Source organism: Azospirillum mesophilum (assembly GCF_053470405.2).
This window is the reverse complement of the sequence record NZ_JBPXMQ020000003.1, coordinates 222,905-331,565: the sequence shown is the minus strand read 5'-3', so window position 1 is coordinate 331,565 and position 108,661 is coordinate 222,905. Positions and strand designations below refer to the sequence as shown.

Annotated in this window: 116 protein-coding genes, 2 tRNA genes, 1 other RNA gene and 1 pseudogene (2 of these 120 cut by a window edge); 49 read left to right on the top strand and 71 right to left on the bottom strand. The window is 68.2% G+C overall.

All coding sequences use genetic code 11. The features are described from left to right. The 3 genes from ACSVC7_RS05815 to ACSVC7_RS05805 form a co-directional block, all read left to right on the top strand. Nucleotides 1-817, top strand: the 3' portion of a protein-coding gene (locus ACSVC7_RS05815) for a sulfate ABC transporter substrate-binding protein (protein ID WP_448203478.1). Its footprint begins 197 nt before the window's first position; only the last 817 of its 1,014 coding nucleotides appear in the window; its start codon lies beyond the left edge, outside the window; it ends in the stop codon at nucleotides 815-817. Between the two features lie 108 nt (nucleotides 818-925). Next, nucleotides 926-2,383 carry an FAD/NAD(P)-binding protein gene (locus ACSVC7_RS05810; RefSeq protein ID WP_448203477.1) on the top strand — a complete coding sequence of 486 codons (1,458 nt, stop codon included), beginning with the start codon at nucleotides 926-928 and terminating at the stop codon, nucleotides 2,381-2,383. Between the two features lie 31 nt (nucleotides 2,384-2,414). Continuing rightward, entirely contained in the window at nucleotides 2,415-3,035 is a 621-nt protein-coding gene (locus ACSVC7_RS05805) for a helix-turn-helix domain-containing protein (protein WP_448203476.1), read from the top strand. 1 nt (nucleotide 3,036) lies between these two features. Here ACSVC7_RS05805 and modD read toward each other — a convergent pair whose 3' ends face one another. The 9 genes from modD to ACSVC7_RS05760 form a co-directional block, all read right to left on the bottom strand. Further along, a complete protein-coding gene (gene modD / locus ACSVC7_RS05800) occupies nucleotides 3,037-3,900 on the bottom strand; it encodes a ModD protein (RefSeq protein ID WP_448203475.1) in 864 nt (287 codons plus the stop codon). A 105-nt stretch (nucleotides 3,901-4,005) separates the two neighbouring features. After that, nucleotides 4,006-4,082: transfer RNA gene (locus ACSVC7_RS05795), tRNA-Pro, on the bottom strand. A 93-nt stretch (nucleotides 4,083-4,175) separates the two neighbouring features. Further along, nucleotides 4,176-4,694: a MerR family transcriptional regulator gene (locus ACSVC7_RS05790; protein WP_448203474.1), complete on the bottom strand. Its 519-nt coding sequence runs from the start codon at nucleotides 4,692-4,694 to the stop codon at nucleotides 4,176-4,178. A 32-nt stretch (nucleotides 4,695-4,726) separates the two neighbouring features. After that, nucleotides 4,727-5,068, bottom strand: a complete 342-nt coding sequence (locus ACSVC7_RS05785; RefSeq protein ID WP_448203473.1) for an integration host factor subunit alpha — start codon at nucleotides 5,066-5,068, stop codon at nucleotides 4,727-4,729. A 108-nt stretch (nucleotides 5,069-5,176) separates the two neighbouring features. Then, nucleotides 5,177-6,148 carry a beta-ketoacyl-ACP synthase III gene (locus ACSVC7_RS05780; protein ID WP_448203472.1) on the bottom strand — a complete coding sequence of 324 codons (972 nt, stop codon included), beginning with the start codon at nucleotides 6,146-6,148 and terminating at the stop codon, nucleotides 5,177-5,179. Nucleotides 6,149-6,151: 3 nt separating this feature from the next. Further along, entirely contained in the window at nucleotides 6,152-7,204 is a 1,053-nt protein-coding gene (gene plsX, locus ACSVC7_RS05775; protein WP_448203471.1) for a phosphate acyltransferase PlsX, read from the bottom strand. A 49-nt stretch (nucleotides 7,205-7,253) separates the two neighbouring features. After that, nucleotides 7,254-7,439: a 50S ribosomal protein L32 gene (rpmF, locus tag ACSVC7_RS05770; protein ID WP_209768857.1), complete on the bottom strand. Its 186-nt coding sequence runs from the start codon at nucleotides 7,437-7,439 to the stop codon at nucleotides 7,254-7,256. Between the two features lie 105 nt (nucleotides 7,440-7,544). Then, the gene (locus ACSVC7_RS05765; RefSeq protein WP_448203470.1) at nucleotides 7,545-8,123 is read right to left on the bottom strand and encodes a YceD family protein; all 579 of its coding nucleotides are present in this window, start codon (nucleotides 8,121-8,123) and stop codon (nucleotides 7,545-7,547) included. Between the two features lie 111 nt (nucleotides 8,124-8,234). After that, nucleotides 8,235-8,801, bottom strand: a complete 567-nt coding sequence (locus ACSVC7_RS05760) for a ubiquinol-cytochrome C chaperone family protein (RefSeq protein WP_448203469.1) — start codon at nucleotides 8,799-8,801, stop codon at nucleotides 8,235-8,237. A 127-nt stretch (nucleotides 8,802-8,928) separates the two neighbouring features. On the opposite strand from ACSVC7_RS05760, the gene ACSVC7_RS05755 reads away from it, so the two are divergent. Next, nucleotides 8,929-9,396, top strand: a complete 468-nt coding sequence (locus ACSVC7_RS05755; protein ID WP_448203468.1) for an outer membrane protein assembly factor BamE — start codon at nucleotides 8,929-8,931, stop codon at nucleotides 9,394-9,396. A 73-nt stretch (nucleotides 9,397-9,469) separates the two neighbouring features. Here the strand turns inward: ACSVC7_RS05755 and ACSVC7_RS05750 are convergent, their stop codons facing one another. From ACSVC7_RS05750 to rpiB, 11 genes are all read right to left on the bottom strand, one after another. After that, complete coding sequence (locus ACSVC7_RS05750; protein ID WP_448203467.1) at nucleotides 9,470-11,572, bottom strand: sodium-translocating pyrophosphatase; 2,103 nt, start codon at nucleotides 11,570-11,572, stop codon at nucleotides 9,470-9,472. A 193-nt stretch (nucleotides 11,573-11,765) separates the two neighbouring features. Next, a complete protein-coding gene (locus ACSVC7_RS05745) occupies nucleotides 11,766-12,221 on the bottom strand; it encodes a hypothetical protein (protein ID WP_448203466.1) in 456 nt (151 codons plus the stop codon). An 89-nt stretch (nucleotides 12,222-12,310) separates the two neighbouring features. After that, complete coding sequence (gene thiL, locus ACSVC7_RS05740) at nucleotides 12,311-13,330, bottom strand: thiamine-phosphate kinase (RefSeq protein ID WP_448203465.1); 1,020 nt, start codon at nucleotides 13,328-13,330, stop codon at nucleotides 12,311-12,313. Further along, the gene (gene nusB, locus ACSVC7_RS05735; RefSeq protein WP_448203464.1) at nucleotides 13,311-13,880 is read right to left on the bottom strand and encodes a transcription antitermination factor NusB; all 570 of its coding nucleotides are present in this window, start codon (nucleotides 13,878-13,880) and stop codon (nucleotides 13,311-13,313) included. Before nusB ends, thiL begins: the two co-directional genes overlap by 20 nt. A 32-nt stretch (nucleotides 13,881-13,912) precedes the next feature. Then, nucleotides 13,913-14,377: a 6,7-dimethyl-8-ribityllumazine synthase gene (locus ACSVC7_RS05730; protein WP_448203463.1), complete on the bottom strand. Its 465-nt coding sequence runs from the start codon at nucleotides 14,375-14,377 to the stop codon at nucleotides 13,913-13,915. Between the two features lie 20 nt (nucleotides 14,378-14,397). Beyond that, nucleotides 14,398-15,525: a 3,4-dihydroxy-2-butanone-4-phosphate synthase gene (ribB, locus tag ACSVC7_RS05725; RefSeq protein ID WP_448203462.1), complete on the bottom strand. Its 1,128-nt coding sequence runs from the start codon at nucleotides 15,523-15,525 to the stop codon at nucleotides 14,398-14,400. Next, nucleotides 15,522-16,109, bottom strand: coding sequence for a riboflavin synthase (locus tag ACSVC7_RS05720; protein ID WP_448203461.1), 588 nt, complete (start codon nucleotides 16,107-16,109; stop codon nucleotides 15,522-15,524). The genes ribB and ACSVC7_RS05720 overlap by 4 nt, the downstream gene beginning before the upstream one ends. Nucleotides 16,110-16,229: 120 nt before the next feature. Then, nucleotides 16,230-17,348, bottom strand: a complete 1,119-nt coding sequence (gene ribD, locus ACSVC7_RS05715) for a bifunctional diaminohydroxyphosphoribosylaminopyrimidine deaminase/5-amino-6-(5-phosphoribosylamino)uracil reductase RibD (RefSeq protein ID WP_448203460.1) — start codon at nucleotides 17,346-17,348, stop codon at nucleotides 16,230-16,232. A gap of 140 nt (nucleotides 17,349-17,488) precedes the next feature. Beyond that, nucleotides 17,489-17,953, bottom strand: coding sequence for a transcriptional regulator NrdR (gene nrdR / locus ACSVC7_RS05710; RefSeq protein WP_448203459.1), 465 nt, complete (start codon nucleotides 17,951-17,953; stop codon nucleotides 17,489-17,491). A gap of 30 nt (nucleotides 17,954-17,983) precedes the next feature. Next, the gene (glyA, locus tag ACSVC7_RS05705; RefSeq protein WP_448203458.1) at nucleotides 17,984-19,294 is read right to left on the bottom strand and encodes a serine hydroxymethyltransferase; all 1,311 of its coding nucleotides are present in this window, start codon (nucleotides 19,292-19,294) and stop codon (nucleotides 17,984-17,986) included. An 83-nt stretch (nucleotides 19,295-19,377) separates the two neighbouring features. After that, nucleotides 19,378-19,815 carry a ribose 5-phosphate isomerase B gene (gene rpiB / locus ACSVC7_RS05700; protein WP_448203457.1) on the bottom strand — a complete coding sequence of 146 codons (438 nt, stop codon included), beginning with the start codon at nucleotides 19,813-19,815 and terminating at the stop codon, nucleotides 19,378-19,380. A gap of 499 nt (nucleotides 19,816-20,314) precedes the next feature. On the opposite strand from rpiB, the gene ACSVC7_RS05695 reads away from it, so the two are divergent. Then, the gene (locus ACSVC7_RS05695) at nucleotides 20,315-20,758 is read left to right on the top strand and encodes a Ros/MucR family transcriptional regulator (RefSeq protein ID WP_448203456.1); all 444 of its coding nucleotides are present in this window, start codon (nucleotides 20,315-20,317) and stop codon (nucleotides 20,756-20,758) included. Between the two features lie 113 nt (nucleotides 20,759-20,871). On the opposite strand, the gene ACSVC7_RS05690 is transcribed toward ACSVC7_RS05695, so the two are convergent. Further along, nucleotides 20,872-21,213 carry a hypothetical protein gene (locus ACSVC7_RS05690; RefSeq protein ID WP_448203455.1) on the bottom strand — a complete coding sequence of 114 codons (342 nt, stop codon included), beginning with the start codon at nucleotides 21,211-21,213 and terminating at the stop codon, nucleotides 20,872-20,874. Nucleotides 21,214-21,531: 318 nt separating this feature from the next. After that, nucleotides 21,532-21,756 (bottom strand): DUF6898 family protein, encoded by a 225-nt coding sequence (locus ACSVC7_RS05685; RefSeq protein WP_448203454.1) that lies wholly within the window; start codon nucleotides 21,754-21,756, stop codon nucleotides 21,532-21,534. Between the two features lie 130 nt (nucleotides 21,757-21,886). Between ACSVC7_RS05685 and ACSVC7_RS05680 the strand changes: the two genes are divergently transcribed. The 5 genes from ACSVC7_RS05680 (at nucleotide 21,887) to ACSVC7_RS05660 (ending at nucleotide 24,435) form a co-directional block, all read left to right on the top strand. Next, on the top strand, nucleotides 21,887-22,399 hold the full coding sequence (locus tag ACSVC7_RS05680; RefSeq protein WP_448203453.1) for a YciE/YciF ferroxidase family protein: 513 nt from the start codon (nucleotides 21,887-21,889) through the stop codon (nucleotides 22,397-22,399). Between the two features lie 165 nt (nucleotides 22,400-22,564). Next, the gene (locus tag ACSVC7_RS05675) at nucleotides 22,565-22,993 is read left to right on the top strand and encodes a hypothetical protein (RefSeq protein ID WP_448203452.1); all 429 of its coding nucleotides are present in this window, start codon (nucleotides 22,565-22,567) and stop codon (nucleotides 22,991-22,993) included. Between the two features lie 102 nt (nucleotides 22,994-23,095). Beyond that, nucleotides 23,096-23,512 carry a hypothetical protein gene (locus ACSVC7_RS05670; RefSeq protein WP_448203451.1) on the top strand — a complete coding sequence of 139 codons (417 nt, stop codon included), beginning with the start codon at nucleotides 23,096-23,098 and terminating at the stop codon, nucleotides 23,510-23,512. Then, entirely contained in the window at nucleotides 23,509-23,973 is a 465-nt protein-coding gene (locus ACSVC7_RS05665) for a DUF488 domain-containing protein (RefSeq protein WP_448203450.1), read from the top strand. The genes ACSVC7_RS05670 and ACSVC7_RS05665 overlap by 4 nt, the downstream gene beginning before the upstream one ends. Before the next feature lie 12 nt (nucleotides 23,974-23,985). Then, nucleotides 23,986-24,435 (top strand): GNAT family N-acetyltransferase, encoded by a 450-nt coding sequence (locus ACSVC7_RS05660; protein WP_448203449.1) that lies wholly within the window; start codon nucleotides 23,986-23,988, stop codon nucleotides 24,433-24,435. 10 nt (nucleotides 24,436-24,445) lie between these two features. Here the strand turns inward: ACSVC7_RS05660 and ACSVC7_RS05655 are convergent, their stop codons facing one another. Both ACSVC7_RS05655 and ACSVC7_RS05650 read right to left on the bottom strand, forming a co-directional pair. Next, nucleotides 24,446-26,023, bottom strand: coding sequence for a cisplatin damage response ATP-dependent DNA ligase (locus ACSVC7_RS05655; protein ID WP_448203448.1), 1,578 nt, complete (start codon nucleotides 26,021-26,023; stop codon nucleotides 24,446-24,448). Next, complete coding sequence (locus ACSVC7_RS05650) at nucleotides 26,020-27,054, bottom strand: ligase-associated DNA damage response exonuclease (protein WP_448203447.1); 1,035 nt, start codon at nucleotides 27,052-27,054, stop codon at nucleotides 26,020-26,022. The genes ACSVC7_RS05655 and ACSVC7_RS05650 overlap by 4 nt, the downstream gene beginning before the upstream one ends. A gap of 108 nt (nucleotides 27,055-27,162) precedes the next feature. Here ACSVC7_RS05650 and ACSVC7_RS05645 point away from each other — a divergent pair, with 108 nt between their 5' ends. The 3 genes from ACSVC7_RS05645 to ACSVC7_RS05635 all read left to right on the top strand — a co-directional run bounded on the left by ACSVC7_RS05645 (nucleotide 27,163) and on the right by ACSVC7_RS05635 (nucleotide 29,006). Further along, nucleotides 27,163-28,092, top strand: a complete 930-nt coding sequence (locus tag ACSVC7_RS05645) for a pseudouridine-5'-phosphate glycosidase (protein ID WP_448203446.1) — start codon at nucleotides 27,163-27,165, stop codon at nucleotides 28,090-28,092. Between the two features lie 145 nt (nucleotides 28,093-28,237). Beyond that, nucleotides 28,238-28,606 (top strand): hypothetical protein, encoded by a 369-nt coding sequence (locus ACSVC7_RS05640; protein WP_448203445.1) that lies wholly within the window; start codon nucleotides 28,238-28,240, stop codon nucleotides 28,604-28,606. A 124-nt stretch (nucleotides 28,607-28,730) separates the two neighbouring features. Further along, the gene (locus ACSVC7_RS05635) at nucleotides 28,731-29,006 is read left to right on the top strand and encodes a hypothetical protein (RefSeq protein WP_448203444.1); all 276 of its coding nucleotides are present in this window, start codon (nucleotides 28,731-28,733) and stop codon (nucleotides 29,004-29,006) included. Nucleotides 29,007-29,288: 282 nt separating this feature from the next. Here ACSVC7_RS05635 and ACSVC7_RS05630 read toward each other — a convergent pair whose 3' ends face one another. Both ACSVC7_RS05630 and ACSVC7_RS05625 read right to left on the bottom strand, forming a co-directional pair. Beyond that, nucleotides 29,289-30,173 carry an S-methyl-5'-thioadenosine phosphorylase gene (locus tag ACSVC7_RS05630; protein WP_448203443.1) on the bottom strand — a complete coding sequence of 295 codons (885 nt, stop codon included), beginning with the start codon at nucleotides 30,171-30,173 and terminating at the stop codon, nucleotides 29,289-29,291. A 63-nt stretch (nucleotides 30,174-30,236) separates the two neighbouring features. Further along, complete coding sequence (locus tag ACSVC7_RS05625) at nucleotides 30,237-30,926, bottom strand: rhomboid family intramembrane serine protease (protein WP_448203442.1); 690 nt, start codon at nucleotides 30,924-30,926, stop codon at nucleotides 30,237-30,239. Between the two features lie 179 nt (nucleotides 30,927-31,105). Here ACSVC7_RS05625 and ACSVC7_RS05620 point away from each other — a divergent pair, with 179 nt between their 5' ends. Further along, on the top strand, nucleotides 31,106-31,900 hold the full coding sequence (locus tag ACSVC7_RS05620) for an oxepin-CoA hydrolase, alternative type (RefSeq protein ID WP_448203441.1): 795 nt from the start codon (nucleotides 31,106-31,108) through the stop codon (nucleotides 31,898-31,900). A 28-nt stretch (nucleotides 31,901-31,928) separates the two neighbouring features. Here the strand turns inward: ACSVC7_RS05620 and ACSVC7_RS05615 are convergent, their stop codons facing one another. Continuing rightward, nucleotides 31,929-34,019 (bottom strand): methyl-accepting chemotaxis protein, encoded by a 2,091-nt coding sequence (locus ACSVC7_RS05615; RefSeq protein WP_448203440.1) that lies wholly within the window; start codon nucleotides 34,017-34,019, stop codon nucleotides 31,929-31,931. A gap of 651 nt (nucleotides 34,020-34,670) precedes the next feature. After that, nucleotides 34,671-34,940, bottom strand: a complete 270-nt coding sequence (locus ACSVC7_RS05610) for a hypothetical protein (protein ID WP_448203439.1) — start codon at nucleotides 34,938-34,940, stop codon at nucleotides 34,671-34,673. A 90-nt stretch (nucleotides 34,941-35,030) separates the two neighbouring features. Here ACSVC7_RS05610 and ACSVC7_RS05605 point away from each other — a divergent pair, with 90 nt between their 5' ends. The 7 genes from ACSVC7_RS05605 (at nucleotide 35,031) to ACSVC7_RS05575 (ending at nucleotide 43,467) form a co-directional block, all read left to right on the top strand. Further along, nucleotides 35,031-35,378 carry a helix-turn-helix domain-containing protein gene (locus ACSVC7_RS05605; RefSeq protein ID WP_448203438.1) on the top strand — a complete coding sequence of 116 codons (348 nt, stop codon included), beginning with the start codon at nucleotides 35,031-35,033 and terminating at the stop codon, nucleotides 35,376-35,378. 27 nt (nucleotides 35,379-35,405) lie between these two features. Next, complete coding sequence (locus tag ACSVC7_RS05600; protein ID WP_448203437.1) at nucleotides 35,406-36,569, top strand: DUF3800 domain-containing protein; 1,164 nt, start codon at nucleotides 35,406-35,408, stop codon at nucleotides 36,567-36,569. Between the two features lie 283 nt (nucleotides 36,570-36,852). After that, nucleotides 36,853-39,336, top strand: a complete 2,484-nt coding sequence (locus ACSVC7_RS05595) for a ligase-associated DNA damage response DEXH box helicase (protein WP_448203436.1) — start codon at nucleotides 36,853-36,855, stop codon at nucleotides 39,334-39,336. After that, nucleotides 39,336-40,025, top strand: a complete 690-nt coding sequence (pdeM, locus tag ACSVC7_RS05590; protein ID WP_448203435.1) for a ligase-associated DNA damage response endonuclease PdeM — start codon at nucleotides 39,336-39,338, stop codon at nucleotides 40,023-40,025. The genes ACSVC7_RS05595 and pdeM overlap by 1 nt, the downstream gene beginning before the upstream one ends. 299 nt (nucleotides 40,026-40,324) lie before the next feature. After that, complete coding sequence (locus tag ACSVC7_RS05585) at nucleotides 40,325-41,782, top strand: cryptochrome/photolyase family protein (RefSeq protein ID WP_448203434.1); 1,458 nt, start codon at nucleotides 40,325-40,327, stop codon at nucleotides 41,780-41,782. A gap of 66 nt (nucleotides 41,783-41,848) precedes the next feature. After that, on the top strand, nucleotides 41,849-42,334 hold the full coding sequence (locus ACSVC7_RS05580; protein ID WP_448203433.1) for a Fur family transcriptional regulator: 486 nt from the start codon (nucleotides 41,849-41,851) through the stop codon (nucleotides 42,332-42,334). Continuing rightward, entirely contained in the window at nucleotides 42,331-43,467 is a 1,137-nt protein-coding gene (locus ACSVC7_RS05575) for a CobW family GTP-binding protein (protein ID WP_448203432.1), read from the top strand. The genes ACSVC7_RS05580 and ACSVC7_RS05575 overlap by 4 nt, the downstream gene beginning before the upstream one ends. A 196-nt stretch (nucleotides 43,468-43,663) precedes the next feature. Here the strand turns inward: ACSVC7_RS05575 and ACSVC7_RS05570 are convergent, their stop codons facing one another. From ACSVC7_RS05570 to pdxH, 9 genes are all read right to left on the bottom strand, one after another. After that, nucleotides 43,664-45,250, bottom strand: a complete 1,587-nt coding sequence (locus tag ACSVC7_RS05570) for a hypothetical protein (RefSeq protein WP_448203431.1) — start codon at nucleotides 45,248-45,250, stop codon at nucleotides 43,664-43,666. 16 nt (nucleotides 45,251-45,266) lie between these two features. After that, a complete protein-coding gene (locus ACSVC7_RS05565; protein ID WP_448203430.1) occupies nucleotides 45,267-46,301 on the bottom strand; it encodes a glycosyltransferase in 1,035 nt (344 codons plus the stop codon). 163 nt (nucleotides 46,302-46,464) lie between these two features. Next, nucleotides 46,465-47,694, bottom strand: coding sequence for an SLC13 family permease (locus tag ACSVC7_RS05560; RefSeq protein ID WP_448203429.1), 1,230 nt, complete (start codon nucleotides 47,692-47,694; stop codon nucleotides 46,465-46,467). Nucleotides 47,695-47,758: 64 nt separating this feature from the next. Then, nucleotides 47,759-48,583, bottom strand: coding sequence for an MBL fold metallo-hydrolase (locus ACSVC7_RS05555; protein ID WP_448203428.1), 825 nt, complete (start codon nucleotides 48,581-48,583; stop codon nucleotides 47,759-47,761). Nucleotides 48,584-48,785: 202 nt separating this feature from the next. Further along, the gene (locus ACSVC7_RS05550) at nucleotides 48,786-49,130 is read right to left on the bottom strand and encodes a hypothetical protein (RefSeq protein WP_448203427.1); all 345 of its coding nucleotides are present in this window, start codon (nucleotides 49,128-49,130) and stop codon (nucleotides 48,786-48,788) included. A 4-nt stretch (nucleotides 49,131-49,134) separates the two neighbouring features. Then, nucleotides 49,135-50,169: a cache domain-containing protein gene (locus ACSVC7_RS05545; RefSeq protein ID WP_448203426.1), complete on the bottom strand. Its 1,035-nt coding sequence runs from the start codon at nucleotides 50,167-50,169 to the stop codon at nucleotides 49,135-49,137. Nucleotides 50,170-50,370: 201 nt separating this feature from the next. Next, on the bottom strand, nucleotides 50,371-51,762 hold the full coding sequence (locus ACSVC7_RS05540) for a methyl-accepting chemotaxis protein (protein ID WP_448203425.1): 1,392 nt from the start codon (nucleotides 51,760-51,762) through the stop codon (nucleotides 50,371-50,373). A gap of 189 nt (nucleotides 51,763-51,951) precedes the next feature. Continuing rightward, the gene (locus ACSVC7_RS05535; RefSeq protein WP_448203424.1) at nucleotides 51,952-52,872 is read right to left on the bottom strand and encodes a cation diffusion facilitator family transporter; all 921 of its coding nucleotides are present in this window, start codon (nucleotides 52,870-52,872) and stop codon (nucleotides 51,952-51,954) included. 34 nt (nucleotides 52,873-52,906) lie between these two features. Continuing rightward, a complete protein-coding gene (pdxH, locus tag ACSVC7_RS05530; RefSeq protein WP_448203423.1) occupies nucleotides 52,907-53,620 on the bottom strand; it encodes a pyridoxamine 5'-phosphate oxidase in 714 nt (237 codons plus the stop codon). A 66-nt stretch (nucleotides 53,621-53,686) separates the two neighbouring features. On the opposite strand from pdxH, the gene ACSVC7_RS05525 reads away from it, so the two are divergent. The 6 genes from ACSVC7_RS05525 (at nucleotide 53,687) to ACSVC7_RS05500 (ending at nucleotide 60,448) form a co-directional block, all read left to right on the top strand. Then, complete coding sequence (locus ACSVC7_RS05525; RefSeq protein WP_448203422.1) at nucleotides 53,687-54,145, top strand: RT0821/Lpp0805 family surface protein; 459 nt, start codon at nucleotides 53,687-53,689, stop codon at nucleotides 54,143-54,145. Between the two features lie 48 nt (nucleotides 54,146-54,193). Next, nucleotides 54,194-55,147, top strand: coding sequence for a DnaJ C-terminal domain-containing protein (locus ACSVC7_RS05520; RefSeq protein ID WP_448203421.1), 954 nt, complete (start codon nucleotides 54,194-54,196; stop codon nucleotides 55,145-55,147). A gap of 163 nt (nucleotides 55,148-55,310) precedes the next feature. Continuing rightward, nucleotides 55,311-57,089, top strand: coding sequence for an ATP-dependent zinc metalloprotease FtsH (gene ftsH / locus ACSVC7_RS05515; RefSeq protein ID WP_448203420.1), 1,779 nt, complete (start codon nucleotides 55,311-55,313; stop codon nucleotides 57,087-57,089). Between the two features lie 124 nt (nucleotides 57,090-57,213). After that, entirely contained in the window at nucleotides 57,214-58,014 is an 801-nt protein-coding gene (locus ACSVC7_RS05510; protein WP_448203419.1) for a substrate-binding periplasmic protein, read from the top strand. Then, on the top strand, nucleotides 58,011-59,591 hold the full coding sequence (locus ACSVC7_RS05505; RefSeq protein WP_448203418.1) for a SpoIIE family protein phosphatase: 1,581 nt from the start codon (nucleotides 58,011-58,013) through the stop codon (nucleotides 59,589-59,591). Before ACSVC7_RS05510 ends, ACSVC7_RS05505 begins: the two co-directional genes overlap by 4 nt. A 110-nt stretch (nucleotides 59,592-59,701) precedes the next feature. Then, nucleotides 59,702-60,448 (top strand): response regulator transcription factor, encoded by a 747-nt coding sequence (locus ACSVC7_RS05500; RefSeq protein ID WP_448203417.1) that lies wholly within the window; start codon nucleotides 59,702-59,704, stop codon nucleotides 60,446-60,448. A 10-nt stretch (nucleotides 60,449-60,458) separates the two neighbouring features. On the opposite strand, the gene ACSVC7_RS05495 is transcribed toward ACSVC7_RS05500, so the two are convergent. The 5 genes from ACSVC7_RS05495 to ACSVC7_RS05475 all read right to left on the bottom strand — a co-directional run bounded on the left by ACSVC7_RS05495 (nucleotide 60,459) and on the right by ACSVC7_RS05475 (nucleotide 64,908). Next, nucleotides 60,459-60,965 (bottom strand): GNAT family N-acetyltransferase, encoded by a 507-nt coding sequence (locus ACSVC7_RS05495; protein ID WP_448203416.1) that lies wholly within the window; start codon nucleotides 60,963-60,965, stop codon nucleotides 60,459-60,461. 22 nt (nucleotides 60,966-60,987) lie between these two features. After that, on the bottom strand, nucleotides 60,988-62,022 hold the full coding sequence (locus tag ACSVC7_RS05490; RefSeq protein WP_448203415.1) for a sensor histidine kinase: 1,035 nt from the start codon (nucleotides 62,020-62,022) through the stop codon (nucleotides 60,988-60,990). After that, nucleotides 62,019-62,417, bottom strand: coding sequence for a DUF1987 domain-containing protein (locus tag ACSVC7_RS05485; RefSeq protein WP_448203414.1), 399 nt, complete (start codon nucleotides 62,415-62,417; stop codon nucleotides 62,019-62,021). Before ACSVC7_RS05485 ends, ACSVC7_RS05490 begins: the two co-directional genes overlap by 4 nt. Before the next feature lie 41 nt (nucleotides 62,418-62,458). Further along, a complete protein-coding gene (locus ACSVC7_RS05480) occupies nucleotides 62,459-63,010 on the bottom strand; it encodes a SiaB family protein kinase (protein WP_448203413.1) in 552 nt (183 codons plus the stop codon). A 122-nt stretch (nucleotides 63,011-63,132) separates the two neighbouring features. Further along, a complete protein-coding gene (locus tag ACSVC7_RS05475) occupies nucleotides 63,133-64,908 on the bottom strand; it encodes an ATP-binding response regulator (RefSeq protein WP_448203412.1) in 1,776 nt (591 codons plus the stop codon). Nucleotides 64,909-65,127: 219 nt separating this feature from the next. Between ACSVC7_RS05475 and ACSVC7_RS05470 the strand changes: the two genes are divergently transcribed. The 4 genes from ACSVC7_RS05470 (at nucleotide 65,128) to ACSVC7_RS05455 (ending at nucleotide 68,022) form a co-directional block, all read left to right on the top strand. After that, nucleotides 65,128-66,150 carry a hypothetical protein gene (locus ACSVC7_RS05470; RefSeq protein ID WP_448203411.1) on the top strand — a complete coding sequence of 341 codons (1,023 nt, stop codon included), beginning with the start codon at nucleotides 65,128-65,130 and terminating at the stop codon, nucleotides 66,148-66,150. Between the two features lies 1 nt (nucleotide 66,151). Beyond that, entirely contained in the window at nucleotides 66,152-66,745 is a 594-nt protein-coding gene (locus ACSVC7_RS05465) for a hypothetical protein (RefSeq protein ID WP_448203410.1), read from the top strand. After that, nucleotides 66,742-67,308, top strand: a complete 567-nt coding sequence (locus ACSVC7_RS05460) for a hypothetical protein (protein ID WP_448203409.1) — start codon at nucleotides 66,742-66,744, stop codon at nucleotides 67,306-67,308. Before ACSVC7_RS05465 ends, ACSVC7_RS05460 begins: the two co-directional genes overlap by 4 nt. A gap of 396 nt (nucleotides 67,309-67,704) precedes the next feature. Continuing rightward, a complete protein-coding gene (locus tag ACSVC7_RS05455) occupies nucleotides 67,705-68,022 on the top strand; it encodes a DMT family transporter (RefSeq protein ID WP_448203408.1) in 318 nt (105 codons plus the stop codon). On the opposite strand, the gene ACSVC7_RS05450 is transcribed toward ACSVC7_RS05455, so the two are convergent. The 5 genes from ACSVC7_RS05450 to dcd all read right to left on the bottom strand — a co-directional run bounded on the left by ACSVC7_RS05450 (nucleotide 68,012) and on the right by dcd (nucleotide 72,012). After that, nucleotides 68,012-69,043 (bottom strand): SDR family oxidoreductase, encoded by a 1,032-nt coding sequence (locus ACSVC7_RS05450; protein ID WP_448203407.1) that lies wholly within the window; start codon nucleotides 69,041-69,043, stop codon nucleotides 68,012-68,014. The genes ACSVC7_RS05455 and ACSVC7_RS05450 overlap by 11 nt on opposite strands. Before the next feature lie 68 nt (nucleotides 69,044-69,111). Next, complete coding sequence (locus tag ACSVC7_RS05445) at nucleotides 69,112-69,531, bottom strand: OsmC family protein (protein WP_448203406.1); 420 nt, start codon at nucleotides 69,529-69,531, stop codon at nucleotides 69,112-69,114. 65 nt (nucleotides 69,532-69,596) lie between these two features. Next, a complete protein-coding gene (locus ACSVC7_RS05440) occupies nucleotides 69,597-70,055 on the bottom strand; it encodes a DUF2948 family protein (RefSeq protein WP_448203405.1) in 459 nt (152 codons plus the stop codon). 45 nt (nucleotides 70,056-70,100) lie between these two features. Beyond that, nucleotides 70,101-71,405 (bottom strand): UDP-N-acetylglucosamine 1-carboxyvinyltransferase, encoded by a 1,305-nt coding sequence (gene murA, locus ACSVC7_RS05435; RefSeq protein ID WP_448203404.1) that lies wholly within the window; start codon nucleotides 71,403-71,405, stop codon nucleotides 70,101-70,103. A 52-nt stretch (nucleotides 71,406-71,457) separates the two neighbouring features. Next, nucleotides 71,458-72,012: a dCTP deaminase gene (gene dcd / locus ACSVC7_RS05430; protein ID WP_448203403.1), complete on the bottom strand. Its 555-nt coding sequence runs from the start codon at nucleotides 72,010-72,012 to the stop codon at nucleotides 71,458-71,460. A gap of 142 nt (nucleotides 72,013-72,154) precedes the next feature. Between dcd and ACSVC7_RS05425 the strand changes: the two genes are divergently transcribed. Genes ACSVC7_RS05425 through ACSVC7_RS05415 form a run of 3 tightly spaced genes read left to right on the top strand, consistent with a single transcriptional unit; the run spans nucleotide 72,155 to nucleotide 73,247 of the window. Beyond that, complete coding sequence (locus tag ACSVC7_RS05425) at nucleotides 72,155-72,385, top strand: FitA-like ribbon-helix-helix domain-containing protein (protein ID WP_448203402.1); 231 nt, start codon at nucleotides 72,155-72,157, stop codon at nucleotides 72,383-72,385. Then, nucleotides 72,382-72,801 carry a type II toxin-antitoxin system VapC family toxin gene (locus ACSVC7_RS05420; protein ID WP_448203401.1) on the top strand — a complete coding sequence of 140 codons (420 nt, stop codon included), beginning with the start codon at nucleotides 72,382-72,384 and terminating at the stop codon, nucleotides 72,799-72,801. The genes ACSVC7_RS05425 and ACSVC7_RS05420 overlap by 4 nt, the downstream gene beginning before the upstream one ends. 17 nt (nucleotides 72,802-72,818) lie before the next feature. Continuing rightward, complete coding sequence (locus ACSVC7_RS05415; protein ID WP_448203400.1) at nucleotides 72,819-73,247, top strand: GNAT family N-acetyltransferase; 429 nt, start codon at nucleotides 72,819-72,821, stop codon at nucleotides 73,245-73,247. Here ACSVC7_RS05415 and ACSVC7_RS05410 read toward each other — a convergent pair. Genes ACSVC7_RS05410 through ACSVC7_RS05400 form a run of 3 tightly spaced genes read right to left on the bottom strand, consistent with a single transcriptional unit; the run spans nucleotide 73,244 to nucleotide 75,776 of the window. Beyond that, the gene (locus tag ACSVC7_RS05410; protein WP_448203399.1) at nucleotides 73,244-73,420 is read right to left on the bottom strand and encodes a hypothetical protein; all 177 of its coding nucleotides are present in this window, start codon (nucleotides 73,418-73,420) and stop codon (nucleotides 73,244-73,246) included. The two genes, ACSVC7_RS05415 and ACSVC7_RS05410, sit on opposite strands and share 4 nt — an antisense overlap. Next, the gene (asnB, locus tag ACSVC7_RS05405; RefSeq protein ID WP_448203398.1) at nucleotides 73,417-75,405 is read right to left on the bottom strand and encodes an asparagine synthase (glutamine-hydrolyzing); all 1,989 of its coding nucleotides are present in this window, start codon (nucleotides 75,403-75,405) and stop codon (nucleotides 73,417-73,419) included. Before asnB ends, ACSVC7_RS05410 begins: the two co-directional genes overlap by 4 nt. A 32-nt stretch (nucleotides 75,406-75,437) precedes the next feature. Beyond that, complete coding sequence (locus tag ACSVC7_RS05400; RefSeq protein WP_448203397.1) at nucleotides 75,438-75,776, bottom strand: hypothetical protein; 339 nt, start codon at nucleotides 75,774-75,776, stop codon at nucleotides 75,438-75,440. 187 nt (nucleotides 75,777-75,963) lie between these two features. On the opposite strand from ACSVC7_RS05400, the gene ACSVC7_RS05395 reads away from it, so the two are divergent. From ACSVC7_RS05395 to ACSVC7_RS05365, 7 genes are all read left to right on the top strand, one after another. Next, complete coding sequence (locus ACSVC7_RS05395; RefSeq protein WP_448203396.1) at nucleotides 75,964-76,947, top strand: SDR family NAD(P)-dependent oxidoreductase; 984 nt, start codon at nucleotides 75,964-75,966, stop codon at nucleotides 76,945-76,947. A 10-nt stretch (nucleotides 76,948-76,957) separates the two neighbouring features. Further along, the gene (locus ACSVC7_RS05390; RefSeq protein WP_448203395.1) at nucleotides 76,958-78,127 is read left to right on the top strand and encodes a glycosyltransferase family 4 protein; all 1,170 of its coding nucleotides are present in this window, start codon (nucleotides 76,958-76,960) and stop codon (nucleotides 78,125-78,127) included. Then, the gene (locus ACSVC7_RS05385; protein WP_448203394.1) at nucleotides 78,124-79,125 is read left to right on the top strand and encodes an MraY family glycosyltransferase; all 1,002 of its coding nucleotides are present in this window, start codon (nucleotides 78,124-78,126) and stop codon (nucleotides 79,123-79,125) included. Before ACSVC7_RS05390 ends, ACSVC7_RS05385 begins: the two co-directional genes overlap by 4 nt. Next, nucleotides 79,125-80,078 carry a UDP-glucose 4-epimerase family protein gene (locus ACSVC7_RS05380; protein ID WP_448203393.1) on the top strand — a complete coding sequence of 318 codons (954 nt, stop codon included), beginning with the start codon at nucleotides 79,125-79,127 and terminating at the stop codon, nucleotides 80,076-80,078. Before ACSVC7_RS05385 ends, ACSVC7_RS05380 begins: the two co-directional genes overlap by 1 nt. A gap of 63 nt (nucleotides 80,079-80,141) precedes the next feature. Next, nucleotides 80,142-82,073 (top strand): polysaccharide biosynthesis protein, encoded by a 1,932-nt coding sequence (locus tag ACSVC7_RS05375; protein ID WP_448203392.1) that lies wholly within the window; start codon nucleotides 80,142-80,144, stop codon nucleotides 82,071-82,073. A 153-nt stretch (nucleotides 82,074-82,226) separates the two neighbouring features. Beyond that, nucleotides 82,227-82,301, top strand: a tRNA-Thr gene (locus tag ACSVC7_RS05370). Between the two features lie 172 nt (nucleotides 82,302-82,473). Then, the gene (locus tag ACSVC7_RS05365) at nucleotides 82,474-84,558 is read left to right on the top strand and encodes a response regulator (RefSeq protein ID WP_448203391.1); all 2,085 of its coding nucleotides are present in this window, start codon (nucleotides 82,474-82,476) and stop codon (nucleotides 84,556-84,558) included. An 80-nt stretch (nucleotides 84,559-84,638) separates the two neighbouring features. On the opposite strand, the gene ftsH (ACSVC7_RS05360) is transcribed toward ACSVC7_RS05365, so the two are convergent. From ftsH (ACSVC7_RS05360) to ACSVC7_RS05265, 20 genes and pseudogenes are all read right to left on the bottom strand, one after another. Next, entirely contained in the window at nucleotides 84,639-86,582 is a 1,944-nt protein-coding gene (ftsH, locus tag ACSVC7_RS05360) for an ATP-dependent zinc metalloprotease FtsH (RefSeq protein ID WP_448203390.1), read from the bottom strand. A gap of 82 nt (nucleotides 86,583-86,664) precedes the next feature. Next, nucleotides 86,665-88,011 carry a tRNA lysidine(34) synthetase TilS gene (gene tilS / locus ACSVC7_RS05355; RefSeq protein WP_448203389.1) on the bottom strand — a complete coding sequence of 449 codons (1,347 nt, stop codon included), beginning with the start codon at nucleotides 88,009-88,011 and terminating at the stop codon, nucleotides 86,665-86,667. Nucleotides 88,012-88,032: 21 nt separating this feature from the next. Beyond that, nucleotides 88,033-88,968 carry a tol-pal system protein YbgF gene (gene ybgF, locus ACSVC7_RS05350; protein ID WP_448203388.1) on the bottom strand — a complete coding sequence of 312 codons (936 nt, stop codon included), beginning with the start codon at nucleotides 88,966-88,968 and terminating at the stop codon, nucleotides 88,033-88,035. Nucleotides 88,969-89,165: 197 nt separating this feature from the next. Next, nucleotides 89,166-89,636, bottom strand: a complete 471-nt coding sequence (gene pal, locus ACSVC7_RS05345; protein WP_448203387.1) for a peptidoglycan-associated lipoprotein Pal — start codon at nucleotides 89,634-89,636, stop codon at nucleotides 89,166-89,168. A 162-nt stretch (nucleotides 89,637-89,798) separates the two neighbouring features. Continuing rightward, the gene (gene pal / locus ACSVC7_RS05340) at nucleotides 89,799-90,272 is read right to left on the bottom strand and encodes a peptidoglycan-associated lipoprotein Pal (RefSeq protein WP_448203386.1); all 474 of its coding nucleotides are present in this window, start codon (nucleotides 90,270-90,272) and stop codon (nucleotides 89,799-89,801) included. A gap of 148 nt (nucleotides 90,273-90,420) precedes the next feature. Further along, entirely contained in the window at nucleotides 90,421-91,773 is a 1,353-nt protein-coding gene (tolB, locus tag ACSVC7_RS05335; RefSeq protein ID WP_448203385.1) for a Tol-Pal system beta propeller repeat protein TolB, read from the bottom strand. Between the two features lie 2 nt (nucleotides 91,774-91,775). Next, the gene (gene tolA / locus ACSVC7_RS05330; RefSeq protein WP_448203384.1) at nucleotides 91,776-92,885 is read right to left on the bottom strand and encodes a cell envelope integrity protein TolA; all 1,110 of its coding nucleotides are present in this window, start codon (nucleotides 92,883-92,885) and stop codon (nucleotides 91,776-91,778) included. Nucleotides 92,886-92,915: 30 nt separating this feature from the next. Continuing rightward, entirely contained in the window at nucleotides 92,916-93,398 is a 483-nt protein-coding gene (gene tolR, locus ACSVC7_RS05325; RefSeq protein ID WP_448203383.1) for a protein TolR, read from the bottom strand. Between the two features lies 1 nt (nucleotide 93,399). Continuing rightward, nucleotides 93,400-94,122 (bottom strand): protein TolQ, encoded by a 723-nt coding sequence (tolQ, locus tag ACSVC7_RS05320; protein WP_448203382.1) that lies wholly within the window; start codon nucleotides 94,120-94,122, stop codon nucleotides 93,400-93,402. A 5-nt stretch (nucleotides 94,123-94,127) separates the two neighbouring features. Beyond that, nucleotides 94,128-94,616, bottom strand: a complete 489-nt coding sequence (gene ybgC, locus ACSVC7_RS05315) for a tol-pal system-associated acyl-CoA thioesterase (RefSeq protein ID WP_448203381.1) — start codon at nucleotides 94,614-94,616, stop codon at nucleotides 94,128-94,130. After that, a complete protein-coding gene (gene ruvB, locus ACSVC7_RS05310) occupies nucleotides 94,609-95,718 on the bottom strand; it encodes a Holliday junction branch migration DNA helicase RuvB (RefSeq protein ID WP_448203380.1) in 1,110 nt (369 codons plus the stop codon). Before ruvB ends, ybgC begins: the two co-directional genes overlap by 8 nt. Next, complete coding sequence (gene ruvA / locus ACSVC7_RS05305) at nucleotides 95,715-96,356, bottom strand: Holliday junction branch migration protein RuvA (RefSeq protein WP_448203379.1); 642 nt, start codon at nucleotides 96,354-96,356, stop codon at nucleotides 95,715-95,717. Before ruvA ends, ruvB begins: the two co-directional genes overlap by 4 nt. Further along, nucleotides 96,353-96,922: an endonuclease domain-containing protein gene (locus ACSVC7_RS05300; RefSeq protein ID WP_448203515.1), complete on the bottom strand. Its 570-nt coding sequence runs from the start codon at nucleotides 96,920-96,922 to the stop codon at nucleotides 96,353-96,355. The genes ruvA and ACSVC7_RS05300 overlap by 4 nt, the downstream gene beginning before the upstream one ends. Before the next feature lie 9 nt (nucleotides 96,923-96,931). Further along, nucleotides 96,932-97,441: pseudogene (ruvC, locus tag ACSVC7_RS05295) on the bottom strand (crossover junction endodeoxyribonuclease RuvC); the annotation flags it as partial. Nucleotides 97,442-97,472: 31 nt separating this feature from the next. Next, nucleotides 97,473-98,225 (bottom strand): YebC/PmpR family DNA-binding transcriptional regulator, encoded by a 753-nt coding sequence (locus ACSVC7_RS05290; protein ID WP_448203378.1) that lies wholly within the window; start codon nucleotides 98,223-98,225, stop codon nucleotides 97,473-97,475. Between the two features lie 223 nt (nucleotides 98,226-98,448). Next, complete coding sequence (locus tag ACSVC7_RS05285; RefSeq protein ID WP_448203377.1) at nucleotides 98,449-99,270, bottom strand: TIGR00282 family metallophosphoesterase; 822 nt, start codon at nucleotides 99,268-99,270, stop codon at nucleotides 98,449-98,451. Between the two features lie 62 nt (nucleotides 99,271-99,332). Continuing rightward, the gene (locus tag ACSVC7_RS05280; protein WP_448203376.1) at nucleotides 99,333-99,920 is read right to left on the bottom strand and encodes a 5-formyltetrahydrofolate cyclo-ligase; all 588 of its coding nucleotides are present in this window, start codon (nucleotides 99,918-99,920) and stop codon (nucleotides 99,333-99,335) included. A gap of 33 nt (nucleotides 99,921-99,953) precedes the next feature. Beyond that, nucleotides 99,954-100,114: non-coding RNA, 6S RNA (ssrS, locus tag ACSVC7_RS05275), on the bottom strand. A gap of 13 nt (nucleotides 100,115-100,127) precedes the next feature. Then, nucleotides 100,128-100,457, bottom strand: a complete 330-nt coding sequence (locus ACSVC7_RS05270) for a cell division protein ZapA (protein WP_448203375.1) — start codon at nucleotides 100,455-100,457, stop codon at nucleotides 100,128-100,130. A 4-nt stretch (nucleotides 100,458-100,461) separates the two neighbouring features. Beyond that, on the bottom strand, nucleotides 100,462-100,686 hold the full coding sequence (locus ACSVC7_RS05265; protein WP_448203374.1) for a hypothetical protein: 225 nt from the start codon (nucleotides 100,684-100,686) through the stop codon (nucleotides 100,462-100,464). Nucleotides 100,687-100,938: 252 nt separating this feature from the next. Here ACSVC7_RS05265 and tkt point away from each other — a divergent pair, with 252 nt between their 5' ends. The 3 genes from tkt (at nucleotide 100,939) to ACSVC7_RS05250 (ending at nucleotide 105,218) form a co-directional block, all read left to right on the top strand. Further along, nucleotides 100,939-102,951: a transketolase gene (tkt, locus tag ACSVC7_RS05260; RefSeq protein WP_448203373.1), complete on the top strand. Its 2,013-nt coding sequence runs from the start codon at nucleotides 100,939-100,941 to the stop codon at nucleotides 102,949-102,951. A gap of 97 nt (nucleotides 102,952-103,048) precedes the next feature. Continuing rightward, nucleotides 103,049-104,056 carry a type I glyceraldehyde-3-phosphate dehydrogenase gene (gene gap, locus ACSVC7_RS05255; protein WP_448203372.1) on the top strand — a complete coding sequence of 336 codons (1,008 nt, stop codon included), beginning with the start codon at nucleotides 103,049-103,051 and terminating at the stop codon, nucleotides 104,054-104,056. A 151-nt stretch (nucleotides 104,057-104,207) separates the two neighbouring features. Next, entirely contained in the window at nucleotides 104,208-105,218 is a 1,011-nt protein-coding gene (locus tag ACSVC7_RS05250) for a glycosyltransferase (RefSeq protein WP_448203371.1), read from the top strand. Between the two features lie 10 nt (nucleotides 105,219-105,228). Here the strand turns inward: ACSVC7_RS05250 and ACSVC7_RS05245 are convergent, their stop codons facing one another. After that, nucleotides 105,229-105,591, bottom strand: coding sequence for a type II toxin-antitoxin system HicB family antitoxin (locus ACSVC7_RS05245; RefSeq protein WP_448203370.1), 363 nt, complete (start codon nucleotides 105,589-105,591; stop codon nucleotides 105,229-105,231). 176 nt (nucleotides 105,592-105,767) lie between these two features. On the opposite strand from ACSVC7_RS05245, the gene ACSVC7_RS05240 reads away from it, so the two are divergent. The 5 genes from ACSVC7_RS05240 to ACSVC7_RS05220 form a co-directional block, all read left to right on the top strand. After that, the gene (locus ACSVC7_RS05240; protein WP_448203369.1) at nucleotides 105,768-106,109 is read left to right on the top strand and encodes a hypothetical protein; all 342 of its coding nucleotides are present in this window, start codon (nucleotides 105,768-105,770) and stop codon (nucleotides 106,107-106,109) included. A 112-nt stretch (nucleotides 106,110-106,221) separates the two neighbouring features. Next, the gene (locus ACSVC7_RS05235; protein ID WP_448203368.1) at nucleotides 106,222-106,455 is read left to right on the top strand and encodes a hypothetical protein; all 234 of its coding nucleotides are present in this window, start codon (nucleotides 106,222-106,224) and stop codon (nucleotides 106,453-106,455) included. A gap of 252 nt (nucleotides 106,456-106,707) precedes the next feature. Beyond that, nucleotides 106,708-107,637 (top strand): class I fructose-bisphosphate aldolase, encoded by a 930-nt coding sequence (locus ACSVC7_RS05230; protein WP_448203367.1) that lies wholly within the window; start codon nucleotides 106,708-106,710, stop codon nucleotides 107,635-107,637. 3 nt (nucleotides 107,638-107,640) lie between these two features. Further along, nucleotides 107,641-108,291, top strand: coding sequence for a thiamine phosphate synthase (gene thiE / locus ACSVC7_RS05225; protein ID WP_448203366.1), 651 nt, complete (start codon nucleotides 107,641-107,643; stop codon nucleotides 108,289-108,291). A gap of 1 nt (nucleotide 108,292) precedes the next feature. Beyond that, nucleotides 108,293-108,661 carry the 5' end (the start) of a TSUP family transporter gene (locus ACSVC7_RS05220; RefSeq protein ID WP_448203365.1) on the top strand. The gene runs 438 nt beyond the window's last position, so only the first 369 of its 807 coding nucleotides appear in the window; its start codon is at nucleotides 108,293-108,295; the stop codon falls past the right edge of the window.

The window sequence follows — 108,661 nt, the reverse complement described above, 5'->3', positions numbered from 1 at the left end:
GCACGGCGGGTCGGGCAAGCAGGCGCGCTCGGTGATCGACGGGCTGGATGCCGACGTGGTGACGCTGGCGCTGGCCTACGACGTCGACGCCATCGCCGACGCCGGGGTGCTCGCCAAGAACTGGCAGTCGCGGCTGCCCAACAACAGTTCGCCCTACACCTCGACCATCGTGTTCCTGGTGCGCAAGGACAACCCCAAGAAGATCAAGGACTGGGACGATCTGGCGAAGCCGGGCGTGCAGGTGATCACGCCGAACCCGAAGACCTCGGGCGGGGCGCGCTGGAACTACTTGGCGGCTTGGGCCTATGCGCTCGACAAGAACGGCAACGACGACGCCAAGGCCAAGCAGTTCGTCGGCGATCTGTTCAAGAACGTGCCGGTTCTCGACAGCGGCGCCCGGGGCGCAACCGTCACCTTCACCCAGCGCGGCATCGGCGACGTGCTGCTCGCTTGGGAGAACGAGGCCTTCCTGTCACTCCAGGAGTTCGGCGCCGACAAGTTCGAGATCGTCGTCCCCTCCCTGTCCATTCTGGCCGAGCCGCCGGTCGCCGTGGTGGACAGCGTCGTCGACCGCAAGGGCACCCGCAAGGCGGCCGAAGCCTATCTCCAGTTCCTCTACACCCGCGAGGGGCAGGAAATCGCGGCCAAGAACTATTACCGGCCGCGCCAGCCCGAATTGGCCTCGCAATACGCCAACCGTTTCCCGAACATCCGCCTCGTGACCATCGACCAGCCCTTCGGCGGCTGGCGCGCGGCGCAGGAAAAGCATTTCTCCGACGGCGGCGTCTTCGACCAGATCTACCAGAAGAGCCGTTGACCCACCCTGCCCTGTTGATTTGCACTGACGGGCTTCGAGTTGCCCGGCCCGCCGGACCTGCCCACCGAGGAGGGCCGGCGGGCGGAGGCATCACCAGAGGAAGGACCGATGAACGTGGCATCCCCTCCCCTCACGCGGCGCATCGCCATCATCGGCGCGGGCTTTACGGGCAGCGTGCTCGCCGCCCACCTCCTGCGCAACGCGGAGGAGCCGACCAGCGTCCACCTGATCGAACGGGCGCGGACCATCGGCACCGGCGTCGCCTTCTCCACGCCGTGCAACGCGCATCTGCTGAACGTGCGCGCCTACAACATGAGCGCCTTCCCCGACGACCCGCGCCATTTCCTGCGCTGGCTTTGGGCGCGTGACGACGGCGGAGCCCCGGTGCCGCCCAGCGGCCATGCCTTCGTCTCGCGGACGACCTACGGCGCCTACGTCCAGGACGTCCTGCGCGAGGCGCAGGCCGCCGCCCCGCCGCACGCCACGCTGAACACCGTCCAGGCCGAGGTGGTGGACCTGTCCGTGACGGCCGGCGGCGTCCGGCTGAAGCTCGCCAGCGGGCCGAGCCTCGCGGTGGACAGGGCGGTGCTGTGCGTCGGCAACTTTCCGCCCTCGCCCCCCGCCTGCGCCACGGCGGAGGTGCTCGCCTCGGACCGCTTCATCGGCGACCCGTGGAACCAGTCGGCCGTCGCCGCCATCGACCCGGACGCGCCGGTGCTCGTGCTGGGGACCGGCCTGACCATGGTGGACGCCGTGCTCTCCCTGGAGGACCAGGGGCATCGCGGCCCCATCGTCGCCCTGTCCAGGCGCGGGCTGCTGCCGCTGGTCCACGAGGAGACGCGGCCCTTCAAGTCCTTCGTGCACCCGCAGGTGATGCCGCGCACGGTTCTGGACGTTCTGATCGCGCTGAAGGCCGACGTGGAACGCGCTCGCGCGGCGGGGCTCGACTGGCGCTCCGCCTTCGATGCGCTCCGGCCCTACCATCACCTGATCTGGAAGCATCTGCCGATGGATGAGCGCCGGCGCTTCCTGCGCCACGCCCGCCCCTATTGGGAGGTGCACCGGCACCGCATCGCGCCGGAGGTCGCCGCGCGCCTTGCCGCGCTGCGGGAGAGCGGCCGTCTGACCATCCGCGCGGGCCGCCTGCGCGCGCTGGAGTTGACGACGCAGGGGATCGCCGCGACGGTCCAGGCGCGCGGCGCCGACGGAGCGGCCTGGACGCGGACGATGGGCAGCGTCATCAACGCCACCGGCACCGAATGCGACTTCGGCCGCATCCGCCACCCGCTGGTGCGGTCCCTGCTCCAGCGCGGGCTGGCGCGGCCGGACCCGCTGCGGCTCGGCCTCGACGTCACCGAGGACGGCGCTCTGGTCGGGGAGGACGGCGCGGTGTCCGACCGCCTTTTCGCCCTCGGCCCGGTCAGCCGCGCGCCCTTCTGGGAGATGACTGCCGTGCCGGAGCTGCGCACCCAGTGTGCCAACGCCGCGCGCCGGATCGCGCAGAACGATCCCGCCCCATCCCCCGTCCCGCCAACCACCACGCCCCGGTCGCGGATCGGCCGCTGACGTTTCAAAGACCATCGACAGGACGACCAGGATGACCCTTGCGACCACCCCTTCACAGCATCGCGCCACCGGGGCTCCCGCCAACGAGGACACGCCGGATTATCTGACAGACGTGATCGCCGAGAACGTGCGCAGCCTGCGACTCCGCCAAGGGCTGTCGCTGGAGGCGCTGGCCAAGCTGTCCGGTGCCGACCACGCGACGCTGAAGGCCATCGAGTCCGGCAAGGGCCAGCCCAGCATCGCCACGCTGTGGACCGTCGCCAAGACGCTGGACGTGCCTTTCTCCAGCCTGCTCAGCAACGGCGGCAGCGCCGGCACCACGGTGCTCCGGCGCGCCGACTCCACGCCACTCGCCTCGCCCGACGGCCGCTTCACCTCGCGCGCCCTGTTCCCCTTCAAGGGGGAGCGGCAGGTGGAGTTCTACGAACTCCGCCTCGCCCCCGGCACGGACGAGTCGTCCGACGCCCACGCCATCGGCACGACGGAGAACATCCTGGTCGCCCGCGGCACGGTGGAGATCGTCACCGGCGACGGCCCGCACCGGCTGGCGGACGGCGATGCCATCGTTTTCGAGGCCGACGTTCCACACAGCTACCGCAACGTCGGCCAGGACGAGGCCGTGCTGTATCTGGTGATGACCTACATCGTGTGACTCACACCGGGGCCGGGGCCGGGGCCAGCGTCACCTTCACATCACGGTTGGGCGCGAAGTAGGGGGCGGAGGTGACGAGCACGGCGCAGCCGGTCGCGGCGTAGGCGGCAGCGTTGCGTTCGTCGATGCCGCCGGCCGCGGCGATGACCGGGGCTGGTTGCAGGCTGCGGGTGACGGCGACCACCTCGGCGACAGAATCGGGCGGCAGCTTTTCCAGCTGGATCACGTCGGCCCCGGCGCGGGCCACCGCCACGGCATCCTCGACGCTGTCCACCTCGACGACCAGCTTGCGTTCCGGCTCCGACCGCCGAACGCGGTCGATCCAGCCCCCTTCGGCCTTTTTGTCCGCCGGGTCGAGGAAGGCGCGGTGTTCCGGGAAGACCAGCAGCGTCTCGGACAGGCCCAGCCGGTGCATGCGCGCCCCGCCAGCCAGAACGGCGCGGACGCTGACGTCCTTGGCGCCGGGGAAGTTCTTGCGCGTGCAGGCGACGGCAATGTCCGGCGCCACCGCCCGCGCTGCCTCCACGATGGCCCGCGCCCGCGTTGCGATGCCCGAGGCATACTCGACCAGGGTCTGCGCCACTTTCCAGGCGCGGTGCAGCGACGCGGCCGGCCCCTCGGCCGTCAGGAAGACCTGACCGGCCTCGACCGCCGTCCCGCTCGGCAGCGGTTCGCCCGGCAGCGCCCCGGCCCGGGCCAGCAGGCGCGCCGCCTCCTCGGTGCAGGCCAGGACCATGGCGCCCCGCGCGGCGAAGCTGATGCGTCCACGCTGGTGGCCGATGCCCAAGACCTTGGTCGTCAGGTCGCCGTAGGGCGCGTCCTGCGCCAGCAACTCGTCAAGGCGCGCGTCGGACAGCATTGGCATCGGGGCAGCCTCCTGGATCGTTCCAGGTTGGGTATAGCGGCGCAACGAGCAAAGAAAAAGCCCCGGAGCCGTTGGGCTCCGAGGCTTTTCCCCCTCTCGGAACGATGGTCGGAGCGACAGGATTTGAACCTGCGACCCCCAGACCCCCAGTCTGATGCGCTACCAGGCTGCGCTACGCTCCGTCAAGCGGACCGCCCTTTGTTCCGGAAGGGAGCGGGACTATAGCCGCGCCCCGTGGCCAACGCAACCGTTACTGTACGCTTTTTTTCGAAAAATCATGGGATCGTTTTCCTGAGATCCTGAAGCAGCGCCCGCATCTCCTTCAACTCGTCCAAAGCCAGGCCGATCTCGCGCCGTGCTGGCTCTGAAAGAGCTGCCGGATTGGCGGACATGGCGTCTGGAGACGAATCCGGGGCCGGTTCGTCCGGGCTGTTCGGCAGATCGGCCTCATGACCCGGGGCCTCGTCCCGCTGCGGTTCAACCATTCCGGGCTCATCGAGTCCGTCGGCATCTTCCGGCAGCACCGCTCCGTCGTCCCGCCCTTCCTTCAGGAGGCGCTGGACCCCTTTGATCGTGTAACCCTCGCTGTACAGCAGCCTCTGAATTCGCCGCAGCAGTTCCACGTCTTCCGGACGGTAATAGCGCCGCCCTCCGCCGCGCTTCAGCGGGCGGATTTGCGGAAATTTGCTTTCCCAAAAGCGCAGCACATGCTGCGGCACGTCCAGCTCGGTTGAGACCTCGCTGATCGTGCGGAAGGCCGTCGCCGATTTTGCGGCGCCGCCGTGCGTCTTCATTTCGGGAATGCCCTACACGCCGCGGCGACGGATCACGACGCCGCCTTCACGCGCTGGGCCTCGGCCGCGGCGGTGGCCACGTCGTTGATCCGGTTCTTCAGCACGTGGCTGGCGCGGAACACCAGCACCCGCCGCGGCAGAATCGGCACTTCCTCACCGGTCTTCGGGTTGCGGCCGACGCGCTGCCCCTTCTGCCGGATTTGGAAACTCCCGAACGACGAAATCTTGACCATCTCGCCACGGGCCAACGCGTCGGAGATCTCCTCCAGCACGCTTTCGACCAGATCGGCGGATTCATTGCGCGACAGGCCGACTTCTTGATAGACGGCTTCGCTGAGCTGTGCGCGCGTAACGGTGTTCTGGTTCTGAGTCATGGTTCGCTTCCCCCCGCAACCATAGGGGAAAAACCGTAATCCGGCGAAAGAACACCGTCAATTCAAAAGCTTGGTTCGGGCCGTTGAGAGCCCCGACGGGAGCGCAGCTTACCAGCGAACCAGTGCGGCGCCCCAGGTCAGCCCGCCGCCGATGGCTTCCATCAGGATCAGGTCGCCGCGCTTGACGCGTCCGTCGTGCACCGCCTCGCACAGCGCCAGCGGGATCGACGCCGCCGAGGTGTTGCCGTGCCGGTCGACGGTCAGCACCACCTTGTCCGACGGCAGCTTCAGCTTGCGGGCGATGCCGTCGATGATGCGCTGGTTGGCCTGGTGCGGGACCAGCCAATCCACCGCCGAGGGCTCCAGCCCGTTGGCGACCAGCGCTTCCTCCACCACGGAGGACAGCTTGCTGACCGCGTGGCGGAACACGTCCTGCCCGTGCATCCGCACATGGCCGGTCGTGCCCGTGGTGGACGGGCCGCCGTCCACATAGAGAAGGTCGTAGGTCGAACCGTCAGAATGCAGGTGCGTGGACAGAATGCCCCGGTCGTTGGAGGTGCCGGCGCCCTCCTGCGCTTCCAGAACCACGGCCCCGGCCCCGTCGCCGAACAGCACGCAGGTGGTGCGGTCCTTCCAGTCGAGCAGGCGCGAGAAGGTCTCCGCCCCGATGACCAGGGCGCGGGTCGCCTGCCCGGCGCGGAGGAAATTGTCGGCGATGGACAGCGCGTAGACGAAGCCGGCGCACACCGCCTGGATGTCCAGCGCGAAGCCCTTGGTGCCCAGCGCCGCCTGCACCTTCGTGGCCGTGGCCGGGAAGGTGTTGTCCGGCGTGGTGGTGGCGAGCACGATGCAGTCGATGCTGCCCGCATCCACCCCGGCATGCTCCAGCGCGCGGGTCGCCGCGGCGATGGCGAGGTCGGAGGTCAGCTCCCCCTCGGCGGCGATGTGGCGCGCCTTGATGCCGGTGCGCTGGACGATCCACTCGTCGGTGGTGTCCACGCGGCCTTCAAGATCACGATTCGACACGCAGTTGGCCGGCAGGTACGAACCGCAGCCGAGAATCCGGGAACGCTTGACCATGACTCAGACCGCCGCCGCCTTGGTGTCGGGAAGAGGATTGGCGCCCCCCAGGCGCTGCACTTCTTCCTTGATTCGGTCGTTGAAACCGTTGGACGCGAGATTGTAGGCCACGCCGATGGCGTTGGCGAAACCGACCGCGTCGGTGCCGCCGTGGCTCTTTACGCAAACGCCGCGCAGGCCGAGGAACATCGCGCCGTTGTAGCGGCGCGGGTCGATGCGCTGCTTCAACCGCTTGAACGCGCCCCGCGCCAGCAGGTACCCGATCCGCGCCGGCCAGGAGGACTGGAAAGTTCGGCGCAGGAACTCCGTGAAGAGCTTGGAGGTGCCCTCGGCCGTCTTCAGCGCAACGTTGCCGGTGAAGCCGTCCGTGACGATAACGTCCACCGTGCCGGCGGCGATGTCGTTGCCTTCCACGAAGCCGTGGAAACGGCCGGGAAGCGGCATCTCGCGCAGGCGTGCGGCGGCGTTGCGCACCACGTCGTTGCCCTTCATCTCCTCCGACCCGATGTTCAGGACACCGATGGTCGGCTCGGACAGCCCAAGCAGCGTGCGCGCGAAAATCGCGCCCATCACGGCGAACTGCACGAGGTTTTCGGACTGGCACTCGGTGTTGGCGCCGAGGTCGAGCATGATGCTCTCCCCCTTCAGCGTCGGGAAGAAGGACGCGATGGCCGGACGATCGATGCCCGGCAGCGTCTTCAGCACGAACTTCGCCATGGCCATCAGCGCGCCCGTGTTGCCGGCGGACACCACGCACGCGGCCTGCCCGTCGGCGACCGAGTCGATGGCGAGCCGCATGCTCGACTGGCGCCCGGCGCGCAGCGCCACCGACGGCTTCGCGTCGGCGGCCACGCTGTCCGGGGTGTGGCGCACCTCGGCCACCGCCTTCAACGCCGGCCGTTGGGCCAGCAGCGGTTCGATGCGGGCGGCGTCCCCGAACAGCAGATAATGCACGTCGGGGTGACGTTCGCGGGCGATGTCCGCCCCGGCGATCACCATGTCGGTCCCATGGTCGCCGCCCATGGCATCAAGGGCAATGGTCAGGCGCTGGCTCACCGCGGGTAGGCTCCCTGGCTAGGACGAAGGGCGGCCAACCGTACCGCCATCAGGCCGCCGGAGCGCTCTGAACCACTTCGCGCTGGTCGTAATGACCGCAGGAGCCGCAGACGTGGTGCGGGCGCTTCAGCTCGCCGCAGTTCGGGCACTCGTTGTAGGCCGCAGTCGGCAGCGCGTGATGCGAGCGACGCATGTTGCGGCGCGACTTGGAGGTCTTCTTCTTCGGAACAGCCATGGCCGTAAACTCTCTTCATTGGAAAAGGCGGCCCGAAGGGGGGCCGCCTGACGCGAGCGGCATTCAATACGGCAATTGCCCACGAAGGGCAAGCCCGTTCCGCCCCTAATTTGGCCGTTTCAAACGTTCCAGCGCGGCGAAAGGGTTTGGCTTCTCGGGTTCGGCCTTCTCGACCTCCTCCTCCTCGTCTTCGCCTTCGCTGTAGCCGGTGAATTCTATGCCTTCCGCGTGCGGGTAGGGATCGAGCGCCAGCGACAGGTGCTGCGCGGCCAGTTCCCCGATGTCGATGCGGCCGTTCACCATGGGCTCCGGCAGGTCTTCCTCGGCGATGTTGGGGTCGATTTCGATCTCGTCTTCATCCTTCGGGATCATCGACTCCGGCGCGAACAGCGCCCCGAAGCTTTCGGTGACGTGGGCGGGCACCGGTTCCAGCGTGACGACGCAGGTCTGCACCACGTCGGCCTCCAGCTCGCCCGCGACACGGACCATCTGGCCGCCGCGGACGGAGCGCAGCCGCACGGTGGCGGTCAGCCGGTCGATGGCCTCCAGTTCGAACCGTTCGGCCAGCGCCTTGCGCTCGGATTCGGTCGCCTCGATGGTCTGGACCACCTCGTCGTCGCGATGGACGGCGTCCGCCCGGACGATTCGCGAAAATTCGGGCGCGTGGTCGGTGGTGTGGTGCATGGTCGGCTTGTTCCTTGTCCCGGCGCCCGTTCTGCCGCGGGCACCTTATCACTGTGACTCTGTGTCAGATGAAACCGGGCGCGCCGAAAGGCAAGCCCCGGCGCACAGGGGTTACCCCGTGGTTGCGGAGGGCGCTTCGGCGAAGCGGATGTCGCCGGCCAGCAGCGACTCCAGCGGCTGCGCCGCCAGCCCGGCGGCCTCGCGTCGGACATAGGCGGCCATGGCGGCGATCCAGGCCGGATCGGCGTCCGGCACGGTGCCATAGACGTTGTTGTCCAGCGCCACCGCCAAAAGCCGTTCGTCGGCGCCGTCGGCCAGCGCGCGGTCGTAGGCCTGGATTCGCCCGGCCATGCCGCGCGCCATGGTCTTGACGCGACGCCCGATTCCGCTGTCGCCCACCCCCTGCTCCATCAGCGACTTCTCGAAATTGTCGATCATCGCCTCATAGAGAAGGCGAGAGCGCTGCTCCGCGGCCGCCCCCTGCCCCTTCAGGCGGCGCATCACCAGGAAGACGTGCAGCACAACCATGTCGAAGCGTCCATCCAGCGTGTCGGGAACGCCAAGGTGACGGTAGAAGGCGGGCTCGCGGGCCTGGGCCACGATCTTCACGAAGAATTCGGCGGCGGCGTGGGCTTCACTGCGGCGCCGGAACAGGCGCCGGAACAGGCGGTCGAGCACGGTTTCTCTCTCGCTCGGAGTTTCGTTGACAGGACAAACCGCCCGGTGCGATTATCCCGCCATTGTGGGCGGAGCGCGGCTGCCGCAAGGGACCGCCGCCCGCCCGTGCCATCATAGCCTGAGCACCATGACGAGATCGATTCCTTCGGCGCTGTGCGCCATCGCCTTTCTGGGCCTCGCCGTCTCCGCGTGCTCGCCGACCATGGCGACTCGCGGAAACCTGACGGACGCCGACCGCCTCGCCGAGATCAAGGCTGGCCAGACCCGGCGGGAAGATGTGGCAGGAATCCTCGGCACCCCCACCTCGGTCGGCACCTTCGACCCGAACGTCTGGTACTACATCGGCCAGAAGACGGAAAAGGTCGCCTTTTTCCGGCCTGAAGTCGTGGAGCGCCGCGTCGTGATCGTCCATTTCGACGACGCCGGCGTGGTCAGCGACGTGAAGCAACTCGACGAGAGCAACGGCCAGGATATCGAGATCGTGGACCGCACCACCCCGACCGCCGGCCGCGAACTGGGCTTCCTGGAGCAGATGCTGGGCAACGTCGGCCGCTTCTCGGCCAAGGACACCAAGAACAAGGGCCCTGGCCGGTAACGGCGCCACTACGGAACACGAAAAAAGCCCCGCGAGAGCGGGGCTTTCTCATTTTTGGGGTTTCCGGCCGTCCTCAGCTCAACTGCGCCAGAATCGCCAGCAGCAGGATCGCCACGATGTTGGTGATCTTGATCATCGGGTTCACCGCCGGGCCGGCGGTGTCCTTGTACGGGTCGCCGACGGTGTCGCCGGTCACCGCCGCCTTGTGCGCGTCGGAACCCTTGCCACCGTGATTGCCCTCTTCAATGAACTTCTTGGCGTTGTCCCAGGCGCCGCCGCCCGACGTCATGGAGATGGCGACGAAGATGCCCGTCACGATGGTGCCCAGCAGCATCGCGCCCAGCGCGGCGAAGGCCTGGGCCTGCCCGGCGATGGAGGCGATGATGATGTACAGGACCACCGGCGCCAGCACCGGCAGCAGCGACGGGATGACCATCTCCTTGATCGCGGCGCGGGTCAGCATGTCCACCGCGCGGCCGTAGTCCGGCTTGGCCGTGCCTTCCATGATGCCGGCGATCTCGCGGAACTGGCGGCGCACCTCGACCACCACGGAGCCGGCGGCGCGGCCCACCGCCGTCATGCCCATGGCCCCGAACAGGTAGGGCAGCAGGCCACCAATCAGCAGCCCGACCACGACATAGGGGTCGTCCAGCTTGAACTCGACGGTGATGTTCGGGAAATAGTGCTTCAGGTCCTGGACATAGGCCGCGAACAGCACCAGCGCGGCGAGGCCGGCGGAGCCGATGGCGTAGCCCTTGGTCACCGCCTTGGTGGTGTTGCCCACCGCGTCCAGCGCATCGGTCGTGACGCGGATGTCCTTGGGCATTTCCGACATTTCGGCGATGCCGCCGGCGTTGTCGGTCACCGGACCGTAGGCGTCCAGCGCCACCACCATGCCGGCCAGCGCCAGCATCGTCGTCGCGGCGATGCCGATGCCGAACACGCCCGCCTGCCCATAGGCGATGATGATGCCGACGCAGATCACCAGCACCGGCAGCGCCGTCGCCTCCATGGACACGGCGAGGCCCTGGATGACGTTGGTGCCGTGGCCGGTCTCCGACGCGCGAGCGACGCTGCGCACCGGGCGGAAAGCGGTGGAGGTGTAATATTCGGTGATCCACACCAGGAACCCGGTCACGCCGAGGCCGACCAGCGAGGACACGAACAGGTTCAGGCCGGTCACGTAGCCGCCGCCGTTCAGCATGATCGGGCGGGAGAAGCCGAACATGATCGCGGTGACGATCAGGATCAGCACCAGCGAAATGCCGGCCGTCGCGGCGAGCCCCTTGTACAGGGCGTTCATGATGTTGTTGTCGGAACCGAGCTTCACGAAGAAGGTGCCGGCGACCGAGGCCGCGATGCACACCGCGCCGATCACCAGCGGGTAGACCAGCAGAAGCCGGATGATCTCCCCCGAAAAGAAAATCGCCGCCAGCAGCATGGTGGCGACGATCGTGACGGCGTAGGTCTCGAAAAGGTCGGCGGCCATGCCGGCGCAGTCGCCGACGTTGTCGCCGACATTGTCGGCGATGACCGCGGGGTTGCGGGGATCGTCCTCCGGAATGCCGGCCTCCACCTTGCCGACGAGGTCGGCGCCGACGTCGGCGCCCTTGGTGAAGATGCCGCCGCCCAGGCGCGCGAAGATGGAGATCAGCGACGCGCCGAAGCTCAGCGCCACCAGCGCCTCCAGCACGGAGCGGACCTGCACCGGGTCGGTGACGCGGTAGACCATCGTCAGGATGGCGTAATAGACGCCCACCCCCAGCAGGCCCAGCCCGACCACCAGCATGCCGGTGATGGCGCCCGCCTTGAAGGCGATGTCCAGCGCCGGGGCCAGCCCCTGCGTCGCCGCCTGGGCCGTGCGCACGTTGGCGCGCACCGACACGTTCATCCCGACATAGCCGGCGGCCCCCGACAGGACGGAGCCGATCAGGAACCCAAACGCCACATGCAGCCCAAGGAACGCCCCGAGGATGATCAGGAGCACCACGCCCGCGATGGCGATGGTGGTGTATTGACGGTTCAGATAGGCACGGGCGCCCTCCTGCACGGCCGCAGCGATCTCCTGCATGCGTTCGGAGCCGGCGGAGGCCGCCATGACCTGTCTGCCTGCGTAATACCCATAGGCCAGGGCAAGCAGGCCGCTGGCTATGATGATGATGAACGCTGCTGCCATCGGTTCCCCCAATTTTATGTTGTCGGCCCCTCGATTACCGCCACAGGCGCAAACGATGGTCGATGACGGGCAAATTGTTCGAGAAAAGGATGCCGAAGCGGCAGGCGCAATGCAACAGCGCCCACGCCCGAAGAGGCGCGGCGAAATGGCCGAGGAGATCCCTGACTTTCGGATAGCGCCCTATTCGAAAGGGTTACAGATTGCGTTGGGTAACCACCTGGACCAGAACGTTCTGCACCACACCGTTTCCGACCACCTTGGCGGCCGCGGCTGCCAGTTTTTCTTTTACGGCAGTGATATTGACCAAGTTACCATTCATGACCGACTTGTCGTCGACCGCGCCGTATAGTGCGGTCAGCAGCGCGTCGAACACCTTGGGCTGGTAGGCCTGGACGAGCGGCTGCTTCTCAAGGACGACCTCCAGGGTCACCACCACGGTCACGAACTGCTCCACCTTCTGCGCGCCGATGGTCGGCACGACGAGTGGCGCCAAGCGGACGAAGGCCGTGGGCACGGGCGGGGGCGGCTCCTCCTTCTTCGGGGCGTCGTCGTGCGGAACCATATAGATGTTGTACAGCATCCAGCCGCCGTAGCCGGCGCCGCCCAGCAGCAACAGGCCAAGCACGAGCACTACGATAACCTTGACCACGCGCGCGGTTCCCTTCTGGCGGAGCGCGTGAAGGCTAGGCCTGTGCTGCTTTCGATTGCGTTAAGCGCGCCGGAGGCGGCGATGCGATCTCAGAAATGCTGCCATCCGCGCACGGCCAGGGCCATCGCCTGCCCTTGCGGATCGACCACGGTGACCTCCCCGGCGGCTCCCTCGACCAGCCGCCCGATCTCCGTGATGGACACGCCGCTGTCCTCGGCGAGGGCACGCAAGGCCGGACGCGTCTCCTCCGGCGCGGTGAACAGCAATTCGTAGTCGTCGCCCCCGGTCAGCGCCAGGGCGAGTCGCGCCGGTTCGTCCCCGACCACCGTGCGCGCGGCGTCCGACAGCGGCACCCGCGTCGTCTCCAGCACCGCCGCGCAGCCCGATTCCTCGCACAGGTGGCCGAGATCCGCGACCAGCCCGTCCGACACGTCCAGACAGCCGGTGGCGATCCCCAGCAGCCGCGGCCCCACGCCGGTGCGCGGGTCCGGCCGCCGCAAGCGCCGCAGCAGATGGCTGCGCGCCGCCTCGTCCGCGACCTCGATTTTGCCGAACACCGCCTGGAGCCCCAACGCGGCGTCACCGATGCTCCCCGTCACGAAGACCCGGTCGCCGACCCGGCCGCCCCGGCGGGGCAGCGCCCTGCCCTTCGGCACCAACCCGAAAGCCGTCACCGACAGGGTGATCGGCCCGGAAGTCGTCACCGTGTCGCCGCCAGCGAGCCCAATCCCGAATCGCCGCTGGTCCTCGCCCAGCCCGGCGGCGAAGGCGGCCAGCCAGTCCTCCCCCACCGATTTCGGCAGGGCGGTGACGAGCGTGTAGGCGTGCGGCACCGCCCCCATCGCCGCGAGGTCGGACAGATTGGTGCGCAGAAGCTTGGCGGCGATGTCGCCGGGCGCGTCGTCGGGAAGGAAGTGGACGCCGGCCACCATGGCGTCCGTCGTGACGACCAGCTCCTGGTCCGGCGGGATGCCGAACACGGCCGCGTCGTCGGCCAGCCCGCGGGCGCCGGGGAATCCGGCGGCCAAGGGCTTGAAGTGGCGGGCGATCCGGCCGAACTCGCCGAGTCCCCCGCCACTCTCTTGCGTGTTACGGCTTGGACTGTTCACGGCCGGGGTCGGGCTGGGCCAGCTCATCCGGCCGCAGGGCGCGCGCCACATGGTCGAGCACGCCGTTCACCATGCCCGGCTCGCGTCCGGCGAAGAAGGCGTGCGCCACGTCCACATACTCGCTGATGAGGATGCGCGGGTGAGTGTCGTGGTGGACGAACAGCTCGTAGCCGCCGGCGCGCAGGATGGCGCGCAGCAGCAGTTCCAGCCGGTCGAGCTGGAAGCGCGGCTCCAGGGCGGAGGCCAGCATGCCGTCCACCTCCTCCCGCCGGTGCGCCGCGCCGCGCACGATGTCGGCGAAGAGCTGCTGGTCGGCGGCGACGAACTTCGCGCCGTCGATTTCCTCGCCCAGGCGGTGGTTGATGAACTCGCCGACCACGGTTTCCACGGCGGTTCCCGTCAGGGCGGCCTGGTTCAGGTCGAGTTGATACAGGGCCTGCACGGCGGCAAGGCGGGCCGCCTTGCGCCGGGCCTTGGCAGACCCGCCGCCGGTCCGGTTTCGGGACCCGCGCTTCTGTTTCGCGCGGCCAGCCGCGTCGTCGTTGCTCATGATGCTCATACTGTCAGGGAATCGGCGCGGGGTCACCGCGGATAGAGGCGGAATTGGCGTTTCAGTTCGATCATGTCAAGGCAGGCGCGGGCGGCGAAACCGCCCTTGTTCTTGGCCCCGACGGAGGCGCGGGCCCAGGCCTGCTCGCGGTTTTCCACGGTCAGGACTCCGTTGCCGATCGCCAGCGCGTAGCGCAGGGCGAGGTCCTGGAGCCCCCGCGCGCTCTCGTTGCAGACGATGTCGTAGTGCGTCGTCTCACCCCGGATCACGCAGCCCAGCGCCACATAGCCGTCAAAGCGCTTGCGCGCCGTGAAGAAGTCCATGGAACGCAGCGCGTACAGGATCGCCGCCGGAATCTCCAGACAGCCCGGCACCGCCACGCGCTGGTAGGTGGCTCCGTCCCGCTCGATCTCCTCGATGGCGCCGCGGGCCAGTTCGTCGGCGATGTCCTCGTAGAAGCGGGCTTCCACGATCATCAGATGGGGCTTGTCGGTCATCGCGCGCTGCTCTGCCGGCCTCAGCGGTCTTCGTGAACGGGAATCGGGCGGTGGCCGACCACGGTCAGCCCGTAGCCCTCCAGCCCGACGATCGACTTGATGCGATTGGAGAGCAGAACCATGTTCCGCACGCCCAGGTCCAGAAGGATCTGCGCGCCGACGCCATAATCGCGCAGCGCCGGCGCGGGGTTGGCGTGCCCTTCCAGCCGCGCCAGCAGCGACGCCGACAGGCTGTTCGCCTGTGGTTCGCGCAGCAGCACGACGACGCCCCGCCCTTCCTTGGCGATCATCTCCATGGAGGCCTGAAGCTCATAGTCGCGCCCGGCGCTCGTGTCGCCCAGCACGTCGTCCAGCACGGAGAGCGCGTGCATGCGCACCAGCACCGGTTCGTCGCCGGAGATGTCGCCACGCACCAGCGCGATGTGCTCCGCGTAGGCCACCTTGTTGACGTACACATAGGCCTGGAAGCGCCCGCCGTAGCGAGTGTCCAGCGACGCCGCCAGCTTCTGCTCGACAATGGTTTCCGTGCGCCGCCGGTAGGCGATCAGGTCGGCGATGGTGCCCACCTTCAGCCCATGGAACTGCGCGAACTTCACCAAGTCCGGCAGACGGGCCATGGTGCCGTCGTCGTTCATGATCTCGCAGATCACGCCGGCCGGGCTCATGCCGGCCATGCGCGCGATGTCCACCGACGCTTCGGTGTGGCCGGCGCGGACCAGCACGCCGCCGTCGCGGGCGAGCAGCGGGAAGACGTGGCCCGGCGTGACGATGTCGTCGGGGCTGCAGGTCGGGTCGATGGCGACCTGGACGGTGCGCGCCCGGTCGGCCGCCGAGATGCCGGTCGTCACGCCCTCGCGCGCCTCGATGGAGACGGTGAAGGCGGTCTGGTGCCGGGTGCCGTTCTGCTGCGCCATCAGGGGCAGGCGCAGCCGCTCAATGTGCGCCTGATCCATGGCGAGGCAGATCAGGCCACGCCCATACTTCGCCATGAAGTTGATCGCTTCCGGCGTCGCGCACTGGGCGGGGATGACCAAGTCACCCTCGTTCTCGCGGTCCTCGTCGTCGACGAGGATGAACATCTTGCCCTGGCGCGCTTCCTCGATGATCTCTTCGGGCCGCGACAGGTACTCGTGAAACTCGGACGTCATTCCTGCCCCGCCAACCGCGCGACGTAGCGCGCGAGCATGTCGATTTCCAGATTTACCCGGTCGCCGGCCTTCAGCGTGCCGAAGGTGGTCGCGTCCTGGGTGTGCGGGATGATGTTCACGCCGAAGAGCGCGCCATCCACCTCGTTCACCGTCAGCGACACGCCGTCCAACGCCACCGAGCCCTTCGACGCGATGTATTTCGCCAGATTAGCCGGCGCCTCGAAGGTGAAGCGCTTGGACTCGCCGTCCATCCGCACGTCCACCACCGTCGCCACGCCGTCGACATGGCCGGAGACGATGTGGCCGCCCAGCTCGTCGCCCAGCTTCAGCGCGCGTTCCAGGTTGACCCGCGTGCCCTCCGCCCAGCCGCCGAGCGTCGTCTTCGACAGCGTCTCGCCGGAGGCCTGGACAGCGAACCAGCCCGGCCCCTTCTCGACCACCGTCAGGCAGACGCCGTTGTTGGCGATGGACGCGCCAATGGGAACCGTCTCCGTATCGAAGGCGGTCTCAATGGTGAACCGGGTGTCGCCCTGCCGCTCCACGGCCCGAACGCGCCCCACATCGGTGATGATTCCGGTGAACATGGCGCGGCAATCTATCAGGTTTTCGAACGGGGGAAAGATCCATCCGCAAGGTGCCGTGCGCAACGGACTGTTGCGCGGAACGGGGTGCGGTCTGCCGGCTTTTTCCGAAACCGAAACCGATCACCCCCGCCGCACGTAGCTTTCCGCCAAATCCTCGCCCGCCTGCCGCACGGCCACCCGCCGGAACAGGGCCATCTGCGCCAGCGCATCCACGCCGAAGCCATGCACGGCCGGCAGGCCGTCGCCGCCCATGACCGACGCGGCGCGGAACCACTCCAGCCGGTCCACCAGTTCGGCGCGCAGCAGCGAGGCGCCGAGCGTCGCGCCGCCCTCCACCAGCACGCGGGTCACCCCCCGGTGGGCCAGCACCGCGCTCGCCCGGACGAGGTCCGGCAGGCCGGCGGAATCGGCGGGCACGCGGATCACGTCAACGCCGCAGTCGGTGAAGGCCTCCAGCCGGGCCGGGTCGGCGTCTTCGCGGGTGACGATCCAGGTCGGGACGTTGCGCGCCCCAGCGGCGAGCCGGCCAGTCAACGGCAGGCGAAGCCGGCTGTCCACGACGATCCGCACCGGGGAGCGGTGGGTCAGGCCCGGCAGGCGGCAGGTCAGTTCCGGGTCGTCGGCCAGCGCGGTGCGGATGCCGATCATGATGGCGTCGTGGGTGGCGCGCAGCCGATGTCCCCAGGCCCGCGCTGTCGGCCCGGTGATCCACTGGGACGCGCCGCCGTGCGTGGCGATGCGCCCATCCAGCGTCGTCGCCGCTTTCAGGGTGTAGAGCGGCCGCTGGTCCTGGATACGGCGGAAGAAGCCCTCGTTGAGCGCCCAGGCCTCCTCCTCGCAGAGGCCGGTGACGACCTCCACCCCGGCGGCGCGCAGACGCTCCAGCCCGCCGCCGGCCACGCGCGGGTCCGGGTCGCCGCAGGCGACGACCACGCGCTTCACACCCGCGGCGACCAGCGCCTCGCTGCATGGCGGGGTTTTGCCGTGATGGTTGCAGGGCTCCAGCGTCACATAGGCCGTGGCGCCGCGCGCCAGGGCGCCGGCACGGGCCAGCGCCTCCGTCTCGGCATGCGGGCGTCCTCCCGGCTGCGTCCAGCCGCGCCCAACGACGACGCCGTCGCGCACGATGACGCAGCCCACCGCCGGGTTCGGCCATGTGTTGCCGAGCCCGCGCGCGGCGAGCGCCAGCGCGGCACGCATGTGGCGAAGGTCGTCGGGATGGAACGAACCGGTTGCCATGGCCGAGGCTCCGCCGTTGTGCAGCACTCATATAAACGTCATCCCCGCGAAGGCGGGGATCCAGGGCGTCTCGGACCGTGCACACTCTGCCCTGGATCCCCGCCTTCGCGGGGATGACGGAAAAAAACAGGCTTTGCCGATCACCCGTTCTGGGGTTCGGGGGCCAGTTGCTCGACGAACTCGTTGAAGTCCGACGCCTCGCGGAAGTCCTTGTAGACCGAGGCGTAGCGGATGTAGGCGACCTGATCGAGCGTCTGGAGCGCCGCCATGATCATCTCGCCGATCTGCTTCGACGGGATCTCGCTCTCACCCGAGGATTCGAGCTGGCGCACCAGGCTGTTCACCACCCGGTCGATGCGGTCGGCGTCGATCGGGCGCTTGCGCAGAGCGATGCGCATGGAACGCAGCAGCTTCTCGCGGTCGAACGGCTCGCGCTGCCCGCCGCTCTTCACCACCGTCAACTCGCGCAACTGCACGCGTTCGAAGGTGGTGAAGCGCGCCCCGCAGCCCGGACAGAAGCGCCGTCGGCGGATGGCCGAGTTGTCCTCGGTCGGTCGCGAGTCCTTGACCTGGGTGTCCTCGTGTCCGCAGAACGGGCAGCGCATGTCCGGTCTTTCCCCCTGAGGTGTTGCTTTTTACAGAGTCGGATAGATCGGGAAGCGGCGGCACATCTCACGCACCTCTTCCCGCACCTTCGCCTCGACGGCCGTGTTGTCGCCGGAATTGCTGGCGGCCAGCCCGTCCAGCGTCTCGACGATCAGGCGGCCGACCTGCTCGAACTCAGCGACGCCGAAGCCGCGGGTGGTCGCCGCCGGGCTGCCCAGGCGGACGCCGGAGGTGATCATCGGCTTCTGCGGGTCGAACGGCACGCCGTTCTTGTTGCAGGTCATGCCGGCGTGCTCCAGGCTCCGCTCCGCATCCTTGCCGGTCAGGTTCTTCGGACGCAGGTCGACCAGCACGATGTGGCTGTCGGTGCCGCCGGACACGATGTCCAGGCCGCCTTCGATCAGCACCTTCGACAGGGCGCGGGCGTTGTCCAGCACGTTCTGGGCGTAGGTCTTGAACTCCGGACGCAGTGCCTCGGCGAAGGCCACGGCCTTGGCGGCGATGACGTGCATCAGCGGGCCGCCCTGGAGGCCCGGGAACACCGCCGAGTTGATCTTCTTGGCGATCTCCTCGCTGTTGGTCAGCACCATGCCGCCGCGCGGGCCGCGCAGGGTCTTGTGGGTGGTGGTGGTGACCACGTCGGCGTAGGGGAACGGGTTCGGGTAGACGCCGCCGGCGATCAGGCCGGCGTAGTGGGCGATGTCCACCATGAAGTAGGCGCCGACCTCGTCCGCGATGGCGCGGAAGCGCTGGTAGTCGAGCACGCGCGGATAGGCGGAACCGCCGGCGATGATCAGCTTCGGCTTGTGCTCGCGGGCCAGCGCCTCGACCTGGTCGAAGTCGATCAGGTGGTCGTCCTTGCGCACGCCGTACTGCACGGCCTTGAACCACTTGCCCGACAGGTTCGGGGCGGCGCCGTGGGTCAGGTGGCCGCCGGCCGCCAGCGACATGCCGAGGATGCAGTCGCCGGGCTGGAGCAGAGCCAGGTTCACCGCCTGGTTGGCCTGGGAGCCGGAGTTCGGCTGGACGTTGGCGAAGTTGCAGCCGAACAGCTTGCAGGCGCGCTCGATCGCCAGCGTCTCGGCCACGTCCACATACTCGCAGCCGCCGTAGTAGCGCTTGCCCGGATAGCCCTCGGCGTACTTGTTGGTCATCACCGAGCCCTGCGCCTCCAGCACCGCCTGGGAGACGATGTTCTCGGACGCGATCAGCTCGATCTGCTCCTGCTGGCGGACCAGCTCGTCGCGCACCGCGCGGGCGAGTTCGGGATCGGTCTCGGCGAGCGAGGCGGCGAAGAAGCGGCCGATCTCGGCGCGGGGGTCAGCGTTGGTCACGGTCATTGTAGGGCAGGTCCTTGGTTCGAAGAGCAGTCGCGGCCGGTCTGGCACAAATTGGCGGGCACTATTCGGGCGGAACGGTCAAGTCATCCCATCTTGGCGATGCGGCGGCTGTGCCGTTCACCGCCTTCGAAGCCGGTCTTCAGGAACACGTCCACGCAGTCCTTGGCGATCTCCGGACCGATGATGCGCGCGCCCAGCGCCACCACGTTGGCGTCGTTGTGCTCGCGCGCCAGACGGGCGGTGGTCACGTCATGGACCAACGCGGCGCGGATGCCCGGATGCCGGTTCGCCGCGATGCTGATACCGATGCCGCTGCCGCAGATCAAGACGCCGCGCTCGGCCCGCCCGTCGCCGATGGCGGCGGCCACGGCGGCGGCGAAATCGGGATAATCCACCGATTCCGGCCCGTTGCAGCCGAGATCGAGGGGCTCGAAGCCATTGGCCTTCAGCCAGGAGGCGACCTGGGCCTTCAGCTCATAGCCGGCGTGGTCGGACGCGATCGCGATGATGCGGGCAGACATAAAACAGGAACTCCGTGCACGAAGACGAGCGGCGCCGCACCGGGCGGAACGGCGGCACGGCGCGCACGCTACCAGATATCGCTGCGATTCGCCAGAACGACACAACGCACAGGGGCTTTGCGCGACAAACAGGGCGTGACCGCCCGCCGCGGCGGCACAGCACCGCGCGCGGCGCGAGCTAATATTTCACTACTTACCCGTTACGTTGACCAGCAGCGGAGTAAGCGGCTCCGCCGACTCGTGAAGGGGTCACGAGTCGCGCAATTGCCGTGCCCAAGTCATGTGGTTTTCCACAGCTACGCCCCACTAGACGGCGCCTATTGGCTGGGCAGAGCGGCGGGCGCGTCGCGGTTTTCAGCGTTAACTGATTTGCGGACGCCTTGTAACTTCTGACCTTCGCAAATAGCTTAATTCGCACGCACCTGATTTATATTGACACCCAAATCACGGTATGCAACTTGGTCGCTGGGGACTAAATGAAAAATCAGGACAACAGGCAATGAGTGACCAGCTTCGCGCCGATGGGCCCGACAACGCGCTGTTGCGGATGACGGCGGAAATCGTCTCCGCGTACGTCAGCAAGAACGTACTGCCGGCGCAGCAAATTCCCGAGGTGATCAACACGGTTTACTCGTCGCTGACCGGCCTGAACTCGCAGCCGCGCGAGATTCCGACGGAGCCGCTCAAGCCCGCCGTTCCGATTCGCAAGTCGGTCACGCCCGAATACATCGTCTGCCTGGAAGACGGCAAAAAGCTGAAGATGCTGAAGCGGCATCTGCGGTCGACCTACAACATGTCGCCGGACGAATATCGCGCCCGCTGGGGCCTGCCGCCGGACTATCCGATGGTCGCGCCGAACTACGCCGCGCAGCGTTCGGAATTCGCGAAGCGAATCGGTCTCGGCCGCAGCTCCGGCCGCCAGACCCGGCGCCGGGCCGGCTGACCTCACGCACCGTCCTGACCATCATGCGGGCCGGCCCCACCCCGGGGACCGGCCCGTGTGCGTTGTGGGCCCGCGTGCGTTTGGGAATTATGTTTGTGAGTGATTTCGCGGGATTACCCGCAGCTTCGCCCGCCGGCCAGCCGGCAGTTGAAGCGCTCGACGTTGCGGGTCAGTTCCTGACCGGTGCCGGTGTTCTCGTCATTGAGACACTTCAGGTAATCCATCGTCCGGTCCACATACTCCTTCACTTCGAACTGGCAGGCGGCCATCTTGTCCGCGCTGACGAAGGTGGTGGAGTCGTCCATGCAGACGGGCACGCCGGGCTTCTGGCAGACACCGACCGTCGCGGCCACGGCTGGCGACAAGCTCGCCGCCGCCAAGGTCATGGTCAGGGACGTCGTCAGTGTGGCGAGCTTCGAGGCGGTCGCTCTCGGCGCGAATGTTGCGCGGCGCATGTATTCGTCTCCCTCCGGACTTGACCTGAAAGCTTCTGCTTTGGCCGGCGGCGCGCAATTGCTGCATCGGTGGTGCCGGCTCGTTCGTTCGTCGAGGAACTTTCTACAGGCGTTACGCCCGATGCACCAGTGCCGTTCATGGCCCAGGGGTCTACAGTCGGGTTCGAGCAGTTCGCCCCAGGGCCGGTCCCGCAGGTCCGGCACCGGGATGTCAGTGCTCACCATCAGCAGAAGCCAAGACTAGAACCGCGCCCTCCGGTCCGTCCGGCGGGCGCGTTCCTTATATGGTCGGCCTTGATGGGGTTGGCCTGATGAGGTTCAGCGGGCCTGCCCGTTCTTGTCGGCGCCGCGCTTCAACACATACTGCAACTTGCTGATCGCGGTGCGCTTCAGCAACTCCATGCTGCCGGTCGCCGGGCCGACGACCGAGACCTCCGTCGCGGTGACGGGGTCGATCGCGATGATCTTCATGTAGGTACCAACCCGCTGGTACTCGAACAGGACCTCGCCCCCGCCCTTTCCAGCCGCTTCCCTGCCCACCATCGTCCTCTCCGCTTCGGCGGCGACCATCGGCGCCGCGTCCGGGCGAGCTTAGCACAGACTGCGGCCTCCGGAACCCCGGCCACCTCGTCCTGTTGATGGCGCACAACAGACACATGCGAGGGAGCACGTCATGGCGACCAAGACCATGCAGGACCTGCTGATCGAAGATCTGCGCGACATCTACCACGCCGAGAAGCAGATCACGAAGGCGTTGCCGAAGCTCGCCAAGGCCGCCCATTCCGAACAACTCCGCCAAGCCTTCGAAATGCACCTGGAGCAGACCAAGGGCCAGATCGAACGTCTGGAGCAGGTCTTCGAGGAATTGGACACCCGCAGCCGCGGCAAGCATTGCGAGGCCATGGAAGGCCTGATCAACGAGGCCCGCGAAATTCTTGAAATGGGTCTCGCGCCGGAGGTGCAGGACGCCGCCCTGATCGCGGCCGCCCAGAAGGTGGAGCATTACGAGATCGCCAGCTACGGCACCGTCCACGCCTACGCGACCGCCTGCGGCCTGAACAAGGTCGCGCAGTTGCTGGAGCAGACTTTGAACGAGGAAAAGGAAACCGACCAGAAGCTGAACAGTCTGGCAATCAACGACGTGAACAAAAAGGCCATCCAGGCCAGCGGCAAGAAGGCGGCCTGACACCCCGTCCGTCCGCTTGCGCGCGCGGGCGCCGCTCCCTTCCATCCAGGGTGGCGGCGCCCGCTTGCCTTGTCACAGACGGCTTTTCCGGTGAGTCGTTGAAGGCTCCACCCCAAAGGGGTAGACTTCCCGCCGCGTCCGAACCATTCGCGGTACCGGTCCATCATGCGCAGGGTCCTTGCCTTCCTTCGTGCCGGCCTGCTTCTCGGCGGGCTGCTGGCCCTGTCGCCGGTCTCGCCCGCTCTGGCGGCGGAGGGCGCGCCGGCCCTGCCCCCGGCCGTGCGCATCAAGCCCGTCATGGTGCCGGTCGTGTCCCGCGGGCAGGTCGAGAAATACACCCAGATCGAGGTGATGCTGGAGGTGGCGAACGCCGCCAAGCTGGGCGATGTCCAGCTGGCCATCCCGCGCCTGCACGACGCCACGCTGCGCGCCGTCTACAAGGGCATCGACGAAGGCTGGATCGTCCGCGGCAACATCGCGAACATGCCGGCGCTTCGCCGCACCATCGACGACGAGAGCACGCGGCTGTTCGGCAAGAACGTCATCAGCCGCATCCTGATCACCCCGCTCGCGCGGCAATCCTCCTTCCCCTGAACATCCCCCCTGAGCATCCTCACGTCTTCGAATGTTTCCCCCGTTGCCAGCGCCCGCCCGTCGCGGCAGCATGAGAGGCAAAATCGGGGAGAACCAACCGCCATGGCCGTGGTCTATGTGGCGCGCAGCGCCGCGCTGACGAAATGGGCGTCCGACGTCGGACAGGGCAAGCACATCTTCAAGCTGGGAGTCGCCGCGGACAAGGACGCGACACAGGCCGCCGTCGAGGCCGGCTGGGCCGGCGAGTCCGACTGGCGCCTGATCCACAGCCAGGACGTGGAAGGCGCCGACGAGGAGGGGGTGATCGAGCGCCTGATGCGCAAGGAAAAGATCATCGACCCCACCTACTACCCAAAGCTGAAGGGCGCGACGGGCGTCTTCCGCATCACGCTGACCAACGTGCAGAACAGCCTTCTGGTTGCAAAGGCCATGTCGGCCGACGAACCGCTCACCGACATCAAGGTGAAGCCGAAGGACATCGCGGAATACATGATCCGCAACGCTGTTCCGTCGTCATGACCGAGTCCCCGACGATCTTCACCATCGGCTACGAGCGCGCCTCGCTCGACGACCTTCTGCGGACGCTGAAGGCGCAAGGAGTTGGCGTTGTGCTGGACGTGCGCGACCTGCCGTTGTCGCGCCGCGCCGGCTTCTCCAAGCGCCCGCTGTCCGCCGGGCTGGAGGAGGTGGGCATCGCCTACGTCCACCTGAAGGGCCTGGGCACCCCGAAGGAAGGCCGCGTCGCCGCCCACCAGGGCGACATGGAGCGGTTCTGGTCCATCGTCGAGGAGAAGATGCGGACCCCGGAGGCCGAGCACGACCTCGCCCGCGCCGCCGCCCTGGCCCAGGAACGCCCGGCCTGCCTGCTCTGTTTCGAGGCCTCGCCCCACGTCTGCCACCGCCTGCGCGTGGCGGAGGCCCTGCACGACCGGTTCGGCTTCACGGTCGCCCACCTGTCCGCCACCGACGCAGCCTTTTAGGAACGACCCCGCATGCAGTCCCGCTGGTTCCGTTTCGACGCGCTGTCCGCGCGCGACCTCTACGCCATGCTGTGGCTTCGCCAGAGCGTTCTGGTGGTGGAGCAGGCGTCTCCTTTCCCCGACATCGACGGCCGCGACCCGGAGGCCCTGCACCTCGCCCTGTTCGACGGCGACGATGCGACTCCGGTCGGCTATGCGCGAGTCTTCGGCCCCGATCCGGACGGCGGCACCACCTCCTTCGGACGGCTGGCCGTGGCGCCGGCGTGGCGGGGCAAGGCGCTTGGCCGGCGGTTGGTGGCCGAGTGCCTGGACAGGCTCGCCCAGGAATGGCCCGCGCACGACGTGGTGATCAGCGCGCAGCTCTACCTGGAAAACTTCTACGGCGGCTTCGGCTTCCGCCGCGCCAGCGCGGTCTACGACGACGTGGGCATCGACCACATCGACATGCGCCTGAGCCGGTAATGGGCTGCCGCTACCCCACGACCATCTTCTGCAAGGTTTCCAGCCGGTCGGCCTCGCCCGCCGGCTTGTCCCAGCGGATGCGGTGGACGCGGGGAAAGCGCATGGCAAGCCCGCTCTTGTGGCGGTTCGACGGGTGCACGCTGTCGAAGGCGACCTCCAGCACGAGGCCGGGCTCCACCTCCCGCACCGGGCCGTATTTGCGGACGGTGCGGTTGCGCACCCAGCGGTCGAGCTCCACCAACTCGGCATCCGTGAAGCCGGAATAGGCCTTGCCCACCGGCACCAGCTCGTCGTCGCGCCACACGCCGAAGGTGTAGTCGGAATAGTAGCTGGACCGTTTCCCGTGCCCGCGCTGCGCGTACATCAGCACGGTGTCCAGGGTCAGCGCCCCGCGCTTCCACTTGAACCACGGACCCTTGGGCCGCCCGGCGGTGTAGAGGCTGTCGCGGCGCTTCAGCATCAGCCCTTCGATGGCGTTCTCCCGTGCGCCCTCGCGCAGCGCCTTCAGCGCGTCCCACCCGTCGAAGGGCACCAGCGGCGACAGGTCCATGCGCCGGGGCCGCACCACGTCGAACCAGCGCTCCAGACGGGCGCGGCGCTCCAGGAAGGTCAAGCCGCGCAGATCCTCGTCCCCGTCGAACAGGATGTCGTACAGCCGCACCCAGGCCGGAAATTCCTGCAATGTCTTCGCCGTCACCGCCTTGCGGTTCAGCCGTTGCTGAAGGTCGTTGAAGGGCGCGATCTCCCCTTCGCTGCGCGCGACCAGCAGTTCCCCGTCCAGCACGGCGTCGAAGCTCATGTGATCGGCGATGTCGGGAAAGGCGCCGGACACGTCGTCGCCGGTGCGGCTGTAGATGCGCCGCTCGCCCCCCTTTGCGACGAGCTGCACGCGGATGCCGTCCCACTTCCATTCCGCGCTGTAGTCGGCGGCGGACAGGCCGGCCATGTCCTCCTCCTCCAGCGGCTGCGACAGCATCAGCGGCCGGAAGCCCGCACCGTGTCCAGCGGCCGGACGCTCGGCGCGGCCCTCCAGCCAGGCGAACAGGTCCACATAGGGCGGGGTCAGCCCGTGCCAGCATTCCTCCAGATCGCCCACCTCGACCTTGCCCCACTCGGCCAGCGCCGTCTTGGCGAGCCGCGCCGACACGCCCACCCGCAGGCTGCCGGTGATGAGCTTCAGCAGGGCGAAGCGCCCGGAGGAGTCCAGCGTGTCGAGCCAGCCCTCCACCAGCTCCATCACCTGCCCGCGCTTGGCGGCGCGCAGCGTGTCCACCACCTCCGGCAAGGTCGGCGGCAGGCTGTTGGCGCGCTCCGGCCGCTCCGGCCAGATCAGCGCGACGGTTTCCGCCAGATCGCCGACATAGTCGTAGGAGAGGGCGAACAGCTCCGGATCAACCCGCGCCGCCGTCAGTTGCCGGATCGCCGCCGGCTTGGCCTCGTGAAAGACCAGCGTCTCGGTCAGCGCGGCCAGCGCCCAGCCCCGGTCCGGGTCGGGCGTGGTGGAGAAGAAGTCGGCGAGCAGCCGGATCTTCCCGTTGCGCGACGGCATGAAGACCAGCGCGTCGATCAGGACGGCGAAGCGGTTCACGCCCCCTCCTCCTCCTCGAACCCCACCAACGCGAGCGCCCGCGCCCGCATCCCCCGCTGCGTCGCGTGGTGCACCAGCGCCTCTTCCCGACCGTGGGTCACCCAGACCTCCGGCGCGCCGACATCCTCCAGCGTCTGCGTCAGCTCGTCCCAGTCCGCGTGGTCGGAGATGACCAGCGGCAGTTCCACGCCGCGCTGCCGGGCGCGCTGCCGCACGCGCATCCAGCCGGACGCCATGGCCACCACCGGGTCGGCCAGCCGCCGCGCCCAGCGGTCGGCCACCGCCGCCGGCGGGGCGAGGACCAGCGCGCCCTTCAGTTCCTCCTTCGCCGCGACCGTCGCCGGGCGCAGCTCCCCCAGCTCGATCCCGAACCCGCGATAGAGCGTGCAGATCGGCTCCAGGGCACCGTGCAGGTAAATCGGCCGTTCGTACCCCGCCGCACGCAGCAGCGTGATCAGCCGCTGGCATTTGCCCAGCGCGTAGACGCCGACGACGTGGGTGCGCTCTGGGAAAATCTCCATGGAATGCAGAAGCTTGCGCACCTCGCCCAGGTCCGGCGGATGGCGGAAGACCGGCAGGCCGAAGGTCGCCTCCGTGATGAAGACGTCACAGAGCACCGGCTCGAACGGCACACAGGTGCGGTCGAAGCGGCGCTTGTAGTCGCCGGAGACCACCACGCGGCTGCCCGCATGCTCCAGCACCACCTGCGCGCTGCCCAGCACATGGCCGGCCGGGGCCAGCCGCACCGTCACGTCGCCGATGCGGATCGGCTCGCCATAGTCCAAGGGCTGCGTCGTCCCGCCGGCGCCCTCCCCCATCCGTTGCCGCATGATGGCGAGCGTTCCGGGTGTGGCGAGCACATGGGCGTGGCCCGGCCGCGCGTGGTCGGAATGGCCATGGGTGATGACCGCGCGCTCCACCGGGCGCAGCGGATCCACGTAGAATCCACCAGGCTCGACATAGAGCCCTTCGGGACAGACCTTGATCCAACGTTCGGGAGGGAGGCTTTGGAGGGGGGACGCGGCGGACATGGCTCCAATATAGAGCGTCTTCCCGAAAGGACAAAATTCCGAAGCCCACGTTGCGCTCGGCGGCCCATCGCCGCAGGATGGGTCTGAACACCGGAGGACTTCACCGCCATGCACGACCGCCTTCTACCAACTCCCGAAGTCGCCGACGCCCTGGCCGAGGGGCGCCCCGTGGTGGCGCTGGAATCCACCGTGATCGCCCACGGCATGCCCCATCCGAAGAACCTGGAGACCGCGCGGGCGTTGGAGGCGGCCATCCGGGCGGAAGGCGCCGTGCCCGCCACCATCGCCGTGTTGGACGGCCGCATCCGAGTCGGCCTCGACGACGACGCGCTGGAACGGCTGGCGACCGGCGGCAAGGCGGTGATGAAGCTCAGCCGCCGCGACCTGCCCGTGGCGTTGGCGACCGGGGCGGTCGGCGCCACCACCGTCGCCGCGACCATGATCGCGGCGCGCCTCGCTGGCATCGCGGTCTTCGCCACCGGCGGGCTCGGCGGTGTGCACCGCGGCGCCGAAATCAGTTTCGACGTGTCCGCCGATCTGGACGAGCTGGCACGCACCAGCGTCTGTGTGGTGTGTGCGGGTGCGAAGTCGATTCTCGACCTGCCCAAGACGCTGGAGGTGCTGGAGACCCGCGGCGTTCCCGTTCTGGGCTTCGGCACGGACGACTTCCCGGCCTTCTACAGCCGCTCCAGCGGCCTGCCGGTCTCGCATCGCTGTGACAACGCAACTGCGGTCGCGGAAATTTTGCGGGCCAAATGGGACCTCGGTCTTGAGGGCGGGGTGGTCCTCGCCAACCCCATCCCGGAGGCCGACGCGCTCGATTCCGCCGCCATGGAGCAGGCCATCGCCCAGGCCCTCAGCGATGCGCAAGCCCATGGAATCACGGGAAAATCCGTGACCCCATTCCTGCTGGCGGCGCTGGAGCGCATCACCGCCGGGCGCAGCCTTACGGCGAACATGGCGCTGATCCGCAACAACGCGGTGGTGGCGGCGCGCGTCGCTGCGGCCTATTCCGCCCTTTCGAAGGGCTCGGCATAGGACTTTGCGCGGAGGTGGTACGCCCTCTGCGACCATCGGACTTAAGACCCCGTTAACTCCCGCCGGGCGAATCTGCACGTGTTCTTGATCGGAGGTTTCTATGCGTGCGCCCAGCCCGTCGAACCTGGTTTCCCGGATGATTGCCATGGCGGCCCAGCCCGACGAAACGATCGGCGAGATCGACCAGCGCCCGGCGGCGCGGGTCAAGCGGATCGTGTGGGCTTCTCAGGCGGCGAAGCTACGGTCGTCCCTGTCCTCGCGCCTCGTCCATGAGATCGAGTGCGCCGTGTCGGCCGACCTCGACAGCATGGAGCTGCCGGAGGTGTTCTTCACCTCGGTGGAGTTCGCCGGCCGCGTCGTCACCTGCGACCTGGACGCGGAGGGCACCGCCTCCATCTTCGGCCTGATCGACGTCAACGAGTATGACGAGCTGGTCGAGGAAGCGGGCGACGACGCTCTGTTCGGCGTCGACTGGGACGGCGTCTACATCACCCCCGCGCGCACGCGACATTGAGCCGCACCTCCTGTTGGGACGGGGACCGGGAGCCGTTGAAGGCCCCGGTTTCGTCACCACGGGAGAAACGGCTTTGGGCACGATCAAGCACCCCCATCAAGACGATCGGGGCGGCAGCGGTTCCGTGACGCCCCAGCAGGAGGGCGGCAAGCACGCACGCGGGACCGACGCCAAAAGCTACGACCAGAACAGCAAGATGGAGCGGGAACGCGACACCCCGCCCATGGACCCGGACGGCGAACGCCAGGCCAAGGGTTCCGACGCCCGCGACGCCCTGACGGATCGTGGCAACGACCTGAATGAAAACCCCGGGATCGGCTCCTCCCCCGGCACCACCGACAGCGGCGAATCCGGCATCGAAGACCGCGACAGCGGCCCCGGCATCGCCACGCCCAGCTGAGGATCAAGCCACCCTCTATCCCCTCGCCCATCTCCGATGGGCGCGTAGCCGACGGCCGGAGGCCGGACAGGCGCCAAAGGCGCCTGTAGGCGAAGCGTGGTTGCGAGACTTGCGAGCAACCGGGAGGGGGCCCACCGCGCAGCGGTGGGAGGGTGAGGGCAAGGTTGACCCGAGAATCCAGGGCATGCAGGCCAAAGATTCTCGGGAAAACCTTGCCCTCACCCTTCCCACTTCGTGGGCCCCTCCCTCTCCCAGCGGGGCTGGGAGAGGGAAGTTACTTCCTTACCCCAAGACGCGGGCGAGGATCACGTCGAGCTTCTTCATCATCTCCGGGTCGCGCTTCTCCGGCGCGGTCATCAGCGCGTTGTCGAGCGCCGTGTGGCAGCCCTGCTCGCATAGGCCGTCGCGCACCTGCAGCTTGGGCGCCAGTGTCTTCACCAGCGACCGCGCCTTGTCGGCGTTCGCCACCACCACCTTGATGACGGCGTCCACGGTGACGTGGTCATGGTCGGGGTGCCAGCAGTCGAAGTCGGTCACCATGGCGACGGTCGCGTAGCACATCTCCGCCTCGCGGGCGAGCTTGGCCTCCGGCATGTTGGTCATGCCGATGACGTCGCAGCCCCAGCTGCGGTACAGCTCGGACTCGGCCTTGGTGGAGAATTGCGGGCCTTCCATGACCATGTAGGTGCCGCGCCGCTGGTGCGGAATCTTCAGCTCGACCAGCGCTTCCTCGATCAGGTCGCCGAGCCGCCCGCAGACCGGATGCCCCAGCGCCACATGCGCCACCAGCCCGGTCCCGAAGAAGGTCTTTTCGCGGGCGAAGGTCCGGTCGATGAACTGGTCGATGACCACGAAGGTGCCCGGCGGCAGATGCTCCTTCAGGGAGCCGACGGCCGACACCGACAGGATCTCCGTCACGCCCAGCGCCTTCAGCGCATAGATGTTGGCGCGGAAGTTCAGCTCGGACGGCGGGATGCGATGGCCGCGGCCGTGGCGCGGCAGGAAGACCAGCTTTTGCCCGTTCAACTCGCCCGTCAGCAGCTCGTCCGACGGGTCGCCGAAGGGGGTTTCCACCTTGACCCAGCGCTTGTTCTCCAGCCCGTCGATGTCGTAGACGCCGCTGCCGCCGATCACGCCGAGCACCGGCGTGGTCCCGGTTACCGCCATAACCAAAGCCTCCGTCGCAATGAGAGGCCGCAGTATCCGGGCTAACCCCGGCAAAGGCAACGCTCACAACGTCCGCAGCAGCACGACCACCAGCGTCAAATAGACCGCCGCCTTCGCCGCCGCGGTCAGCCGCGCGGCTCCCCACACCGTCACGCCCGCGCGCCGCAGCACGGTCACCAGCGCCATCCCCGCCGCGAAGCCGCCGAGATGCGCCGCCCACGCCACGTCGGCAAGACCGGAGCCGGGCGCCGGCGGCATCAGCGTCATCGCCACGTTGATCCCCAGAAACCCGCCGACCACCAGGGAGGCCGGAACGCGCGGCCCCGGCGACAGGCCCAGCACCGCCTGCGGGTGCAGCAGCAGATAGGCGCCCATCACGCCGCAGATCGCGCCGCTCGCCCCGACCAGCGGCGCCATGGGGTCGGCGGCCAGCGCCCCCTCGGCCAGCGCCCCCGCCGCCGCGCACAGCGCGAAGAACAGCAGGTAGCGCACGGTGCCCATCGCCTGCTCCACCGCGTCGCCGAAGGCCCAGAGCACCAGCATGTTGCTGACCAGATGCCCGATGTCGCCGTGGATCAGCACATGGCCGAACAGCCCCCGCCACACCGCCCAGGTCGGCAGCGGACCGGCCAATTCCACCGTGCCGAAGAAATAGGCGGGCACGAAGGCGAAGGGCTCCGGCGGCAGGCGCAGCACGAAGGCCAGCGTGCACGCCATGATGATGCCCCGGTTCGCGTAGACCGCCGCCTGCATGACTCTCCCCTGACGGGCACCAGCCCCTTTCGATATGGGGCCGCGCCCGCCGACAACCAGCACCCCGAACACGCAGGTGTGGCGCAGCCGGTATACACCCGTCGGCCGCATTGGTCACACACCGGCAGGGTGGCAGAGTTTCCCCGCACCAAGAACACCGGACAGGGGAGAAACGGGCCATGAGCGAGCGTCTGGATGTGGAGCGCCATGGGCGCGTGCTGCTGCTGACCATGAACGACCCCGCCACGCGCAACGCGCTGGGCAACGGCATGATGGCCCGCGGCCGCGAAGCGCTGGAGGAGGTGGCCCACGACGACAGCATCGGCGCCGTGGTGCTGACGGGTGCGGAGGGCGCCTTCAGCTCCGGCGGGCACCTGACACGGCTGTACGACCACGCCGGCAAATCGCGGTCGGAGAACCGCGATTCCATCGAGCGTTTCCACGGCTGGGTCCGCATCATGCGGGAATGCCCGAAGCCCATCGTAGCGGCGGTGGAGGGGGCGGCGGCCGGCGCCGGCTTCTCCCTGGCGCTGGCCTGCGACCTGATCGTGGCGGCGGAGGACGCGCGCTTTCTGACCGCTTACGTCCGGGTTGGGCTGAACGCCGACGGCGGCGCGTCGGCCTCGCTGGCCCGCGCCCTGCCCCCGCAGCTTTATGCGGAGCTGATGCTGGACGGCGGCCCGGTGGACCCGCAGCGGCTTTACGCCTTCGGCGTGGTCAACCGCGTCGTCGCCTCCGGCCAGGCATTGCCCGAGGCGCTGGCCTGGGCCGCCAAGCTGGCCGACGGCCCGACCGCCGCGATGGGCCGCGCCAAGCGTTTGATGGAACTGGCCTACGGCAATTTCGCCACCCAGCTCGCCCGCGAAAGCGACCTGTTCGTCGAAGCCCTCCACCATCCGGAGGCGAAGGAGGGCATCGACGCCTTCTTCGAAAAACGTACTCCGAAGTTTCCCCCGAAGATGCCGGGGCGCTGACCGGACGAGCCCCGGAACCGGGCCGCCGTCACGCAGCCCGGATGCCAGTCAGGAAGCGCTCGATCTCGTGGCGCAGCGCGTCGGCCTGATGGCCGAGCTCGCCGGCAGCCGACAGCACCTGCCCCGCAGCGCTGCCCGTCTCGCCCGCCGCCAGATTGACGCTCTCAATGTTGGTGGAGACCTGACGGGTCCCGAGGGCGGCGTCCTGGGCGTTCCGGCTGATCTCGCCGGTTGCGGCGTTCTGCTCCTCCACCGCCGCGGCGATGGTCGTGCAGATCTCGCTGATCGAGCCGATGGTGCCGGTGATCGCCTGGATAGCCGACACGGCGTCCTCGGTGGCGGTCTGGATCGCGGCGATCTGGCCGGAGATATCCTCCGTCGCCCGGGCCGTCTGGGTGGCGAGGCTCTTCACCTCCGACGCCACGACGGCGAAGCCCTTGCCGGCCTCCCCCGCCCTTGCGGCCTCGATGGTGGCGTTGAGCGCCAGCAGGTTCGTCTGGCTGGCGATGTCCTGGATAAGCTGGACCACGGTGCCGATCCGCCCGGCCGTCTCGGCCAGGGTCAGCACGGTCCGCGTGGTGCGCTCCACGTCGCCCACGGCGCTCGTGGCGATCTGGGTGGAGGTCGCGACCTGCCGCGCGATTTCCGAGGTGGTGGAGTTCATCTGCTCCGTCGCCGCGGCCACCGCCTGGACGTTGGCGGCGGTCTGCTCGGCGGCGGCGGCCGTGCCGCTGGCGCGGTGCTGGGTGTTCTCCGCCGTGACGGACATCCCGTGGGCGGTGGCGTCAAGCTGCTGCGCAGCACTGCCCACGGAGTCGAGGATCCCCGCCACGGCCCGGTCGAACCGCCCGATCAGCGATTCCACGGAGGCGGCGCGGCGCTGCTTGGCCTCCTGCTCGGCAGCCTGATCGGTGGCCAGCCGGTCGGCCTCGATCGCGTTGCGCTTGAACACCTCCACGGCTTCGGCCATGGCGCCGATCTCGTCCGTGCGGCCCAGCCCTTCCACCACGACCGAGTGGTCGCCCCGCGCCAGCCGCAGCATCAGGTCCGTCATGCGCGCCATCGGCCCCACGAAGCGCCGCCGCATCAGCAGCACCGCACCCAACGAGGCCAGCGCCGTCACCCCCAGCAGCCCCAATGCGAAGGTCAGCCCCCAGGCCGCGTTGCCGGACACGGCGTCGAGCGTGCGCTCCAACTCCGTCGTGGCGGCGCGCTGAAAGGCGAGGATCGTGTCGATACCCTTGGTGGCCGCCGCGACCCACGCGTCCGCCGAGACCGGGTAGGCGCGCTGCTGCATCGCCGCCGCCAGCACCTCGGCCCGCACGCCCTGGAACTCGCCCAGGAAACCCGCCTCGACCGCCGCCAGCGCGGGACGCAGCGCCGCGCTGCGCTCCGCCACGGCGGACAGGCTTTCCCAGGCGAACTCGACCCGACCCCGGTTGGCCGCCAGCAGCGAAAGCTGGTCCACCGTCAGCGGCTTGCCCGCCGCGATGAACCCGGCGAGCATTGCGCGTTCCCGCCCGGCATACTCGCTCATCACCCAGGCGAAGTGCCGGACCTCCTCAAGCTCCGCCGCGGAGATGTTGGTCTTCTGGCCCGACACGGTGGCGACGCGGCGCAGGCGCTGCGAAGCATCGATCAGGGAGGTGATGGCCGGCACCCAGCCCTTCACCACCGCCGGGTCACGCTCCGCGCCCGGAACGGTCAACGCGCCGTCGATGGCCGCGCGCAGCCGCTTGACCTCCACCCGCGTGCGCTCCACCTCGGCCAGAGCCTCCTCCTGCCCGCGCAGGCCCACGACGGAGCCGAGCCCGCCCAGCGCACGGTCCAGCGCCGCATCGGCCGCCTGCCGCCGCTCCACGATCCCCCGCACCGCCTCGGCCGACGCCGGCCCGGCGGCCCCCAGCGCCGAGTTGGTGCGCCCGCGCTCCACCGCATACTGCCCCGCCGCGTCCAGCAACGCCGACACGACGGGATTGGCCGAGCGCTCCGCCTGCGTCGCCGCCCGGATGCCCCACGCGTCGAGCGCGTCGCGCCCCGTGGACACCAGCGACAGCGCGGACAGCACCGCCACGACGAGATAGACCAGAGCCTTGATGGAGGAGCCCGCACGAACCATCGCTGCGACCTTCAGTTTAGCCGTTGGATCCGAATTATCGTTTGTAGTCCAACGATACCGCAGACTGCGCCAGGGCCGTTGATCTTTGTCAAAGCCCGAAACATTTCGCAGAGATTTGTTGCAAACAAAGGAAGCCGACGCCCGCGAGGGGCGACACCCCGTCATGGCACGCGCTCAAATATCCGAATTCCAAGGGTTCGGCGGCAGTTCCAGCGGCAGTCCCCTCTCCCCTCCGGGGAGAGGGTTAGGGTGAGGGGGTCCCGCAACACCCGGACTCCCCGCAACGGGCCACGCCCCAACGCCCCCGGCGGCAATCAGCCGCAGGCATTCTACCGCCACGGCTTTCCCGTTGACGGACAGAGCGCATTCATTTGGATGTAACGCGTCGGCCGGGACTTATCCTCGCCGACGATCCGAAAGGAGGTGACGCGCTTGAAAAGGTTCCTGAAGTGGCTCCATCGCTTCTGGTTCCGGATGAAGTTCGAGTTCGAAGCGGGCTTCAACCAAGACCGGGATAGCTAAGAGCCAAAAGGGCGAGGCCGGGAAACCGGTCTTGCTCTCAGGGAACAGGAAGGCGCGTCACCTCCTTACCCCGAGATTACCATGGTGTGGCCGGACTTCAAGTCCGAGGGAGAGCGGCCACCACCGCCCCTACTCCTCCCCCTTCCGCCGCGTCGGCCGCCCACGCCCGATTCTGTCCAGGTCCGTCCCGAGGACGAACCAACTCACCCCGAGTCCCACGATCATCACCGAAAGCGTCACAACGCCCGCGTAAGGAATCCCGTCGCCCATCACGCGGAGCGTCATCCCGTCGAGGCTGCCGATGAAGCCGAGTTGCGGGATGTACCCCCATGTCCACGGCAGGGTAAGCGGCACCAGCAGAAAGCCCCAGATGATCAATAACACACCCATCAGACGCATGGTACACCCGTCGCCAACTGAAACTTAAGTTTAAGTTTACGGCGCTTTGGATACATGGTCAACGCTCTCCGCCCGGATGAAAGTCCGGACATGGAACGCACGCAGGAATTCGGGCGGATGCTCCGCGCGCTTAGGGAACAGCGAAACCTCACGCAAGAGGATCTTGCGGAGTTGATCGACCGTTCCGTTCAGGCGATTTCGAAGATGGAACGTGGGCTGACGTTTCCTAAGCTTGAAACCTTGATCAGAATAAGCAAAAGTTTAGATGTTCCACTACGCGAATTGGCGAATATTTTTGATTCAAACGAATCCAGTGAGCCCAATCGCATATCTTTGGAAACATCCATTCTTGAAGCGACACGTCGCTTGGGCATGCGCGACCTGCACGTTATCCTCAAAATTGTAAAAGTCTTCCCTGCAGAAGACAAAACTCCTTAACAAAACCGCCGCAACAAGGATAAACTAATGAGCAGCAATTTGAATAATTTGTATTCTCCTTCTTTAATTTGCTGCGATGAGGCTGGATTTACAGGAAACGATCTAACAAATCCCGATCAACCATATTTTAGCTATGCTTCGGTAAACTTAGAAATAGACGAAGCAGAGATATTACTGGCAGAACTTCGCGCCCGCCACAAAATTCAAATGCCCGAGCTAAAAGCACGAAAGCTGATCAAAAAGCCAAATGGAAGAGCCTTTATCGATGACGTCCTTAAGCGAATTGATGGACGCTACATTTGCACCCTTTACAACAAGAAATTATGCCTTGCGGGCAAAGTTTTTGAATACATATACGAACCCGTAATTCAGGAAAACAACATGCTTTTCTATAAAAATAATTTGCACAGATTTGTCGCGATGTACCTTTACATACAAATGATCGACAAGCCGATCGAAGATCTCGCGAAAGAGTTTGAATCATTCATGCGCTCGCTTGATCCGCATGAAGCACCAACTTTGTTTGGCGTTCATGAGGACAAAGCGCATGATCAGTTAATCGGCCAGATGCTTAGGTTTGCTCGTGGATATAATTTAACCATCGTGCAAGAAGCTCGATCGCTTTCGCAATCGAAAGACACAGGAAAGTGGATACTCGATCTCACTACTTCCGCGATCAATAGTCATCTTGCATACTGGGGAGAAAGGCATCCTGTCATACAAGTAACCTGCGATGAGTCAAAACCATTACTCGCACTGGCCGATATCTTTAACGTTATGGTCAATAGATCAGAAAGGGTTTATATGGACGCATTGGGGAAGAGGCGAGCAATCACCTGGAATATGAGCAGACCAATAGAATTTGCCTCCTCAGCGTCGCATGCCTGCATTCAAATAGCTGACCTAGTTGCGGGGACAACCGCCGCTATTCCGGGCGCAAATTCCGATAATGGATTGATGCCCCTGGCAGAAAAGATTTTCGAACACATGAATGAAGATTGCATACTTCCAGATCCTGATGTCATTGATTTTTCTGGAGACGAGGCTCTCGTTAATTGGATAGTTCTCGAAGAATTAGCATGCCGAGCTGATAACGGACGCAACCCAATTGACGGAATGGAAGAATTCTATAATACAGTGAAAAGAAGTCTACCAAAGTTCCGAGAAAAACTTTTGGTGGATATAGTGTAATAATACGTATTCAAACGGCAACTTGGGATTTAAATAGCTCACATCAACAGCGGCACCACAAATCAGGCCATGCCTTATCCAAATGCGCGTGCGGACGCTTGCCTCCTCCCGGGTCGCATAAGGCGACGTGTCGTTCTTGCTTTGTTCATACACCTCTACTAAAATCCATGCGCGAACTTCCAACCGGGAGCCCGGTCTAGCGGAATGAAACAGCACAACGTTCGACGTTTCACAGCGTTTCATCCCGTTTCATCTGGGGTCTCCACCGCCACCGAGTCCACCCATGGATGAGTGGTCGGCCGCTCTGATCCCCGCCAACGTCTCGGGGTGGTTCCGGTCGCGCGGCTGGACGCCGCACCCGCATCAGATCGCCATGGTCGAGGCGGCGGTGGCGGGGGAAAGCGCTCTGCTGATCGCGCCGACCGGTGGCGGCAAGACGCTGGCCGGGTTCCTGCCGTCGCTGATCGAGTTGCTGGAACGGCCGCGCGAGGGGCTGCACACGCTCTACATCTCGCCGCTGAAGGCGCTTGCGGTGGACATCCAGCGCAATCTGGAGGAGCCCATCGCGGAGATGCGGCTGCCCATCCGCACGGAGACCCGCACCGGCGACACGCCGGAGGCCAAGCGGCGGCGGCAGCGGGCGCACCCGCCGCAAATCCTGATGACGACGCCGGAAAGCCTCGCCCTGCTGCTGTCCTACGCCGATGCGGCGGCCATCTTTCGTCCCCTGCGCTGCGTCATCGTGGACGAGTTGCACGCGCTGGCCGGGACCAAGCGCGGCGATCTGCTGGCGCTGGGACTGGCGCGGCTGACGAAGCTCGCCCCCGCCGCGCGGCGGGTCGGGCTGTCGGCCACGGTGGCGGAGCCGGACCAGTTGCTCGGCTGGCTGTCGAAGACCGGACAGGCCGACAGCAAGGACGTGCGGCTGGTGACAGGGCGCGCCGGGGCCTCGGCCGAGGTGGAGATCCTGACGACCAGGGAGCGCCTGCCCTGGGCCGGGCACATGGCGGTGCACGCGCTGGGCGAGGTGTACCAGCGCATCCGGGGCCACCGCACCACGCTGGTCTTCGTCAACACCCGCGCGCAGGCCGAGCTGGTCTTTCAGGAGCTGTGGCGCATCAACGACGACAACCTGCCCATCGCCCTCCACCACGGCTCCCTGGCGGCGGAACAGCGCCGCAAGGTTGAGGCGGCCATGGCCGCCGGCAAGCTGCGGGCGGTGGTGGCGACCTCCTCGCTCGACCTCGGCATCGACTGGGCGGCGGTGGACCTCGTGGTGCAGATCGGGGCGCCGAAGGGGGCAAGCCGGCTGGTCCAGCGCATCGGCCGCGCCAACCACCGGCTGGACGAGCCCAGCCGCGCCCTGCTCGTCCCCGCCAACCGGTTCGAGGTGCTGGAATGCCGCGCCGCCGTGGACGCCGTCGCTGCCATGAGCCTGGACGGGGAGCGGCCCCGGCCCGGCGGGCTGGATGTGCTGGCGCAGCACATGCTGGGCATGGCCTGCGCCGATCCCTTCCGGCCCGACGACCTCTATGACGAGGTGGTGCGGGCATCTCCCTATGCCGGGCTGACGCGGGACGAGTTCGACGACGTGCTGGACTTCGTGGCGACCGGCGGCTACGCGCTTGGCAACTACGAGCGCTTTCACCGCTTGGTGATGCGCGAGGACGGGCGCATGGCGGTGGCCGGGCCGGCGGTGGCGCGCCAGTACCGCATGAACGTCGGCACCATCACGCAAGAGGCCATGCTGCGCGTGCGCCTGAACCGCGGCCCGGTGCTGGGCGAGGTGGAGGAGTATTTCGTCCAGGGTCTCACCCCCGGCGACACCTTCGTCTTCGCCGGCCAGTTGCTGAAGTTCCTCGGCATCCGGGAGATGGAGGCGCAGGTCGCCAAAGGCGGCACGGGGGAGCCGAAGGTCCCCGCCTACGCCGGCGGACGGCTGCCGCTGACCACGGCGCTGGCCGACCGGGTGCGGGCGATGCTGGCCGATCCCGCCGGCTGGGGCGGACTGCCGGAGGACGTGCAGGAATGGCTGCGGCTCCAGCGCTGGCGCTCCGTGCTGCCGACGAAGGACGGGCTGCTGGTGGAAAGCTTCCCGAAGGCGGGCAAGCGATTCCTCGTCGTCTACGCCTTCGAGGGGCGGAACGCGCACCAGACGCTGGGCATGCTGCTGACCCGGCGGATGGAGCGGATGGGCTGCGGGCCGCTGGGCTTCGTGGCGACGGACTATGTTCTGGCGATTTGGTCGCTGCGCACACCGTCCAGCTCCAATGGGGACATGGATGCGCTGTTCGACCAGGACATGCTGGGCGACGATCTGGAGGCGTGGATGGACGAGTCCTCCATGCTGCGGCGGACCTTCCGCAACGTGGCGCTGATCACCGGCGTCATCGACCGCCGCCATCCGGGGCAGGAGAAGTCCGGGCGGCAGGTGACCTTCAGCTCCGACCTGATCTACGACGTGCTGCGCAAGCACGATCCGGGGCATGTGCTGCTGCGGGCGACCAAGGCCGACGCGGCCGGCGGGCTGACCGACGTGCGGCGCCTGTCGGACTTCCTGGCGCGCGTGAAGGGGCGCATTACGCACAAGGATCTGGACCGCATCTCCCCCCTCGCCGTGCCCGTGATCCTGGAGATCGGACGGGAGCGGGTGGACGGATCGGCCACCGACGAACTGCTGGAGCAGGCCGCCGCCGAACTGGTGGCGGAGGCGATGCCGGAACTGGATTCGCCGGGCGGTGATACCCAGGGCCGCCTGGCGTTGTGATGGCCATGGATATGGACGCCACCATCACCTTCCGGGGAGCCGCACTCGCTCCCGACGCTTCCGGCGCGCTGGTCTGGCCGGCGGAGCGGACGCTCGTCGTCGCCGACCTGCATCTGGAGAAGGGCTCCGCCTTCGCGGCGCGCGGGCGGATGCTGCCGCCCTACGACACGCGGGCGACGCTCGACCGGCTGGCCGGGCTGGTGGAGCGGCTGAGGCCCGCGCGGGTGCTGTGCCTGGGCGACAGCTTCCACGACCGCAAGGCGGCCTCGCGGATGGAGGCCGGCGACGTGGCCCGGTTGAAGGCGCTGACCGAAGCGGTCGGGGACTGGGTGTGGATCACCGGCAACCACGACCCGGAGCCGCCGGAGGGCTTCGGCGGGCGGATCGTGGAGGAACTGGCGCTCGGCCCGCTGACCTTCCGGCACGAGGCGGTGCCGGGCGCGGTCGGGGAACTGTCCGGCCACCTGCACCCCGTCGCAGCATTGCTCGTCCCCGGCCGCCGGGTGCGGGAGCGCTGCTTCGCCTTTGACGGGGCCAAGCTGATCCTGCCGGCCTTCGGCGCCTTCACCGGCGGGCTGAACGTGCTGGACCCGGCCGTCGCCGGGCTGCTCGCCCCGCGCTTCGAGGTGCATTTGCTGGCCCGCGGCAAGGTCCACCGCTTCCCCAGCGCCCGCCTCTCTCCTCCCTAGACCAAAAGAAAACCCGGAGAGCCGGGGGCGACTCTCCGGGCCAGGCTCTGCCGGATCGGCGGTGACACCGGCAGAAGGAGAAAAGGGGCAGCTCGATCGCGGGCGGCCCCGCATCGTGGCAGTGAAGGCGAAATTGGCGGCGATCGCAGCGCGGTCAATGGGATTTTCCCAGGAAAAATTTTTCATCGCGCGGTGATCCAAACGGAAATCGGTCGCGTAGCAATGGCGTTGATCCGCAGCAGCAGACTGCGGCACTTTCGCGCGTCCATTTCTCTTCCGAACTATTTATAGATGGTCCGATGAAGACCGCACCCGCGCCCGTAATAGTTTGGTTCCGCAACGATCTGCGCCTCGCCGACAATCCCGCCCTGAGCGCGGCGGCGGAGAGCGGCGCCCCCGTCATCCCGCTGTACATCCGGGAGGACGACCCGTCCGACCCCTGGCTGCCCGGCGGAGCCTCCCGCTGGTGGCTGCGCGGCAGCCTGGAACGGCTGGGCAAGGCGCTGGCCGCGCTGGGCTCGCCCCTGGTGCTGCGAAGCGGGGAGCCGGGGGCGGTGCTGGACGCGCTGATCGCGGAAACGGGCGCCGGCACCGTGCTGTGGAACCGCCGCTACGCCCCCGCCGCCATCGCCCGCGACCGCCGCGTCAAGGAAGGGCTGAAGGCGCGCGGCCTGGAAGCCCACAGCCACAACGCCGGCCTGCTGTTCGAGCCCTGGACCGTCCGCACCAAGACCGGCGGCCCCTTCAAGGTGTTCACCCCCTTCTGGCGCTGCCTGCAATCCCTGCCGGAACCACCCCGCCCCACCCGCGCTCCGGATCGGCTGACCGCCCCTACCCTCCCAATCCGCAGCGAACGGCTGGAGGACTGGGGCTATTTGCCGACCAAACCCGACTGGGCCGGCGGCCTGCGCGAGACCTGGACGCCCGGCGAGGAGGCGGCGCGGGAACGGCTGGCCGACCTGCTGGACGGCCCCGTGGCGCAGTACCCCACCCTGCGCGACCGGCCGGACACCGACGGCACCTCCGCCCTCTCGCCCCATCTGGCCTTTGGGGAGATCGGCCCCCGGCAGGTCTGGCACGCCGCACGCCACGCCGCCGAGGCTCGGCCGGAACTCGCGGCGGGAGTACTGGCCTTCCTGCGCGAGCTGGGCTGGCGGGAGTTCAACCACCACCTGCTCCACACCTTCCCGGAACTGCCGGACACGCCCCTGGACGGCCGCTTCGCCCGGTTCCCCTGGGGCAGCGACGATACGCTGATGCGGGCGTGGCAGCGCGGGCTGACCGGCTATCCCATCGTGGACGCGGGCATGCGGCAGCTCTGGCGCACCGGCTGGATGCACAACCGCGTGCGCATGATCGCCGCGTCCTTTCTCATCAAGGACCTGCTGCTGCCCTGGCAGGCGGGTGAGGCGTGGTTCTGGGACACGCTGGTGGACGCGGACCTCGCCAACAACGCCGCGAACTGGCAGTGGGTGGCCGGCTGCGGCGCCGACGCCGCCCCCTTCTTCCGCATCTTCAACCCCACCCTGCAAGGCGAGAAGTTCGATCCGGAGGGTGACTACGTGCGCCGTTTCGTGCCCGAACTGGCGCGCGTGCCCGCCCGCTGGATCCACAAGCCGTGGGAGGCACCGGCGACCGTGCTGCGGGAGGCCGGGGTGACGCTCGACCGCGACTACCCGCGCCCCGTGGTCGACCACGGCGCCGCCCGCGACCGCGCGCTTGCCGCCTTCGAGGCGCTGAAGCGCGCCGATGCGTGAGGGGGCGTGACGGCGCCGATCCGCAAAAGGGTTCCGGCGCGCCAGCGGATGTTATAGAGTAACACCATGCTTGCCGCCCCTTCCCCCGCCAACCACGACCACACGCACTGCATCGCCGACGCGCTGACCCGCGCCGACGCGCTGTGCGCCGAGCGCGGCGCGCGCCTGACCGCGCTGCGCCGCCGGGTGCTGGAACTGGTCTGGACCAGCCATCGCCCGCGCGGCGCCTACGCGATCCTGGACGACCTCAGCCAGCAGGACGGAAAGGCTGCCGCGCCGCTGACCGTCTACCGCGCGCTGGAGTTCCTGGTGGAGCAAGGGCTGGTCCACCGCATCGAATCGCTGAACGCCTACATCGGCTGCGCGGCGCCGGGGGCCGTCCATTCCGGCCAGTTCCTCGTCTGCGAGGGTTGCGGCAACGCGGTCGAAATCGACGACCCGCGCATAAGCGCGGCCATTGCGACCATCTCCGCCGAACGCCATTTCCAGGTGAACCGCCCCACCGTCGAGGTTCGGGGCATGTGCACCGACTGCCAGGAGAAGACACCGTGACCGCCGCCGCCAATCCAACAGCCGGCATTCCCGCCCGCCTGCCCGTTTCGGTGCTGACCGGCTTCCTCGGCAGCGGCAAGACCACGCTGCTGCAAAAGCTGCTGCACAATCCCGGCATGGCCCGCACCGCCGTCGTCATCAACGAGTTCGGCGAGGTCGGGCTGGACCATCTGCTGGTCGCCAAGGCGTCGGAGAACATGGTGCTGATGGACAGCGGCTGTCTGTGCTGCACCATGCGCGGCGACCTCGTGGACACGCTGCGCGACCTGTTCCTGAAGCGCGTGCGCGGCGAGATTCCGGAATTCGACCGCGTGGTGGTGGAAACGACCGGCCTCGCCGACCCAGCCCCGATCATCCACACGCTGATGGGTGACCCTCTGCTGGCCGCGCGCTTCCGCCTGGACGGCGTCATCACCACCGTGGACGCGGTGCACGGCGCGAACCAGCTCGACCACCAGCCGGAAAGCGTGAAGCAGGCCGCCGTCGCCGACCGCATCGTGCTGACCAAGACCGACGTCGCCACGCCGGGCGCGACCACGGCCCTGTGCCAGCGCCTTGCCGCCATCAACCCGGCGGCCCCGGTGATTCCCGCCGCCTTCGGCGACGTGGACCCGCAGACCCTGTTCGACGCCGGCCTCTACAACCCCGAGACCAAGAGCCCCGACGTCGCCCGCTGGCTGAGGGAGGAAGCCTACCGGGACCAGGAGCATGAGCACGGCCACGATCACGATCACCATCACCACGATCATGCCTGCGGCCCCGACTGCGGGCACGATCACGAGCACGGGCACCATCACCACGACGTGAACCGGCACGACGACCACATCCGCGCCTTCTGCATGGTGGTGGACGAGCGGATTCCGTGGAACAACTTCATCGATTTCATGGAGGCCCTGATCGCGATCGGCGGTGAGAACCTGCTGCGCATCAAGGGCTTGCTGAACGTCAAGGAAAGCGAACTGCCGGTGGTGGTGCACGGCGTGCAGCACATGTTCCACCCGCCGGTCCGGCTGGAGGAATGGCCCAGCGACGACCACCGCTCCAAGATCGTCTTCATCACCCGCGACATCGGCGAGGCCGTGATCCAGCCGATGTTCGACCAGTTCGTGCGGGGCGCGCAGGGGGCGGCATAGCCGCTTCCAAGGCAATCACATTTGGCGTTTTTAGCCCTCTCCCCTCTGGGGAGAGGGTGGCCCGGAGGGCCGGTGAGGGGGGTGTGCATGACGGCGAGTTCGGCAAAAGCGCAACCCCCTCACCCTAACCCTCTCCCCAGAGGGGAGAGGGAATTGACATGCGATAGCCCTGGAGGCGCCCCCACCATCACACTGCTCACTTCACCTTGTAGAGCTGGAAGAACCGGCCCTCCTGGATCAGCGTCAGATGCTCCGGCACGGGATTGGGCCGCCCCGGCTCGGTGAACAGCACATACACATACCGGAACCGCTTGGGCCAGTCGGCCCAGTAGTAGTTGTCGCGCAGCCCCGGATCGCGCACGGCGTCGACGACGTAGCTGACGCGCGGCACGTAGGTGAAATCGCCGTCCAGATCAGCGTAGCCGGGCTTCAGCAGCAGGGGCTGCTTGCCGGGATGGGTGAAGGCGATGGGGACGAGGCTGGAGCGGTCCATCAGCGCCAGCACCGGTGAGTGGTGCAGCCCGAAGGATACGGCCCGGTCGTCGGTGAACTGCATCGGCCGGAACAGCGACTTGCGCCGGGACTCGTCCGCGTAGGTGGACAGCACCGTGCTCCCCGGCTCGATCCGCAGCATGGAGAGGCGGATTTCCTCCAGCATCGGGTCGACCTTCGCCATGGCCACGCCCGCGTCGGCGCTGCGCAGCAGGGACAGCGCCAACACGGCGGAGACAAAGGCGGCGCGCATGGCGCCGGTGGTCAAATCCCAGCGGACGAAGCCCAGGGCGACAAACATGATGCCGACCGGAAGCCGGCTGTCGGCGAACCAGGACCCGAACAGAACCAGTGGCATCGCCGCGTAGAGGATCAGCCCCAGCCCCACCGTGATCAGCCCGACGGGGTGGATGCGCAGGGCGCCGCTCCACAGCCCCCAGGCCACGCCGATGCCCACCGCCGCTCCGGTCACGTAGCCGACCAGGGTCGCGTAGGCGCCGAACAGGAAGTCGAAGCCCATCAGCTTGGCCGTCCCCACCCACATCACGTCCTCGGCGAAGCCGGAGGACGGGCTCATCAGCAGCAGGGGCGGCACGACCAGGAACGGCAGACCGAAGGCGAGAAGGTCCGGCAGGGCGCGCTGCGGCCGGCGCCAGTCGCCGGTGACGTACAGCCGCCACGCCTCCCCAGCCAGCAGCGTCAGGCCATAGAGGCCCAGCGCGAACAGGTGCGAGATGAACAGGCCCAGCACCACGCCGAGCGAGACCAAGCCGCGCAGCCACGGGCTCCGCTCCTGCAAGGCGATCCAGGCCGCGATGCCCCACAAAGCCAGCCCCAGCCCGAACAGATAGTTGAACAGGCCCATGTAGGTGGACATCGTGTAGAGGAACAGGCTGGCCGCCAGCGGACCCAGCGCCACCCGTCCCCACACCGCCCTATAAAACGCGATGGTGCCGCTCATCAGCAGCAGGAAGCTGGCGGTGATGAACAGCCGGCTCGCCGTGTGGACGCCGACCAGCTTGGCCAGCGGCGGGACGAGGATGTCCATCACCAGATTCGGGATGATCGCCCAGCGCACCGTGTAGAACTGCGCCAGCGCCGGGTCCTGGTCCAGGAAGGCCAGCGCGTACATCCGCGTCACGTGGTTGACGTAATCGCCGAGCGCGGGGATCTCGAACATCCACACCGGGACGACCGCAGCGACCAGCGCCACCAGCGCCGCCGGCCACAGATACGCGGATTCGGAGGAGCGGACCGGCGCCTGCCCGTCGAGGCTGAAGTCCCTGAACATGCCTGTTCTCCCCGCGTTACACGCCTTCGCTCGACAGGGGCTCCGGCGGGGCCTCCGCCGCGAAGGGCCGGGCGGCGGTCGTGGCGCGCAGGTCGTCCGGATACTGGTCGCGCAGGCCCGCGCGGTAGTGGGACCAGAAGCTGCGCAGTCCCTGAAGGTCGCCCCGGCGGTGCAGGAGGAAATACAGCGTGTACTTCACCATCATGCGGCTGATGGCCTCCCGCTCGTAGGTCGCGTGGATGTAGCCCATGTTCCGGAAGAAGTAGGGGGCACGGTTCGCCGGCATCTCGTCCACGGTGCCGAGCAGGCCGCCCACCAGCCTCCGTTGGGTGCGGCGGTTGCGCGGATGGACGTGCAGGGCGTTCACCGCCGTCCCGTCCTTCAGCCCGGCGCGGCGGGCGCGCAGCGTGAACTCCCACTCGTCGCCCCAGATGACCATCTCGCGCTTGACGTTGCCGATCCGCTCGAAAACGCGGCGGTTCAGCAAGGTTCCATTGAACAGGGCGATGGCGCCGGGGACGATCCCGTCCTCCGCCGCCGCGGCGAAGGTCGCCGCCTTGCTGAAGCCGTGCGTGTTGAAGGCGAGGTCGCCCGGATCCTCTGCCGCGACGACCATCGGGCCGACCATGTCGAGGTTGTGCCGCTCCCCCTGGTGCAGCAGTTCGCCCAGCGCGCCGGGGGCGGGAATGCCGTCGTCGTCCGTGCTCCAGACCCATCGGGCGCCGAGCTTCAGCGCCGCGTCGAACCCGGTATGGTAGGCGCCCGCGGACCCGACGTTGGCCTGCCGGATGACCAAAAGCTCGGGGATTCTCCGCTGCTGCTCGGCCAGCCATTCCGCCGTGCCGTCCGTCGACCCGTTGTCCACGACCACGATGCGGCCCGGCCGGGGCTCCTGGGCGTGGACGGCCGCCACGCAGCCGCGCAGGAGGGTCAGGCGGTTGTACGTCACGATCACCGCGACGACGCCGGCCGCCGATCCCTTATGCCCGCCCTGTTGTCCGGTCTGGTGCCCCCCGTGGTGCCCCCCGTGGGGCCGGATGCCTTCCGACATGCTGATCCATTCTCCGTCCTGTTCGGCGCCACCCTGTAAGTTTTGGCTGAACGAGGACCGGGCAATGCCACCGACGGAGAGCGGTCGTGCCATTCGCATAGCCCGAAATCACCCCGGACCCGCGCGATGGGTGGGACGATGGGGTGGGAACGGGCGTCCGGTTTCAGACCGGCCGCATCCAGCCGGTGGCCCACAGCCACAGCACCGCGAAGCCCATGGACAGCAGCGTGATGGGCACGCCGCAGCGCGCGTGCTCAACCAGACCGAGGCGAACACCCACCGCCGCCGCCCGCTCCGCGACGATGATGTTGGCGAGGCTGCCGGGCAGAAGGAGGTTGCCGGCCAGCGTGGACAGCACCGCCAGCCCGTAGAGCGCACCCTCCGGCGGTGCCGGCCACGCCTTCAGCAGCAGGATCACCGCCGGCACGTTGCCGATGCTGTTGCTGGCGACCAGCGCCAGCGGCGCCATGACGGCCAGCCGGTCGGGCAGCAGGCCCGCCGCCTCCAGCCGCCCGACCAGCTCGGTCGGCAAGCCGGTCAAACCCAGCGCGTGGTTGACGGCGAACAGGGCCGCGAACAGCACCAGCAGGTGCCAATCCACCATACCCAGCATGCCGCGCGTGGCGAGCCGACGGCTGACCAGCATGGCTCCGGCCACCAGCAGCACCCCCGTCTCCTGCGGCAGCGACGTGGTGAAAAGCCCGAGCAGCACCAGCGTCGCCACCGCCGCCTTCACCAGCTGGGCACGGTCCAACTCCACGGGCTCCGCCGCGCCGTCGCCGTCCGGCCGGCCGAAGCGGTCGCGCCAGGAGAACCACACCACGCCGTAGACCGCCGCCAGCCCGACCAGCGCCGGGACGCCGCACACACCGGCGAAGCGCCAGAAGTCCAGGTGCCCCATCTGCCCGATCAGGATGTTCTGCGGGTTGCCGATGACCGTCGCGGCGGAACCGGCGTTGGCCGCACCCGCCAGCGCGATCAGGTAGGGGCGCGGGTCCAGCCCGCGCGCGGTCAGCCCGACGCACAGCATCGGCGTCATCGCGAAGACCACCACATCGTTGGCGAGCACCGCCGACAGCCCGCCCGCCACCAGCACGGTCACGGCCAGCAGCCGCGCTGGGGACCGCGCCGCCTGCGCCACGCGCAGCGCGCACCAGTCGTAGAAGCCACTGGCCGCGTATTGGGCCGACAGGACCATCAGCCCGAACAGGATGAACAGGGTCGGGAAGTCGATGGCCTCGACCACCTGCCGGGAATCCAGCGCCCCGATGCCGAGCAGCAGGATGGCGGCCACGAGCGCGATCCCCGTGCGGTCAATGCGCAGGCCGGGAAAGCGCCCCAGCGCCATTCCCAGGTAGGTGGCGGCGAACAGGGCAAGGATGGAAGCGGTCATGACGAAGGAGCGGCGGGGCGGTGGGAAAGGAGCCCCCTCTATACCCACCCGGACCCGAAGGACGCTAGGCCAGCGTCACCGTCGTCCCCTCGCGCGCCGCGAAGCAGTCGGGGAATTCGGCTTGGGCCGCCTTTTCGATCGCCTCTATGGTCGGGTCGTCATGGTCGGGGTCATGGTGGAACAACGCCAGCCGCTTCACGCCCGCGGCCCGCGCCAGCCGCACGCCCTCCATCCAGGTGGAATGGCCCCAGCCGATCCGATCCTGCCATTCCTCGTCGGTGTAGGTGGAATCGTAGAGCACCAGATCGGCCCCGGCGATGAGATCCAGGACATTCTGGTCGGGCTGGTCCGGGACATGCTCCGTGTCCGTCACATAGGCGACCGACTTGCCCAGATGCTCGATGCGGTAGCCGGTCGCGCCGTCGGGGTGGTTCAGCGGGGCCGTGCGGACCTGAATGCCGTCGCCCAGCGAAAAGCTCTGCCCCGCCGCGATCTCCTCGAAATGGATGTCGCTGCCCATGGTCCGCAGCGGCACCGGGAACAGGGGGCGCTCCATCTGGCGGGCCATGACGGCCTCGATGCCCGGATTGCCGCAGAGATGGCCGGACATGATGCGCAGGCGGAAGCCCTTGGTGTAGGCCGGAGCGAAGAAGGGGAAGCCGCTGATGTGGTCCAGATGCGTGTGGCTCATCAGCAGGGTCGCCTCGGTCACACCCTCCTTCAGCAGTTGCTTGCCGAGCATGCGGATGCCAGTCCCGGCGTCGATCAGGATGCGCTGGTCGCCGGCCTTGACCTCGACGCAGCTGGTGTTGCCGCCGAAGCCCATGTGCGAGGGGATCGGGCACGGAACGGTGCCGCGCACCCCCCAGAAGGTGACCGAAAAGCCCATGCCGACCTCGCCCCGCGGCGCCGTTTCAAACCCGGTCCGGCGAACGGCCCATCGGCCGGCCCGGCGGACCGTCAACGTCGCAGTTTAGCATGGATTTCACAAAGCGCGGTGATGGCCGTCACAGCCGCGGACGTCTCCTTGGAGGGTGTTCCGCCACCTCTTCCGATGTGCGATCTGGGCCGATGTACGTCCCAGTGCGCACTCAGGTCGTCGCGAGGATGTCTTCGACCAGCCGTTCGCAATCGCGGCGCTGAAAACAGCGTTGGCAGCCGTAGTCGGTACAGCTCAGGCCGGACCGCAGGACGGTCAGGCCGTCCACCAGCCGGTCCTTCGTTTCCTTGGAAATGACATCGGCGAGCAGGACGTCGCTGACGGCCTGCCCGATGATGTCGGTTTCCCCTTGGCGCTCGTTCACGGTCAGCCTGAACATCTGCATGATCAACACCATCGGATGATGTTGAATACCAACATGTGGCTGTTTCAGCAGGATTTCAGGACCGAAATCAAACAGCGATGAATTGCGGCAAAAGGAAACGTCTGGCTGCAACGGCTCAGCCCCGCGCGGTGATGGACTCCTGCACAATGACGCCGTACCAGCCCAGCCCCTTGTAGGTCTCATAGCCGGGGGTCAGCGCGAAGCCCACCACGCTGCCCTTGTCGTCGGCGTAGCTGCCCTGGCTGTGGTGTTCCGTGCGCAGCGGAAATGTCTCCGACAGCACGCCGCGCCGATCGGAAGCGGCGATGACGCGGTGCCTGCGGTCCACCAGAAGGCAGCGGGTCTTCGCCCGCTCCTCCTCCGTCAGGCGGACGGAATCGACGACGCCCTGCGACTGGGTCTGCCAGTCGAAGAAGATGCCCAGCACGCCGACGACCGCGCCGTTCTCCTCACCGCCCTCGCGGATGGCGGTGGCGTAGGTGGCCACGGTACCGTGGTCCAGCAGGTCGTTGACGGCGATGTCGGACACCGCGAACTCGCCGCCGCTGCGGGTCGCCATGGCGTCGCGGAACCAGGATTCCCCGGCGACCGAGCTGCCGACGGCGCGCCGGTAGCGGTCGGGCCGGCCGTTCGCCAACACCACCCCGTGCCGGTCCACCACCCACAGGTCGAGATACACGGTGTAGGCGCCGAGGATGACGGCAAGCCGCCGGGAGGCGTGCGCGCAATGGGCCGGCGTCGGGGCGGCCGCGCAGTCCACCACCGCGCTGTCCGTCGCCCACCAGCGCACATCGCAGGACCGCTCGTAAAGGTTGCGGTCCATGATGTCGATCATGTTCAGCGCCAAGTCGGCCAGCCGCCCGCCGCGAAGCTGCGACACCAGCTTTTTGCCGAGCGTGTTCAACTCGTCGGTCTGGAGGGCCATCTGGCCGCGCAACTCGTCGCCGATGCCGGTGATCCGTTCTGAGATGGCCTTCACCTCCTGGGCGACCACCGCAAAGCCACGCCCAGCCTCTCCCGCGCGCATCGCCTCGATCAGGGCGTTCAGGGCCAGAATTTTCGTCGTGTTCGTAACGGCCTGAATTTCGTCCATCTTGCGCGTGGCAAGGTCGGACACCGCACGCGAGAGCGCCACGATACGTTCGGGCATGGTCATCACCTCCGAAGTTTTTCGGTGACGACTCCCTCGGAAAGCCAAACGGATCACCCCGCTGGCTCGATCAACTTTCCGCAACCCACCCGATTTGGATTGTCATCAAATTTTCGGAAAACCGCAACGCTTAAGCACAAGGGGTATGACAAGATGCCCTGCGACGCAATGTCATACCCCTGTGCTCGTCCGAACCGACCGTCAGACTTTGTAGGCCACGCGCAGGCCACCCCAATGCCGGCCACGGACCGTGATCGGCGCGGAGACGTCCTTCATCAGCGCGTACTTGCCGCCGCCCATGTCGCGCCGATAGGTCTGCAGCAGGAAGGGCTTGGTGTTGCGCCCGGCGGCAAGCCCGACCCGGTCGTTGAAGATGCGGCGGTTGCGGCAGTTGGCCGCGTTCCACACGGCGTCGGAGCGCTGGGGCTGGCTGAACTTCCGGTTGTGGGTCGGCAGATAGCCGTTGGTGTCCACCGCGACGCAGAAGACGATCCGGTCGTTCTGGCCGAGCAGCGGTTCCTGGACCGTCGGCAGCACGCGGTCGCAGAATTCGGTGAAGCGGGTCAGATGCTGCTGCGGGTCGCTGCCGGGGACGGGCCGGTAGCTCTGGTCGAACAAATCCGTCTCGCTGATTTCGCCGCGCGCCACCGCATCCTCGAAGCTCGCGGAGATGCGGGAGGCCGCATCGCGGACCAGCCGGATGAAGGGCGTGTCCACCGTCTCCACGTCCAGTTCGGCCGTGATGCCGATCAGGCGCTCGCTCATGCCCAGCAACGTGTTCACGCGGTCGCGCGCCTGGGCGAGGTTGTCGCTGGAAAGCTGCACGCCGACGGCCAGATCGCTGATCTCGTGCTCCAACTCCTCGCAGTTGGCGCCGATCTCGGCGGAGGCGGCGTCGATCTTGTCGGTCTCGGTGTGCAGTTCGGTCATGGCGCGGCCGACCGTCTCGATCACCGTGCCGATGGCGGTCGTGCCTTCGCTGACCGCGCGGGCCTTGGTGGCGCTGGCGGCGCTCTCGGCCATCAGCCTTTGCGCCTGATCGTTCAGGTACTTCAGCGTGGCGTCGATCTCGGTCGTCGCTTCGCTGGTCTTCTTGGACAGGGCCTTCACCTCGTTCGCCACGACGGCGAAGCCGCGCCCCGCCTCGCCGGCGCGAGCGGCCTCGATGGTGGCGTTCAGCGCCAGCAGGTTGGTCTGCTTGGCGATGACGAAGATTTCCTTGGCGACCTTGCCGACGCGGTCCAGCGCTTCCTGAAGCCCGGCGATCTGCCCTTCCATGCCCCCCACGGCGGCGACGAGGGAGTGGATGTCGGACATCGACTTCTGCACGCGGTCGTGGGAGGATTCGACCTCCTGCCGGGCCTGCTCCGTCACCGTGCGCGCCACCGTGGCGGCGGCGGAGATGCGCTCGGTGCTCTGCGTCATCTTGCTGCCGGTTTCGCGCAACTGCGCAAACACGTTCGCCTGATGGCCCAGCCGGCCGTTGACGTCCTCGACATGCCCGGCGATGTCGGCGATCTCGATTCCGAGATTGCCCGCTTCGGTGGCAATGTCCGCAATCAGGTGAACGCGGTTGCCGAACGCACTGTCCATTTCTACCGCCGTATTGCCTGTCACAGAGTGTGGAAAATTACCGTAATGACGCGATTATTCCCCGTTTCTTTCAAATTCGCAACAGTGGTCGAGGTAAGCCTTTCTCGTCCATTGGAATGTCACACCCGACAAACCCTGTTCGTATGCCACCGTTGATATCTGACGTCCGGCGGTCGGCCACCCGGTGGATCAGCCGACGCGGCCTTCCGCAATCCTATGGTCCAGCCGCTCGTCCTGCAGGCCGGCGGGCTCCTGGTGGATCATCACCTCGGCGTGGAAAAAGGCCTCGCGCAGTTCCGTCTCGATGCGGTCGGTGATGTCGTGGGCCGCGGCGACGGTGATCTGCGGGTCGAGTTCCAGGTGCAACTCGATGAAGGCGCCCATGCCGGTGCTGCGCGTGCGCAGGTCGTGCACGCCGCGCGCCTCGGGATGCGCCGTGACGAGGGCGAGGATGCGCTGGCGCTCCTCCTCCGGCAGTTCGCGGTCCATCAGGACGTTCAGCGCCTCCATCCCGACGCCGCGCGCGCCGTACAGGAGGAAGGCGGCGATCCCCAGCCCGAACAGCGGGTCGAAGGCGCCGATGCCGGTCCAGCCCGTCAGCAGGATGGCGACGATCACCGCCGTGTTCATCAGCAGATCGCCCGAGTAGTGCAGGCGGTCGGCTCCGATCGCGACGGAGCCCGTGGCCTTGATGACGTGCCGCTGGAAGGTGATCAGCCCGGCGGTCAGCAGGATGGACAGCAGCATCACCCCGATGCCGACCGCCCCTTCCCCCACCGGTTCCGGGCGGATGAGGCGGCGCACCGCCTCGATCGTCAGGAACAGGGCGGAGCCGCCGATGAAGGCCGCCTGGGCCAGGGCCGCCAGCGCCTCCGCCTTGCCGTGGCCGAAGCGGTGCGCCTCGTCCGGCGGCCGCAACGCCGCCCGCACGCCCAGCAGCGTCACGACCGACGCCAGCAGGTCGGTGCTGGAGTCGATCAGGGATGACAGGATGCTGACCGAGTCGGTCGCCAGATAGGCCAGCAGCTTCGACGCGATCAAGGTTGCCGACACCGACACGCTGGCGTAGGTGGCGTACCGGCGCAGCCGGTGAGTGTGCGTTTCGGTCATCGGTCCCTTCGGCCCCGTGGCAGATGAGACCGTTTTAGGGGTAAAGACGCTCCGTCGTCCACCGCGCCTCCGTCGCATCGCCCTCGCCCGCACGGGTGTAGAGCACCCGCTCGTGCAGGCGGAAGGGCCGGTCCTGCCAGAACTCGACGCGGCGCGGCAGGATGCGGAACCCGGTCCAGTGCGGCGGGCGCGGCACAGCCCCCAGCCCGAACTTGGCGGCGTACTGGGCGACGCGCTTCTCCAGTTCCCACCGGCCTTCCAGCGGGCGCGACTGCTGCGACGCCCACGCGCCGATGCGGCTTTCCCGCGCGCGGCTTTCGAAATAGGCGTCGGCCTCGGCATCCGTGACCTGCTCCACCGCGCCCTCCACGCGGACCTGGCGCCGCAGCGTCTTCCAGTGGAAGCACAGCGCGGCGTTCGGGTTCGCCAGCAGCTGCTCGCCCTTGCGGCTTTCCGTGTTGGTGTAGAAGACGAAGCCGCGCGGGTCGATTCCCTTCAGCAGCACCATGCGGACGGACGGCACGCCCTGCGCGTCGGCGGTGGCCAGCGCCATGGCGTTGGGGTCGTTGGGCTCGGTCCGCCCCGCCTCCTCCAGCCATTCCTGGAACAGTTCGTATGGATCCCGATCCTTGGTCTCGCTCATGATCCCCTCTTGCGCGCCCTTTCGCGGCGCCTGGTGCTGGTGTGCTTTGGGGTTGAAATGCCGGTCACAGCTTCGTCCCAATTCACAGATAGCATAGGCTCGCATATATCAGTGTCCACCGGCGCTTTGCCCGGAAGGCGCGCCGACATTTAACCGTTCGAGGCACCATCGATGTTCGTGAAGAAACTCCTCCCGGCCGCCGTGGCCGTCGCCCTGCTCGCGGGTTGCGCAAACACTCCGAAGGAAGCCGCCAAGGAGGAAGGCGTCGTCGTCGGCCCCATCATGACGCAATACGGTTCGGGCACGGGCAAGGTGGCCTCTTCGGGCGTGGGCACGCTGCTCGGCGCCTTCATCGGGCGCGGGGTGAAGATCGACGACGCCGACGTCAGCTACGCCGAGGGTGCCGCCCGCCGCGCCTACGGCGCCCCGATCGGCGATCCGGTCGGCTGGTCGAACCCCCAGACGGGCCACTCCGGTTCCGTGACCACGATCCGCGAAGGGTACAACAGCGCCGGACAGTATTGCCGCGAATTCAAGCAGGCTGTGGCCGTCGGCGGCAAGACGGAATTGGGCTACGGAACCGCTTGCAAACAGGCCGACGGTGCGTGGAAGATCGTCGCCAACTCGTAACATCGTTGCCCCGGGCTTCGGGGCGGGAAAGCTTTGGCCGTAGACAGCATGCGTGACCCTTATCAAATACTCGGGCTCAGCCGTTCCGCGAGTGCCGACGACATCAAGAAGGCGTACCGCAAGCTCGCCAAGGAACACCACCCCGACCTGAAGCCGGGCAACGCCGGCAATGAGGAGCGCTTCAAGGAGATCTCGGCGGCCTACACGCTGCTGTCCGATCCCGAGAAGCGCGCCCGCTTCGACCGGGGGGAGATCGACTCCTCCGGCCAGGAACGGCACCACGGCTTCGGCGCCCGCTCCCACGCCTATTCGGGCGGTGGTCGAAGCCGCGGCTTCGGCGGCGGAAGCGACGACTCCTTCTTCGGCGGCGAGGACTGGTTCTCCGACCTGTTCGGCGGCGGACGCCGGCGCGGCGCCGGCCAGCAGGCCGGCGGCGGGACCGGTGCGGGCGGCGGGCCGCGGGCGCGCGGCAGCGACATCGCCTACTCGGTCACTGTTCCCTTCATCGAGGCGGCGCAGGGCACCAAGCGGCGCGTCAACCTTTCCAACGGCAAGAGCATCGACGTCACCGTGCCGCCCGGCACCGAGGACCAGCAGAAGCTGCGCCTGAAGGGCCAGGGCCTGCCGGGCACGGGCGGTGGTGCTGGCGACGCCATCATCGAGGTGCATGTCGAGCCGCACCCCTACTTCACCCGCCAGGGCGCCGACATCCATGTCGAGGTGCCGATCACCCTGAACGAGGCGGTGCTGGGCGCCAGCATCCGCGTGCCCACGGTCAGCGGCCCGGTCGCGGTGAAGGTCCCGCCGGGGTCCAACACCGGCTCCACCCTGCGCCTGCGTGGCAAGGGCGTGATGAATCAGACGACCAAGCAGCCCGGCGACCAGTATGTGAAGCTGAAGGTCGTCCTGCCCGACCCGCCCGACGCCGAACTGGTGAAGTTCGTTGAGGAATGGGCCAAGACGCGCAGCTACGACGTGCGCAAGAAGGCTGGGTTGGATTAAGCCGGATATGGTCCAGGTTGAGTTTCGGCGGCGCCTTAACTCAACCTACACCTTTATGTCAAAGAAAAGCCCTGACCGGAAAAGAGGTTGATGCGGCGGCCTTACGCCTTCATCAATGGCGGTGAATTGCCCGAAACGGTTTTCGCCGCTTGCGTAGGACGTCATGCCGCCGATCCCCAAAAAAGTCATCGTCGCCCTTTCCGTTATTGCCGCGCTTCTGCTTGCCTGGTTTGCCTTCGCGGCCTGGTCCGACTATTCGCATGAACGCGCCGAGGAGATGGCGACCTACAGCGACTTCGTGTCGGCGGCCGAGCGGGGCGAAATTGCCTCCGTCATCTTCCGCGAGGACGGCGCCCACGCCGCCACCACGGACGGCAATCGCCTGCGCGTCGTCGTCCCGGTCACCGACGACCTGATGAAGGAGCTGCGCGCCCGCAAGGTCGCCATGACCTTCGACGATGGGCCGGGCGGGCTGGTGCCGCGCACCATGGACGTGCTGGACAAGCTGGCGCCCTTCCTGGTGGTCGGACTGCTGCTCGGCGCGCTGCTGCTCAGCGGCGGGCAGTTCATGGGCATGGGCCGCGCCACCCGCGTCCGCCCGCGTGACACCCGCACGGTGTTCGCCGACGTGGCCGGCGTGGACGAGGCCAAGGAGGAACTGCGGGAGACCGTGGAGTTCCTGCGCGACCCGCGCCGCTTCGCCATGGCCGGCGCCCGGGTGCCGAAGGGCATACTGCTGGTCGGCCCGCCGGGCACCGGCAAGACCATGCTGGCAAAGGCCGCGGCCGGCGAGGCCGGCGTGCCGGTCTTCACCGCGTCGGGCTCCGACTTCGTGGAGATGTTCGTCGGGCTGGGGGCCGCGCGCGTGCGCAACGTCTTCAAGACGGCGCGGGCCAACGCCCCCTGCATCCTGTTCATCGACGAGGTGGACGCGCTGGCCGGCAAGCGCGGCGAGTCCAACTCCCACTCCGAGCGGGAGCAGACGCTGAACCAGCTTCTGGTGGAGATGGACGGCATCGTGGACGGCGGCGACGTGGTGGTCATCGCGGCGACCAACCGTGCGGAGATGCTGGACCCCGCCGTCACCCGCCCCGGCCGCTTCGACCGCCACATCCACGTCGCCCTGCCCGACGTGGCCGGGCGCGAGGCCATCCTGGGCGTCCACACCGGTCGCCTCCAGCTCGCCGCCGACGTCTGCGTGCGGACGGTGGCGCGCGGCACGCCCGGCTTCTCCGGCGCGGAGCTTGCCAACCTGACCAACGAGGCCGCCCTGTCCGCCGCGCGCAACGGGCGCGTGGTGGTCAACATGGGGGATTTCGAGGCCGCCAAGGACCGCGTCCTGCTCGGCAACGAGCGGCGCAGCCTCGCGCTCTCCGACCATGAGCGCCGCCTGACCGCCTATCACGAGGCCGGCCACGCGCTGGTCTCCATCCGCTGCCCGGAGGCCGACCCGATCCACAAGGCCACCATCATCCCGCGCGGCCGCGCGCTGGGCATGGTCGTGCGCCTGCCGGAAGGCGACCGGGTGTCGGTCTCACGGGCCAAGCTGCTGGCCGACATCGCCGTCGCCATGGCCGGCCGTGCGGCGGAAGAGCTGATCTTCGGCGACGATGCCGTGACCACCGGGGCGGAGGCCGACTTCCGCGCCGCCACCGATCTGGCGCGCCGCATGGTCACCGCCTGGGGCATGAGCGAGGCCATCGGCTTCGTCGCCCACGCCGGCAACGACCCCGCCGTCGTCCGGTCGGAGCGCACCGCCTGGCGCATCGACGAGGAGGTCCGCCGAATCACCGATGAGGGGATGGAGCGCGCGCGCCGCATCCTGCTCGCCAACCGCGCGGCGCTGGAAGGGATCGCCATCGCTCTGCTGGAGCGCGAGACGCTGAGCGGCGCGGAAATCGGCGACCTCGCCGAGCATGAGCGGGAAACCGAAGCGGCCTGAGCGAGGAAATGCGCGTCGGGTCCACCGACGCGCATTGCCGCAGCGCCGCATACGGGGGTAAATTGAGCCGACGTTAACCGGCATACATATATTCGTATACGCATGATCAGGTGTGGGACCGAGAATGGCTGATGGAATCGCCCGGCGGACGGCCATGGGCCTCGCCTTCACCGCCGTTCTCGCTGCGTCGCTTGGGAGCGCGAATGCCGCGACACCCGCGCAGCCCGTCCCCGTGAAGGTCGGCGCCTACGAGTTCCCACCCTACGTGAACGAGGCCGGCGACGGCGTCACGCGCGGTTTCGTCGATCTGCTGAACGCCGCGCAGTCCGACTTCCGGTTCGACCTGATCCGCACCTCCCCCCAGCGCCGCTACGAGGATCTGGAACAGGGTCGCTTCGACCTGATCGCTTTCGAGAGCATCGCCTGGGGCTGGGCCGGGCGTCCGGTGGAGGCGTCGCGCAGCTTCTTTCGCGACGCGGAGGTCTTCGTCGCCAAGGCCGGTCCCGGCGTGGACCAATCCTTCTTCGACAATCTCCAGGGCAAGTCGATCCTCGGCCGTTTGGGCTACCATTACGCCTTCGCCGGCTTCGACGCCGACCCGGCGGTGCTGGAGAAGCGCTTCAACACCCGCCTGACCACGACGCACGAGGGGAACGTGCGCAGCGTCGTGGCGGGCCGCGCCGCGCTGGCCATCGTCACGCGATCCTTCCTGACGCGCTTCCTGAAGGCCAACCCGGACCTCGCCGCCCAGCTGCTGGTGTCCGACCGCACCGACCAGATCTACGACCACACCATCCTCGTCCGCCGAGGCGCGCCCGTCACCGCCGCCTGGGTGAACGCCACGCTCGACCGGCTGGAGGCCGACGGCACGCTGGCGGGCTTCTGGGCGCGCCAGGGGATCGCCCCCCAGGGAATCGCCCCATGACGGCGCCGCGCAGCCTGCCCGAGCAACGGCGCGGCCGGTCGCTGCTGACGCGCGTCGGCGCCACGATCATGGTGACCGCGGTGACCGTCGGCGTGATCGCCGTTGGCGTTTCCGCCAGCGTCGTCGGGCGGCAGCAGGAGCAGGCGCTGGTCCGCCGCGCCGAGCTGGTCGCGGCCATGCAGGCCGACGCGCTGGCCGCACCGGTGTGGGAGTTCGACGAGCGCGCGGTGCGCACGATGATCGAAGCCCTGCGCGAGCGCGACCCGGCCATCCGCTCCGTCGCGGTCCTTGAACCCGGCCGGACCGAAGCCTTCGCCGAAACCGGCGGAGCGGGGCCGAACTCCGGATCCGTCACGGTCGAGTGGCCGATCCTCCTGCGGGGCGGCGATGGGCTGACCCGCAAGGTCGGCACACTGCGCCTCCTCTACTCCACGGCGGAGGTGCAGGAGGGCACGCTGAAGGCGCTGCTGCCCGTGGTCGGTCTGTTGCTGCTGTCGCTGGTGTCCGTGGTCGCGATCATCAGCGCGATGCTGAACCGCGTCGTGCTGCGCCCCCTGGGCCGGCTGACCCAGGCCGCCCAGGACATGGCGCACGGCGACTACGGCGCCCGTCTGGCGACCGAACGGGCGGACGAGATCGGTGTGCTGACCCGCAGCTTCAACCACATGGCGGAGACGGTCCAGGACTACACCCAGACCCTGGAAAGCCGCGTGCGGGAACGGACGGAGGCGCTGGCCGACATCAACCAGCGGATCATGGACAGCATCAACTACGCCCAGCTCATCCAATCCTCCATCCTGCCGAAGGCGGAGGTGCTGGAGGACGGCCTGGACGGGCATTTCGTGCTGTGGCGCCCGCGCGACGTGGTCAGCGGCGACTTCTACTATTTCCGCGCGGTCGGGGATGGCTTCCTCATCGGGGTCGCCGACTGCACCGGCCACGGCGTGCCCGGCGCCTTCATGACGATGACGGCCAGCGCCGTCATGAACAACATCGTCGATTCGATGGGTGCCGCCGACCCCGCCGCCCTGCTCGCCGCCGTGGACCGGAAGGTGCGCGCCGCCCTGCACCAGGACGGCACGGCGTCCAGTTGGGAGGGTGGCTTCGACAACGGGCTGGACCTCGCGCTGTGCCTCGTCCGGCCGGCGGAGGGACGGATGGTCTTCGCCGGCGCGCGCCTGCCGCTGTGGATCGCCGGGCCGGACGACCTTGCCGAGATCCGCCCCGACCGTCGCAGCCTCGGCTACCGCAGCACCGGCGGCGAGCCCGCCTTCACGAATCACGTCGTCCATCTCTCCGCGGACCAGACCTTCTATCTTTGCACCGACGGGCTGACCGACCAGTGCGGCGGGGAGCGCGGCCGGAGCTTCGGCAAGCGGCGCCTGCGGGAGGTCATCGAAAGCTGCCGCGGCCTGCCGCTGGACGCGCAGAAGGCCATCATCGAGACGAGCCTCGCGGGCTTCCAAGGCGATCAGCCCCAGCGCGACGACATCACGATGGTCGGCTTCCGGGTCCCTCCGGCCGCAACCGGCGCGCATCCCAAGGGTGCGGACACGCGCGAAACCGCGTATTTTTAAGTGCGAATGCCCTCGGGATTGGAAGCGTCTCGACGGGTCATTCGAATTCCTATAATTTCCGCGCCGGTTGAGACGGTTTGCTTGAGCCGGGATCGGAGGAGCGAAAGATCATGGCGCCGGTCACGATCGTTGTCGTCGAGGACGAGACGTCGCTTCGCCGCGACTTGGTCGAGTATCTGCGCGGCTGCGGATTCGACGCCATCGGCGCGAAGAACGGGCGTGAGCTTGACGAGGTCATGGCGTCCCGCTCCGTTGCGGTGGTGATTCTCGACATCAACCTGCCGGGCGAGGATGGATTCAAGATCGCCACGCGCCTGCGCGAAACGCCCAGCATCGGCATCATCATGGTCACGGCCCGCGGCTCCACCGTGGACCGCGTGGTCGGGCTGGAGATCGGGGCCGACGCCTATCTGGTGAAGCCGGTCGAGATGCGGGAGCTCGAAGCCCAGGTCAAGGCGCTGCTGCGCCGCCTGGAGAACGCCGCCGCCCCGCCCCGCCCCGTCGCACCTCAGGTCCAGCCGGCTCCCGCGGGCGCACCGTCCGCTCCGGAAGAAGCGAACTGGGTGCTGGACGCCACGGACTGGTCGCTGACCAGCCCCACCAGCGTGCGGATCAGCCTGACCAGCATGGAGATGAAGCTGGCCTCCCTGCTGGCCGGGCAGGCCCGCCAGCCGGCGACCCGCGACCAGATCTCCCAGGCGCTGTACAACCGCCGCTGGAACCCCGACGACCGCTCCATCGACACGGTGGTCGGCCGTCTGCGCCACAAGATCGAAGGCGCCATCGGCGGCCCCGCACCGCTGAAGTCGGTGCACGGCGTCGGCTACGTGTTCTCGGCTCCCGTCCGGGTGATGTGAACGCCCGCGCTCAGAACGCCAGCACGTAGCGCGCGTAGGGTGCCCCGGCGATCGGCGGCAAGTCCCTGTCCTTCACGAAGCCCATCCGCAGGTAGAGCGGAAGCGCCACGGTCATGGCCGGACTGGTGTGCAAGCCGATGCACTCCGCACGGTCCCTCTTCGCGCGGCGGATGCACTCCTCCGTCAAGCGGCGCCCAATTCCCCGGTTGCGGTGCGCGGGGTGGGTCACCAGCATGCGGATCGACGGCCATCCTTCCGGAAAGATGTCCGGATTGGACGCCGTTGGCGGCATGTAGCACACCGCACCGAGGATCGCGCCCCCATCGGCCGCGACGATCAACTGCCCTTTCTGGGCCAGGCCGGACATCCTCGCGACCGCTGCCAGCATGCCGTCCCACAGTTCCGGGTCGTAGCCGTCCTTCAGCACGTGCCACGACGCGACGGCCAGCGCGTCGACCGCATCATGCTCCTCCGCGACAGCGTCTCTGATGTCGTAGGCCACGATGTCGTAGGTCACCCTACCCTCCGTTCGGCATGATTCACGACGAAGCGCTCTCCCCCGGCGTGTCCTTCGGAAAGGTCAGGACGAAGCGGGTACCCTGCCCCGGCAGGCTTTCCACCGAAATCGCGCCTTTCAGCGCGCCGACGGTCAGATTGTGCACGATGTGCAGGCCAAGCCCGCTGCCGCCCTCGCCGCGGCGGGTGGTGAAGAAGGGGTCGAAGACCTGCGGCAGATGGTCGGCCGGGATGCCGCGGCCATTGTCGCCGTAGGTCAGGCGGACCGTGCCGGGAACCGGCTCCTCCACGGTGACGGTCAGGTGGCCGGCCTGCCCCTCCGCATAGGCGTGCGTCAGGGAGTTCATGACGAGGTTGGTCAGGATTTGCGACAGGGCGCCGGGATAGCTGTCCACCACCAGATCGTCCGGACAGGCGACCGAGATGCCGTGCCCGCCCTGGCGCAGCTTCGGCTCCAGGCTGACCAGGGTTTCCTGGATGTAACGGCGCAGGTTCACGGCGCGGCGTTCTGCGCTGGCGCGGTCCACGGCCACCTGCTTGAAGCTGGCGATCAGCCGCGCCGCCCGCTCGCAGTTGTCGAGGATCAGGGCCGTGGTGTCGGTGGCGGTCGCCAGATAGCGGTTGAAGTCCGCCTTGCTCAACGCCCCCTCCTGCATCCGCCCGCGCAGATGCCCGGTGGCGTCGGCGAGGTGGGACGCGCAGGAGACGGCGATGCCCACGGGCGTGTTGATCTCGTGCGCCACGCCGGCCACCAGCGCGCCGAGCGAGGCCAGCTTCTCCGCACGGACCATGGCCTCTTGCGCCTCGCGCAGGTGGGCGAGCGCGGTTTCCGCCTCCTGCCTCCGGCGTTCCGCCTCCTGGTTGGCGGAGCCGAGCTGCGCCTGCAGCCGGTCGCTGACGCGCACCAGACGGCGCTGCTCCCGCGTGCTGCGCCGGAAAGCCTCGACCAGCGCGTCGAAGTCCGCGCGCAGGTCGGGGGCCGCGGCGCCCAGCCTCTCCCCCAGAAGGCGGGCCTGCTCGATGGCCTGCTCCTCGGCGGCGAAGAGGTTGAAGGTCATGGCGCGCCGTCGGCCGGAAGCTGCTTCAGGGTGAAGGAGACGTGACGCAAGTCCTCCGCGAAGTCCTCACCGAGTTCCTGCATGGACTCGTCGTTCTCCTCGTAGAACCACGTCACGGCGATGGAGCGCCCGTCGCGGGCCGCCGTCTCCAGCATCTGGAGGATGTTCATCAGGGCCTTGGCGCTGGAGCTGTTGAAGTACAGCAGTTCCATGTCGAAACGCACCGGCGCGTCGCCGGGCTCCACCAGGAATGCGCGCAAAGCTCCGAAGATCGGTCCGAAGAAGGTCGCGACGTCGTCGGGGTAGGATTCTCCGCTGAGGCGGAGGATGCCGGCCGGGAAATCGAAATCGACTTCGGGGGTGCGACCGGTCGCGGGGATTTTCAGGGGTTCCATGCGCTGGCGTTCCATGATCGTCCGGGTGTCCACAACCGATCTCAAATCCGAACCTTGAGGCAGAAGAAGCTTCTGTCCGCGTCCATCGCGTGGAAATCATACTCGATGGGCTCGCTGGCGCGCCGGGCGATCTCGATCAGGCCGATGTTGGCGCCCCGGCTGCCTTCCTCCGGACACTCGCGCAGCTGTTCGCGGTAAAAGGTCTTGATCGCGTCCTTGTCCAAGCCCTTCAGGTAATCCAGCCGTTCGCGCAGGCGCGGCACGTCGCCGTTGTGCACCGTGTTGCCGCAGACGATGAAGACCTTGCCGCCTTCCATGCCGATGATGACCATGCCGGCGCTCAGTTCCACCGGCTTCGTGCTGGCGCCCGTCACCTTTTCCGCCGAATAGCGGATGATGTTCTGCATCTGCTCGACGAAGACCGAGAAGACGCGGCGCACGGTCGGCCCGTCCGTCTCCTCCAGCGTCATCTTCTCGCGCAGCGCCTCGCCGAGGGAGTAGAGGATGCCCTCCGACAAATACCCGCTGAACGAGAAGATGATGCCCTTGTCGTCCAGGTCGCGTTTGATGGCGGCGTATTGCTCAGCAAGCATGATGCCTTCCACGGAACTCCGGTCAGAGTGCAAAAGGTAGGGTGCAAAAGGTTTGGCGCGGTGCCGGCGCCGACTATCTCACCGCCCCGGCGAAAGGGCCACGGTCTTTCGCGCAGGCTCGGCTAAATCCCGATCGGCAGCCGTACGCGGAAGGTGCTGCCCCGCCCGACCGCGCTGTCCACCGCGATGGAGCCGCCGTGCAGCAGCACGATCTGCTGGACCGTGTGCAGCCCGATCCCGGTCCCCGGCACGCCGGCCGAGCCCGATCCCCGGTAATGGCGGTCGAACAGCAGGGAAAGCTCGTTTTCCGGGATGCCCCGCCCCTGGTCGGCCACGGACAGTTCCACCATGTCGCCGTCCGCGCGTCCCTGGATGGACACCACGCAGTCGGGGTCGGAGTATTTCAGCGCGTTGTTCAGCAGGTTCCCGAACAGCATCGCCAGCAGGTGCCCGTCGGCCATCAGCACCGGCGGCAGTCCGTCGAGGTCCAGCCGCAGGTCGCAGCCGGGATAGGCGGCGCGGAAGGGTTCCACCACGGAGCGCAGGAGCGCGCCCGGATCGACCGCCGCCTTCTGCACGGGCAGCGTGCCGACCTGAAGACGCTCGTCGGTCATGTGCTGGTCGATCAGGCCGGTCAGGCGCTGCACGCTGCTGCGGATGACGCGCAGCCGGTCCAGCGCCTCCGGGTCCACGCGCTCGGCGCGGAGCGCCAGCATCTGCGCGGCGCTGTCGATGATGGCGAGCGGCGTGCGGAACTCGTGGCTGACCATGGTGACGAACTGGCGCTGGCGCTCCCGCGCCGTCAGCTCGGCGTCCAGCGCGCGCTCCACGCGCTCCTTCGCGGCGACCAGCGCCGCCTGGTTCGCCGCCAGCTCCGCCGTGCGCGCCTCGACGCGCCGTTCCAGCGACTGGTTCAGCGCCACCATGTCCTCGTACAGGCAGACGTTGTCGAAACCGATGGAGACGCGGTGGCAGAACAGCTCCAGCATGCGGTGGTCGTCCTCGCCGTAGGGCTCGGGCCGCTCCAGCGCGAAAACCGTGGTCCCGTGCTCCCGCGTGCGGAAGGCCAGGATGCAGCGGTCGGCGCCGAAGGCGCTGCGCTGGGTCTCGAAGGCGTCGATCACGATGGCAGCCAGATCGGGCGGCAGCGCCCCGGCCGCCGGCTTCCCGATCAGGCGGGCAAAGCGGCCGGAGCCGGACACCACCGTCGCCCGCCCCTTCCCGTCGCCCCGGTCCACCATGCGGCAGGCCAGCACCGCGCCGCCGCCGTTGTCCACGACCTTGGACAGCTGGTCCACCAGCTCTTCCACCAGCGCCCGCATGGAGCGCGTCTCGAACAGCGGCGCGGAGGCGCTCAGGATGCGCTCCAGCCCCTGGCGGTGCCGTTCGATGGTCACGATGTCGCGCCACGCCCGGAGCGCGCTGACCAGCGTGGTGTAGAGCCGTTGCGCCGTCAGCTCGCTCTTGGACTTGTAGTCGTTGATGTCGTAGGCGACGACGACGTCGCGCTCCGGCGCCTGGCCGGGCTGGCCGGTGCGCAGCACGATGCGCATGCGGCGGTTTCCCAGATCCTCGCGGATGAAGCGGACCAGCCGCAGCCCGGCGTCGTCCGTTTCCATCACCACGTCGAGCAGGGCCACGGGGATGTCGGGCCGGACCGCCAGCACGGACCGGGCCGCCGCCGCCGACAGGGCGCTGATGACCTCGAACGGCCGCCCCTCGAACTCGAAGTCGCGCAGCAGCACCTCGGTCATGGTGTGGACCTGCGGGTCGTCGTCCACCACCAGAATCGGCCAGGGTTCCGCGACCCGCGCCGGTTGGGCGGAATCATCGAGCGTTTCATCACCAGGGCCGAACAGCGGCTCGTCGTCCAGCTCCTCGCCCAGTGCGCGGCTCATCCACTCCCCCCGAATCACCCCGACAAACCTCAAACGACAGCCCTTAAGGGGCCAACGCCCCGCCGTCCAGGACTGTCTCAACTTGTCACAAATTGCAGCACGTCGCTGAAAGGCGTCACGGAATGGCGACGATCCTCATCATTGCTGCATACCCAAGTATTAATGCGCCCCAGTATACTCCAAAAAATGAAGGGAAATAGGATGGGGCTGGAGCGGACGATGACGGCTGCCGGACGGTACGACACCCTTCAACGCCTGTTGTCGCGCCTGGATCGGCGGACGCGCGACCGGCTTTTGGAACATCTGGCCACGATGCCTCCGGCGCGGGGCCGCGCGGCGTCGCCTATGCGGGCGATGCTGCTCCAACTCTGCAACCGGCGCCGGGCGCACAGCCGCCGCCTGTGGGCGCGTTGGCTGGAGCCGGTGACCTTGCGCGACCCGGCCCTGCTCGCCATCGCCACGCCCCTGCCCGGCTGCATCCACCTCGCCGACACCGCCGGCTGGTGGGCCGCCCTGTCCCGGCGCATGGGCGGCACGCCCGCCGATATCCAGCACGGGGTCGAGCGTCGCCTCGCCCATGCCTCCCTCGACGGCGTGCTGACCTCCGACGAGGCCACCGGCTGGTCGGAGGCGCTGCGCGAACGGTCGCTGGAGGTGATCCGTTCCCTGCGCAAGGACGCTGGCGCCCGAATGGCCTTCCTGGAGGACGCCAACGCCGAGCGGGCGCTTGCAGCGGAGGCTCTGTCGCCGTCCGGCGATGCGCCGCAGCGGACTCTCGGGGACCTTGACCTGGACACGCTCACCACCGCCTTGAGCGTGGCGCCCGCGTGGCAGCGGCTCGGCGGGCGGGCCGCCACGATGGAGGTGGACGACCTGCTCGCCTCCGTGCGGAGCGCCCTGACCAGTGGCGGGATTTCGCCCGACGCCATGGCGCTCTACGCCGTGGCGGGGCTGTACGCGCGGCGCGACCCGCTGCTCGGCGCCGCCCTGCGCGCGCTGCTGCCGCTGCCGCTGGTCGAGGCGGCCGTTGCAGGGCTGTCCGCCGGCGCGGAGGACTTCCGCCTTCCCCTTTCGGAACTGGAGCCGATGAGCGGCACGCAGGTGCGCGGGCTGGACGGCGGGCTGCGGGCGCTGTTCGATGCGGCCATGGCGTCCGGCCATCCGCTGTCCCCGGCGGACGCCAAGCGGCTCGGCCGGGCGCTGGCCGGGGTGGTGGACGTTCACGCCCCGACGGGGCCGTGACGTGACCGCCGCGGACGTCTTCGCGCTGTCGGTGCTCGCCCTGGGGGTTGGCGCGCTTGGGCTGTCGGTCGTGCACGAAGCGGCGCGGATCACCGCGGTGGGTGCCCGCACCGCCTTGGCCCGCGGGAAAATCCAGGCGAGGACGGAGGAGCTGAAGGCCCTCAAGGGCCAGATCGCCGATGTGGAATCGCGCGCCGACCTGCAGCAGGCGACCTTCGAGCGTTTGGCGGCCGAGCGCGGCCGGATCAACGGCCTCATCAACTCGATCAAGGCGTCGAAGGTCGCCGTGGTCCACGAGCTGGGCGACCCGGAGAGCGGCGGGACGCTGTACGAATGCGACCTGCGCACCGTCCCCGACTTCAACCGGATCGACCCGCGCAACCTGCTGTTCGCCCGCGAAATCTGGGACCGCCGGAACATCGCCCATGTCTGGGCCGACACGCCGGAGGCCGCGCAGGCCGCGGTGCAGCGCGCCTTCACCGCCCGCTCCGGCGTGCTGCCGACGAAGCTCCAGCGCGCGGAATTCACCGGCGCAAATGGGGGCGCAAATGGGGGCGCAGACGGGGGCGGATCCGGATCGGGGGACGCGGCATGACCGCCCTCTGCCTCTACGCCGCCATTCTGCTGATGGTCGCCAGCGTCGTGGTCAACCGCAAGGGGGAGCGGCGCGTCAAGGCGGGACGGGAGAGCCTGAGCCTCGCCGACAAGGATTTGCGTGCGCTGGAGCAGCAGTTCCTGGAGTGCGGAAAGGCCCTGGACCTCGCCCAAAACCGCCTGACCGTGCTGGACGAGCGGGTGGCGGAGGCTGAAGCGCTCGTCCGGACGCTGGAGCGGCAGTTGGAGTCCTGCCAGAAGGCCCCCGCCGAACGCTATTACGTCTTCGACCGGCTGGAGCCGCGCCCCGGCACGATCTGGGAAGTGCCGGTGCGGCGGATGCCCGGCGTGCCCCCTGGCGGCGCGGCGATGGCGAGCGCTTGGCGCGACGGCCGCACCTATCTGCTGGCCGCCACCACCCAGCGGGAAGCCCTGGAGCGGGCCAGCCAACGCTTTCCCCGCATCAGCGGGTTCGAGGTCGGCCCGGCCACCGCCTGCCGCCTGTTCCAGACGGCGTGCTCGGCCTCTCTCCCCAGGGAGGCACCGGAGCGCAAGCGGGCCTGAGCCCGTTTGTGGGCCGCGCCACAGCGCCCGATGGTATCGCGCGCGTAGGATACCGGCAATGCCAGCCCCTTTCCTCCGGTCCACGCCATGCCGCACCATCCGCCGCACCGCCCTGTGCCTCCGCCGCCAGTTCCCGCTCCGAAGCCGACGCGCCGGCGTCCCAAACGCCTTCCGTTGGACGACCACAGCTGCCCGCGCCGTGAGGTCGCCGTGCTGAGCGAAACCGACAGCGGTGTCCATTGGAACCACCCCTGGGACAAGGCTTGACCGGAAGCGGCCCATCCCTATATCCGACGCGCCTGCCCGTGAGGACGACCTCACCGCGCCATGCCGGGTTCCGGCACAGGGGGGAGCATGGCGGGGACGACCCTGCCTCCACGGTTCCGGAGGTGCCCCATGGCTTGGGCCGCCCTGTTCTTCGCCGGCCTGTTCGAAGTGGGCTGGGCCATCGGCCTGAAGCTGACGGACGGCTTCACCCGTCCCCTGCCGACCATCCTCACCATCGGCTGCATCGTGACGAGCCTTGGTCTTCTGGGGCTGTCGCTGAGGAGTCTGCCGCTCGGCACGGCCTACGCCGTGTGGACCGGCATCGGCACGGTCGGCACCGTGCTGCTCGGCATCTGGCTGTATGGGGAGTCCGCCGACGCGCTGCGGCTCGGCTGCATCGCCCTGATCGTGGCGGGCGTCGTCGGGCTGAAGCTGGTCACGCCGTAGACGGCTCCCGCTCCAGCGCCGCACGCGCGGCGTAGCCGAGCCCGCCGACCACCGCCAACCCGGCCAGGAAGGCGATGCCGCGCGCCGCCTTTCCGGTGGTGGTCAGCGTTAGATGCTTTTCCTGGTCGATGAAGCGCCCGTGCGTACGGTGCAGGTCACGGACCGGCTGGAACAGGTTGTCCGGACGGTCGTGCCGGTCCTCCTCGTCCGTCTCCTGCCCTTCGAAGGCCATGGCGGCGACCCGGTGGTCGGCGAAGGCCGGCGAGGCGTGGGTGCCCAGGATCGCCTCCACGGTCGAGAAGCCCAGCCAGTGCTCCCGCTTCGGATTCTCGGCCGCCGCGACGATGGCGAGGCCGATGTCTTCCGGATCGTAGATGGTGCCGACCGGCTTGGCGCGGTGCGGCATGTGGCTGCGCGCCCAATCGAACTGCGGCGTGTTGACCGCCGGCAACTGCACCATGGACAACTGCACGTTGCTGCCGTCGTGGATCAGTTCGGTGCGCAGGCTGTCGAAGAAGCCGCGAATGGCGCTCTTGGCGCCGCAATAGGCGGCCTGCAATGGAATGGAGCGGTAGGCCAGCGCCGATCCCACCTGGAGAATCGTCCCCCGGTCGCGCGGCAGCATATGGTGCAGCGCCGCCATGGCGCCGTGCGCGGATCCGAGATAGGTGACCTCGGTGACCCGCCGAAGCTCCTCCGGCGACAGGTCGCGCACGCGGCCGAACACCGTCACCATGGCGTTGTTGACCCAGACATCGATGGGACCGAGCGCGCGCTCCACCGCGTCCGCGGCGGCGAACATGGCGTCGGCGTCGGCCACGTCCGCCGGGATCACCAGCGCCTTGCCACCGAGTTGCTCAACCTCGACCCGCACATCCTCCAGCGCCTCGCGCGAACGGGCAATCAGGCCGATGGACGCCCCCCACTGCTGGGCGAAGGCCAGCGCTGTGGCGCGGCCAACCCCGGCGGAGGCTCCGGTGACGACGACCACAGGGCGGGAGGCGGGACGGTGCGGGGCCATGGGCGAACCTCTCGACGGCGGGACAACTCACGCTGCCCCAACTCCCCAAACGGCCCGCCGGTTCCCGTTTACTGGGCCTCGACGATCTCGAAATCGTGGGTGATCGCGGCGGTGGCGCCCAGCATGATCGAGGCGGAGCAGTATTTTTCCGCCGACAAGGAAATGGCGCGCTCCACCTTCGCCGGATCGAGCCCGCGGCCGGTCACGACGAAGTGGACGTGGATCTTGGTGAAGACCTTGGGATCGGTGTCGGCGCGTTCGGCCTCGATCTCGGCCACGCAGTCGGTGACGGCCTGCCGGCCCTTCTCCAGGATCATCACCACGTCGATAGAGGTGCAGCCGCCCATGCCGATCAGCAGCATTTCCATCGGCCGGATGCCGAGGTTGCGCCCGCCGACCTCCGGCGCGGCGTCCATCACGACGGCATGACCGCTGCCGGACTCGCCGACGAACATCTTGCCCTCGACCCACCTCACACGCGCCTTCATGGCGGATTCTCCTTGTCCGTTTTTCCCTTTACCCCCTCGCCCGCCTCCGGCGGGAGAGGGAGTTATTATTCCTCAAGCGGATGGCAGGGCTTGCAGGTGGTCGGCCAGGGCTCGCCCAGGTCTTCCACCCAGCAGCACCACGCGCTCCCGTCCAGCCGGATGCAGCCGCCGCCCGCGAAGTGCAGCACCACCCCGCCCTGCACCGCCTCCAGCGTCAGCAGTTCGAGGATCTGCTTGCGGTTTTTCAGGTCGATGTCCTTGACCTTGGCGCCGGTCACCCCCTCCACGCGCACGCCGCAGTGGACACGCTCGTAGGGGGTGAGGTCGTCGTCGTCCGCCGAGGGGCCGGGGCGCGGCTGGTCGGCGGCCTCCCACCGGAAGCGGTTGACCACCATCGCGAAGCGCTTCTCGTCCGGCAGGAAGCACATGTCGCCGATGGGCACGATGGCGTCCTGAAGACAGGCGGAGACGACCTTCAGGTCTTCCTCGTCCTGGGCGCGCAGGCGGATCGGCGTGACGGTCATCGGATTCCTCGGGCTATGGCTGCGGACGGCGGAGCCGGGACGCGCTCAGTCGTCCTCGGCCCGGATGCGTTCGATGTCCGCGCCGCAGGCCGCCAGCTTCTCTTCCAGCCGTTCGTAGCCACGGTCGAGATGGTAGACGCGGTTGACCGTCGTCTCCCCCTCGGCCGCGAGGCCGGCGAGAACCAGCGACACCGACGCGCGGAGATCCGTCGCCATAACGGGCGCGCCGGTCAAACGCTCCACCCCCCGGACGAGGGCGGACGAACCGTGCACCGTAATGCGGGCTCCCATGCGCATCAGCTCGGGCGCGTGCATGAACCGATTCTCAAATATGGTCTCGGTGATCATGCCTGCACCCCTCGCCGTGCACATCAGCGCCATCATCTGGGCCTGAAGGTCGGTGGGGAAGCCGGGGAACGGCTCGGTCATCACGTCGACGCCGACCAGTTCGCCGTTCGCCCGCGACACGCGGATGCCCGCCTGACCGTCGCGGTCGATCTCCGTGAACGCGACGCCGGCCGGGGTCAGCGCCTTCACCGCCGCCTTGATCAGGTCCATGCGGGTGTTCAGGATGTCCAGCGTGCCGCCGGTCATCGCGGCGGCCATGGCGTAGGTGCCCGTCTCGATGCGGTCCGGCACCACCATGTGGCGGGCGCCGTGCAGCCGGTCCACGCCCTCGATGGTCAGGCGGTCGGTGCCGAGGCCGGTGATCGTCGCGCCCATCTTGACCAGGCACTCGGCGAGGTCGGTCACCTCCGGCTCGCGCGCGGCGTTGACCAGCACGGTCGTGCCCTTCGCCAGCGTGGCGGCCATCAGCAGGTTCTCGGTCGCACCGACGGAGACCTTCGGGAACACATACTCCGCCCCGCGCAGGCCGCCCTTCGGCGCCTTCGCGACGATGTAGCCGCCCTCGATCTGGATGTCCGCACCCATGGCCTCCAGGCCCTTGATGTGCAGGTCCACCGGACGCGCGCCGATGGCGCAGCCGCCGGGCAGCGACACCTTGGCCTCGCCGCAGCGGGCGAGCAGCGGCCCCAGCACCAGCACGCTCGCCCGCATCTTGCGGACGAGGTCGTAGGGCGCCGTCGTGTTGGTGATGTCGCGGGCGGTGAAGTCCACCGCGCGGCCCGCGCACTCCCCGCCGGCCCCGGCCATGTGGATCGCCACGCCGTGCTGGAGCAGCAGGTTGCACAGCGTGTTGATGTCCGCGAGGATCGGCAGGTTGGTGAGGGTCAGCGTCTCCTCGGTGAGGAGGGCCGCCGTCATCAGCGGCAGCGCGGCGTTCTTGGCGCCGCCCACCGTGATGGACCCGTGCAGGGGCTTGCCGCCGCGAATGCGGATCTTGTCCATGAAGCTGTCTTGTCCGGTCTGAAACTGTCAATAAGGGCTGTGGCCCGGCGGATTACAACCGGGGCAGCGTCACTCCCTTTTGGCCCATGTACTTGCCGGACTTGTCCGCGTAGGAGGTCTCGCAGACGCTGTCCCCCTTCAGGAACAGGAACTGGCAGAGGCCTTCGTTGGCGTACACCTTCGCCGGCAGGGGCGTCGTGTTTGAAATCTCCAGCGTGACGTGGCCTTCCCATTCGGGTTCCAGCGGCGTCACGTTCACGATCAGGCCGCAGCGCGCGTAGGTGCTCTTGCCCAGGCAGATCACCAGGACGTCGCGCGGGATGCGGAAATACTCCACCGTGCGGGCCAGCGCGAAGCTGTTCGGCGGAATGATGCAGACGTCCACCTTGCGGTCCACGAAGCTGCTGTCGTCGAACTCCTTCGGGTCGACGATGGCGTTGTCCACATTGGTGAAGATCTTGAATTCGTCGGCGACCCGCGCGTCGTAGCCGTAGGACGACAGCCCGTAGGAGATCACGCCCGCGCGCTGCTGCTTCTCGACGAACGGCTCGATCATGCCTTTGGTCTCGGCCATCTCGCGGATCCAGGTGTCCGGCATGATGCCCATCGTCGGGTACTCCTCGGGTCTTGCGTGGGGTTGAATCTACAAGGCGTTGTAGCGGAGCATGCGGGCGCGCTCAAGCTCCGGCATTGACGGGCGCCGCAACGCTCCTCATCATTCTTCGAAGGCTTAGCGCGGGAGCACCATCATGGCACAGGTCGAAATTCGCGACATCGACGATGGTCTGTTCGAAGCCCTGCGCCGCCGTGCCCAGCGCAACAGCCGCTCGCTGGATCAGGAATTGCGGGAAATCCTGCGGGCCGCCGTTGCGCCCGACCGCGCATCGTTCCTGGGCGAGGCGCGGCGGATCCGCAAGCGGACCATTGGGCGGCCCCAGACCGACAGCGCCGATCTGTTGCGGGAGGATCGTGACCGATGAGCATCGTGGTGGATGCCTCGGTCGTCGTGAAGCTGTTCGTCCAGGAGGAAGGGTCCGAGCGAGCGGAGGCATCGTTCGCGTCACAGCAAGCGCTCTCGGCGCCTCGGCTGATCGCGGCTGAAGTCGCGTCCACCCTGACGAAGCAGGTGAGGCGCGGTGAAATCGACGTAGCCACGGCCGAGGATGCCGTGCTCGCCCTCTCCGCGGCGTTGTCCGGGGGAATGCTCGACGTGTGCGCGGACGAAACCTTGCTGACGTCCGCCGCACGCCTGTCCTTGACATTGGGGCACGCCCTGTACGACTGCCTGTATCTCGCGCTTGCCATCGAATTGGGGGGCCGCTTGGTCACCGCCGACCGGCGGTTCGAACAAAAGCTGCACCAGCACGGCTTCGCCACATACACCGCACCCTTCTGAACATCGGACTCCGCTGAATGACCATCACCCTCTCCCTCGCCGGCCGGCTGAACCCGGAGGAGGTGAAGCAAATCCACGGCGAACTGCGCGCCTTCAACGAGCAATTCACCAAGCCCTACGACCTGCAAGATCTGATGATCACCGCGCGCGACGGCCAGGGCACGCTGATGGGCGGCCTGACCGGCTACACGAACTGGGAGTGGCTGTATGTGGACTATCTGTGGGTTCACGAGAGCCAGCGCCGCACGGGCCTGGGGTCACGCCTGCTGACCCTGGCCGAGGAGGAGGGCATGCGGCGCGGCTGCCGCTGGTCGCGGCTGTACACGTACGATTTTCAGGCGCCGGGCTTCTATCGGAAGCGCGGCTACGAGGTTTGGGCGGAGTTGGACGGCTATCCGCCGGGCCACACGCAGATCTGGCTGCGGAAGACGCTGGCGCAGGGTTAGCCCTGCGCCTCCTCGTCCTTCCGGCCCCGCGCCTGCTCCTTGCGCTTGCGCAGGTTCTCGCGCAGGCGCGCGGCGAGACGGTCCTGCTTGTCGTCCTTCTTCGGGGGGGCGGCGGGCTTGCTGGTCTGGTCGGTGTTGGTCTGGTCGGCGTCAATCGGGTTGTCTGGGGTCATGCGGCGCTCGCGGCTGACGGTGCGGCGGTGATGCCTGGGGTGTTCCAGCGCTGGTTCCAGGCCTGGAACATCAGGACGCTCCAGAGCTGGTGCTGGTTGTTGCGGGTGCCCTCCAGATGCTCGGCCCAGCGGGCGCGGATCGGGGCGGGGTCGAAGAAGCCGTCGGCGCGCAGGCGGCTCTCGTCCAGCAGATCCTCGGCCCAGTCGCGCAGCGGACCGCGCAGCCAGGAGTCGATGGGAACGGCGAAGCCGGACTTGGGCCGCTCCACCAGATCGCGCGGGACGTGGCGGTAGAGCACCTGCCGCAGCAGCCACTTGCCCTTGCCGTCGCGGATCTTCTGGGACAGCGGCACCCGCCACGCGAACTCCACCACCCGATGGTCGAGCAGAGGCACGCGCGCTTCCAGCGACACGCCCATGCTGGCGCGGTCCACCTTGGCGAGGATGTCGTCGGGCAGATAGGTGACCGTGTCGAGATACTGCATCCGCTCGACGAAGTCGGATATCGCGGCGCTCCCCTCACTCCACAGCAGCCCGCGCGGCTCCCGCCCATGGCGGACCAGCGTTTCAGGCTCGTCCCACTGGCTGACCAGTCGGCGGTAGAGCGCGTCGGGGTCGCCGGCCCCCAGCACGCCGGCCAGCTTGTGCAGCTTGTCGCCGGGCTGGCGCGGGCGGCGCGAGGCCGGGACCAGCGCCGCCAGCGCGTCCCAGCTCTGCGGCCGGACGGCCCGGATCAGCCCGGCGGCGCCCCGCCGCAGGCCGGCCGGAACGGACGCCATCCGGCGCCACACGGCCGGCCCCCAGAAATAGCGATTGTAGCCGGCGAACAGCTCGTCCCCGCCGTCGCCGGACAGGGCCACGGTGACGGACCGCCGCGTCATCTCCGACACCAGCAGGGTCGGGATTTGCGAGCTGTCGGCGAAAGGCTCGTCATACCAGTCGGCCAAGCGCGGGATGCTGTCCAGCGCATGACCGGCGTCCACCCGCAGGTCGGTGTGCTCGGTGCCGAGATGGGTGGCGACGGCGCGGGCGTGGGCGGCCTCGTCATAGTCGCCCTCGCCGAAGCCGATGGTGAAGGTGCGCACCGGGCGGTCGCTCTGCGCCTGCATCAGCGCGACGACCGTGGAACTGTCGATGCCACCGGACAGGAAGGCGCCCAGCGGCACGTCGGCCATCATCTGCCGTCCGACAGCGTCCTTCAGCAGCGATTCCAGCGCGTCGGTGGCGTCCGCGTCGGATAGGGACAGGCGGTCGTCGATGCCGGCGCGCGCGGCGGTGCCCGCGTCCCAATAGACGGTGCGCTCGGGCTCCCGGCCAGGGCGGACGGTGAGGAGCGTGCCCGGCTCCAGCTTCGACACGCCCTTGTAGACGCTGTGCGGGGCCGGGACATAGCTGAAGCGCATGTAGGCGGCCAGCGCGTCGCGGTCGATCTCCGCCGCGAAGGCCGGGTGGGCGCGCAATGCCTTGGGCTGCGAGCCGAACAGCAGCGTGCCGTTCATGCGCGCCCAATAGAGCGGCTTCACGCCGAGATGGTCCCGCACCAGGTACAGCACCCGGTCGCGCCGGTCCCACAGGGCGAAGGCGAAGATGCCGACGAGGCGCTTCACCGTCCGCTCGACGCCCCAGGCGGCGCAGCCCTCCAGCAGCACTTCCGTGTCGGAATGGCCGCGGAAGCGGTGCCCGGCGCTTTCCAGCTCGGCGCGGAGGTCCTGGAAATTGTAGATCTCGCCGTTGTAGGCGATGACCCAGCGGCCGTCCGCCGACTCCATGGGCTGACGCCCGAGCGGCGACAGGTCGACGATGGCGAGCCGCCGGTGGCCGAGCGCGATGCCCGCGGCCTCATCCGCCCACACGGCCTCGCCATCGGGGCCACGATGCGCGATGGTGTCGGCCATGCGCCGCGCGACGGCCTCGAAAGCGCCCGCCTCCGGCCCGAATGCGGGCCGGCGGTCGGATTCGGCCAGGAAGCCGCAGAAGCCGCACACGGCGCGTTGCCTATCTTATTGGTCGGAACGTCTTAGTGGTCGGAACGGTGCAGGATGCTGTCGCGCAGGCCTGTGTCGTAGGCCATGCCGTCCGGCGTGATCACCGCGTGGCCGGGTTCACGGCGCACCATGCCCTTGCGCTCCAGGATGGTCCAAACGGCCGCGTTGGACAGGCCGGTGGCGTCGCGGCTGGCGACCACCGCGCTGCCGACATGGAAATGATTGCCATGGGCGTGCGGCAGGGCGGTGATCTGGAAGGCGCCCTCCTCCCCCTCGACCGGCTTCTGCTCCAGCCGGGCGATTTCCTGAAGGAGAGTCAGCGTCTTGAGCTGGAGCGGGTTGAGATTGGCGGGATTCTTCTTGGGCGGCATTGAGATCCGGACCGGCGTCGTTTGAAGATCGCGGCAGTAGATCGGTTGAGGCCGGCGGCTGTCAAGCGGCGGGCATCTTTTTGCGGACTGGTATCCGGCCTCGGGCTCGGGCATAAGACGGATTGGAAGACATGCGCCGCCCCAAACACAGTCGTGGGGCCGCGCACGGCGATCAGGGATGGTGGAAATGACGATCGTGGTCACCGGCGCGGCCGGTTTCATCGGCTCGCACGTCGCGGCAGCCTTGCTGGAACGCGGCGAAACCGTGTTGGGGCTCGACAATCTCAACGACTACTATTCCGTGGCGTTGAAGGAAGCCCGTCTGGCCCGCCTGCGCGACAAGCCCGGCTTCCGCTTCATCAAGACCGACATCGCCGACCGCGCCGCCGTCGAGGCTCTGGCGCCCGAGTTCGCGGAGGCCACCGGCGTGGTGCATCTGGCCGCCCAGGCCGGCGTGCGCTACTCCCTGGAAAACCCCTACGCCTACGTGGACGCCAACGTGACGGGCCAGGTGGCGATGCTGGAAGCGGCGCGGCGCATGCCGAAGTTGAAGAATTTCGTCTACGCCTCCACCTCCTCCGTCTACGGCGCCAACAAGAAGATGCCCTTCTCGGTCGAGGACCGGGTGGACTCGCCGATGTCCATCTACGCCGCCACGAAGAAGGCGGCGGAGATGATGACCTACGCCTACAGCCACCTCTACAAGTTCCCGGCGACGGGCCTGCGCTTCTTCACCGTCTACGGACCGTGGGGCCGTCCGGACATGGCGGCCTACCTGTTTGCCGACGCCATCATGGCCGGGCGTCCGATCCGCGTCTTCAACGAGGGGCGGATGAAGCGCGACTTCACCTTCGTGGAGGACATCGCGGCCGGCGTGCTGGCGGCGCTCGACCGCCCGGCCAAGCCGGACGCCAACGGAGCGCCGCACGCGGTCTACAACCTCGGCAACAACCGGACCGAGGACCTGATGCGCTACATCGCCCTCATCGAGGAATCGCTCGGCCGCAAGGCGGTGATGCATATGGAGCCGCTCCAGGCCGGCGACGTGCCGGAGACCTCCGCCGACATCGAGGCCAGCCGCCGCGACCTCGGCTATCAGCCGACCACTCCCATCGACGTGGGCCTGCCGCGCTTCATCGCCTGGTACAAGGACTATCACGGCATTGCCTGAGATCCGTCCCGTGCGCCCCAAGCTGATCTACCTCGTCACCGAGGATTGGTATTTCTGGTCGCACCGCCTGCCGATGGCCCGCGCGGCGCGCGACGCCGGGTTCGAAGTCGCCGTCGCCACCCGCATGGACAAGCACGGCGACCGCATCGCGGGCGAGGGCTTCCGCGTGCTGCCCCTGTCCTGGCAGCGCCGCAGCATCAACCCGGCGGGCGCCCTGTCCGCCGTGGCCGAGATCGCGTCCCTCTACAAGCGCGAGGCGCCGGACATCGTGCATCACGTCGCGATGAAGCCGGTCCTGCTGGGCGGGCTGGCGGCGGGGCTGGCCGGCGTGCCGGCGGTGGTGAACGCGCTGACCGGCCTGGGCTCGGCCTTCCTCGGCACGGGCGGGCTGAAGTCGCGCGTTGCCGGGGCCGTGGCGCGCCCGCTGATGCGCGCGGTGCTGAAGCGTCCCAACAGCCTGACCATCCTTCAGAACGAGGACGACCGGCGCACGCTGGTCGCCGCCGGTCTTCTGCCCGACGAGCGCGCCTGGATCGTGCGCGGCTCCGGCATCGACACCGCACATTACCAAACACTGCCCGAACCGCCCGAACCGCCGGTGACGGTCGGCTGCGTCGCCCGCCTGCTCGCCGACAAGGGCGTCGGCCCGCTGGTCGAGGCGCAGCAGCGCCTGCGCGCCAAGGGGCTGGACGTGAACCTGCTGCTCGCCGGTACGCCCGACCCGGAGAACCCGACCTCCATCACCCAGGCGGAGTTGGACCGCTGGGCCACGCTGCCCGGCGTTGAACTGCCCGGCCACATCGCCGACGTGCGGAAAGTCTGGGCGCGCTGCCACATCGCCGTGCTCGCCTCCCGGCGGGAGGGCCTGCCCAAGAGCCTTCTGGAAGCGGCGGCCTGCGGGCGCGCCATCGTCGCCACCGACGTTCCGGGCTGCCGCGAGGTGGCGCGCGCGGGCGAGAACGCCCTGCTCGTGCCGCCCGACGACCCCGCCGCGCTGGCCGACGCGCTGGAGGCGTTGGTGCGTGACGCGCCGCTCCGCCGCCGCTTCGGCGAGGCCAGCCGCCGGCTGGTCGAATCCGACATGGCGTCGGACCGCGTGGGCGCGAAGACCGTGGAGTTGTACCGGCGGCTGCTCGGCACCACACATTCCTTGGCGGCTTCGGTCGCGGAGGCGTCATGATCAGCCTGCTCGCCCTTGTCGGGGCCTTCGTCCTCTCCTGGCTGCTGACCGGCCGGGTGCTCGCCTATCTTCGCCATCGCGCGATTCTCGATCACCCGAACGACCGCTCCAGCCACTCCATCCCCACGCCGCGCGGCGGCGGCTGGGGCGTCATGCTGACGCTGCTGCCGGCTTGGCTGGTCATCGCGCTGACGGCGGACGGCGGCGCGCGCGCCCTGCCGATCCTGGCCGGGGCCGCCGCGCTGATGGCGGTGTCCTGGATGGACGACCGGCGCGGGCTGGGGCCGGCGCCGCGCTTCCTGACCCAGATCGCGGCGGTTGCCGCGGGCCTCAGCGCCCTGCCCGTCGACGGCTTGGTGTTCCAGGGGCTGCTGCCGCTGTGGGCCGACCGGCTGGTCGCCGCCGTCGGATGGCTGTGGTTCGTGAACCTCTTCAACTTCATGGACGGCATCGACGGACTGGCCGGCAGCGAAGCCGCGACCATCGGCGCCGGGCTGGCCCTGGTGGCGGCGGTCGGCGGCCTCGACCCGGTGCTGGGGGTGTACGGGCTGGCCGTGGCCGGCGCGGCGCTGGGTTTCCTGGTGTGGAACTGGCACCCTGCGAAGCTCTTCATGGGCGACGTGGGCAGCGTGCCGCTGGGCTTCCTGCTCGGCTGGCTGCTGCTGGCCGTGGCGGCGGCCGGGCTGTGGCCGGCGGCGCTGCTGGTGCCCGCCTATTTCCTGGCTGACGCGACCTTCACCCTGCTGCGCCGTCTGGTGGAGGGCAAGAAGGTCTGGCAGGCGCACCGCGAGCATTTCTACCAGAAGGCCACGCAGCGGGGGCGCAACCACGCCCAGGTCGTGCGGCTGGTGCTGGTGTTGAACGCCGCCCTGCTGGCGCTGGCCGTGGTGTCGGTGCTTTTGGGGCCGGCGATGGGTTGGACGGTGCTGCCGGCGGGGGCTGCGGCGGTCGCGCTGCTGCTTGCCCTGCTGGCGCGCCCGGTGGGAGCGGCGGCCTGATGCGCGTCCTGGTCACCGGAGCCACGGGCTTCGTCGCGCGGACCGTGATCCCGCTGCTGATCGAGCGCGGCCACACCGTCCGCGCCGTGGTGCGCAACCCCGACGCCGGCGTGCCGGGCGTGGACGACGTGGTCGCCGTGGGCGAGATCGGCCCGACCACCAATTGGGGCACCGCGCTGGAGGGCATGGACGCCGTCATCCATCTGGCGGCCCGCGTCCACGTCATGCGCGACAAGGCGACCGACCCGCTGGCCGCCTTCCGCCGCGTCAACACGGCGGGCACGCGCGTGCTGGCGGAGGCGGCGGCCGTGGCCGGCGTGAAGCGCCTCGTCTACCTCAGCAGCGTCAAGGCGCTCGCCGACGAATGCCCGCCGGAGCCGCTGAGCGAGGAAACCATTCCCGACCCGCACTCCCCCTACGGCATTTCCAAGCTGGAAGCGGAGCGCGCGCTGGCGGAGATTTCCGCCCGCACCGGGCTGGAGGTGGTGGTGATCCGCCCGCCGCTGGTCTACGGCCCCGGCGTCGGCGGCAATTTCCTGCGGCTGATGCAGGCGGTCAACCTGGGCATTCCCCTGCCCTTCGGGGCGGTGGACAACCGGCGCAGTCTGATCTTCGTCGGGAACCTCGCCAACGCCATCCTGGAATGCCTGATCCACCCGCAGGCGGCGGGCGGGCGCTTCCTGGTCCATGACGGGCGCCCGATGTCCACGGCGGAGCTGATCCGCGCCATCGCCGACGCGCTGGGCAAGCCGGCGCGGCTGCTGCCGGTTCCACCCTCGCTGCTGGCGCTGGGCGCCCGGCTGACCCGGCGGCAGGCGGTGCTGGACCGGATCGCGGGGAGCCTTGTCGTCGACGACGGTGCCATACGGCGCGCGCTGAACTGGCGCCCGCCTTATTATCCGGCGTACGGCTTGCGCCTGACCGCCGAATGGTTCAAAGCTTTGCGCGGCTGAGCGGCTAAAAACAGCGCACTCCGTCCGTGAGTGCCCTCAGTGAGCGATAGTAAGGTCAAGCGAATGCGCATTCCGTCCCCGCGGGCGTTCCTCGTCTACCTGCACGATCTGGCGATGACCGGCGTGGCCCTGGTGGTGGCGCTGTATCTGCGCGTCGGCGGCCTGGCCTTCGACCAGTACAGCGAGCCCCTGATCACCGGCCTGCCGATCCTGGTGCTGATCGCCGCGGTGGTGTTCCGCCTGTCCGGCCTGTACCGGGGCATCTGGCGCTACGCCTCCATTCCCGACCTGTTCCAGCTGATCCGCGCCGTGTCGGTGGTGGTGCTGTGCTTCCTTCTGGTCATGTTCCTGCTGACCCGCCTGGACGCGCTGCCGCGTTCCCTGCCGGTGATGCTGTGGTTCGTGCAGCTCGTCCTGCTCGGCGGGCCGCGCTTCGCCTACCGCCTGCTGAAGGACCGCCGGCTTGCGCTGCGCGACCATGAGCCGGGCGTGCCGCGCATCCCCGTGCTTCTGCTCGGCGTCGGCGATGCGGCGGAGCTGTTCATCCGCTCGCTGGACCAGAACGCCGGCGCCGCCTATCGCGTCGTCGGCATGCTGGACGACAAGGGCCGGCGCGTCGGCCACGCCGTGCGCGGCGTGCCGGTGCTGGGCGGCCCCGACGACCTGCCGCGCGTGGTGGAGGATTTGGCGCGCCGGGGCGACCGGCCGCAGCGCCTGATCGTCACCAAGGGCCAGACCGAGATCCCCGGCGCCGTCCTGCGCGAGCTGCTGGATCAGGCCGAGTCCCTCGGCCTCGCCCTGTCGCGCCTGCCCAGCCTGACCGAGTTCAAGTCGGCGCTAGGCGAAGGCAAGATCGAGGTGCGCCCGATCGCGCTGGAGGATCTGCTGGGCCGCCCGCAGGCCGCGCTGGACCGCGGTGCCATCGCCAATCTGGTCACCGGCCGGCGCGTGCTGGTCACCGGGGCCGGCGGAACGATCGGCAGCGAGCTGGTCCGCCAGATCGCCACCCTTAGCCCGGAATCCCTGGTGCTGGTCGATGCCGGGGAGTTCAACCTCTACTCCATCGAGATGGAGATCCGGGAGCGCTTCCGCGACCTGGACCTGCACGCCGCCATCGCCGACGTGCGCGACCGCGACCGTATCTTCCGCCTGTTCCAGTCCCACAAGCCGGCCATGGTGTTCCACGCCGCCGCGCTGAAGCACGTCCCGCTGGTGGAGGCGAACCCGGCGGAGGGCGCGCTGACCAACATCGTCGGCACGCGCAACGTCGCCGACGCGGCGCGCGCCGCCGGCTGTCAGGCGATGGTGCTGATCTCCACCGACAAGGCGATCCGCCCGACCAGCGTCATGGGCGCCACGAAGCGCTTCGCCGAATGCTATTGCCAGGCGCTGGACATGCTTCCCCCGCGCGATGGCGGCGAGACGGCCACCCGCTACATGACCGTGCGCTTCGGCAACGTGCTGGGCTCCTCCGGCTCGGTGGTGCCCCTGTTCACGCGTCAGCTCGCCAAGGGCGGCCCGCTGACCGTCACGCATCCCGACATGCGCCGCTACTTCATGACCGTGCGCGAGGCGGTGGAGCTGGTGCTCCAGGCGTCCGCCCACGGGGTGGCGCGCGGCCAGGACCGCGGCAAGGTGCTGGTGCTGGACATGGGCGAGCCGGTGAAGATCGTCGATCTCGCCCGCCAGATGATCCGGCTGGCCGGCCTGCGCCCCGGCGAGGACATCCGCATCGAGTTCACCGGCCTGCGCCCCGGCGAGAAGCTGTTCGAGGAGATCCTGACCTCCGCCGAGGCGCCGACGCGCACGGAGGCCGACGGCGTCTTCCTCGCCTCCCCGCGCGTCATCGACTACGCCCTCATCAACCGTGCTCTGGGCGAGCTGGAGACTGCCGCGCGGGCCGGCGATGCGGAGCGGGTGCTGACCATCCTGTCCAACATCGTCCCCGATTTCCGGGCGGAAGCGGTGCTGCCGCAGGTGGGCGCCCAGGGCTGAGAACCGGCCGGGCGGGACGGCGATTTTTTCTCCGCCCGGTCATCTTCCTCCCTTGCATCGGCCGAAAGGCTGTGGCATAACCCGCGCCACTTCAACGGCGGGCCGCAAGCCGGACCGCCGATCCCCGGACAGAGTTCCAAACTGTCCCCTGGCGCTGCCGTAGCTCAGTGGTAGAGCACTCCCTTGGTAAGGGAGAGGTCGAGAGTTCAATCCTCTCTGGCAGCACCATCCTCCCTCCCAGTCCTTCTTCGCATGCCCTGTCGTCTTTGAACGACCGCGCCCTTGCGTCCCCCAAAAGGCTGATCCTTGTCCGAGACCTTGGCTGTACGGGCCGAGCGGGATTAAATAGGAGCAGGCCGACGGCGGTACACGCTGCGCTGGGCGATGGGAGCGCTGGGCGATGGACGTGCAAGCGCGATGGCTGGACCGGCTGATCTCCCTGCGCCCCACTCCGGCGGCCGCGCAAGGCTTGGCACTGCTGCTGGTTGCCGGCGCCGTTCTGGCCCGTTTGGCGCTTGATCCTTTTGTCACTGAGGTCGTGCCCTTCGCCACGCTGTTCCCGGCGGTGCTGTTCGCCACGCTGGCGGGCGGGGCGGCGGCCGGCATCACGGCCTGGATCGCCGGCGGGCTGGTCGCCTGGGCTTTCCTGTTCCCGGATCGTGGCGATCCCGATTGGCTCCCTGAGCCGGACCTCGCAAACATCGCGCTGTTCAGCCTCTCCTGCCTTCTGATGGTCGCGGTGGCGCACCGACTGCGTGCCACCTTCACGCGTCTTCGCGAGGACGAGATGCGCCTTCGCGCCACGGCAAAGCGCGAGGAAGCCGAACGACGGAACATCAAGGCCGAACTGGAGCGGCTGGTCGGCGAGCGCACCCGCGCGCTGGAGGACACCAACCGCCGCCTGCTGGCCGAGATCGCCGAGCGGGAGCGCGCCGAAGCGGCTTTGGCTCGCGCGCAGCGGCTGGAGGCCATCGGGCAGCTGACCGGGGGCGTGGCCCACGACTTCAACAACCTGCTGACCGTGATCGTCGGCAACCTCGACCTGATCGCACGGACCGACGAGGTGCCGGAGCGGGTCCGACGGCTTGGGGCCGCCGCGCTGTCGGCGGCGGAGCGCGGCGAACGGCTGACCCGCCAGTTGCTCGCTTTCGCCCGCCGGCAGGCGCTGCACCCGGAAATCGCCGACGCCAACCGGTTGATTCAGGACGAGGAGGCGCTGTTCCGCCGTGCCGTGGACGAGGCCGTGGAAATCCGCTTGGATCTGGATGACACGCTCAAGCCCTGCCGAATCGACGTGGCGCAGTTCGAGGCGGCGCTGCTCAACCTCGTCGTCAACGCGCGCGACGCCACCCCCGCCGGTGGGTGCATCACCATCGCCACCCGCAACACCGTCCTGCCGGCCCAGGACGCGCCCCCGGACTTGCCGGCCGGCGGCTACATCGTCGTTGCGGTTCAGGACACCGGTGCGGGAATTCCGCCGGAGATACTTCCCCGCGTGTTCGAGCCCTTCTTCACGACCAAGGACGTCGGCAAGGGCTCCGGCCTCGGCCTCAGCCAAGTCTATGGCTTCGTGCGCCAGTCGGGCGGCCAGGTGCGCGTGGACAGCGTGGTGGGTCGAGGGACGCGCGTGGAAATCTGGCTCCCCTGCTCCGCCGAACGCCTTCGCGTTCCCGACGCCGCCCCCACCGAAGAGGCCAAGGGGCTGCGCGGGAACGGCGAGTGCGTCCTCGTGGTCGAGGACGATGCCGACGTCCGCGCCATGGCCGTGGAGACCTTGCAGGGGCTGAACTACCGCGTGCTGGTGGCTGCCAATGGGCTGGAAGGGCGGGCGGCCCTGGAAACACACCGGACGTTGGACCTGCTGTTCACCGACGTGGTGATGCCGGGCGGAATCGGTGGGCTTGAACTTGCCCAAGAGGCGCGGCGCCTCCACCCGCATCTGCGCGTTCTGCTGACGTCCGGATACCCGGCGCGGCGGGGAATGCCTTCGGACGCTGGAAACACCCCGGAGACGCTCCCCTTCTCCTTGCTGGCCAAGCCCTATCGGCGCGACGCCCTCGCCCAGGCCGTGCGGGCGGCGCTGGCCGACATTCCCGAAGCCGAAGCGGATTTTTCCCGTCTGCGTGTCCTCGTCGTCGAGGACGATGTGTTGGTGCGCATGTCCACCATCGAAATGCTGGACGAACTTCAGGCCGACATCGCTGGGGAAGCGGCGGACGCGGAGGAAGCGCTTTCCCTGCTGGACCGCCTGGGCGATGTGGATGTTCTGCTGACCGACCTGCGCCTGCCGGGACGCGATGGCCTCGCCTTGGCCGCAGAGGCGCTGCGCCGCCGCCCCACCCTGTCCGTGGTTCTGGCGACCGGCTACGGCGAGAGCGCCATCCCCTCCGACGCGGCGGCGCATCTTCAGGTCCTGTCCAAGCCCTTCGGCACGGAAGAGCTGGGCCGCGCGCTGGAGCGGGTGCGGAGGGTGCCCGTCGGGTAAAGCGTGGGATAAAGGCCCAAAACAAATCCGGCGCCCCGAAGGGCGCCGGCTCGTCGTGACTTGCGGTCCCGGAGACCCCGTCAGGTCCCCTGCGGTTCCGGGTCCATCCCGCCGCTTTCCTTGGTGCCGGTGGTCGGCACGGAGGCGCGGCGGCCGGTGGAGGTCGGCTGCTTCGGCGGCGCGGCCGAGAAGCTGCCTTCCCGATCGTCGTTGCGGATCAGCGGTTCACCGCGCAGCAGGCGGGAGATGTCCTCGCCGCTCAGCGTCTCGTACTCCAGCAGGCCCTTGGCGAGGGTGTGGAGCTGGTCGATGTTCTCCGTCAGGATCCGGCGGGCTTCGGCGTAGGCCTCGTCCACGATGCGGCGGATTTCCTCGTCCACCGTGCGGGCGGTCGCGTCGGACATATTCTTGTGCTGGGTGACGGAGTGGCCGAGGAAGACCTCCTGCGTCGGCTCGCCGTACAGCAGCGGCCCCAGCTTCTCGCTCATGCCCCACTCGGTGACCATGCGGCGGGACATGTCCGTCGCCATCTTGATGTCGCCCGAGGCGCCGGTGGTGACGCGCTCCTTGCCAAAGATCAGCTCTTCCGCGATGCGGCCGCCCATGGCGACGCGCAGGTCGGCCAGCAGCTTGGCCTGCGACAGGGAGATGCGGTCGCCCTCCGGCAGGCGCATCACCATGCCCAGCGCGCGGCCGCGCGGGATGATGGTCGCCTTGTGCACCGGGTCGCTGTCCGGCTGGTGGATGGCGACGATGGCGTGGCCGGCCTCGTGATAGGCGGTCAGCTTCTTCTCTTCCTCGGTCATGACCATGGAGCGGCGTTCCGCGCCCATCATGACCTTGTCCTTGGCGGCCTCGAACTCGGCCATGCCGACGACGCGCTTGCCGATGCGCGCGGCCAACAGCGCGGCCTCGTTCACCAGGTTGGCAAGGTCGGCGCCCGAGAAGCCGGGGGTGCCGCGCGCGATGACCTTGGCGTCCACGTCCGGCGCCAGCGGCACCTTGCGCATGTGGACCTTCAGGATCTTCTCGCGGCCCAGCACGTCGGGGTTCGGCACAACGACCTGACGGTCGAAGCGGCCCGGACGCAGCAGCGCGGGGTCGAGCACGTCCGGACGGTTGGTCGCGGCGATGAGGATAACGCCCTCGTTCGCCTCGAAGCCGTCCATCTCGACCAGCAGCTGGTTCAGGGTCTGCTCACGCTCATCGTTGCCGCCGCCGAGGCCGGCGCCGCGATGGCGGCCGACCGCGTCGATCTCGTCGATGAAGATGATGCAGGGGGCGTTCTTCTTGCCCTGCTCGAACATGTCGCGGACGCGGGAGGCACCCACACCGACGAACATTTCAACGAAGTCGGAGCCGGAGATGGTGAAGAAGGGAACGTTGGCCTCGCCCGCGACGGCGCGCGCGGTCAGCGTCTTACCCGTGCCCGGCGGGCCGACCAGCAGCACGCCCTTCGGGATTTTGCCGCCCAGCCGCTGGAACTTCTGCGGGTCCTTCAGGAACTCCACGATCTCGGCCAGTTCCTGCTTGGCCTCGTCGATGCCGGCGACGTCGTCGAAGGTGACCCGGCCGACCTTCTCCGTCAGCAGGCGGGCCCGCGACTTGCCGAAGCCCATGGCCTTGCCGCCGCCGGACTGCATCTGGCGCATGAAGAAGATCCAGACGCCGATCAGCAGCAGCATCGGGAACCAGGACAGCAGCACGGAGAACAGCGACGGCACGTTGCTGTCGTCCGGAACGGCGCTGATGCGGACGTTCTTCTGCGTCAGCCGCTCGACCAGCCCCGCCTCGGGCGGAACGTAGGTGCTGAAGGAGCGGCCGTCGGTGAAGTGGCCCGAGACCTGATTTCCCTTGATGGTGACGTCGGCCACCTGGCCGCGGTCCACTTCGGCGAGAAGCTCGCTGAACGGAACCGTCGTCTGCGGGCTGCGCGTGGAAGAGCTCTGGAACAGGTTGAACAGGGCCACCAGCAGCAGCCCGATGATGATCCAGAGCGCGAGATTCTTGCCGAAATTGTTCACGTCAAAAGCCTTTCTGCGAACCCAGCGCGGAATGGTACGCCGTCACGGACCCACCCTCCGGTCTTACGGGCACGTTCCCAGATTAAATAATGCCGCCCCCGGCTGAAACAACCGGAAAAGCTGGCCCGCCCAACACCGCCGCGGGGGTGAAGAAAGCCTCCGCCATAAGAGCGCTTTTCTCCCCAAAGAAGCCCAGACTCGGCACCGCGGCGAGCCTTGGCCCGTCCCAGAGCGCGGGAAGCGCCTCCCGCACAGCCTCCGATAGGCCGAAAGCCTCCGAATCGGGCAACGCCGCCTTCACGAGTTGCCAGCCGACCTTCCCCAATTGCGCCACGGTTAGCGCACCGCCCTCGCCCTGCCCCATCCGCACGGTGAAGCGGCGGTCCCACCAGACCGACTCGCCGGGATGGATGGCAAGGCGCTCCGTCGCACCGGCCGGCTCGCGCGCGATCATTATAAGGCCTCGGCGCGGCAGGATGCGGCACCCCCCGAGCGTCCGCCCCTTGTCGAGTCCGCGCGCCACCTCCGCGAACAGGCGCTCCGCCGCCTCGGCCCTCGGTGGATAGGGCGCGCCGCCGACTACGGCGATGCAGCGGGTGAGCGCGCGCATACCCAATTCTTCGGGCGCCCCGAGCAGCGGCACCGGATCCAAGCGAATCCAGCCTTCCGTATAGACCTCGGCCGCCTCGGCTAGAAGCTGCGCCGCTCCCGTTTCCAGCGCGGCACGGGCGCGGGCAGCCCGGCGGGCGGTGTCGGCAAGGCGTTCGGAGTCCAGCCCCTCGGTGGCCAGAGCCTCCTCCGCCGCGCGCAGGCGGGCGCGGGCGAAGGCGGGATTGCGGTTCGACGGATCCTCAATCCAATCCTGGCCGAAGGCGCGGCAGGTCGCGACCAGCCGGGCGTGCGGTATATCGAGAAGCGGGCGGATCACCCGCACATCCCCCACCACGCGAATCGGCGCCATCCCGGCCAGCCCGTCGACCCCGGAACCGCGCGCGAAGCGCAGCAGCACCGTTTCGGCCTGATCGTCGTGATGGTGGGCGAGCGCCAGATGCAGAACGCCCTCGGCGCGGCAGCGTTCCGCCATCAGGCGATGCCGGGCGGCCCGCGCCGCCGCCTGGATGCCGGTGGCGGGCTTTTCCCCTTCCCAGCGCAGGACGGCGTGGGCGATGCCGCGCGCCGCGAGCCAGCGACCGACCTGCGCGGCCTCCGCCGGCGACTCCGCCCGCAGCCCATGGTCGACGGTCAGGGCCAGAACATCCCCACCCATCCGAGCCGCCCAGTCCTGGGCCAGCATGACGAGCCCAAGGCTGTCCGCCCCACCCGACACGCCGACGGCAAGGCGCGGCTTCGGTTCGAAGCCGCCCAGCCGCGTCATGAAGGCGGCGAACTCCTCACGCGAAACCGGCTGCAGGTCGGTCAGGCCGGACAAGGGATTGGGCCGGGCAAAGGATTAGGCCGGGCAGTTCAGGCGCTTGCGCTCCGTGTCGGCGCGGCGCTTCACGCTGGCCGACGCCTCCGGGAACTTGGTGATGAGCTGGTTGAAGGCCGTGCAGGCGTCCTTCTTCTGATTCAGCTGCTCCAGCGACATGCCGAGCTTCAGAAGATTGTCCGCCGCCTTGGAGTTCTTCGGGTACTTCTGCACACCCTCGGCGAAGGCCATCGCGGCCTCCGGGAACTTGTTGCGCACGTAATAGGTCTCGCCCAGCCAGTACTGGGCGTTGCCGGCCAGTTGGTGCCCCTTGTTCTTCGCCAGGAAGTCCGTGAACGCCTTCTCCGCCTTGTCATAGTCGGACTGGCGCAGCAGTTCGAAGGCATGCTCGTACTGCTTGTCCGGGCTGGCGTTGGCGGGCAGCGGCGCGACCGAAGCGGTTTGCGTCGACTTCTCCGGCGCCTTTTCCGGAGCCTTGTCCACCGACTTCTCCGGGGCCTTGTCGACCATCTTCGCGGCCGGAGCCGAGCTGCTGGCCTTCGGCCCGCCGAACGGGTCGCTACCCCCACCGGAACCCTTGGTCTCCAAGTCCTTCAGGCGGAAATCGATGTCGCTGTTCACCCGCTCCAGACGGTCCTTGAGCTGGGAGAGCTGGTAGGTCGCCTCTTCATAGCGGCCGGTCAGCTCCGACATCGAGCGCTCCAGCCTTTGGAGCCGCACCTCGAAATCGGCGGCTACGGACGGCGGCACCTCGGCGGTCTGGGCCGTCTGGTTCCAGCTGTTGGCGCGCGGGTAGGCCTGCGCAACCTCCACCCGGTCGCCCTCCCCGCCGAGCGCCGCGACTCCCGACTCCAGCCGCGCGAGCCGGTCCTGCATGGAGGCGGTCTGAGCAAACACGGAACCGCTGCACAGCAGGCCGCCAAGCAGCAAAGCGGCAAAGGAAGAGGTCTTGGTCATGCGTGGGGTCCTGTCCGGACGGGAGAAGCCGTGGGGGGAAGATGTCGGGGCAAGCGGGCGAAACTATGGCGGCTGTTTACCAGAATCGCGCGCGCCATGCACGGTGGTGATTTGCGGATCGGCGGATCAAATTGGAACCGGATACGCCGTCCCGAATCGCTCCAGGGCTGCGCCTCCCTTGAACCCCGATGGTGCCGTCATTGGTTGTCGGGAACGGAGACGCTGCGCCGGTTCTTGGCCCAACTGGCCTCGTCTGAACCGGGGATGGCCGGCTTCTCCTTGCCGTAGGACACGATCTTGATCCGGCGACCGTCGATTCCCGACGCGATGAAAAAGTTTCGGACAGCCGCCGCTCGACGATCGCCAAGAGCCAAATTGTATTCGCGGGTCCCGCGCTCGTCAGCATGGCCCTCAATGGTTACCGAGATGCCTGGATAATGCGAAAGCGCATCCTTCTGCCGACGCAGGATAGCTAAGGCATTGTCATCCAGATCAGACCGATCCGTCTCAAAGAAAACGGTATCCGGAATGATGAAATCCTCGGTGTCCGAACCGGGCCGGATGGAACTTTGGAGAACACAGTCGGCTCCCTGTCTTGGAGAGACCGCGCACGCGGCTAAAAGGGGAACAAGAAAAAGAAGTATCAAAATTTTCCGAATAAAGGCCATGAGGCATTATCCCGGAGGTTGTTCAGCGGCTTCTTTTTTCATCATCCCGTGACCGCTCCGGGGCTGAATTGCGGCAGCATCATGGAGTGCATCGGAAAAAGAAAACGCCGCCCCGGATTGCTCCGGAGCGGCGCTTCCCTGGTACCCGGATGGGTGCCGTCGTTAGTCGACGACGGTCACGCCACGGCGGTTCTGAGCCCAGGCGGCCTCGTTCGAACCGAGGACGGCCGGCTTCTCCTTGCCGTAGGAGATGACCTTGACGCGCGACGGGTTGATGCCGCCAGCGACCAGGTAGTTCTTCACGGAGTTCGCACGACGCTCACCCAGGGCGAGGTTGTACTCGCGGGTGCCGCGCTCGTCAGCATGACCTTCAACGGTCACGGTGACGTTCGGGTACTGCTTCAGCCACGAAGCCTGGCGGTCCAGGGTGGCGCGAGCCTCCGGAGCGAGGTCGTAACGGTCGAAGCCGAAGAAGACGCGGTCGCCGACGTTGACGACCAGGTCTTCCTGCGAGCCCGGACGGATGGAGCTGGTCTGCGTGCCGTTGCCGGCGGCGTTGCCCGCGTCCTTCGGAGCGGTTTCGCAAGCGCCGAGCAGCGCGACGGCGGCGATCAGGCTCAGATACTTAATGCGCATGTCTAATGACCCCCTAAGCGACACTTGGTGTTATGGCCGGACTGTGGATTTCGAGCGACGCCGACTTCCGCCAGACCCCGACGGAAATGCGAACTTCCGACCTTCGTCTTAAGCGTCGTTCCTGCGCGCGCAAAATAGGGCTAGTCCATTAGGGAATCAAGGGCGACCATGCGGGGTCGGAACCGTCCAGCGGGGTGATCACGCGCCGTTCGTTGGCGCCGGTCACGTCGATCGTGTACAGCTTCGCGCTCCGCCCGCGGCCGTCGCCGCTCGGGACATCGCGGAAAAAGCTGAGAACACGGCCGTTTGGCGCCCAGGTCGGGCCTTCCACGTGGAAGGATTCGGTCAGGATGCGCTCGCCCGTGCCGTCCGGGCGAATTACGCCCAGCGCAAAGCTGCCCCCACGCTGGCGCGTGAACGCGATCAGATCACCGCGCGGCGACCAGACCGGCGTGCCGTAGCGGCCCTCGCCGAAGGTCAGGCGCTTCACGCCCGAGCCGTCCGCGTTCATGATGTAGAGCTGCTGGCTGCCGCCGCGGTCCGACTCGAAGACGATGCGCTGGCCGTCCGGCGAATAGCTGGGGCCGGTGTCGATGCCCGGCGAATCGGTCAGCTGCGTCTGGCGGCGGGTGCGCAGGTCCAGGGCGTAGATGTCGGTGTTGCCGTTCTGCGCCATGCTCATGATGACCTTGTTGCCGTCCGGCGAGAAGCGCGGGGCGAAGGTCATGCCGGGGAAGTCGCCCAGGACTTCCTGGCGGCCGGTGTCGATGTTGAACAGGTACACGCGCGGCTTCTTGTTGAAGTACGACATGTACGTGATTTCCTGCGCCGTCGGCGAGAAGCGCGGGGTCAGCACCAGCGTCTGGCCGTCGGTCAGGAAGTGATGGTTCTCACCGTCCTGGTCCATGATGGCCAGCTGCTTCTTGCGCGCGTTCGCCGGGCCCGACTCGGCCACATAGACGATGCGCGTGTCGAAATACCCCTCTTCGCCGGTCAGCCGCTTGTAGATGGCGTCGGCGATGATGTGGGCGATGCGGCGCCAGCTGTCGGACGTGGCCGTGTAGCTCAGGCCCTGCATGTACTGGCCGGCGGCCACGTCCCACAGGCGGAAATCGACCTTCATGCGGCCGTCGCCCGCCGACGTGGTGTTGCCGGCGACCAGCGCCTGGGCGCCGACGGCGCGCCAGTCCTGGTAGCGCGGCTCGCCGGAGCGGAGCTGGTCGGGGGTCTGGAGGAAGCCCTTCGGGTCGAGCGGGCGGAACAGGCCCGACCGCTCCAGGTCAGCCGAGATCACCTTGGAGATGTCGGAGCCCATCTGAGCCTCACGGCCACCCGCACCGGCGAAGCTGGTGATGGCGATCGGCAACGGCTCGACCACGCCCTTGGTGATGTCGATGCGCACCTCGGCGTGCGCCGGTTCGGGCGCCGCGACGCCGAGGGCGAGCAGCAGAGCGCCGGCGTACCCGGCGACCTTCAGCAGAAGCCTCGTCTTCTTCGTCATGGTCAGAACATATCCCTCGGGTCGAAATTGAACACGAAGTAACGCCATTCCTCGTACTTGGCGGGCGTGAAGTCGCCGGAGAACTCGCTGATCGGCAGCGGACTCGTCCGCTTCACCGCGCGCAGCGCCGCGTCGGCCGATGCACGGAAGGCCGAGTCCGACATGTAGCGTGACCGGTACTTCTCATGGATTGCCGCGTTCAGCACCGTGCCGTCGCGGCCCAGTTCGACGATGATCTCCACCTGCATGTTGGCCGCGTCCTTGCGGCCGGTGTCGAAGTTCCAGTTGCGGCTGACCGCCCCGCGAATCCCGTCGATCGCGCGTCCCGACGGCTTGAAGGGCTTGTCGGGGCCGTTGACGGCCTTCGCGGCGCCAGCCGGCGCCGAGGGCGCGGCGGCCTGCTGGGTCGGCTTCGCGTCCGCCTTGCTGTCGGACGGCGCGCTCTTCGGCGCGTTCTTCTGAACGTTCTTCAGAAGATCCTGCAGCGGGTCGGACTTGGCCGTCTCCTTCTCAGGCGGCTTCTCCGGCTTCTTCGGCTCGGCCTTCGGATGCTCGGGCGCCGGCTTCGGCGGCTCGGGCTTCTTCTGTTCCGGCTTCGGGGGCTCCGGCTTGGGCGGCTCGGGCTTCGGCGGTTCCGGCTTGGGAGGCTCCGGCTTCGGGGGCTGGGGCTTCGGCGGCTCCGGTTTCGGCTCGGGCTTTGGTTCCGGGGGCTTCGGAGTCGGCGTCGGTTCCGGATCGGGCGGCGGCGGGGGCGGAGTCGGCTTGGGCGGCGGCGTCGGCTCGCGCGGGGGCGGCGGCACCTGGGCGACCTTCGGCGGCTCCGGGACCTTCGGCTCAGGCTTCGGCGGTGGGGGCGGCGGTTCGGACGCCGGCTCCGGCGGCGACGGCGCCGGGGGAGTGGGCTTGGCTTCCGGCACCGGCGGCTTGGGCGCCTGCGGCTTCGGCTCGCCCTTGTCGGCGCGCGCGGCCTGAGTCACCTCGCCCATATCCACGATCTCGATCGGGATGGACTCCGGCAGCTCCAGCTTGCGATCGCTGGGCGGCAGGCCGAGCACGACCAGCGCGATGAGCGCAACGTGCAGCGTTGCCGATGCGATCAGTGGTTTGCGCATGGATCTACGGCCTCAACTACGCCTTGGCGCTCAACGTTTGACCCCGCCGCCGACGCGCGGACCGGCCGCGGTCGGACCGTTGGGCATCTCGGCGACCAGACCGACCTTCTTGAAGCCGGCGGCGCTCATGGTGCCCATCACCTCCAGCATCTTGCCGTAGGCGATCTTGGCGTCGCCGCGCACCAGGATGCGGGCTTCGGGGTTGTTGTTGGTGACGGCGATCAGCAGCGCGACCATGTTGCCCATCTCGACCGCCGTCTCCTGAACGTAGACGCGGCCGTCGGACTGCACGGTCACGAACAGCGGATCCTTCTGCGCCTCCAGCGGCGCCGCGTTGGTCTTCGGCAAGTCCACCGGGACGCCGACGGTCAGCAGCGGAGCGGCCACCATGAAGACGATGAGCAGCACCAGCATGACGTCGATGAAGGGCGTCATGTTGATTTCGGCCATCGCGCGGTAGCCGCGGCGCTTGCCGCGACCGTGACCGCCCTTGCCTGCGAGCTGGGCTCCCATCTCAGGCGGCCCCCCGCTCCTCAAGGTGCCGCGACAGGATCGCCGAGAACTCGCCCGAGAAGGTCTCCAGCCGGTCGGCGTAGCGGCCGAGGTCGGTGGTGAACTTGTTGTACGAGATCACCGCGGGAATGGCGGCCAGCAGGCCCATGGCGGTGGCAAACAGCGCCTCCGCGATGCCCGGCGCCACGACCGCGAGGCTGGTGTTGCCCGACGAGGCGATGGAGGTGAAGGAGTTCATGATGCCCCAGACCGTGCCGAACAGGCCGATGAAGGGGGCCGTCGAGCCGACCGAGGCGAGGAACGTCATGTAGCGTTCGGCGCGCATCATCTCGCGGCCGATGCTGACCGACATGACGCGCTCCACCCGCTGCTGCAGCGAGCCCTTCATGGTGCCGATGCCGCGGTCGGCGGCGTGGCGCCATTCGCGCATGCCGGCGGCGAAGGTCGCCGACATCGGGTCCGCCGGCGCCTGGCCAATCCGGTCGTACAGCGCGTCGAGCGACCCGCCGGACCAGAAGCTTTCCTCGAAGGCGTCCGCCTGGGCGTTCAGACGGCGGATGCGCATCAGCTTTTCGATGATGATGGCCCAGCACCACACCGACGCGGCGAACAGCATCAGCATCACGACCTTGACGATCATGTCGGCCTGCCAGAACAGGCCCCACATCGTGATGTCGTGGGCCTTCGCAGCGGCCCCGACCATCTGGGCGGAGTTTACATCCATCGCTGTCAGTCTCGCTTTTGCCTTTTAAACAATTCGTTCAATGCCTCGCGGACCGGCGCCGGGAGGCGCGCCGGACGTCCGGCCCCGTTGATCATCGCCAACTGCACCCCCGCCCGCGCCAGCTCGCGGCCGTCGCGGAGGGCAGATTGTGCAACTGCGAAAGAGGCTCCGCCGGTATCGGTCATCCGCGTCACCACTTCAAGCGTATCCTCAAGCTTGGCGGGAGCGACAAAATCGATCTCGGCCCTTCGTACCGCAAATGACACACCGTGGCTTGCCATCAGGCCGGCGTTGGTGTGGCCGAGCAGGCGCAGCATTTCCGTGCGTGCCCGTTCGAAGAAGCGCAGGTAGTTGGCGTGGTAAACCAGACCGCCGGCGTCCGTGTCCTCGTAGTAGACCCGCATCGGAAAGCGGTGGAACGCGTTCTCGTCAAACCAGCCCGACAGATTTGGGTGGGCCGGAGTCGCGGTATCCGAAGTGATCCGGTCAGGCATCGTCGCCCTCATCCGGATCGGCGCCCGGCGAATCGGTTCCCGGATTGGCAATCCGGTCGAGCAGGTCGAACTGCCGGGTCGGCGCCGCGGGCGGGTTCAGCCCCAGGTAGCGGAAGCCCTGGTCGGTCAGCATACGCCCGCGAGGGGTGCGCTGCAGGAAGCCCTGCTGGATCAGGTAGGGTTCGACGACCTCCTCCAGCACGTCGCGCTGTTCGCCGAGCGCCGCGCCCAGAGTCTCCACACCCACCGGGCCACCGCCGTAGTTGTTGGCGATGATACCCAGATAGCGCCGGTCCATGCTGTCGAGGCCGAGGCGGTCGACCTCCAGCCGGGTCAGCGCGGCGTCGGCGACGCGCGCGTCCACCTCCGGCACGCCGGCCACGGCGGCGAAGTCGCGCACGCGGCGCAGCAGCCGGCCGGCCACGCGCGGCGTCCCACGCGAACGGTTGGCGATCTCCCGCGCGCCTTCCGGCGTGATCCCCATGCCCAGCACCCCGGCGGCGCGGCGCACGATCAATTCCAGCTCGTCCGGCTCGTAGAATTGCAGCCGCACGGGAATGCCGAAGCGTTCGCGCAAGGGGCGCGTGATCAGGCCGGAACGGGTCGTGGCGCCCACCAGCGTGAAGGGCGGCAGGTCGATGCGGATCGAGCGCGCCGACGGCCCCTCGCCGATGATGAGGTCGAGCTGGAAATCCTCCATCGCCGGATAAAGCACCTCTTCCACGGCGGGATTAAGGCGATGGATCTCGTCGATGAACAGGACGTCGTGCGGCTGGAGGTTGGTCAGCAGAGCGGCAAGGTCGCCCGCCCGCGCGATGACCGGGCCGGAGGTGGCGCGGAAGCCGACGCCCAACTCGCGCGACACGATCTGCGCCAGCGTCGTCTTTCCCAGGCCCGGCGGGCCGAACAGCAGGACATGGTCCAGCGCTTCGCCGCGCGAGCGCGCCGCCTGGATGAAGATCGACAGGTTCTCCCGCGCCTGCCGCTGCCCGATGAACTCGGCGAGCGACAGCGGGCGGATCGACGCCTCGCCGGAGTCGCCGACGCCCGGACCCGGCTGGACCAGCCGCTCGGGGTTGTTGCCGTCCTGGATGGCCGTCATTGGCTCAGTTCCTTAAGGCCATGGCGGATCAGCTCCGACACGCCCGCCCCGTCGCCCAGCTTGCGCCCGGCCGCCACCACGGCGCCGAACGCTTCCGACCGGCCGTAGCCGAGGTTGACGAGGGCCGAGACGGCGTCCGCCATGACCGTGTTGTTCGCGGTGCTCCCTGCGGCAGCCCCATCGCCCGGTGCCGCCTTGCCGCCCGCCGGAGCGGTCGCGGCCGAGGCGCCGAGGGCGAGGTTCCCCACCTTGTCCTTCAACTCGTTGATGATGCGCGCGGCCACCTTCGGCCCCACGCCTTCGGCGCGGGTCAGCGCCGTCTTGTCCTGCGCGGCGATCGCGCGCGTGATCTGGTCGGGATCGAGAACACCGAGAATCGACAGGGCAAGGCGCGAGCCCACGCCCTGGATGGTGGTCAGCAGCCGGAACCAGTCGCGCTCGCCCGCATCGGCGAAGCCGTAGAGGGTGATGCGGTCCTCACGGATGAAAGTCTCCACGACCAGAGCGACGCGCTCGCCCGTCGTCATGCGCGACAGCGTGCGGTTGGAGCAGGCCACCTGATAGCCGACCCCATTGACGTCCACGACCACCCAGTCGGTCCCGACCGAATCGACGATGCCGGTGAGCTTGGCGATCATGCTGGTTCTTCCTCAATTCCCCTCTCCCGCTTTTGAAGAGGGTCGCGGCGCAGCACCGGAGTCGCGGCAAGAGCCGAGCGGATCGTCTCCAGCACGCCTTCCAGATTGTCATTTACGTCATTGTTCCAGAATCTGAGGACCCGGAACCCGGCCTGTTCCAACATGCGCGTCCGCCGCTCGTCGTATTGCGCCTGTTCGGCATGCTGCCCGCCATCCAGTTCGATCACCAACCGATGATCGTGGGCGACGAAATCGACGATGAAGCCGACGATGGGCTCCTGACGGCGGAATTTCGCCCCCATTTGGGCGTTGCGCAGCTTCTGCCACATCACCTTTTCCACCTCCGTCGAGTCACGACGAAGATGAACGGCCCTGTTGGTGTGAAGCGGTGTCGGCTTGTCCTTGGCGATGGGCAGCAAGGCCCCCTCTCCCCTCTGGGGAGAGGGTTGGGGTGAGGGGGTCCCGCGATTGCCGGACGTCGCGCCGCGCCGGGCCCCCTCACCCGGCCCTTCGGGCCACCCTCTCCCCAGAGGGGAGAGGGATTGATCGGCGCCCTTCTTCCACATCTGCCAACTGGAGCGATGGTGCGCGTGGCAGATCGCCACCGCCAGCGCATCCGCCGCATCGGGCGTGGTGATGGCGCAGCCGGGCAGCAGCAGGCGGATCATCGCCTGCACCTGCGTCTTGTCGGCGCGACCCTGCCCGACCACCGCCTTTTTCACCATGTTGTTGGCGTATTCCGCCACCGGCAGCCCGGCCTGCCCCGGGACCAGCAGTGCCACCGCCCGCGCCTGCCCCAGCTTCAGCGTGGAGGCCGCGTTGGTGTTGACGAAGGTCTCCTCAACCGCCGCCTCGTCGGGGCGGTAGCGTTCCAGCACGGCGGTCAGCGCGTCGTGCAGTTGGCAGAGCCGTTCGGCGAGCGGGCAGTCGCCGTCCGAGTGGACGGCGCCGTCGGCGACGTGGGTCAGGCGGTTGCCGGCCACGTCGATGACGCCCCAGCCGGTGTGCCGCAGGCCGGGGTCGAGCCCCAAGAGGCGTACGGGCGGCTGTTGCGCCGCCCCGGTCCGTCCGGCCTGCCCGAGCACTCCGGTGTCCTCCGTACTCAGCTGTGCCGCACTAGGCGGTCAGCTTCTGCATCAGCTCGTCGGAGATGTCGAAGTTGCCTTCGACGGTCTGGACGTCGTCGTTGTCCTCCAGCACGTCCAGCAGCTTCAGCAGGCTGGTGGCGGCGTCCTCGGACGGAGCGACGGTGTTCAGCGGCTTCCAGGTCAGGCGGGCGCTTTCCGCGCCGCCGAACTTGGCTTCCAGCGCATCGCGGACGACGGCGAAGTTCTCCACCGTGGAGGTGATCTCGTGGCCGTTCTCGTCGGACGACACGTCGTCGGCACCGGCCTCCAGCGCCGCCTCGAACACGGCGTCCGCCTCACCGGCCGTGGCCGGGTAGAAGATCGCGCCGACGCGGCTGAACATGAAGCTGACCGAGTTCGTCTCACCCAGCGAGCCGCCGTACTTGGTGAAGGCGGAGCGCACCTCGGCGGCGGTGCGGTTGCGGTTGTCGGTCAGCGCTTCCACGATCAGCGCGACGCCGCCGGGGCCATAGCCCTCGTACCGCACCTCTTCGTAGTTCGCGTCGTCTCCGCCACCCGGCGTGCCCTGCTTGATCGCGCGGTCGATGCGGTCGCGCGGCATGTTCTGCGTGCGGGCAGTGGTGATCGCCGCGCGCAGGCGCGGGTTGGCCGCCGGGTCGGGAAGACCCGCCTTAGCCGCGACCGTGATTTCGCGGGCGAGCTTGTTGAAGATCTTGGACCGCTTGGCGTCCTGCGCGCCCTTGCGGTGCATGATGTTCTTGAATTGGCTATGACCGGCCATGCGTCGAACGAGCCCCAGATGGAATCAAAGATACAAGGTCTGGTGAAACAGCTTTGAAAGCGGTGCGACACATGTACCAGATCTAGTGCGCCACCGCACGCCTTCGGCGCCGGAGACGACACCTACCCATTTAGAAAGTCAATATGGCGAGATTGGGGCGCCACCCCGGCGGAGCCGTGGCACTCGCCCCACCGTTGCGCGCCGGCAACAAAGTTGCCGGGAGTCAGCTCCGCGCCGGCATCGCCTGGCTCAGCCGCCCGCCGAGGCGCAACGGCTCGATCTTCGTGGCGAGGCCGGTGCGGTCGTCGGTCTCCACGTAGCAGCCGCAGACGGTCGCCTCGCCCTCGGCGGGGCTCAGGCGTTCGGTGGGCAGCTTGCGAATCATCTTCGCCATGGCGACTTCCTTCTTCATGCCGATGGCGCTGTCGTAGTCGCCGCACATGCCGGCGTCGGTCAGATAGGCGGTGCCGCCGCGCAGGATCACATGGTCGGCCGTCGGCACATGGCTGTGCGTGCCCACCACCAGCGAGGCGCGGCCGTCGCAGTAGTGGCCCATGATCATCTTCTCGCTGGTCGCCTCGCCGTGCACGTCCACCAGGATGGCGTCCACCCCGCCGGCGCCGAGCCGGTGGGCGCGCAGCACCCGCTCCACCGCCGCGAAGGGGTCGTCCAGCGCGTCCATGAACAGGCGCAGCATGACGTTCATGACCAGCACCTTGCGCCCGCCCCGCGCCTGGAGCAGCACGAAGCCGCGCCCCGGCGTCCCCTCAGGGTAGTTCAGCGGGCGGATGATGCGCGGTTGCTGGTCGATGGCGGCCACCAGTTCCTTCTGGTCCCAGGAGTGGTTACCGAGCGTCACCACGTCCACGCCGGCCGCGAAGAACTCCTCGGCGATCTTGACGGTGATGCCGAATCCGCCGGCGGCGTTCTCGCCGTTCACGACGGTCAGGTCGGGGTCCAGCCGCTCCTTCAGGGCCGGCATGTGCGCGATCACCGCGTCGCGTCCCGTCCGCCCCACCACGTCGCCCAGAAACAGAAGCCGCATGATCCCAAACCTTCACGTCAAACTGCGGAGCGTCTCACGCCCCGTGCGAAATGCGGAGCGTTTCACGCTCCGTGTGAAATACGAAGCGTCTCGCGCTCCGTGATGATCCAATCCAGCCGCTCGTCGTGGTCGGCGCAGGGCACCGCGTCGACCTCCTGCGCGGCGAAGGCCACGCCGACCGCCAGCACGGGCCGGATAGCGCGCAGCGCGTCCAGCGTCCGGTCGTAATAGCCGGCTCCGTAGCCCAGCCGGTGCCCCCGCCGGTCGAAGGCCAGCATCGGCACCAGCAGCACCGACGGCACGACCTCCGGCTGGCCGGCATCCGGCTCGAAAATACCGTAGCGCCCCGCGGCGAGCGGCACCGCCGGGTCCCAGGCGCGAAAGGTCAGGGCCTTTCCGCGCGGACCCGAGACGGGCAGCGCCACCGGGCGCTCCGGAGTCCTAAGATGGAGGAGAAGAGGCCGCACGTCGAGTTCCGACCCCAGCGGCCAATAGCCGGCCACGGGTCCGTCCGGCAGCGCCACGTCGGCCCGCAGGCGCTCGGCCACGGCCCGCGCGGCGGAGTCCCGGAAGGCATCGTCGGCGATGGCGTCGCGCACGGCGCGCGCCTGGAGTCGGGCGGCGTCCTTGGCCGGGCGCAGGTCAGTCATCGTCGTCTTTTGGGAATTCGAACCGAGAGAGTGGAAGGTGCCGCCTCGGCCGTTGGCATGTGCCTATCCTCCATGACCTGCAAGAGCAGGTGGGCGCCGTGTACCCGGACCACGGTCCGGACAGGGACAGCTCCCGAGAGTCTAGATTATCGGCCCTGGGGATTATTGCGACCTGACGAACCAGGCAGCGACCTTCCGTGCACTAACTTAGGCGCGCTCGAGCCGCGCGGCAACCTCTTCGATGCGCTGGGCGACATGATCGACGGCGGCGACCATCTCCGCCTCTTTCTCGGCCGCCTCGTTCGCGGCGGACGCCGGAGCGACGCCGCGGCCGGCCATGACGTCCTGCATCTCGTCCGCCAGCACGATGGCGGTCAGCAGAAGCATCTGCGCCTCCGACCCGGACCTGCCGCCGCCGGTCACCTGCTTCAGCCGTGTGTCCACATAGGCCGCCAGCTCGCGCAGCCGGGCCTCCTGCCCGTCCGCGCAGAACATGCGGTAGGCGCGACCGTTCACCTCGACATCGACCTGGGCCATCGGTTCAGTTCTCCATCACCGCTTCGAGCCGCCCGATGGCGGCCTCCAGCCGCTTCGACACGGCCTCGGCCGTTTCCTGGGCGCGGGCCTGCTCGACGCGGGCCTCGCGCAGGGATTCGGTCAGCTCCTGTTCGCGCTTCACCACCCGCTCCTCGCGGGCGGCGGCGGCGTTCTCCAGGCGGTCCACGGCCTTGGCGAGGCGGTCGAGCGCGGTCTTGAGGGAATCCATGGGCAGAAACCTTGGCAAGCGATGGGCCGTCAGCACATGCATAAAATGCCGGGCGCTAGAGTTGGGCCGAGGGCGCCACCCCGTCAACCGGAAATGCGCCGCAGGCCGGGCGGCCATCCCCATTCCCATGTTGACCTCGGCACAAGGCTTCTGCATGGTGCGCGCGTTCTGCGGGGGCCGGCCGGTTTCCCGCCCGATCGGTGTTGTCCCAATCCCGCTGCCTTGCGCGCCCGTCTTCAGGAACATTGCCCGATGTCCGCTGTCTCCGCCGCCACGCCGTCCGCCCCGATTCAGACCATGGCCAACGCCATCCGCGCGCTCGCCATGGACGCTGTGGAGGCCGCCAAGTCCGGCCACCCCGGCATGCCGATGGGCATGGCCGACGTCGCCACGGTGCTGTTCACCCGTTTCCTGAAGTTCAACCCGAAGCGCCCGACCTGGGCCGACCGCGACCGCTTTATCCTGTCGGCGGGCCACGGCTCGATGCTGATCTATTCGCTCGCCTACCTCACCGGCTATGAGCGGATGACCATCGACGAGCTGAAGCGCTTCCGCCAGCTCGGCAGCCTGACGCCGGGCCACCCGGAGGTCGACCCGACCCTGGGCATCGAGATGACCACCGGCCCGCTGGGCCAGGGCGTCTCCACCGCCGTCGGCTTCGCGCTGGCCGAGCGCATCACCAACGCCCGCTTCGGCGACGATCTGGTCAACCACTACACCTACGTCATCGCGTCGGACGGCGACCTGATGGAGGGCGTCAGCCACGAGGCCTGTTCGCTGGCCGGCCACCTGGGGCTGGGCAAGCTGATCGTGCTGTGGGACGACAACCACATCTCCATCGACGGCTCGACCGACCTCAGCTTCACGGACGACACGCCGGCCCGCTTCCGCTCCTACGGCTGGAACACGGCGTCGGTGGACGGCCACGATCCGGAGGCCGTCGCCAAGGCCATCGAAGCCGCGCAGCGTTCCGACAAGCCGACGCTGATCGCCTGCCGCACCATCATCGGCAAGGGCGCTCCGAACAAGGCCAACACCCACGGCTGCCACGGCTCGCCGCTGGGCGCCGACGAGGTGGCCGCCACCCGTGAGAACCTCGGCTGGCCGCACAAGCCCTTCGTCGTTCCGCAGGAGGTGCTGAACGCCTGGCGCGCCGCCGGCACCCGCTCGGACGCCGAGTTCGCCGCCTGGGAGCAGCGCGCCGGCAAGCTCGACGCCTCCGCCCGCAAGGTCTTCGACGCCGCCTTCGAGCGTGGCGTCCCGGCCGGCCTGAACGAACTGATCGCCGCCTTCAAGAAGAAGGTGTCGGAGGACAAGCCGAGCTGGGCGACCCGCGTCGCGTCGGGCAACGTGCTCGACATTCTGGTCCCGGCCGTGCCGGAGATGATCGGCGGCTCAGCCGACCTGACCCCGTCGAACAACACCAAGGCCAAGAACACGGCCGACGTGAAGGGCCGGGGCGAGTTCAACGGCCGCTACGTCCGTTACGGCGTGCGCGAGCACGGCATGGCGACCGTCATGAACGGCATGGCGCTGCACGGCGGCGTGATCCCCTACGGCGGCACCTTCATGCAGTTCGCCGACTACTGCCGCCCGTCGATCCGTCTGGCGGCGCTGATGAAGCAGCGGTCCATCTTCGTGATGACGCACGACTCCATCGGCCTCGGCGAAGACGGCCCGACGCACCAGCCGGTCGAGCATCTGGCCGCGCTGCGCGCCATCCCCAACCTGCTGACCCTGCGCCCGGCCGACGCCGTGGAGACGGCGGAGTGCTGGCAGATCGCGCTGGAGCGGGTGAACGGCCCGTCCGTCCTGGCGCTGACCCGCCAGAACGTCCCGACGCTGCGCACGGAGCATACGGACGAGAACCGCTCGGCCCGCGGCGCCTACGTGCTGGCCGAGGCCCAGGGCGAGCGCCGCGTCACGCTGCTCGCCACCGGTTCGGAAGTGTCGCTCGCCATGGAGGCCCGCAAGGCGCTCCAGGCCGAGGGTGTCGGCACCGCCGTCGTGTCGATGCCGAGCTGGGAGCTGTTCGAGGCCCAGGACGACGCCTACAAGGCGTCCGTGCTCGGCACCGGCGTGCGCGTCGCGGTCGAGGCGGCGATCCGGCTGGGCTGGGACCGCTGGCTGGGCTTTGTCGGCGCCACCGGCACCGCCTTCGTCGGCATGACCGGCTTCGGCGAATCGGCCCCCTATCAGGAGCTTTACAAGCACTTCGGCATTACCGCCGAGGCTGTGGTCGCGGCGGCGAAGGCGCGCCTGTAAAAGAGCGACCGTTCACCAGATTACCGACCCCCGGCCACAAGGCGGGGGTCGGCGCTTACCGGCCAAGGCCGGGGGAATGCCAGACTGGAGGAATACAATGGCTGTTCGGGTTGCGATCAACGGGTTTGGCCGTATCGGCCGTCTGGTCCTGCGGGCCATTTACGAGAGCGGCCGCAAGGACGTCGAAGTCGTGGCGATCAACGACCTCGCCGATCTCAAGGCCAACGCCCACCTGCTGAAGTACGACAGCGTCCATGGCCGCTTCCCCGGCACCATCGAGACCCGTGACGGCGAGCTGATCGTCAACGGCCACTCGATCAAGGTCATCCAGGAGCGCGACCCGGCCAAGCTGCCGTGGAAGGATCTGGGCATCCAGGTCGCCATGGAATGCTCGGGCATCTTCACCAAGCGTGCCGACGCCGCCAAGCACCTGGAAGCGGGCGCCGAGAAGGTCCTGATTTCCGCCCCGGCCACCGACGAGGACATCACGGTCGTCTACGGCGTGAACCACGACCAGTTGAAGGCCGAGCACCGCATCGTGTCGAACGCGTCGTGCACCACGAACTGCCTGGCCCCGGTGGCCTTCGTGCTGCACAACCTGATCGGCATCGAGAAGGGCTTCATGACCACGATCCACTCCTACACGGGTGATCAGCGCATCGTGGACACCAACCACAAGGACCTGCACCGCGCCCGCGCGGCGGCCCTGAACATGATCCCGACCTCGACCGGTGCGGCCAAGGCCGTCGGCAAGGTGCTGCCGGAACTGAAGGGCAAGCTGGACGGCACCGCCATGCGCGTCCCGACCCCGAACGTCTCGGTCGTGGACTTCAAGTTCACCGCCAAGCGCGCCACCTCGGTGGAGGAGATCACCAAGGCGATCTCCGAGGCCGCCAACGGTCCGCTCAAGGGCATCCTGGGCGCCTACACGGAGGAGCTGGTCTCCACCGACTTCAACCACGACCCGCACAGCTCGATCTTCGCGCTGAACGAGACCAAGGTCATCGACGGCAACTTCGTCCGCATCATGACCTGGTACGACAACGAGTGGGGCTTCTCGAACCGCATGAGCGACACCGCGATCGCCATGGTCAACGCGAAGTAAGCTCGCCGGCCTCGTGCCCGACGGAAAGGCGCTCCCGCAAGGGGGCGCCTTTTTCGTTGCCGACCTCTTTTGTTGTCGGCCTTTTTCGTTGTTGTTTGGCGCCAATCAATCGAACATCAACGCCGATCCACCACCACGCCGTCGGAACGCCGTGAGAATTCTGCAAACCATCCTGTCCAAGGGCTTCCGCGGCGCCGAACGGCATGTGGCGGAGCTGGTCAACGCGCAGGCGCGGCACCATGACGTGCTGCTGCTGCTGCGCAAGGACTGCTCGGACGGGAACGGCGTGTCGATTCGCGATTGGCTCGATCCGGCCGTCCGGGTCCAAACGCTGAGCCGGCCCCTCTGGACGTGGCAGGCCTGGCGCGCGATCCGGCGCTTCCGGCCCGACATCGTGCACGCCCATGGTGGCCGCGCCAGCCGTCTGGCGCCCCGCGTCGCGGGCAAGGCGCCGGTCGTCGCGACCATCCACCTCGACTACCGCCACAGCTACTATAAGGCTGTGGACGGGCTGATCTGCACGACGGACTGGCAGCGGGATGGGATTTCGGCCGACTACAAGGGGCGAACGGCGCGCATCGACCTGTGGTACACGCCGCGCCCTCGCCTCGACTCCGCCGCCGTCCTGCGCGAGCGGCGCGCGCTGGTCGGCGATGAGAACGCCTTCGTCATCGGCTTCGTCGGACACCTGATCCCGTCCAAGGGATGCGACCTGCTGATCGAGGCCTTCCGGCGCGCCAAGCTGCCCGACGCGCGGCTGGTCATCGTCGGCGATGGACCCGAGCGCGAGGCTCTGGAGCGGGCCGCCCCGCTGGACGTGGTCTTCACCGGCTTCCGCCCCGACGCGCGCGACCTGTTCCAGGCCTTCGACCTGTTCGTCTCCCCCTCCCGCGACGAACCGTTCGGGCTGGTGTTCCTGGAGGCGCTGGACGCCGGCGCCCCCATCCTGGCGACGCGGTCCCAGGGGGCCCTGGCGCTGCTGCCGGGCTTTCCGGCGGAGCTGGTGAATCTCGACGACGTGGAGGCGATGACGGCGGCTCTGCGGCGCGCCCACGCGCATCGCAAGCCCCGCTACGTGGCCGACCTCCGGCGCTTCGACCGGGAAGGACGGCTTTCCGAGATCGACGCCTTCTATGCGGAGCTGATTCGGGGAAAAAGCTGACGGCGGCGCCTCAGCGGCGCAAGTCGCCCTGCCCCAGCTTGACCGCGTTCACGCCCGTGGCCTCGCTCAGGCGGTCGGCGACCCAGGCGGCCACGCTCTTGCCCTCGCGCTGGGCGCAGGTGGCGATGGCGCGGTGAAGCATCGGGTTGACGCGGATGGCGAGCTTGCCGGAAAAAGGCTGGTCGGCGTTGCCCGCCATGTCGCAGGCCATTTCCAGATAGTCGTCCACGGCCTTGCGGAACGCGCTGCGCAACTCATCGACCGAGCGGCCGGAGAAGGTGATGCCGTCGCGCGTGTTGATGACTTCGCCGACGAAAATGCCGGCCTCGTTGTCGAAGTCGATCTGGGCCTTATAGCCCTTGTAGTCCATCATCGGCGGCGACCCCAGGGGATGCGTTCGAGTCCAAAGTATAGCGTTGCCGGGGAGGCGCTGGTTTGACTTGCCTCAATTCTCAGTCGCAGGGGTCGACTTTGCCCAAGGGAGCCACGCGTCCGATTCGCATCCACGGGCTTGCCGAAGCGCGTGCGGCCTGCGCCGCAGCGGCCGAATTGGGCGTTCCCCTCCTGCTGGTCAGCGCCCCGGCCGCCGCGGCCCACGCCGGCGCCCTGTGGTTCCGAACCGTGGCGGCCCGCGCTGCGGCGGAGTTCCCGACCCTTCCCCTGATCACGGTGCTCGACTGCGCCGACCGGGCCGGGGACGCGCAGGGCGCGCTCGCCGCTGGGGTGGAGGCCATCCTGTTCACCGGTCCGGCCCTGGTTGGCGTGAAACTGGCGGAGATCGCCGCCGCGCGGGGCGCCGTGGTGCTGACCACCTTGCCCAAAGCGCTGGACCTGCGCGGCGTTCGTAACCAAGTGGCGGCATGCCGGGATTGGCTGCGCGGAATGGAGTAGGCGGATCTGGGTCACCAATTGACCACAGCCCATTACTGCTTTTTCCCCAAAACTCTCCGCGCAAAGGTGGTGTAGTGTAACTGAAACGGCCACGAAGCGGTAATCAGCCCCGATGAACACGACAACGCCCCTGCGGCCCAAGGCGGCCGGCTTCGACGACCATCGCCCCCATCTGGCGCGCCCCGACGGCCTGAGCCGCGGCGTCCCCTTCCCCGAGCCGCACGTGGAGAAAATCCGCGGGCCGAAGCTGCTCGCCATCTGGGCCGGCCTCGCGGCCGGAGCCTGGGGTGTCGTGGCGGGGGTCGGCTACGGCGCCTATGTGGTGTGGCAGTCCATCATCCACTGACTTGCATCCACTGATCGGCGTCCGGAAACGCGACGTCCCCACGGGCACTTTCTCAATCTTTCGTGTGCATTATGGCGTGCGAGACATCGCCGTGTCGCTTGTTGACGCATACGGCGATGAACCGCCTAGACACACCGAATAAGCCCTTTTCCTGCCGCGAAACGCCGCATTACACCCCTCCCGACGTTGCAAAGCGGGCCGCGCTGGGCTATGAGGGCGCCATTTCCGAAAATGCCCCAAGGGAAGAGCCACATGAAGCTCACTCGTCGCGTTAAAGAAATTCTTGCGAACTACGAGAGCGACAATCCGGGCGTGAAGGCGAACCTCGCCCGCATTCTCATGGAAGGCAAGCTGGGCGGCACCGGCAAGCTGGTCATCCTCCCGGTTGACCAGGGCTTCGAGCACGGCCCGGCGCGCAGCTTCGCGCCGAACGAGCCGGGCTACGACCCGCACTACCACTACCAGCTGGCCATCGACGCGGGCTGCAACGCCTACGCCGCTCCGCTGGGCTCGCTGGAAGCCGGTGCGTCGACCTTCGCCGGCTCGATCCCGCTGATCCTGAAGATGAACAGCGCCAACAGCCTGTCCACGCAGAAGGAAGCGGCCGACCAGGCCGTGACCGCCTCGATCGAGGACGCGCTGCGCCTGGGCTGCTCGGCCATCGGCTTCACGATCTACCCCGGCTCGGAAGCCATGTACGACCAGTACGAGGAGATCCGCGAGCTGTCGGCGGAGGCCAAGTCGGTCGGTCTCGCCACCGTGATCTGGTCCTACCCGCGCGGCGGCAACATCTCCAAGGACGGTGAGCTGGCCGTCGACGTGATCGGCTACGCCGCTCACATGGCCGCCCTGCTCGGCGCCCACATCATCAAGGTCAAGCTGCCGTCGGCCCATCTGGAGCAGGCGGAAGCCAAGAAGGTCTACGAGGCCAAGGGCATCCAGATCGCGACCCAGGCCGACCGCGTCCGCCACATCATGCAGTGCTCGTTCAACGGCCGCCGCATCGTGGTCTTCTCGGGCGGCGCCACCAAGGGCGAGGATGCGGTGTTCGAGGACGCCCGCGCCATCCGCGACGGCGGCGGCAACGGCTCGATCATCGGCCGCAACGCCTTCCAGCGTCCGCGTGAAGAGGCCCTGAAGCTGCTCGACCGGATCATGAAGATCTATCAGGGCAAGGAGTAAGGTTTGCCACAGGGTACCGAAAACACCTGTCGGCTTTACCTCGTGACGCCGCCGGCTCTTGAGCCGGCGGCGTTCGCGCCGAAACTGGCTGAGGCGCTGGACGCTGGCGATGTCGCCTGCGTGCAGCTTCGCCTGAAGGACTGTTCCGACGACGCCATCCGCCGGGCCTGCGACGCGCTGCGTCCCATCGCCCAGGAGCGCGACGTCGCCTTCATCCTGAACGACCACCCCCGGCTGGCCCGCGAGATGGGCTGCGACGGGGTGCATGTGGGGCAGACGGACACCCCCTATGCCGAGGCGCGCAAGATTCTGGGCAAGGATGCCATCGTCGGCGTGACCTGCCACGACAGCCGCCATCTCGCCATGGAAGCCGGCGAGGCCGGGGCGGACTATGTCGCCTTCGGCGCCTTCTTCCCGACCACGACCAAGGACGCCCAGCACAAGGCGGAGCCGGAGCTGCTGCGCTGGTGGTCGGAGCTGATGGAGGTGCCCTGCGTCGCCATCGGCGGCATCACGCCGGAAAATTGCGGACCGCTGGTCCAGGCCGGGGCCGATTTCCTGGCCGTGGTCAGCGCCGTGTGGCACCACCCGGACGGGCCGGGCGCGGGCGTGAAGGCCTTCAACGCCGCCATCACCGAAGCCAGCGCCGGCTGACATGGATTTGCTGTCTTTCGAGACGCTGGCCGCCCTGTTCGGGGTGGGCCTGCTGGCCGGCTTCGTCGACGCCATCGCGGGCGGCGGCGGTCTGCTGACGCTGCCGGCCCTGCTGTGGGCCGGGCTGTCCCCGGCCGAGTCGCTGGCGACCAATAAGCTGCAATCCAGCTTCGGCTCCTTCTCCGCCACGCTGAAGTTCACGCGGGGCGGCGAGGTGTCGCCGCGCGAGATGCTGTGGATGATCGCCTGCACCTTCGTCGGCTCCGCCCTGGGCGCGACGCTGGTGCAGATGCTGGACGCCAGCTTCCTGCGCAACGTCATCCCGGTCCTGCTGGTCGGCATCGCGATCTATCTGCTGGTCTCGCCCAAG

Bases quoted from the DNA above. Each gene is read 5' to 3' on its own strand.
- ACSVC7_RS05540 (WP_448203425.1), bottom strand. From the start codon at position 51,762: ATGGACAGTGCGTTCGGCAACCGCGTTCACCTGATTGCGGACATTGCC.
- ACSVC7_RS05730 (WP_448203463.1), bottom strand. From the start codon at position 14,377: ATGACCGACAAGCCCCATCTGATGATCGTGGAAGCCCGCTTCTACGAG.
- ACSVC7_RS05285 (WP_448203377.1), bottom strand. From the start codon at position 99,270: ATGCGGCTTCTGTTTCTGGGCGACGTGGTGGGGCGGACGGGACGCGAC.
- ACSVC7_RS05365 (WP_448203391.1), top strand. From the start codon at position 82,474: ATGGACGTGCAAGCGCGATGGCTGGACCGGCTGATCTCCCTGCGCCCC.
- ACSVC7_RS05780 (WP_448203472.1), bottom strand. From the start codon at position 6,148: ATGGTCAAGCGTTCCCGGATTCTCGGCTGCGGTTCGTACCTGCCGGCC.
- ACSVC7_RS05670 (WP_448203451.1), top strand. From the start codon at position 23,096: ATGGCCGTGGTCTATGTGGCGCGCAGCGCCGCGCTGACGAAATGGGCG.
- ACSVC7_RS05720 (WP_448203461.1), bottom strand. From the start codon at position 16,109: ATGTTCACCGGAATCATCACCGATGTGGGGCGCGTTCGGGCCGTGGAG.
- ACSVC7_RS05555 (WP_448203428.1), bottom strand. From the start codon at position 48,583: ATGGGCTTTTCGGTCACCTTCTGGGGGGTGCGCGGCACCGTTCCGTGC.
- ACSVC7_RS05510 (WP_448203419.1), top strand. From the start codon at position 57,214: ATGGCTGATGGAATCGCCCGGCGGACGGCCATGGGCCTCGCCTTCACC.
- ACSVC7_RS05410 (WP_448203399.1), bottom strand. From the start codon at position 73,420: ATGACCCCAGACAACCCGATTGACGCCGACCAGACCAACACCGACCAG.
- ACSVC7_RS05440 (WP_448203405.1), bottom strand. From the start codon at position 70,055: ATGACCGTCACGCCGATCCGCCTGCGCGCCCAGGACGAGGAAGACCTG.
- ACSVC7_RS05445 (WP_448203406.1), bottom strand. From the start codon at position 69,531: ATGAAGGCGCGTGTGAGGTGGGTCGAGGGCAAGATGTTCGTCGGCGAG.
- ruvA (WP_448203379.1), bottom strand. From the start codon at position 96,356: ATGATCGCCAAGCTCACCGGCATCGTCGATTCGGTCGGGACCGACTGG.
- ACSVC7_RS05610 (WP_448203439.1), bottom strand. From the start codon at position 34,940: ATGCGTCTGATGGGTGTGTTATTGATCATCTGGGGCTTTCTGCTGGTG.
- ACSVC7_RS05650 (WP_448203447.1), bottom strand. From the start codon at position 27,054: ATGTCCGCCGCGTCCCCCCTCCAAAGCCTCCCTCCCGAACGTTGGATC.
- ACSVC7_RS05235 (WP_448203368.1), top strand. From the start codon at position 106,222: ATGAACACGACAACGCCCCTGCGGCCCAAGGCGGCCGGCTTCGACGAC.
- ACSVC7_RS05520 (WP_448203421.1), top strand. From the start codon at position 54,194: ATGCGTGACCCTTATCAAATACTCGGGCTCAGCCGTTCCGCGAGTGCC.
- ACSVC7_RS05685 (WP_448203454.1), bottom strand. From the start codon at position 21,756: ATGGTGGGCAGGGAAGCGGCTGGAAAGGGCGGGGGCGAGGTCCTGTTC.
- ACSVC7_RS05395 (WP_448203396.1), top strand. From the start codon at position 75,964: ATGACGATCGTGGTCACCGGCGCGGCCGGTTTCATCGGCTCGCACGTC.
- ACSVC7_RS05600 (WP_448203437.1), top strand. From the start codon at position 35,406: ATGAGCAGCAATTTGAATAATTTGTATTCTCCTTCTTTAATTTGCTGC.
- ACSVC7_RS05290 (WP_448203378.1), bottom strand. From the start codon at position 98,225: ATGGCCGGTCATAGCCAATTCAAGAACATCATGCACCGCAAGGGCGCG.
- ACSVC7_RS05525 (WP_448203422.1), top strand. From the start codon at position 53,687: ATGTTCGTGAAGAAACTCCTCCCGGCCGCCGTGGCCGTCGCCCTGCTC.
- ACSVC7_RS05585 (WP_448203434.1), top strand. From the start codon at position 40,325: ATGAAGACCGCACCCGCGCCCGTAATAGTTTGGTTCCGCAACGATCTG.
- ACSVC7_RS05625 (WP_448203442.1), bottom strand. From the start codon at position 30,926: ATGCAGGCGGCGGTCTACGCGAACCGGGGCATCATCATGGCGTGCACG.
- ACSVC7_RS05765 (WP_448203470.1), bottom strand. From the start codon at position 8,123: ATGCACCACACCACCGACCACGCGCCCGAATTTTCGCGAATCGTCCGG.
- ACSVC7_RS05755 (WP_448203468.1), top strand. From the start codon at position 8,929: ATGACGAGATCGATTCCTTCGGCGCTGTGCGCCATCGCCTTTCTGGGC.
- tolA (WP_448203384.1), bottom strand. From the start codon at position 92,885: ATGCGCAAACCACTGATCGCATCGGCAACGCTGCACGTTGCGCTCATC.
- ACSVC7_RS05750 (WP_448203467.1), bottom strand. From the start codon at position 11,572: ATGGCAGCAGCGTTCATCATCATCATAGCCAGCGGCCTGCTTGCCCTG.
- ACSVC7_RS05565 (WP_448203430.1), bottom strand. From the start codon at position 46,301: ATGTCGGAAGGCATCCGGCCCCACGGGGGGCACCACGGGGGGCACCAG.
- pal (WP_448203386.1), bottom strand. From the start codon at position 90,272: ATGCGCATTAAGTATCTGAGCCTGATCGCCGCCGTCGCGCTGCTCGGC.
- ACSVC7_RS05560 (WP_448203429.1), bottom strand. From the start codon at position 47,694: ATGACCGCTTCCATCCTTGCCCTGTTCGCCGCCACCTACCTGGGAATG.
- ACSVC7_RS05605 (WP_448203438.1), top strand. From the start codon at position 35,031: ATGGAACGCACGCAGGAATTCGGGCGGATGCTCCGCGCGCTTAGGGAA.
- ACSVC7_RS05790 (WP_448203474.1), bottom strand. From the start codon at position 4,694: ATGAAGACGCACGGCGGCGCCGCAAAATCGGCGACGGCCTTCCGCACG.
- ACSVC7_RS05480 (WP_448203413.1), bottom strand. From the start codon at position 63,010: ATGCTTGCTGAGCAATACGCCGCCATCAAACGCGACCTGGACGACAAG.
- ruvB (WP_448203380.1), bottom strand. From the start codon at position 95,718: ATGACGGCCATCCAGGACGGCAACAACCCCGAGCGGCTGGTCCAGCCG.
- ACSVC7_RS05270 (WP_448203375.1), bottom strand. From the start codon at position 100,457: ATGGCCCAGGTCGATGTCGAGGTGAACGGTCGCGCCTACCGCATGTTC.
- ACSVC7_RS05400 (WP_448203397.1), bottom strand. From the start codon at position 75,776: ATGCCGCCCAAGAAGAATCCCGCCAATCTCAACCCGCTCCAGCTCAAG.
- modD (WP_448203475.1), bottom strand. From the start codon at position 3,900: ATGCCAATGCTGTCCGACGCGCGCCTTGACGAGTTGCTGGCGCAGGAC.
- ACSVC7_RS05810 (WP_448203477.1), top strand. From the start codon at position 926: ATGAACGTGGCATCCCCTCCCCTCACGCGGCGCATCGCCATCATCGGC.
- ribD (WP_448203460.1), bottom strand. From the start codon at position 17,348: ATGGCAACCGGTTCGTTCCATCCCGACGACCTTCGCCACATGCGTGCC.
- nrdR (WP_448203459.1), bottom strand. From the start codon at position 17,953: ATGCGCTGCCCGTTCTGCGGACACGAGGACACCCAGGTCAAGGACTCG.
- pal (WP_448203387.1), bottom strand. From the start codon at position 89,636: ATGGCCTTTATTCGGAAAATTTTGATACTTCTTTTTCTTGTTCCCCTT.
- ACSVC7_RS05570 (WP_448203431.1), bottom strand. From the start codon at position 45,250: ATGTTCAGGGACTTCAGCCTCGACGGGCAGGCGCCGGTCCGCTCCTCC.
- ACSVC7_RS05680 (WP_448203453.1), top strand. From the start codon at position 21,887: ATGGCGACCAAGACCATGCAGGACCTGCTGATCGAAGATCTGCGCGAC.
- ACSVC7_RS05640 (WP_448203445.1), top strand. From the start codon at position 28,238: ATGGCGGCCCAGCCCGACGAAACGATCGGCGAGATCGACCAGCGCCCG.
- ACSVC7_RS05470 (WP_448203411.1), top strand. From the start codon at position 65,128: ATGACGGCTGCCGGACGGTACGACACCCTTCAACGCCTGTTGTCGCGC.
- ACSVC7_RS05475 (WP_448203412.1), bottom strand. From the start codon at position 64,908: ATGAGCCGCGCACTGGGCGAGGAGCTGGACGACGAGCCGCTGTTCGGC.
- ACSVC7_RS05385 (WP_448203394.1), top strand. From the start codon at position 78,124: ATGATCAGCCTGCTCGCCCTTGTCGGGGCCTTCGTCCTCTCCTGGCTG.
- ACSVC7_RS05485 (WP_448203414.1), bottom strand. From the start codon at position 62,417: ATGGAACCCCTGAAAATCCCCGCGACCGGTCGCACCCCCGAAGTCGAT.
- ACSVC7_RS05595 (WP_448203436.1), top strand. From the start codon at position 36,853: ATGGATGAGTGGTCGGCCGCTCTGATCCCCGCCAACGTCTCGGGGTGG.
- murA (WP_448203404.1), bottom strand. From the start codon at position 71,405: ATGGACAAGATCCGCATTCGCGGCGGCAAGCCCCTGCACGGGTCCATC.
- ftsH (WP_448203420.1), top strand. From the start codon at position 55,311: ATGCCGCCGATCCCCAAAAAAGTCATCGTCGCCCTTTCCGTTATTGCC.
- ACSVC7_RS05675 (WP_448203452.1), top strand. From the start codon at position 22,565: ATGCGCAGGGTCCTTGCCTTCCTTCGTGCCGGCCTGCTTCTCGGCGGG.
- ACSVC7_RS05420 (WP_448203401.1), top strand. From the start codon at position 72,382: ATGAGCATCGTGGTGGATGCCTCGGTCGTCGTGAAGCTGTTCGTCCAG.
- ACSVC7_RS05375 (WP_448203392.1), top strand. From the start codon at position 80,142: ATGCGCATTCCGTCCCCGCGGGCGTTCCTCGTCTACCTGCACGATCTG.
- ACSVC7_RS05785 (WP_448203473.1), bottom strand. From the start codon at position 5,068: ATGACTCAGAACCAGAACACCGTTACGCGCGCACAGCTCAGCGAAGCC.
- ACSVC7_RS05265 (WP_448203374.1), bottom strand. From the start codon at position 100,686: ATGGATTCCCTCAAGACCGCGCTCGACCGCCTCGCCAAGGCCGTGGAC.
- ribB (WP_448203462.1), bottom strand. From the start codon at position 15,525: ATGACGTCCGAGTTTCACGAGTACCTGTCGCGGCCCGAAGAGATCATC.
- ACSVC7_RS05645 (WP_448203446.1), top strand. From the start codon at position 27,163: ATGCACGACCGCCTTCTACCAACTCCCGAAGTCGCCGACGCCCTGGCC.
- ACSVC7_RS05545 (WP_448203426.1), bottom strand. From the start codon at position 50,169: ATGCCCGAACGTATCGTGGCGCTCTCGCGTGCGGTGTCCGACCTTGCC.
- ACSVC7_RS05425 (WP_448203402.1), top strand. From the start codon at position 72,155: ATGGCACAGGTCGAAATTCGCGACATCGACGATGGTCTGTTCGAAGCC.
- gap (WP_448203372.1), top strand. From the start codon at position 103,049: ATGGCTGTTCGGGTTGCGATCAACGGGTTTGGCCGTATCGGCCGTCTG.
- ACSVC7_RS05490 (WP_448203415.1), bottom strand. From the start codon at position 62,022: ATGACCTTCAACCTCTTCGCCGCCGAGGAGCAGGCCATCGAGCAGGCC.
- ACSVC7_RS05500 (WP_448203417.1), top strand. From the start codon at position 59,702: ATGGCGCCGGTCACGATCGTTGTCGTCGAGGACGAGACGTCGCTTCGC.
- ACSVC7_RS05505 (WP_448203418.1), top strand. From the start codon at position 58,011: ATGACGGCGCCGCGCAGCCTGCCCGAGCAACGGCGCGGCCGGTCGCTG.
- ybgC (WP_448203381.1), bottom strand. From the start codon at position 94,616: ATGCCTGACCGGATCACTTCGGATACCGCGACTCCGGCCCACCCAAAT.
- ACSVC7_RS05580 (WP_448203433.1), top strand. From the start codon at position 41,849: ATGCTTGCCGCCCCTTCCCCCGCCAACCACGACCACACGCACTGCATC.
- ACSVC7_RS05280 (WP_448203376.1), bottom strand. From the start codon at position 99,920: ATGACTGACCTGCGCCCGGCCAAGGACGCCGCCCGACTCCAGGCGCGC.
- dcd (WP_448203403.1), bottom strand. From the start codon at position 72,012: ATGGGCATCATGCCGGACACCTGGATCCGCGAGATGGCCGAGACCAAA.
- tkt (WP_448203373.1), top strand. From the start codon at position 100,939: ATGTCCGCTGTCTCCGCCGCCACGCCGTCCGCCCCGATTCAGACCATG.
- ACSVC7_RS05450 (WP_448203407.1), bottom strand. From the start codon at position 69,043: ATGGCCCCGCACCGTCCCGCCTCCCGCCCTGTGGTCGTCGTCACCGGA.
- ACSVC7_RS05460 (WP_448203409.1), top strand. From the start codon at position 66,742: ATGACCGCCCTCTGCCTCTACGCCGCCATTCTGCTGATGGTCGCCAGC.
- tolB (WP_448203385.1), bottom strand. From the start codon at position 91,773: ATGACGAAGAAGACGAGGCTTCTGCTGAAGGTCGCCGGGTACGCCGGC.
- ACSVC7_RS05805 (WP_448203476.1), top strand. From the start codon at position 2,415: ATGACCCTTGCGACCACCCCTTCACAGCATCGCGCCACCGGGGCTCCC.
- glyA (WP_448203458.1), bottom strand. From the start codon at position 19,294: ATGACCGTGACCAACGCTGACCCCCGCGCCGAGATCGGCCGCTTCTTC.
- ACSVC7_RS05665 (WP_448203450.1), top strand. From the start codon at position 23,509: ATGACCGAGTCCCCGACGATCTTCACCATCGGCTACGAGCGCGCCTCG.
- ACSVC7_RS05615 (WP_448203440.1), bottom strand. From the start codon at position 34,019: ATGGTTCGTGCGGGCTCCTCCATCAAGGCTCTGGTCTATCTCGTCGTG.
- ACSVC7_RS05300 (WP_448203515.1), bottom strand. From the start codon at position 96,922: ATGTGGAAGAAGGGCGCCGATCAATCCCTCTCCCCTCTGGGGAGAGGG.
- ybgF (WP_448203388.1), bottom strand. From the start codon at position 88,968: ATGACCAAGACCTCTTCCTTTGCCGCTTTGCTGCTTGGCGGCCTGCTG.
- ACSVC7_RS05690 (WP_448203455.1), bottom strand. From the start codon at position 21,213: ATGCGCCGCGCAACATTCGCGCCGAGAGCGACCGCCTCGAAGCTCGCC.
- ACSVC7_RS05630 (WP_448203443.1), bottom strand. From the start codon at position 30,173: ATGGCGGTAACCGGGACCACGCCGGTGCTCGGCGTGATCGGCGGCAGC.
- ACSVC7_RS05660 (WP_448203449.1), top strand. From the start codon at position 23,986: ATGCAGTCCCGCTGGTTCCGTTTCGACGCGCTGTCCGCGCGCGACCTC.
- ACSVC7_RS05455 (WP_448203408.1), top strand. From the start codon at position 67,705: ATGGCTTGGGCCGCCCTGTTCTTCGCCGGCCTGTTCGAAGTGGGCTGG.
- rpiB (WP_448203457.1), bottom strand. From the start codon at position 19,815: ATGTCTGCCCGCATCATCGCGATCGCGTCCGACCACGCCGGCTATGAG.
- ACSVC7_RS05415 (WP_448203400.1), top strand. From the start codon at position 72,819: ATGACCATCACCCTCTCCCTCGCCGGCCGGCTGAACCCGGAGGAGGTG.
- ACSVC7_RS05380 (WP_448203393.1), top strand. From the start codon at position 79,125: ATGCGCGTCCTGGTCACCGGAGCCACGGGCTTCGTCGCGCGGACCGTG.
- tolR (WP_448203383.1), bottom strand. From the start codon at position 93,398: ATGGGAGCCCAGCTCGCAGGCAAGGGCGGTCACGGTCGCGGCAAGCGC.
- nusB (WP_448203464.1), bottom strand. From the start codon at position 13,880: ATGAGCAACGACGACGCGGCTGGCCGCGCGAAACAGAAGCGCGGGTCC.
- pdxH (WP_448203423.1), bottom strand. From the start codon at position 53,620: ATGCGAGCCTATGCTATCTGTGAATTGGGACGAAGCTGTGACCGGCAT.
- ACSVC7_RS05535 (WP_448203424.1), bottom strand. From the start codon at position 52,872: ATGACCGAAACGCACACTCACCGGCTGCGCCGGTACGCCACCTACGCC.
- tolQ (WP_448203382.1), bottom strand. From the start codon at position 94,122: ATGGATGTAAACTCCGCCCAGATGGTCGGGGCCGCTGCGAAGGCCCAC.
- ACSVC7_RS05695 (WP_448203456.1), top strand. From the start codon at position 20,315: ATGAGTGACCAGCTTCGCGCCGATGGGCCCGACAACGCGCTGTTGCGG.
- ACSVC7_RS05230 (WP_448203367.1), top strand. From the start codon at position 106,708: ATGAAGCTCACTCGTCGCGTTAAAGAAATTCTTGCGAACTACGAGAGC.
- rpmF (WP_209768857.1), bottom strand. From the start codon at position 7,439: ATGGCTGTTCCGAAGAAGAAGACCTCCAAGTCGCGCCGCAACATGCGT.
- ACSVC7_RS05245 (WP_448203370.1), bottom strand. From the start codon at position 105,591: ATGATGGACTACAAGGGCTATAAGGCCCAGATCGACTTCGACAACGAG.
- pdeM (WP_448203435.1), top strand. From the start codon at position 39,336: ATGGCCATGGATATGGACGCCACCATCACCTTCCGGGGAGCCGCACTC.
- ACSVC7_RS05620 (WP_448203441.1), top strand. From the start codon at position 31,106: ATGAGCGAGCGTCTGGATGTGGAGCGCCATGGGCGCGTGCTGCTGCTG.